Below are 113,549 nucleotides of genomic sequence, written 5' to 3' on the forward strand. Positions count from 1 at the left end.
GCTGCTGCTCCGGGCCGGATGAGCGTAGCGCCACCCGGCGTTAGTAGACGCCTGACGAACCCAGGTCGGTTTTTTCCGCGCCAAACCGCGCCGCCAGCGCTTCTGCGCCGCGGGCCAGCAGGGTGGTATCGACGCCGACGGCGACGAACAGCGCGCCCAGTTCGAGATAGCGTTTCGCCAGCTGTTCATTGGCCATCAGGATCCCCGGCGCCTTTCCGGCCTGGCGGATTTGCTGGATGGCATCTTCAATGGCGGCCTGCACTTCCGGGTGTTGTGGGTTGCCGCCGTGGCCCATATCGGCGCTGAGATCCGCCGGGCCGATAAACACGCCGTCCACCCCGTCGACATCGAGGATCTGCGGCAAATTTTTCAGCGCTTCGCGGGTCTCAATCTGTACCAGTACGCACATGGCGTCATTGGCCCGGTGGATATAATCCGGAATGCGATTCCAGCGTGAGGCGCGGGCCAGCGCGCTGCCGACTCCGCGGATGCCGGCAGGCGGGTAGCGGGTGGCGCTTACCGCCAGCCGCGCTTCTTCGGCATTCTGCACCATCGGCACCAGCAGAGTTTGCGCGCCGACGTCCAGCAGCTGTTTGATCTGCACCGGATCGTTCCACGACGGACGAACCACCGGCTGGCTGGGGTAGGGCGCAATGGCCTGAAGCTGGGTCAGCACCGTTTGTACATTGTTGGGCGCGTGTTCGCCGTCGATCAGCAGCCAGTCGAAGCCCGCGCCGGCCAGCAGTTCGGCGCTGTAGCTGCTGCACAGCCCAAGCCATAGGCCGATTTGCGGACGCCCGGTCTTGAGCGCCTCTTTAAATGCGTTGTTCATGTTGCTTTCCTCAAACAAAGCGGCAGCTGATGGCGCCCATGTTGCCGTAGTCGACGTGGAAGGTATCGCCCTTGCGCGCCGGGACCGGACGGGTGAAGGAGCCGCCGAGGATAATCTGCCCGGCTTCGAGCTGGACATCGTATGGCGCCAGTTTGTTGGCCAGCCACGCCACGCCGTTGGCCGGATGATTGAGTACGCCCGCGGCGACGCCGGTCTCCTCAATCACGCCGTTGCGATACAGCAGGGCGGAGATCCAGCGCAGGTCGAGCTCGTCTGGTTTAATCGGCCGGCCGCCGAGGATCACCCCGGCGTTGGCGGCGTTATCGGAGATAGTGTCGAACACTTTGCGCGGACGCTGGGTTTCCGGGTCGATGTTGTGGCAACGCGCGTCGATAAGCTCCAGCGCCGGGATAACGTAGTCGGTGGCGTTGTAGACATCAAACAGCGTGCAGTTCGGGCCGCGCAGCGGTTTGGCCAGCACGAAGGCCAGCTCGACTTCAATACGTGGCACGATAAAGCGGTCGGTGGGAATATCGCTGCCGTCGTGGAAGAACATATCGTCGAGCAGCGCGCCGTAGTCCGGCTCGCTGATCTGCGAACTGGCCTGCATCGCTTTAGAGGTCAGGCCGATCTTGTGGCCTTTGAGCGCGCGGCCTTCGGCGATCTTCATTTCGACCCACTCGCGCTGGACGGCGTAGGCGTCCTCAATGGTGATCGACGGATAATCCAGCGAGATCGCGCGGATCTGTTCACGCTGTTTTTCGGCCTGGTTCAGCCGCTGGGCAATCAGGGTGCGGGTCTGTTTATCGAGCATAGTGATTCCTGTGGCATTGCATTGCCGGATGGCGCTTCGCTTATCCGGCCTACAAATTCATGGCCGTTGTAGGCCCGGTAAGCGCAGCGCCACCGGGCAATTTGCACATTATTTAAATAACGCGTGCACGTTGTTCTGTTTGTAGTTCAGCGTCGGGTCGAGTTCTTCCATGGCGAACGACAGCGCCAGATAGCGGCTCTCCATTAGCGCGGCAAAATGGGCTTTGATCAGTGCGAACAGCATATCTCCCACGTCCTGACGGCTCTCCAGACTGCGCCCGGCGCCGATCTTCAGGGTCATATGCACGAAGGCGTAATCCTGCTTGCCGTCGGCCATCTGCCAGGTATCGAGCCAGTGGGCGCGGCTGCGGATCCCGCCGATCGGAAAGATGCCGGTGGCGGCCAGCGCCTCGTTGACTTTGGCGAACAGGCCCGGTAAATCGGCCTGTTCACGGATGTTGTCGGTACATTCGGCGATAAAATGCGGCATGGGGCCCCCTTACGCCTGCGCTGGCAACGGGAACACGGCGTTAACCTGGCCGGTACCGGAGCTGGCGAATAGCTCGGTGATAAACTCCACCTTGCCGTCGTATTTATCCCAACCCAGCAGACCGAGCAGCATCACCGTGTCGTGCATGTTGCCTTCGCCGTAGCAGTAGTCGGCGTACTCCGGCAGCATGGTGCAGAACTCTTTGAATTTGCCCTCCCGCCACAGTTTCACCACGCGCTCATCCATCTGATGATCAAACTCGCGGGTGTAGCTGTTCATGCCCTCTTCGGCGCGCTGGTCATCGATAAAGCGGTGCGACAGCGAACCGCTGGCCAGCACCGCTACGGTGCCGTCATATTTCTCAATGGCTTTGAGGATGGCCTCGCCCAGCCTGCGGCTGTCGGCAAAGTCGTGAACGGTACAAAACGCGGAAATGGACACCACCTTGAAATGCTTATCGCTGTTCATGTAGCGCATTGGCACCAGGGTGCCGTACTCCAGCTTCAGGCTGGGAATATTGTGTGCTTTGGCGCGTACGCCGAGCTTTACGGCCTCGTCGGCGATAAGCTGGCCCAGCTCCGGATTGCCGTCGTAGTCGTAGGTCATGTCGCGAATAAAATGCGGCAGTTCGTTACTGGTGTAGACGCCCTGAAAATGGTCGGCGCAGTTGATGTGATAGGCGCTGTTGACCAGCCAGTGGGTGTCGAACACGATGATGGTATCGACGCCCATTTCACGGCAGCGCTTGCCAATTTCTTTATGCCCGTCGATCGCGCCCTGGCGGCAGCCGTGGTTTTTCCCCGGCAGCTCAGACAGATACATCGACGGCACGTGAGTGATTTTTGCTGCTAACGCTAACTTACCCATATCAGACTCCCCATTTCGGGATCGGATGGTCGCCCATCGAGATGCAGACGTTTTTCATTTCGGCGAACACTTCAAAGCTGTACTCGCCGCCTTCGCGGCCGGTGCCGGAGGCCTTCACGCCGCCGAACGGCTGACGCAGGTCTCGCACGTTCTGGGTGTTGACGAACACCATCCCGGCTTCAATACCGCGCGCCAGACGCAGCACTTTGCTGACGTCCTGGGTCCAGATATACGACGCCAGGCCGTATTCCACATCGTTCGCCAGGCGCAGCCCTTCCGCTTCGTCTTTGAACGGCAGCAGGCAGGCGACCGGGCCAAAAATCTCTTCCTGGGCGACGCGCATGCGGTTGTCGACATCCGCCAGTACCGTCGGGCGCAGGAAGTTGCCGGCTTTCAGATGCGCCGGCAGGTCGGACGGTTTATCCGCGCCGCCGGCCAGCAGGGTGGCGCCCTCTTCGATGCCGAGGCGAATGTAGCCGGACACTTTCTCCCAGTGCTGCTTGCTAATCAGCGCGCCGACCTGGGTATTCGGATCGGTCGGATCGCCCACGCGCAGGCGGTTGGCGCGCTCGGCGAAGCGCTTGACGAACTCCGGATAAATACTCTGCTGAATGAAAATGCGCGAACCGGCGGTGCAGCGTTCGCCGTTGATCGAGAAGATGGTGAACAGCGCGGCGTCGAGCGCGCGCTCAATATCGGCGTCTTCAAAAATCAGCACCGGCGATTTTCCGCCGAGCTCCATAGAGTACTTTTTCAGACCGGCGTTCTTCATGATGTTGCGGCCGGTGGCGGTGCCGCCGGTGAAGGAGACGGCGCGCACATCATGATGGCGCACCAGCGCGTCGCCGGCGGTGGCGCCATAGCCCTGCACCACGTTGAGCACGCCAGCCGGGATCCCGGCTTCCAGCGCCAGCTCGCCCAGACGATCGGCGGTCAGCGGCGACAGCTCGGACATTTTCAGCACCGCGGTATTCCCCAGCGCCAGGCACGGCGCCACCTTCCAGGTGGCGGTCATAAACGGTACGTTCCACGGCGACACCAGCGCGCACACACCAACCGGCTGCACGAGGGTATAGTTAAGCATCTTGTCGTCGACCGGATAGGTCTTGCCGTTCATCTGCTGGCACACTTCGGCGAAAAATTCGAAGTTATGCGACGCCCGCGGGATCAGCACGTTTTTGGTCTGGTGGATAGGCAGGCCGGTATCGGCGGTTTCCATCGCCGCGATCTCCGGGACGTTCTGATCGATCAGATCCCCCAGGCGGCGCATCAGGCGCGCGCGCTCTTTCATCGGCAGGTTAGCCCACTTCGGAAAGGCCTCTTTCGCCGCCGCTACCGCCTGGTGAACCTCGGCTTCGCCGCCAGAGGCGACTTCAGCCAGTACCTCGCCGGTGGCCGGGTTGGTGGTATGAAAATAGTCTGCGCCGGCAACGTTTTTACCGTTGATCCAATGGTTAATCTTTTTCATGACAGTGTCTCCTCATACGCTTGCTGGCTGATGATATGGTTGACCAGGCGGCCCACGCCCTCGACTTCAACGATCACCTCGTCGCCCGGCACCACATCGGATAGCCCTTTCGGCGTGCCGGTGGCGATCATGTCGCCCGGTTGCAGGGTCATAAATTCGCTTAAATAAGCGATGAGGAACGGGATGCTGAAGATCAGATCGGCGGTGGTGCCCTGCTGGCGCAGTTCGCCGTTGACCCAGGTGCGCAGGGCCAGATTATGCGGATCCGGGATCGCCTCTTTGGCGACGATCCACGGGCCAATCGGCGTCAGGGTATCGCGGCTTTTGACCCGCAGGTTCGGGCGGTAGTAGTTTTCCAGGTAGTCGCGGATCGCGTAGTCGTTGCACACGGTATAGCCAGCGACATAGTCCATGGCCTCGGCTTCGCTGACGCGGCGCGCGGTTTTCCCGATCACCACCACCAGTTCGGCTTCGTAGTGCATGTATTCGACGTTATCCGGGCGTACCGACTGCTGCTGGTGGCCAATAAAGGTGTTCGGCGCTTTGATGAACACCAAAGGCTCGGTTGGCGGCTTAAATTCCAGCTCGTTGGCGTGGTCGGCGTAGTTCAGCCCCAGCGCGAACAGCGTGCCGTCGGCGGGCGGCAACCAGCGGAATTCGCCTTCTTTCAATACCGTGCCATCGTTCAGGCGCACCTGGTCGCGTTCATCGACCAGCACGTCGCGTACCTGTCCCTGCCATTCAATGCGTGCCTGTTTCATGCCAGCTCTCCTTCTGCGACAACCGGGTTTTCCAGCGCCGGGAATCCGTCGGCGAGAATACGTACGCGGTCGCCGGGGCGCAGCGTGACGCGAGAGTGGGGCGTGCCGATAAGGATCGCGTCGCCGGGATTGAGGGTGGCGAACTCGCTTAAGGCGCTCAGCAGCTGCGCGGCGTTACGCTGCAGATCGCCGGTATGCCAGCTATCCGCCTCGCGGCCGTTGATTTCGGTGATGATGGTCAGGTTATCGACGTTACGCACCGCCGACAGCGCGCCGACGGGGCAGAAGCCATCGCGGCATTTCGCCTTGATCGCCGGGCGATAAAAACTCTCTTCCGGCAGACTCACATCGTTAGCCAGCGCGTAGCCGGCGATATAGTTCGCTGCCTCTGCCGCCGCCACTTTACGCGCGGTTTTGCCGACAATCAGCGCCACCGTCGCGCCGCTTTGTACGGTCTCGCCCTGCGGATAGGGGATCGCCTCGCCGTCGCCAATCACGGTATTGCGCGGCTTGATAAACCAGACCGCGGTTTTCGGCGGCGTCTTGTAGGGGGCCTGTTGAAACGCTTCGCGCCAGGCGTCGAGCTGGCTGCGATGATTGAGCGCAACGGCGAAGATGGTACCTTTCATTCACCACTCCTCTGGTACTGATTTCGGATTTAAATGCATTTCATTAATATGTTAATGATCATCTTTTATGCTTTGCGGCCAGGTTTAGCAACTGGAAGTGAATGTTTTGTGATCTGATTAACACAATATTTACACATCAATAACTTATTGGTTTTTAATCAATGAGTTGACTGTTTTTCAGGAAGAGGCTGGTACTTTTCAGGTGCAGAAACCGGTTGTACATGGCAGGATTAAAGCTAATTATTAAGTTGTTAATAAGTTTTGGATGAGGCTGTAGAGGGGATACTATGCATGATTCATTAACCATTGCCTTGTTGCAGGCGCGTGAGGCGGCGATGGCCTACTTTCGGCCGATCGTCAAACGGCACAATCTCACCGAACAGCAGTGGCGGATCGTGCGAATTCTCGCCGAACGTCCGTCGATGGATTTTCACGATCTGGCCTTTCGCGCCTGCATCCTGCGCCCCAGCCTGACCGGGATTTTGACGCGCATGGAGCGGGATGGGCTGGTGCTGCGCTTAAAGCCGGTTAACGATCAGCGCAAGCTGTACGTCTCGCTGACGCCTGCCGGAACCGCGCTGTATGAAAGCGCTCAGGCCGAGGTGGAAGAAACCTATCGTCTGCTGGAGGCCCAGTTCACCACGGAAAAGCTGCAGCAACTGACCTCGCTGCTGGAGGAGTTTATTGCGCTTGGCGTCCCTGCCGGGCGCGGTGATGAAGAAGAGTAGCGGTTACGGCTCGGCGCTCGGCCGGGCGAGGGCAATAAGCGTTTCCGCGCGGGCGGGGGCCAGCGGTTCTCTTGGCTGCGGCAGCGGCCAGCCGTACAACCAGCGGGCGCTGGCGGCGCAGGTGCGCCCCTGACAAGCGCCCATTCCGCAGCGCTGGGTAAGTTTGGCCTGCGGCCAGCCTCCGGCGGCCGCCACATCGCCGCAGCGTACATCCTCGCAGCGGCACAGCAGGCTCTCCGGCGTTGCGGCGTCTTTCAAGGATTCCGTCAGCCGGAAGGTACGGTTGATTGCTTCGGCGAAACGCTGCCAGCGGGCGCGGCGGGTAAATAACGCCTGCGCTTGCTGGCTGGCCCCGGCGGCGGCATACCCGGCGATTTCGCCCTCCGCCAGCGCCAGCTCGCTACCGCCGAAACCGGTGCACTCGCCGGCGGCATAGATATCCGCGACGCTGGTTTGCTGCCAGCGGTTAACCTGGATCGCCTCCTGTGCCGTGGCGCAGCCAAACAGCAGCCCCGTCTCGATATTGGGTATCAGCCCGTAGCCGATAGCCAGCCGATCGCAGGCGATAGTCCGCTCGACGCCGCGCTGGCGAAGCGTAACGGCTTCCAGCCGCGTTGCGCCGTGAGCGCGGATCGCCTGCGCGCCGCTCAGATAGCCTTTCGGGGCCAGCGTCGCTAACTGGCGCAGCTTCTGCGGCCAGCGCCACAGCCCGCCGGCGAAGCGCAGCAGCGCCGGGAGCGGCGCTTGTTCAATGATATTCGTCACGTCGCCTCCAGCCTTGTTCACCGTATCCGCCACCGCCAGCAGTAGCGGACCGCTGCCGGCAATCACCACCTTTTCTCCTTTCAGCGACAGGCCCTGTTTGATTTGCGCCTGCAGGCCGCCCGCGCCGGTCACGCCGGGTAAGGTCCAGCCGGGAAAGGGCAGCGACAGCTCGCGCGCGCCGCAGCAGAGGATCAGTTTCTGCCAGCAAACCACGCCGCCGCCGTCGGCGGTTTCAAACAGCACGCTGTGCGCGGAGGGGCGGGCAATCAGCCGTGCGCCGTTCACTACCCGGATGGCGGCAGACGCGGCGATGGCGTCGCGGTAGCGCCGGGCCAGGGCGGGCTGCGTCGCCTGCGGACCCGCGCGCCAGATTTGTCCGCCAGGGGCGGGGTTATCGTCGAGAATAATCACCTGTTTATCGCAGGCGGCGGCGGAGAGCGCGGCCGCCATGCCGGCGGGGCCGGCGCCGAGGATTAAAATGTCACAGCGCAGCGTGTTCATCGTGGCTCCTTTCTATTTGCATACCGGCCCGGCACAGGGTCTGGCAGGCCAGCACCCGAAGGCCATCGACGGTGACCCGGCACTCCTGGCAGACGCCCATGCCGCAAAACGGCGCGCGGAGCTCGCCGTTAACCGCCTGGCGGGTGGTGGGGTCGCCGGTCAACGCCAGCGCCGCCGCCACGCTAATGCCTTCCGGCACCGTCAGCGCTTCGCCATCAATGGTGATAGTGAGCGTGGCCTTCATGCAATCGCCTCCTGTTGACACAAACGGGCCGGGAGCCAGGCGTCGGGCGCCAATGGGCAGCGTTCATCGAGGATCTGCGCCGCCAGCAGTTCAGCTGTGGCCGGAGCGGTGGTGACGCCCAGCCCTTCATGGCCCAGCGCCAGCCATACGCCACGGCGCGTGGGATGCGGGCCGATCAGCGGGTTGCCATCCTGCGAGGCGGCGCGCAGGCCGCTCCAGCAGCGGATGATATTCAACGTCGCCAGCGCCGGCACGAAATGGCGGGCGCGATCGAGCATCTGCGCCAGCAAGGGCAGATCCAACTCGCGCTCACGGTTATCAAACTGACGCGAAGAGCCAATCAGCAGCTGGCCGGTTGGCCGCGGCTGAAGGTTAAACGCCACCGAGGTGCCGCCGCCATGGGCGCTGGCGCCGTAACCCAGCTCAACCAGCTGGTGATGCACCCGCGGCCGGTAGCGATCGGTAATCGCCAGTTGGCCTTTTTTCGGTCGCAGCCAGTTTTCCGCTAACAGCGCGTTGGCTTCAAGTCCGCAGGCCACCACGATGGCCCGCGCCTGTAGCCGTTTGCCGCTGGCGAGCAGCACCTGCGGTTCGGTAATCGCCTGCGCGCTGTCGTGCAGGCAGGTAAGATGGTCTCCGGCATCGGCCATCAGCCAGCGGGCGACGTTTGGCGCGTAAAGGATGCCATCGCCTGGCACCCACAGGCCGCCCGCCAGCCCGCCGCGCAGCAGCGGTTCGCGCCCGGCGATCTGCTGCGGGGTCTGGCGTTCGCTGGGCACCTGATAGCTGGCCAGCCGCCGCAGTTTTTCGCCCGCGACGGCCATCTCTTCTTCGCTTTCCGCCAGCCACAGCGTGCCGCAGCCGCGCCAGGCGCAATGGTCGGGCATCCGTGGCGTGATAGCGCGCCAGCGTTCCAGCGACCATGCCGATAATGCAAGCTCGGCGGGGTCGTCATCCATGCACACCAGATGGCCCATACCGGCCGCCGTGGCGCCGGGCTGACCGTCGTCGATAAGCGTCACGCTCTGCCCCCGCTTCGCCAGCTGCCACGCGCAGGCGGCGCCGATGATCCCGGCGCCGATTACGATGACGTCGCACTGCTTCACGGCGCGATCCCCCAGCAGAAGGGATCGTCAGGGTTGAGGATCAACTGGTTGTCTCCACACACCCAGGCTTCGCCGCGGATCGTTGGGATGATGCCTTCCGCGGTGCGCTGGTAGCTGGCGGTAAACTGGCTGCCGATGATGCTGGCCTGACGCCAGATTTCCCCCGGCTGCAGCTTGCCATCCTGCGCCAGGCAGGCCAGCTTGGCGCTGGTGCCGGTACCGCACGGCGAGCGATCCCAGGCCTTTCCCGGACAGAGTACGAAGTTGCGGCTGTCGGCGGCATCGTCAGCGGCGAAGAGTTCGATATGGTCGATAATGCCGCCGTCGTCGCCGCGGATCCCCGCCGTCTCCAATCCCTCGCGTACCGCCCAGGCGTAGTCGGTGAGCTGTGGAATCTGTTCGGGGGTAATGGCGAACGGGTGGTCGTTAATCAGGAAAAACCAGTTGCCGCCCCAGGCAATATCGCCGATGACGGGACCATGCGCGGTCTCAACGCGGATCTGTTTTTTCCAGCGGCGGGCCGGGACGTTTTGCACCGATACGCTGCCATCGTCGTGCAACGTAGCGCTTACGTCGCCGACCGGTGTTTCAATCAGATGTACGCCGGGCTGGATACGCCCAAGCCAGGCCAGCGAGGCGATAAGCCCGATTGTGCCGTGGCCGCACATATTCAGAAAACCGGCATTGTTGAAGAAAATCACGCCAGCGGTAGCCGCCGCCGAGACCGGTTTGCACAGCAGCGCGCCGACCAGTACGTCATTACCGCGCGGTTCGAGAATGGCCGCCTGACGCCAATGGTCGAAGTCGCGGGCGAAGCGGTCGCGGCGCTTCGCCATGCTGCCGCCGCCGAGATCGGGGAATCCGTCAACGATCAGGCGGGTCGGTTCGCCGCCGGTATGTGAATCAATAGCTCTCAACGTAACAGGGGGGCGTGGCGCGGTCATCAGGCTCTCCGGAAGTTAACAACATGTTTCATCATGCTGGCGCAACCTTTCCCGACCTGCTTGAGCGCTTTCGTCAGAGAAAATGACGAAATCTGCACAGTCATGCGCGCGGCATATTTCTATTTCACATAGTTATTTCTTATTAATCATTTGCTTAATGCTGTGGTAAACCGAAAGTGACCATTGCGCCAGTGGCTAAATCAGGGGAAGGCGTAAAGCGGATCCAGGATCGCAAAACCGAGGGATGCTGCTTGAGGTGTTAACGGAAAGTGAATAAATATCCTTCGGTCACTTACCATGAGGAGGCCTTATGATCGGTGTTTCTGATGCGGCGCCGCCGCGCGCGGTTAACCAACCTGAGCTGGCCGTCGATGAGCTGAGCCAGATCTGCGAAGGGCTGGCGCGCCAGCGGCCGGAAAATATGCCCGTGCTGCTGAATGCGCTGGCGCTGATTGCGCCCCTGCTCAATGCCATTCCTAATGTGGTCTTTTTTATCAAAGATCGTCAGGCGCGCTATCTGCTGGCGAACCTGACGCTGGCCCGCCGCTGTGGTTTCAAAAGCGTCTCCTCGCTGCTGGGCAAAACCTCCGCCGATGTCTTTCCTTCCGCGCTGGGTCAGGGTTATACCGAACAGGATCTGCGGGTGTTGCGCGAAGGTGTGACCCTGCGCGATCAGCTGGAAATGCATCTCTACAATGGCCGCGAGCGCGGCTGGTGCCTGACGCAGAAACTGGCGCTGCGCGATGTCCGCGGGCAGGTGATCGGCATGGCCGGGATCTCGCACGATCTGCAGGAGGCTCATGCCCGCCATCCGGCGTGGCAGCGGCTGGCGATCGTCGACGATCATATCCGCCGCCATTATCACCGGCCGATCGCCATGGAAGAGTTAACCGCCTTAAGCGGGATGTCGATTGCGCAGATCGAACGCTACTGCAAACGGATCTTTCATCTCACTCCGCGGCAGATGATCCACAAAGTGCGGCTGGAAAAAGCGACCGAACTGCTGGCTGGCGATACGCCGATTACCGATATCGCCCTGCAGTGCGGGTATACCGATCACAGCGCCTTTAGCCGCCAGTTCAAGGCGATGACCGGCTCGACGCCGCGCGATTTTCGCCTCACGCTGCTCGGATAAACGCTGGCTCACACTTTTGCCGACTGTGCTAATTTCGTCATCGTATTGAGGGAAAACCGACAAGCCGCCGGTTCCGCGACACGTCAATCTGTCAGTGAATATTCACCATTCATTCACTTCGACTTAACAAAATGACGACAAGGAACCGAGCATGAGCAAAAAAGCGATTCACTGGAGCGGCGTATTCCCGGCGGTCAGCACGCAGTTTCGTAGCGATTACTCCCTCGATTTAGACGCCACTCACGCGGTGATGAAAAACCTGGTGAAAGATGGCGTTTCCGGGCTGGTGGTATGCGGCAGCGTGGGTGAAAACACCTCGCTGAGCACCGATGAAAAACTACAGATTATCGAGGTGGCGAAGGATGCCGCCGGCGGCAAAATTCCGGTCATCGCCGGGGTGGCCGAGTTCACCACCGCCTTCGCCCAGAAAATGGCGAAAGAGGCGGAGTGCGTCGGCGTCGACGGGATCATGGTGATGCCGGCGCTGGTCTACTCCTCAAAACCGCATGAAACCGCGGCCCACTTCCGCAGCGTGGCGAGCGCTACCGACCTGCCGATTATGGTCTACAACAACCCGCCGATTTACAAAAACGACGTGACGCCGGACATTCTCGCCACCCTGACCGACTGCGACAACATCGTCTGCTTTAAAGACTCCTCCGGCGATACCCGCCGCTTTATCGACCTGCGTAACACCGTTGGCGACCGCTTCGTGCTGTTTGCCGGGCTGGATGACGTGGTGGTGGAAAGCATCGCCGTCGGCGCGGAAGGCTGGATCTCCGGAATGTCCAACGCCTTCCCGCGCGAAGGGGAAACGTTATTCCGTCTCGCCCGCCAGCAGCGTTACGAAGAGGCGATGGCGCTGTACCGCTGGTTCATGCCGCTGCTGCATCTCGATGCGCGTCCGGATCTGGTGCAGTGCATCAAGCTGTGTGAAGAGTTGCTGGGCCGCGGCAGCGCCATTACCCGTCCGCCGCGTCTGGCGCTGGAAGGCGAAACGCGCCAGCAGGTGGTGGCGATCGTTGAACAGGCGCTGGCCACTCGTCCGACGCTGCCGGATGTCGGCCTCTGAGCACAGGAGTCACTATGAATGCATCTCAGACCATGGCGGGACGGCAGTTTATCGCCGGACGCCGTATTGCCAGCGGTGAGGCGACGCTATTGAGCCTGCGGGCGGTGGACGGCGAAGCCACCGGCCACCGCTTTTATCCGGCTTCCCGTGAGGAAGCCGCACTGGCCGCAGAAGCCGCGCAGCAGGCCTTTGCCGTCTATTCACAAACCACGCCGCAGCAGCGGGCGCACTTTCTCTGCGCGATTGCCGATGAACTGGACGCGCTGGGCGAGCCGTTTTTTGCTATCGCCGGGCAGGAGACCGCGCTGCCGCTGGCGCGGCTACAGGGAGAGCGGGCGCGCACCAGCGGCCAGTTGCGGATGTTTGCTGGCGTGATCCTGCGCGGTGATACCTTCGCCGCCCGTATTGATACCGCCTTAGCCGACCGTCAGCCGCTGCCGCGCCCGGACCTGCGCCAGTATCAGCAGGCGTTAGGGCCGGTGGCGGTGTTTGGCGCCAGCAACTTTCCGTTGGCCTTTTCTACCGCTGGCGGCGATACCGCCTCGGCGCTGGCGGCTGGCTGCCCGGTGGTGGTGAAGGCCCATCCGGGCCATATGGCCACCGCCGAGCTGACCGCCGAGGCGATCGTCAGGGCGGTGGTACGGTGCGGTTTACCCGGCGGCGTATTCAATATGATTTTCGGGACCGATATCGGCGCCGAATTGGTCCGTCATCCGGCGATTCAGGCCGTTGGCTTTACCGGTTCGTTGGCCGGCGGTAAGTCGCTGTATCAGCTGGCGCAGCAGCGACCGCAGCCAATTCCGCTGTTTGCTGAAATGTCGGCGATTAACCCATTGATTATTCTGCCGCAGGCGCTGCAGACGCGGGCCGAGGCGCTGGCAAACGAGCTGGTGGCGTCATTCACCCTCGGCGGTGGCCAGTTCTGTACCCGTCCGGGGCTGATTCTGGCGCTGCGCGGCGCCGGGCTGGAACGCTTTAAGTCGGCGCTGTGCGCGGCGGTAGCGGACTCCACGCCGCAGGTGTTGCTCAATGCGCCGACCCTTCAGCACTACCGTCAGGGAGTGGCGGCACTGGCGGCGCACCCGCGTATTGAGAGGCTGGCGAGCGGCCTCGTCGCCGGCGTCGGGCAGGCGCAGACCCAGTTGTGGCAGGCTCAGGTCGAGGATCTGCTGGCGCAGGATACGCTGCTGCAGAGCGAAGTTTTCGGCCCGCTGTCGCTGCTGGTGGAAGTGGACGATGAGGCCCAGCTGCAGGCGGTGGTGAAAGCGCTGCAGGGGCAGCTCACCGCGACGGTGCATGCTGAGGCGGATGATGGCCCGCTGGCGGCGAGCCTGCTACCGCTGCTGTGTGAGAAGGCCGGACGGGTGCTGTTTAACGGGTATCCCACCGGCGTGGAAGTGTGCGATGCGATGGTCCACGGCGGCCCGTGGCCGGCGACCACCGACGCACGCGGGACCTCGGTCGGCAGCCGGGCGATTGAGCGTTTTCTGCGCCCGGTCTGTCTGCAGAACGCGCCGGCTGCCCTGTTACCGCCGGCGCTGCAGGATGCGAACCCTTTGAACCTGCTGCGCCTGGTCAACGGCCAGTGGACCCGGGAAGCGATTTCCTCCTCTCATTGACGCAAGGGCATCACCATGACCATTCACACTACGCATAACAGTCAAACCCGCGTTGCTGAGTCGGGTAAGTTTAAAAAACAGCTGACCCTGACCGATCTCACCTTTATCGGCCTGGGGGCGATATTCGGCTCCGGATGGTTATTCGCCGCCAGCCACGTGGCCTCCATCGCCGGTCCGGCCGGGATCGCCTCGTGGGTGATCGGCGGCTTTGCAGTATTGCTGCTGGGGATTGTCTACTGCGAGCTGGGGGCGGCGCTGCCGCGCGCCGGCGGCATTATTCGCTACCCGGTCTTTTCCCACGGTGAGCTGATGGGCTATCTGCTGGGGTTCATCACCCTGATCGCTTTCTCCAGCCTGATCTCAATTGAAATCGTCGCCGCCCGGCAATATGCCGCGGCCTGGTTTCCGGCGCTGACCCAGCCGGGCTCCAGCTCGCCGACGCTGCTGGGGTGGGTGGTGCAGTTCCTGCTGCTCTGTTTCTTCTTCGCGCTTAACTACTACAGCGTTAAGACCTTCGCCCGATCGAACAACTTCATCAGCGTGCTCAAGTTTCTGGTGCCGCTGCTGGTGGTGGTGACGCTGTTCGCCTTCTTTAAACCGGAGAACCTGCACGCGCAGGGGATTGCGCCGTTTGGCATGTCCGGAGTGGAAGCGGCGATCAGCGCGGGCGGAATTATCTTCGCTTATCTGGGACTGACGCCGATTATCTCGGTGGCCAGCGAAGTACAAAAGCCGCAGCGGACTATCCCTATTGCGTTGATTTTATCAGTGGTGCTGTCGACGATTATCTACGTGCTGCTGCAGCTGGCGTTCCTTGGCAGTATCCCCACCGAGATGCTGAACGGCGGCTGGGCTGAGGTGAGCAAACAGTTCTCGCTGCCGTATCGCGATATCGCCATTACCCTCGGCATGGGCTGGCTGGCCTTTATGGTGATAAGCGATGCGATCATCTCCCCGAGCGGCACCGGCAATATCTATATGAACGCGACGCCGCGGGTGATCTACGGCTGGGCGAAGGCGGGTACTTTCTTTAAAGCCTTTACCCATATCGATAAAGCGTCCGGGATTCCGCGTCCGGCGCTGTGGCTGACCTTCGGGCTTTCAATCTTCTGGACGCTGCCGTTCCCCTCCTGGGAACAGCTGATTAGCGTGGTGTCGGCGGCCCTGGTGCTGAGCTACGCCATCGCTCCGGTGACCGCTGCCGGGCTGCGCCGCAACGCGCCGGATTTGCCGCGGCCGTTCCGCGTGCGCGCCTTCGGCATCATCGGCCCGGTATCGTTTATGATCTCGGCGCTGATTGTCTACTGGTCAGGCTGGAATACGCTCTCGTGGCTGCTGGGGCTGCAAATCGTGATGTTTGTCGTCTACGTGATGTGCAAAGGTAAGGTGCCGGAACATACCGTGAGCCTGGCGCAGCAGGTGAAGTCTTCGCTGTGGCTGATCGTGTTTTATGCGTTGATTATCCTCTTTTCCTGGCTGGGCAGCTTCGGCGGGCTTAATGTTATCGGTCACCCCTGGGATACGGTGCTGGTGGCGGCGATGTCGTTGGGGATTTACTACTGGGGCGCGCGCAGCTGCCTGCCGCAGGCTAACTTTAGCGGAGACGAAGAAGAGTAAAGGAGAACAGTATGGAGTCGGTAACTCTATCGTTACCTGAAGCTTATGACCTGGCGCTGGAGGTACTCAGCGCCAATGGATTTAGCGCCGACCACGCGGAGGCGATTGCCCGCAATGTGACCGCCGGGGAACGCGATGGCTGCGCTTCCCACGGCCTGTGGCGGCTGTTGGGCATTGTCGATACCCTGCGCAAAGGTAAGGTATCGCCCGATGCCGAGCCGCAGATCCATGACCAGGCGCCGGCGATTGCGCGGGCGGACGCCGGGGGCGCTTTTTCACTGCTGGCCTACGAGCGCGCGCTGCCGCTGCTGCTGGAGAAGGCGCGGCAAAACGGCATTGCGGCGCTGGCGATTAACCGCTGCGTCCATTTTTCCGCGCTGTTTGCCGATATTGAGCCGTTGACCGAGGCAGGACTGGTGGGGCTGGCCTGCACGCCAAGCCACGCCTGGGTCGCCCCGGCGGGCGGCACGCGTCCGCTGTTCGGCACCAACCCTATTGCCTTTGGCTGGCCGCGGCGGGATAAGCCGCCGTTTATTGTTGATATGGCGACCAGCGCCGCGGCGCGCGGTGAGATCCAGCTGTATCAGCGTGCTGGCAAAGCGCTACCGCAAGGATGGGGAATCGACAGTCAGGGACAGCCAACGACCGATGCCGCGGAGGTGCTGAACGGCGCGATGTTAACCTTTGGCGGGCATAAGGGCTCGGCGCTGGCGGCAATGGTTGAACTGCTGGCCGGGCCGCTTATCGGCGATATGACCAGCGCCGAATCGCTGGCGTGGGATAACGGCGCGGGTGGGCTCCCCTACGGCGGCGAGCTTATCCTGGCGCTGGATCCGCAGCGCTTTCTCGGCGCGCAGGCACAAGAGCAGCTGGCGCGCGCCGAAACGCTGTTCAATGCGATGCAGGATCAGGGGGCGCGGCTGCCGGGCGAGCGGCGTTTCGCCTGCCGTCAGCAGAGTGAGCGGCAGGGGGTTACCATCAGCCGTTCATTGCATGATGAGATTTGCGCCTTGCGGCCATAGTAAAGCGCGGAGCGCGGCGGGCCGACCATCAGAGCGACAGGCGCATGGCGCAGCGCGACTCGGGCGGCAGGCCGTGCCGGGTCTCCTGTTCCCTTTTTGCCGCCAGTCCGGCAGGCAGGGTCAGCTCATCGAGCATGGTGAATCCCAGACGGGTATAAAACGGCGCATTCCACGGCACCTCGCGGAAGGTGGTGAGGGTTACCGCCGGGTAGCCCATCTGCTGTGCGCCCTCAATAACCTGCTTCAGCAGCATCCGGCCGATGCCCTGATGCTGCCAGTCCTGATGGACGGCGACTTCGACGATAAATAACGCATCGTCGAGCGGTTCGGTCAGAATAAAGCCAATCGGCTGCCCGGCGGCTTCCGCCAGCAGGCTATGCTCGGTTTCCAGATAATCATGATGACGCGCAACGCTAATCACCTCACTGTCCGCCAGCCAGGCGAGAGAGGGGATCTGGCGAAATGCCTGGGCGGCAGAACGTTCAATGGCGGGCAGAAGGGCGATATCGCTCTCCTGAGTCAGGCGTAATACGGCACCGGCAGTTATAGTGTTAGTTTTCATCACCTCAGCATAGCAGCCTTCGGGAGAAAAGTATGGAGCTGACCGCCGTTCCCGCCACGCAGTTCAGCAGCGTGCAGTTAACGGATATTCTCAACGCCTGTTTTGAAGCCTATCTGGTGCCTGTTACCCAGTCGGTGGCGGGATTTGTACAGCGTTTCAGCGCCGAGGGGATGAGCCTGATCGATTCCCGCGTCTGGCTGGCCGGAGATGAACCGGCGGCGATCGCGATTGTCGCCCGCCGGGGAAGTGCCGCTCGCCTGGCGGCCTTTGCCCTGCGCCCGGCCTGGCGCGGCAAAGGCCTGGGCCGGGAACTGATGCAAGATCTGCTAATGCTCCTGCAACAGCAGGGGGTTGAGACGGTATCTCTGGAGGTGATCCGCGATAACCATGCGGCCGTCGCGCTATATCAGACGCTGGGCTTTACGCGACGCTACGGGCTCTGCGGCTACCTGAGCAATGAACCTCTGGCTCCGGTAGCGGGCGTATTACAGCTTTATCCCACCCTGGCCCTGCTACGGCGCGCCATTGACGAGAGTAACAGTCAGCTCCCCTGGCTGCTGGATCCGCTCACCTTCGCCACCCTGCCATGTCAGGTCGTGACGCTGGAACAGCGCGCCTTCGCGGTTCTAACAACGGCGGGCTCACGGCCTGTACTGCAATTTTTGTGGGTGGAGCCCGCCGCCCGCCGTCAGGGGCTGGCGCGTGAGCTGCTGGTGACGCTGGCGCAGCAGCTCCCGGGTGTGGGGACTTCGGTGACGGTCCCGGAAACGTTTACACCGCTGTTTGCCGCGGCGGGATATGCGCCGCTATCGCTGCAGCAGTATGAAATGAGCGCAACGATGAATGCCCTGCGGTCAGCAGGGCGTTAAGATTCAGTCGTTACGCGGGTCACTAATCGGCTGGCGAACCAGGAAAATGTAGGCCAGTGCGCCGAGAGCGGTCACACAGCCGCATATAACCAGTGCCAGCTGGAAGGAATGGGTGGTATCGACAATAAATCCGGTCACCACCGGTGCGAATGAAGCGCAGATAAAGCTGGCGAAATTCTGAATACTGCCGACGGAAGCCGTCATTCTTGATGCTACGGCGACGTGGATCAATCCCCAGCAGGACGTTCCGGCAAAATGAATACAGAACAACGCCATACCGATTAACAGCACCGCCGCGATTGAGGTGGTGGCATGCGGCACGATCAGCGTAAACGCCGCGGAGCAGAACATCCCGGCAATAATGCAGATCTTGCGGCTTTTGATCGGGGCCATGCCGCCTTTGACCAGCCAGTCGGTGACGTAGCCATTGATCAGCATACCGGCGGCACCAAACAGGAAAGGAATGGCGGCCATAAACCCGGTACTTTTCAGATCGAGGTTATACGCCGTTTGCAGGTAACCCGGCAGCCATGCCAGATATAGCCACGCGGTATAGTTGATGCCGCTGAAGCCGAACATCATTCCCCACATGGTTTTGTTTTTAAACAGACTGCGCCATTCGGCAAAGCTCAGCGGGTCGCGGCGCACGTTGACGCTTCCGGCATTAAGGTAGGCCTGCTCATCGGCGGTGAGGGGGATATCCTCCCGGTTGCGATAAAGCATATACCAGCCGATAGCGACGAAGATCCCCAGTACGCCGATGGTAATAAACATCCAGCGCCAGCCCATCATCAGCATCATCGCGGCAAGGATCGGCGGGCTGATCGCCACGCCAATTGTCGAGGCGGCGTTAAAGAAGCCCATTGGGCGGCCGCGCTCTTTAATATTAAACCAGTCGTTGATCACCTTGACGCCGCACGGGTTCATCGGCGCTTCGCCGATCCCCATGCCGATACGCACCAGGACAAACTGGGTAAAGCTGTGCACCATCCCGGAGACCGCCTGAAATAGCGACCAGAAAAACATCCCCAGCCCCAGCATGATGCGTGGACCTTTGCGATCCAGCAACGGCCCGCAGGGCAGTTGCGCAATGCCATAGGCCAGAGAGAAAACCGATAACAGCGCCCCGATTTCAGTGGCGGTAAGCCCTAACTCCTCGCGAATCGTTAAGTTCGCAACGGACAATGAACTTCGGTCGAGGTAGTTAATCACCGCCGCCAGAAATAACAGAATCATTGCCGTTGTTTGAATCTTTTTAATACGAGAACTACGTTGTAGTGTATTTTCTAAGGGAACTGAAAGGGTTTCCGCTTCCCCCTTTTTAAAGTCGGTCTGCGGGTCTATGGTTATATTTTGTGATTCCACGCCTGACTCCTGATTATTATGTTTGAATACCAAGTGACAACGAAGGGGGTAAACATCACCCACCGGTTTCACAGTAAAGTAAGTCGACTTGTTTTCAGCATAAATAACCTTTTTGAGGGCGCCGGATTACGTTTTTGGATTTGTGCTGTTGCTAATCATTTTCTGTTTTTAATCGGTACTTAATGTGCCAGCGATTCACTTTGCTTGAGAGAGTTAATCATGGATTGCTTCGCGGAGTTCAGGTGGTTACGTAGCGCCAGGTTGGCATCCAGATCGCTGCGACAGATGAGTGCGCTCAGGATCGTCATATGTTCATCAATGGCGATGATATTGCGCTGTTTAAGGTCACTTTCATCCCACTGATAGTGGAAGTGAAAGATCACGGAAATAATTTCAAGTGATTGATTAAAAAATATATTATCAGCAGCGGAAAGCAGCAGCGAATGAAAATCACGATCGAGCTGGGAGAACATACGAAAGCTGTTGCCGATGCTGTCCCGCAGGGTGCGGTGGCGCTCGAGCAGGGTTTTGGCCTGCAGCCAGCGGGCATCGCTGTCCGGCAGATTAAGAAAATGTTGAAGTGCGTGGGTTTCCAGCATTTCCCGCAATTCGAACAGTTGCTCGGCCCAGGATTGCTCAAATTTTTTCATGTTCCACTGGCCGCGCTTTTCGCTTTCAATCAGGTTGTAGCGGCTGAATTTCAGTAAAAATTCTCTGACCACGACCGGGCTGACGCCCGCGGCACGCGCCAGTTGCAGTTCGGAGAACCGCTCCCCGGCGCGTAGCTGACGCTGGTTAATCATGGTAAAAAACGCTTGTTCAAAGAGACGGTTTTGTTCGGTCAGCGAGGCGCTGGAACCATCGAAGCCATCCTGTACTTCCGGCTGACGAAGGATCTGGTAGTCGTGATTGACCTGGCTCAAGACGCCGCGCTCGCATAAGTGGCAAAGGATATGGCGCACCGTGGTGCGGCTGATGTTATACATCTCCGCCAGTGCGCTTTGCGAGGGTAGCGGCGAGGGGATAAAGCCACGCGCCATATCGTTGATGACCTGGTTAATAACATTGTGACGTAGGTTTTGTGAGCGACTCATAACGTTTTCCTTTTTTATCCATTAAAGCCGGATTTAAAACAGTTTTGTGCGCGACATTTCACAGATTTTGCAATGAGTTTCACTCTGTTTCTATTTTTCATCGATATCTAAGCCAACAAATACGGAGGAAATTATTATGACGTCGATGAATACTTTAGTGTGTCAGGAACCTAAAAAACTACACTGGGAAAAACGCCAGATTCCCATTCCCGGCGATGATGAAGTGCTCATTAAAATAAAGGCAGTGGGGATTTGTGGGACAGACATTCATGCCTGGGGCGGCAATCAGCCTTTTTTTAGTTATCCGCGTGTTCTTGGACATGAAATATGCGGTGAGATAATTGGGCTGGGTAAAAATATTCTTAATTTGAAGAGCGGCCAACAGGTTGCTGTGATTCCCTATGTCGCCTGCCGCCAGTGTCCGGCCTGCCTGAACGGCCGGACAAACTGCTGCGAGAAGATTTCGGTGATCGGCGTGCATCGGGACGGCGGGTTTAGCGAGTATCTCTGCGTGCCGGTAAACAATCTGCTGGTGGTGGATGACGTCGACCCTGAAGCCGTGGCGTTGATTGAGCCATTCGCCATTAGCGCCCACGCGGTGCGTCGTGCCGCTATCCGGGCAGGGGAGCAGGTGCTGGTGGTCGGCGCGGGCCCGATTGGGCTCGGGGCGGCGGCGATCGCTAAGGCTGACGGTGCGCAGGTAGTAGTGGCGGATACCAGCCCGGCGCGGCGCGATCATGTGGCACAGCATCTCGGCCTGACCACCCTCGATCCCTCCGATCCGCTGTTTATCGAGCAACTGTCTGCCACGTTTGGCGGTTCTCTGGCGCAGAAAGTGATTGACGCGACGGGAAATCAGCAGGCGATGAATAACACCGTTAATTTAATCCGTCACGGCGGTAGCATCATTTTTGTTGGTCTGTTTAAGGGGGAACTGCAGTTTTCTGATCCGGAATTTCATAAGAAAGAGACGACGATGATGGGCAGCCGTAACGCGACGGAAGAGGATTTTGCCAAGGTCGGGCGGCTGATGGCCGAGGGGAAAATCACCGCCAGGATGATGCTGACCCACCGTTACGATTTCAGGTCGCTGGCGGACATTTACGAAAGCGACGTGATTAATAATCGTCAGCTGATCAAAGGCGTTATTCATTTTTAGCAGGTAAGCTTATGAAATCGTTAAACCGACAAGATTTTCCCGGGCCGCAGTACCCGACGCGCGCGATTCAGTTTGGCGAGGGCAACTTCCTGCGGGCATTTATTGACTGGCAGCTGGATCTGCTGAATGAGCAAACCGATCTGGCGGCGGGTGTGACCATTATTCGCCCGATCAACACCGCGTTTCCGCCGTCGTTAAATACCCAGGACGGACTCTATACCACGATCATTCGTGGGTTGAATGAACGCGGCGAGGCGGTGAGCGAATCGCGGATTATTCGCTCCGTTAATAACGAGCTCAATCCCTGGCAGGATTTTGCCAGCTATCTGGCGCTGGCTCGTAATCCGGCGATCGCGTTCGTATTTTCAAATACTACCGAAGCGGGTATTAGCTATCATGCCGGAGATCGGCCTGACGATAAGCCGCCGGTTAGCTTCCCGGCGAAGCTGACCCAACTGCTGCTCGAACGTTTCCGCCATTTCAATGGCGCTGCGGATAAGGGGTGGACGATTATCCCCTGCGAGCTAATCGACTACAACGGCGAAGCGCTGAAGGCGCTGGTGCTACGCTACGCCAAAGAGTGGCAATTGCCCGCGGCTTTTCGCGACTGGGTTGAGACCGCCAATACGTTTTGTTCAACGCTGGTTGACCGCATCGTCACCGGCTACCCGCGTGATGAAGCAGAAAAGCTGGAAGCGGAGCTGGGCTACCATGATGCTTTCCTTGATACCGCCGAATACTTTTGGTTATTCGTCATTCAGGGTCCGCAGGCGCTGGCGGAAACGCTGCGGCTGGATCGCTACCCGCTTAATATCCGCATCGTAGAGGATATCCGGCCCTATAAAGCGCGCAAGGTTGCCATTCTTAACGGTGCGCATACCGCGCTGGTGCCGGTAGCATGGCTGTGCGGGGTGGATACCGTTGGCGAAGCGATGCAGGACGAAGCCATTCGCCATTATGTACAGCAGACGATTGATGAAGAGATTATCCCGGCGCTCGATTTACCGGCCGAGGAGCTTCGTCAGTTTGCCGATGCGGTCACCGGGCGCTTTCTTAATCCCTATATTCGCCATCAATTGCTCGCCATCGCCCTGAACGGCATGACTAAGTTCCGCACCCGGATCCTGCCGCAGCTGCTGACGACAATCCGCCAGCACGGCGCGATCCCGCCGCGGCTAACGTTTGCCCTGGCGGCGCTTATCGCCTTCTATCGCGGCCAGCGCGACGGACAGGTGTATCCGCTGCAGGATGATGACGTCTGGTTAACCCGCTTCTCGCAAGGATGGAAGCAGGTGGCGAACGGGAGCCCGCTGCATGGACTGGTGCTGGAGGTTTTACAGGATAACGCGCACTGGGGCGAGGATCTGACGGCTATTCCCGGCCTTTCCGACCAGGTCACGCGCTATCTGGAAATGATTTTGCGCTCAGGAATGCGGGAGGCCCTGGCGCGGCTGTAACGGTTTTGTTATGCGGCGTCCGCGGATTTGGGCGCCGTTTTTTTTGTGCTCCGAACCGCAAAAAGTGAATTTAGCGCCAACGCCTGGTGGATTTCCCGCATCATAAGCCTCTGTAAGGTGAAGAGGGGGATGTCATGCGTAAAACGGAACTGTTGGCTTTTCTGCAAAATCAGACCGATTTTTTTGATCCGGATAACCTGAGCGAGGTCTTCACCGCTGGCTACCTGGCCCGGCGTTTTGCGATGCAAAGAAATACCGCCAGCCACTATCTGAATCAGTTGGTGGCCCAGGATGTGCTGGTGAAGATCAATACTCGACCAGTCTATTTCCTGCATAAAGCCGCCTTCTGCCAGCAGTTTTTCCCTCTTTCCCGCAGCGAGTACGCCAGCATGGCAGAACTGCTCGCAGAGAGCGACCGGCAGCCGGAGCAGGCGGATCATTTCTCATTGCTGACCGGCCATGACGGTAGCCTGCGCAAGCCTATCGAACAGATGAAAACCGCGCTGTTTTATCCCAACGGTGGGCTTCCGCTGCTGATCGTTGGCGACAGCGGAACTGGCAAGAGCTATATGGCGGAGCTGATGCATGAGTTTGCTATCGCCCAGGGGCTGCTGCCGCCCGATGCGCCTTTTGTCAGCTTTAACTGCGCCCAGTATGCCAGCAACCCGGAGCTGTTGGCCGCCAACCTGTTTGGTTACGTCAAAGGCGCGTTTACCGGCGCGCAGAGCGATAAAGCCGGGGCGTTTGAAGCGGCAAACGGCGGCGTGCTGTTTCTCGACGAAGTCCACCGCCTGGATGCGCAGGGGCAGGAGAAGCTGTTCACCTGGCTGGACCGTAAGGAGATCTATCGGGTGGGGGAAACGGCGCAGGGGATGCCGATTTCGCTGAGGCTGGTGTTTGCCACCACCGAAGATATTCACAGCACGTTTCTGACCACCTTTATTCGTCGTATCCCGATCCTCGTTAGCCTGCCTGATTTACAGACCCGCAGCCGCCACGAAAAAGACGCGCTCACGCTGCAGTTTTTCTGGCAGGAGGCGCGCACGTTGGCTACCCGGCTGCAGCTGACGCCCCGGCTGCTACAGGTGCTGACGCACTATGTTTATCGCGGTAACGTCGGTGAGCTGAAGAATGTGGTGAAATACGCCGTGGCGTCGGCCTGGGCCAGGTGTCCGGGCAGCGAGATGCTTACCGTGACGCTGCACGATCTGCCGGAAAATATCATGGCTGCGACGCCGGCGCTCAGTGAAGCGATGGGCCAGCAGGAGCCGCTGCTTATCGAGCCGCAGACCAGCCTGGTCTGGCTGCTGCGCGCGCGCGACCCGATTCAGGGGCTGATTTATGATACTCAGTGCCGCGTTCTCGCGCTGTATGAGGCGGTGCAGAGTAAAAAAACGCTCTGGGAAGAGGCGCAAAAAAGCATGGGCGAGGAGATTGAAACCCTCTTCGATCGGCTGATTTTCGATAATCACGATGCCAATAGTTCGCATATGCTGCTACTGATAACGCATCAGGTGCGGGAGGAGTTTTATCGCCTTGAAAAGCGCTTCAATATCCAGTTTAACGGCAACTGTATCTACGCTTTAAGCCACTACCTGATACATCGTTCCCGGCAGGGGCCGTCCACGATGAGCAACGAGAAAAGCCGCCTGCTGGAGGATTTTCTGGCGCAGAAATATCCGCTGCTGTATCGCTTTTGCGAAGAGATCCTCGCTGCGCTGGCGCTGAAGCTGGACATTGAACCCCGGCGCATTGACCTGCTGCTGCTGGTGCTGTGGTTACAGAAAAATGGCGCCATCAGCCAGCAGCAGGTGACCCGGGCAATTATCCTCGCCCACGGTTACGCCACCGCCAGCAGCATCGCCAACGTGGCGAACCGGTTGCTGAAAAGCCAGCTGTTTGAGTCATTCGATATGCCGCTTGACGTGACGCCGGAGGCTATTGCTAACCAGGTGATGGCCTGGATTGAGAGCCACGCTCTGGCGTCAGGGTTGATCATTCTGGTCGATATGGGATCGCTGAACGCCATTCATCGCCATTTTAACCGTCGGCTGAGTACGCCGATGGCGATAATTAATAACGTCTCGACCGGGATGGCGATGTACGTTGGGGAGCGCATTTTGCAGGGCGTTATGCTGGAAGATATCGTCCGCGACATCGGCGATGACCTTGCGGTTGAGCACCAGCTCTATTACCCGCAAACCGATAAACCGCGGGCGATTCTTACGACCTGCGCCACCGGTCTGGGCGCGGCGGCGAATTTGTCGGCGCTGTTAAAAGCCAGCATTCCTGAAGCGCTGGGGATCGATATTGTGGCCTGTGATGTGGAAACGCTCGCCGATCCCGCGCGGCGGCAACCGATGCTCAGCCGCTATGAGGTGTTGGCGATCGTCGGTACCCTGGATCCGCAGCTTGCCGATCTGCCGTGGATCTCGCTGGATTCGCTGATTTCCGGCCAGGGCAGCCGCCCGCTGATGCGTATCTTCGGCGAGCTGACCTCCTCTGAACAAGTCAGCGAGATCAATAACCTGATCCTGAAAAATTTCTCGCTGCGCCGGGTGATCGAGTCGGTGACGATCCTCGATACCGCAAAGGTCATCAATCAGGTCGAGCAGTTTTTACTGCGCTATGAGCATCTGGCCGGCTGCGACGTGCCCAACGATCGCAAGGTGGCGCTGTATGTGCATATCAGCTGTCTGATAGAGCGCCTGATCCGCAACGCGTCGCCATCCCATTATTCCGGAAGGCAGTGTCCGCAGAGCGAGCTGGCGACGCTCCGCGAGGCTTTTAGTGTCATAGAGAGCGGGTATAGTGTCAAAATCCCCGTCGTCGAGCTCTGCTACATTCATGATATCCTGACGCGGGAAACGGAATTTATTCAGGAAGATCAAGAGTTTTAGTTCCCTCAGTCCGTTCGTCTTTGCGCTAACCAGCGCGCCACTGTTTCTGGCACGCCGGTTGCAATTAAGAAAGCAGTGGAATGCGCTTTCGAGGTAAGGATGAAACGACACTATATTTTTGCCAGCCATGGCACCTTTGCTAACGGTTTGCTGAACTCCGTGGAGCTAATCCTCGGTAAACAGCCGGATATTCATACCCTGTGCGCCTATGTAGAAGAGGAGTCCGATCTCACGCAGCAGGTGGAGGCGCTACTGGCGCGTTTCCCGGCACAGGATGAGCTGATAGTGATTACGGATATTTTCGCCGGTAGTGTGAATAACGAGTTTGTGCGTTTTTTATCACGCCCACACTTCCATTTATTATCCGGTTTAAATCTGCCGTTAATTATTGACTTGCTGATTTCCGCAGCGGAAGAGAATACTGAAAAATTAATTACCGAAGCATTAACTAGCGCCAAAGAGAGCATTCAGTACTGCAATCAAACGATTGCCAGTGCGATGACTATGGATAAAGACTTCTGAAATGAGGAAGCATGATGATTACGTTATTAAGGGTAGACCATCGATTACTTCACGGCCAGGTGGCCTTTTCCTGGACCCAATATGTCGGCGCCGATTGCATTTTGATCGCCAACGACAGTGTCCCTGAAGATGAACTGCGGAAAACCACCATTAAGCTTGCCAAACCGCCCTCGGTAAAACTGGTGATTAAAAATATCAATGATGCTATTGAGGCGATAAAAAGTGGGGTGACCGATAAATATAATTTATTTATTGTCGTGGAATCGGTCAATGACGCCTGGCGTATTGCCAGCGCTATCGGGGAAATAAAAAGCATAAATCTCGGCGGAATTAAGGCTAAAGAGGGCAGTAAAAATATCTCTAAGGCGATTAATTTACTGCCGACAGAAATAGAGCAGCTACAACAACTGGTGGGGAAGGGCGTCGAGGTGGAGATTCGCCAGGTCCCGAACGATCGCAAACAGCTTTTTACGGAATGCGTGTAATTCCGGAGGACAGATTATGGTAGAGGCTCTCTTACTGGGTCTGGTGGCGTTTATCGCGCAATCGGAATATGCCTTAGGGACGTCGCTGATTTCCCGGCCTATCGTCACCGGGCTGCTGACCGGACTGGTGCTGGGGGATGTACAGACCGGCGTCATTATGGGCGCGACGCTGGAGCTGGCGTTTATCGGCTCTTTCTCCGTTGGTGCCTCGATCCCGCCCGACGTGGTGACGGGCGGTATTCTCGGCGTGGCGTTCGCCATCACCTCCGGCGCGGGCACGGAAACGGCGCTGTTGCTCGGCCTGCCTATCGCCACCCTGACCCTGATCCTGAAAAACGTTTATCTGGGGATGTTTATCCCGATGCTCAGCCAGAAGGCGGACGGGTATGCGGAACGGGCGGATACGCGGGGCATTGAGCGGATGCATCTGATTGCCGGCTTCGGGCTGTCGCTGACGCTGGCCACGGTGGTGACCGTTTCATTCCTGGTGGGCAGCAACGCGGTGAAATCCCTGCTCGATACCATCCCGGAATTTATCAAACACGGGCTCAGCGTCGCCACCGGCATGATCCCGGCGCTCGGCTTCGCGATGCTTGCCAGGTTGCTGATTAACAAGAAAGTTGCGCCGTACTTTTTCCTCGGCTTTGTGCTAATGGCTTATTTGAAAATCCCGGTGACCGGCATCGCCATTCTCGGCGCCATCGTGGCGGTGGTCATGGTTAACGTCACCGCGTTGAATTCACCTCGTACGACGACAGAACAAGGAGTCAGCGATGACGACGAAGACGATTTCTGAAGAGACCCTGCAACCGCAGGAGCAGGAAGAAACCCGGATTACGCCACGAGATTTACGCCGGGTGTTCTGGCGCTCCTTCCAGATGGAGTTCTCGTGGAACTATGAGCGGCAGATGAATCTCGCCTTTGTTTACGCGCTGATTCCGGTGCTGAAAAAGCTCTATCCGCGCAAAGAGGAGCTAGCCAGGGCGCTGAAACGTCATCTGGTGTTTTTCAATACCACGCCGCATATCGTCACCCTGCTGCTGGGGATCACCACGGCGATGGAGGAGAAAAACAGCCAGCAGAAAAACATGGATGCCACTGCGATTGATAACGTCAAAGCCTCGCTGATGGGGCCGCTGGCCGGGCTGGGGGACTCTTTCTTCTGGGGGACGCTGCGCCTGATCGCCACCGGGATCGGCACCAGCCTGGCGCTGAAGGGCAACATCCTCGGGCCGATCCTGTTTCTGCTGGTGTTTAACGTGCCGCACATTCTGGTGCGCTGGTGCTTTACCCGCTGGGGCTACGTGCTGGGAACCGGGGTCCTGCAGCGGATCCAGAAGAGCGGAATGATGGAGAGCCTGACCTACGGAGCGTCGATTATCGGCCTGATGGTGGTCGGGGCGATGACCGCCTCAATGATCGATATCACCATCCCTCTCTCCTTTGGTGCCGGAGAAGCCAAAACTCAGGTGCAGGACATTATCAATGACATTCTGCCCTGCATGCTGCCGCTGGTGAGTTTTGGCATCGTCTACTGGCTGCTGGGACGGAAAGTTAAACCGCTCTCAATTATTGGCGGCATGGCGCTGGTAGGCATTCTGGGTTCGTGGATCGGATTGTTTTAACGGGAGTGAGCTATGCGACCAACAATGATGACCTATATCCGTGAAGAGCCGGCCTGCCTGGCGCAGATCCTGCGTGGCTACCGGCAAAAGCTGGCGGCGATTGAGACCTTTGCCCGCCAGCACCCGGTACGCCGAATTTTGCTGCTGGCGACCGGATCGTCGCTGAATGCCGCGCTGTGCGCGCGCTATTTCTTTGAACAACGCTTCGGTGTGCTGGTTGACATTAAAGAGCCGTACAACTTTACCCATTACGAAGCGATCGACCCGCATACCGATCTGGTGGTGGCGATTTCACAGAGCGGGAAAAGCGCGTCAACGCTGGAGGCGATGCGTAAGGTACAGGCCTCAGGACTGCCGGTGTTTGCCCTGACCTCCGACCCGCAAAGCCCGATAGCCCGCGCTTGCGATGGCGTTCTGGATATCAATACCGGGATCGAGAGCGTAGGGTTTGTGACCCGCGGTTTTAGCGCGACGGTGCTGAATCTGTTGCTGATAGCGCTGATCATTGCTCGTCAGCAGGGGAAAGTCAGCGAGGTCGAGGAGCAGCACTATCTCGCTGAATTCCAGCGGCTGCTTGCGGCGATCCCGGATGTTATCGCCCGCACCTCGCGCTTTATCGACCGGTATAGCGAAACGCTGCGGAGCGGGGAGCGCTTTGTCGCCACCGGCTACGGTGCGCTGGTTGGCGTGGCGAAGGAATTTGAAACCAAATTTACTGAAACGGTGCGCGTGCCTTCCAGCGGCTTTGAGCTGGAAGCCTATATGCACGGTCCCTATCTGGAAGCCAACACCCGCCATGTGATGCTGTTTATTGAAGATGCGCCTGATGCGCGAACCCGGGCGCTGCGGGACTATATGGCGCCGTCCATTGCCCGGGCTTTTACGCTAACGCTGAGCGATGACGAGGATGCGCAGACGCTGGCGCTAAACTGTCCGTGCGAGCATCACCTGGCGCCGCTGTTGCTGATTGTTCCCGTCCAGATGCTGGCCTGGCATACCGCCGGACTGAAAGGCATCGATCTGGCTAAACGTATTTTTGACGATTTTGACCGCGTATTAAAAAGTAAAATCTGAATATTCAGGAGAAAACTATGTTGGGTTTTAATCAGGACGAGTACCTGACCAGTGCTCGCGAGATCATCGCTGCGCGTAAACAGGCTGAAACCGTGGCCGACGATATTTATGACAGCGGCTGCAGCGCATTATTTTTTGCCTCGGTAGGCGGTTCTCTGGCACCGATGATGGCCATTAATGAGTTTGCCAAAGAATTAACCAGTGTGCCGGTATATCTTGAGCAGGCGGCCGAATTAATTCATCGCGGACATAAAAAATTAAATAAAGATGCAGTTGTCGTTACGTTATCTAAATCCGGTGATACCAAAGAGTCGGTGGCTATTGCCGAGTGGTGCAAGGCGCAGGGGATCCGCGTGGTGGCTATTACCCGTCATGCCGACTCGCCATTGGCCGCCGCCGCCAGCTGGCATATTCCGATGTGCCACAAAAACGGTGTGGAATATGAATATATGCTGCTGTACTGGTTATTCTTCCGCGTTATTTATCGTCACGGCGAGTTTGAAAATTATGCGCGATTTGCCAGCCAGCTCGAATTACTGCCGGAAAATCTTCTGCAGGCCAAACGCCAGTTCGATCTCCAGGCGGATAGCATTGCCGCACAATACCACGACTGCGACTATATGATGTGGATTGGCGGCGCGGAAATGTGGGGCGAGGTTTACCTGTTCTCAATGTGTATTCTCGAAGAGATGCAGTGGAAGCGGACGAAATCCGTGAGCTCGGCTGAATTTTTCCACGGCACCCTGGAGCTGCTGGAAAAAGAGGTCCCGCTGTTTCTGGTGAAAGGAGAGGGGAAATGCCGGGCGCTGGACGAGCGCGTCGAACGCTTTGCCGAAAAGATAACTGACCATCTGGTGGTGATCGACCCGCGCGACTATCCGCTGAACGGCATTGATGACGCGTTCCGCTGGATTATGGCGCCGTGCGTGGTGTCCACCCTGCTGGTGGATCGGCTGGCGGCCCACTTTGAACACCATACCGGCCACGACCTCAATATCCGCCGTTACTACCGTCAGTTTGATTACTAAGCCATGTTGATGGCGGCCAGCCGGGCTGGCCGCCATGCTATTCTCCGAGGCGCTTCCCAGAAAATTATCGTCAAATCCATTCGGGTAAAAACCGGTGGTAGAGTCCGGCTTTCCTTCTCTTTCAGGCAAGCGGATGGCCATGAAAAAACGGATGACCTCGACGCCGCACGATGCGGTCTTTAAACGATTTCTTCGCCACCCGGAGACGGCGAATGATTTCCTCGCCCTCTACCTTCCCGAAGCGATCCGCCAGCAGTGCGATTTCGCTACCCTGAGACTGCAATCGGCGAGCTTTATCGATGAGGATCTGCGCGCCTGGTATTCGGACGTCCTCTGGTCGGTGCAAACTACCTGCGGTGCGGGGTATGTTTATGTGGTGATAGAGCATCAGAGCTCACCGGATAACCATATGGCGTTTCGCCTGATGCGCTATGCGATTGCCGCAATGCAGCGCCATCTGGATGCCGGGCACAAAACGCTGCCGTTGGTGGTGCCGATGCTTTTTTATCACGGTGTGACCAGTCCATACCCCTTTTCCCTCAACTGGCTGGATGAATTTGCCGACCCGCAGCTGGCGAAGAGGCTCTACGGCAGTCAGTTTCCATTGATCGACGTCACGGTCATGCCGGACGATGACATCGTGCAGCATCGGCGGGTCGCCCTGCTGGAGCTGATGCAAAAACATATTCGCCAGCGCGATCTCAGCGGCATAACGGAGTCGTTGGCGGCCGTTGTGATGCTGGGATACACTAACCGTCGGCAGTTGAGAATGCTGTTTCACTATATGCTGCAGTACGGTAATACGGCCGAGCCGGGCGTGTTTCTCCGCCGGCTGGCCCGCCGTCTGCCACAGTATGAGGAGACACTGATGTCTATCGCGCAAAAGCTTAAGCAGGAAGGTCGGCAAGAAGGTCGGCAGGAAGGTCGACTAGAAGGCCGGGAAGAAGGGCACCAGGAGGGCTTGCAGGAAGGAAGCCGGCGCGAGGCGCTGCGCATTGCCGGCAGTATGTTACAAAATGGCCTCGACAAAGAGATGGTACAGAAAATCACTGGACTGTCGGCTGATGAACTACAGCCGCTGTAGGGTTAACGCCCTGCCACGGCAACCGTTGCCCGGCGCGGAAACCCGCCGGGCAGGATGGTTTTAGCCTTCGCTTTTCACCACTTTGATCTCCACCATGCCGATCCCCAGCTGACGTGGGGAGTGACCGAGGATATTGCCCTCGTTGGTGGACTGCGGGTCCGGCGGAGTGATTGTCAGGGTGTTGCTGCGCGACGGGTTGTCGAAATGCAGCGTCGTAGTGGTCACATCATTGGCCAGCGTAAGCACTTGCTCACTTTCACCTACCCGCACCGGGATCGGCTTATTGGCGTTTGGGCCGTAAGCTTTGGCGGTGATCACCAGATCAAATTTTTCCGGTAGCGGCTCTTTATATTCAATCTTCACGTCGCTGCCCAGCTGGGCATTGGACCACCGCCCCCAGGACTCGGGACGCGAAATGCCGCTGAACTGCTTGACCTCTTCCGGGGCGCCGGCGACGTTAAACACGAAGCTGTCGGCCTTGTAGCGAATATCGTTGTCGACGACTTTTAGCGTATCGACGTTCCCCTTATAGCGCTCCATATCGATAAGGGTATCCCTGAAAGCGGTTTTGCCTTGCCACTGCGGCTTATCGACGTGCTGAACCTTTTGCTCACCGCCCAGCTGCCCCTGCGAGACGCACCAGTCGGTAGAGAGCGCGAGTTCAGGCGCCCACAGCTGCCCCATTTTATAGCAGCGATCGACCCAGACGAAATTATCCCGCGGCGCGAAATCGGCCAGCTGGAAGCGCAGCGGCGCGGAGTATTCGCTCTCCGGCAGCGGTTCAACGCGCTGGTTTGATACCCTGAGCAGTAGCGGCAGACGGAAATGGCTGCCGGAGAAGGCGATCATGTTCTTCTGCGAATCGATGGTGAAGTTTTTCATCTCTTTCGGGAAGTTCCACAGGCGGATCACGTCCGGTTTCCAGGCTAGGACCTTCTCTTTCATATTCATGAAAATACCGGAGAGCGACTGGCCGGAGAGGCTGCTGCGCCCGAGGCCGATATAGTTATCGCCGCCGAGAATATCGAGCACCGTCGCGCCGTTATCCATGGTGTTGCGTTTCACCGCCAGGGTCTCCTGCTGCGGTTTATCGCCGCGCAGGACGAAGAACAGATTGCTGCGATCGTGCTTGTTGAGGTAATCCCAGGCGCTGTTCTTCATGGCCAGGTGATCGGAAGAGACCACGATGACCGTGTTTTTGAAATAGGGTGAGGCTTTAATCTTCTCTATCAGCGCGGCGATATGTTCCTGGCTGCAGCTAACGGCGCTGAAGGAGAGGTTTTTCTTACCGTCCACGTCATAGCGTTTACGCTCGCAGGTGCGCGAGATAAAGCCGTCGGGGTGGTGGGTATCCACCGTCAGGGCGAACAGCGAGAAGCGTTTACCGGAGCGCGACAGCTCTTCGAATTTTTTCCACGTCTCATCGAGCACGGTGTCGTCATAGAAGCCCCAGTCGTTGCGATAGGCGGGATCCGCTACCGTAGTTTTGAGCTCTTCCGCCCCGTACAGGTGATCGAAGCCGTGGGATTTGAGAAACACGTCTTTGCCGGCAAAGCGCAGGTTGGCTCCCTGCACAAAATAGTTTTCATAGCCGGAGTTTTTCAGGATATCGCCAAGGCAGATATTCTGGGGAAAGAAGCTGGAGACCGAGGCCGAGGCGTTGCCTTCAAACGGCGCGAACAGCGGAATGCCGCACTGCGAGGCGACCATACCGGCGATGGTGTAATCCGTCCCCGGGAGCTGCATGGTATTGCTGAAATCGAGGCCCTGATCTTTTATTTTGCCGAGCTCAGGGGTGAGGTTAGGAAAGGCGTCGTTATCAAAATAGGTACGCTCGAGGCTTTCGCCATAGATATAGACCAGGTTCAGCTGTGGATTGTCGATACGCTTCGACGGCTCTTTGTAGTATGCGGCAAAGTCCGGGTCACCTTCCCGTGACTGCGATTTCACCAGCTCGCTGATCTGATGGAAGGCCGGGCTGGCATCCACTGAGGCCAGCGCCAGCAGCAGCGCCGCCAGGCTGTAACCGACGTGATGAGGATGATGCCGACGGCGGCGCAGCACCCAGCCCAGCGCGCCAAAGACGGCAACCAGCGCGACGCCCACCCCGACGCCCGGCAGAATGTATTTGCCGATCCCGGCGCCAGTCAGGCTGTTGGTCAGGGTATAGAGCACCGCGTCGTTGATGCCGTCGCCGGTAAAGTAGTCGCTGGCGTAGAGGGTGATGTTCAGCACCACGAACAGACCTAACACCGTGAGCGTGGCGGCAAACCACCAGGTGTTACGACCCGCTTTCCAGGCATACAGCACCACCGAAGCTAAAAATAAGGCGATGGATAACAACTCTGACACAGCTCATCCTCATTAGCGCCAGTTGTCGGCTGGCAGAATAGATTACTTTTCACGCCACACTGTAATTGCAGCGCCATCTTGCTGCAATTCTAGCGTCATGAAACTGTGCAGTTATTCAGAATTGGTTTAGATGTTGCCTTTTTTGATCGGTGTCGCATCGGGTGTGGCGGGGAAGCGGAGAGGGAAAAAGGGTAAAAAAACCGTTTCAGGCCGCGCTGCCGTCGCGAAGGCAACAAACGCGGCATGAGCAGTACGTATCAGGAGAGGAAGTTAACGCCCTGTTTTAAGACCAGATCGCAGGCTTTGGTTTTCACCTGTTTCGCCAGCGAGCTGTTGCCAAGCGTATTCAGGTCCAGCTGCTGGCCGTTATTACTGTTGAGCAAGCCCTGCAGGCCATCAAGATAGTTGGTGTCTTGTTTCTGTTTTTCCGGCGTGCTGAGTCCCAGTTTATCCAGCACCTGGTTTTTGACGTTATCGGCGCTGGTCACGGAGGCCAGTTTCTGTTGCGCGCAATATGACAGGATCCCGGCCGCATTATTCATGCTGCTGGCGGTCAGAGACTGGCTGCTGCCGCTGAGCAGGCTGGTTAGCGAGGAGACGGACATGCCGCCGCTGCCAGCCTGGGTGCTGCTGCCGCTAAGCTGGCTGGCGGCGCTGTTAAGAGAATCCTGCCAGGAGGCAGCGTGAGCGCCGGCGAGGGTAAATGCACTGGCGGCAAAAGCGGCAAGTAAGCCATTTTTAAACGATTTCATAGACGGACTCATAAGCGTGACTGAATAATCGCTTTAGTATAACGCCGTCATCGTCCGGAAATCTCTTAATACTCCTTGCCAGTGACGCGGTGCCGGTAACTTTCCCAGTTGAAGATAACCCACAGACTGTTCCCCAGCCGCATACGGTCCATTACCCGTTCGCCGAGCAGCTTGTTCATCTCTTCCATATTACTGTTGGTGAGCATCCCGGTAGGCCGTTTGGATGAAGAACGACGGTCAACTATCTGATTGATAATGACCTTCTCATAGCGAGACTCCGTCTGCATACCAATTTCATCAATCACTAACAGGTCGACTTTGCTGAGGTCGCTCAGTAACTGCTCTTCGCTCGTTTCCCGGTTGCCAAAGGTATCTTTCATCGCCGACATAATATCGGCCACGGTGATGATTAAGACCGACTTCCCGCGCAGCAGCAGCTCGTTGCAGATGGCTGCCGCCAGGTGATTTTTGCCGGTCCCCGGTTTACCGGAGAAGATAAAGCTGGCGATATTGCCATCGAACTCTTCCACATACTGACGTGCGCGGGCGAGGGCGTTCATCTGTCCTTCGCACTCGACGCGGTAGTTATCAAAGGAACAGTTCTGATGCAGCGGGCGGATCCCTGAGCGGTTGAAGGTGCGCTGCATTTTCATCGCGCGATTCTCCCGCTCCAGCGCTTCGGAACGCAGCCGGCCTTGCTCTTTTTGCCAGGCCAGCAGTTCTTCGCCGGTTTTAAACGCCGGTTCGATATGGGCCGGCATCATTTTCTGCAGACGCTTCATCAGGTCGCCCACGTTTTTCATGCTCATCCTCGGAAACCTCGCGGAATATGACTGTCGGGTTCGCTCACGCTGTTCACATCGCGCTTCGGCTGTCCGCCGTTGCTGGCGCGGCTGATTTGCACGCTACGCGCCAGCTTCTGCTGCCACTGCACGTGGTGAAACACTTTACCTTCCGCCTGCCAGTAAGCGACGAAGGCAGCCAGCTCTTCCGGCGTGACTGGCTGGCTCAGGGCAATGCCCCACAGCGCGGCCAGGCGCTGAAAATCGGCGTCAGGCTGCCAGTCGGCGTACATGGCAAATTTGCCCATTGGCACCGCAACTGGCGCCGCGGCGGGCTCCTCGAAAAACTGCGGGTCAAGGGCGATGTCGCTGCCGGGGCGCGCCAGTCTGGCTTCCAGCTCCAGCAGTTGCGCCAGCCGCGCTGGCGTCAGCGCATAGAATGCCGGCGCGTTATTGGCAAAAACGGCAACGGTGCCGTCAGTTGATTTCGCCAGCAGCGCCGCGTGCTGCTGGAGGAACTCTTCCAGGCCGCTAAAATGGGAGGTTAAAATTCGCGAAGACATAACTCTATCTCAACTCTGAACTGCAAAGAGTGGGGTGATCTGCACATAGTAGCACAGAGCCTATCGCGGAAGGAGCGTCGCGGCTGTACCGCGACGCCGGGATCAGACGCGAGGGCGCTTACGATACAGCCACAGACCGGGTATCGACAGGCCAATAGAAAGGGCGCCCACAATAGACGACGCCTTTAAAAAATTGCTCAGCAGCAAAATCATCATCTCTTCAGAATAGCCAAAATGGCTGATCTTTACCGCGGAGATCATCGCGGTATAGGCCGAGATGCCGGGAAACATCGGGATCACGGCGGCGACGGTAAAAATCTTCGGATGCGCCAGATACCAGCGTGACCACTGAATGCCGATGCTGCCCACCAGCAGCGCGGCGAGAAAGGTGGCCCATTCAATGTTAAAACCGGCGCTCATCATGACCATGCGCGAGCCGTGACCGATCGCCCCCAGCAGCGCGCACCAGCGCAAGGCGCGCTGGGGGACATTAAAGACCATGGCAAAACCAACGGCAGGGATTGCCGCCAGCAGCATGTCTTCCGCCAGTGCGAAAATAAACGAGATTATGCCCATCCGCGCAGCCCCCATACGGTCATCGCCATCACCACGCCAATGCAGGTGGCAAGGGTTAACAGGCTGGCGATCGCCCAGCGGGCGAGCCCCGTATTAATATGCCCTTTAAACATATCGGCGACGGCGTTGATCAAAGGAAAACCCGGAACCAGCAGCAGGACGCTGGCGGCCATGGCAATGGTCGGCGTACTGGCAAAGGCCTGGAGGCGCAGCAGCAGCCCGGAGATGGTTGTGGCGACAAAGGCGGTGATGCAGAAGTTGATCTGCGGATGCATGGACCGGTGGGTCAGCACCTGGCGAATGTACATGGCTACCGTACTGGCGCAGAAGCTGACCAGCGCACCGTCCCAGCCGCCGTTATTCAGTTTGCAGAAACAGGCGCAGGAGAGCCCCACCATGATGACCAGCAGCCAGCGCGGATAACGCAAGGGAACGATCTGCGAAAAGCGCTTCTCGACATCGCGATAGTCGAGCAGCTTATGTTCGGCGAGGATCACAATGTGCTGCACTTCCGTTACCACATGCATATTGATGCCGCGGTCGACATTTTTACGCGTTGAGGTGAGACATTCGCCATCTTTAATGGTGGTCAGCACGATGGCATTAGACGAGATGGCGCTTTCGACGCTGTCCATTCCCAGCGCCCGTCCGAGGCGGGTGGATAGCTCTTCCACCAGCGCACTTTCGGCGCCGTGCTGTAACAAAAAAAGACCACACTGGATGCACAATCGTGTGATTGCCCGCTGCTGTGACCGATCAACCTGCATAATTCCTCTGCTGTCCGCGACGTCTGGTTATCTGTCGATACTTTAACCTGAAGCGCCGTAGCGGCTGAGGGGGGCGGGATCAAATAATATGCAAAAATGTCCCGGCTGGCGGGGCGGCAGAATTTGAAGCATCCCACACTTTTGCCAGTTTGGTGAAAAGTGCAATTTTTGCCGCCATTCATCCCTTCTTTTTCCCGTCTGACTTATCAAAAATGCAGGAAAGTACTTTTATTAAACAAAAAATATACAAATAATTAACCCTGCAAGAGTGAGACAACCCTATGAAAACACAGGTCGCGATTATTGGCGCAGGTCCCTCCGGGCTGCTGCTGGGGCAGTTGTTGCACAACGCCGGGATCCATACCGTGATCCTCGAGCGTCAAACGCCACAGTATGTGCTGGGGCGCATCCGCGCGGGAATTCTGGAAAGCGGCACCGTCGATCTGCTACGCGAAGCGGGCGTGGCGCAGCGGATGGATGCCGAAGGCCTGGTGCATCATGGGGTGGAGTTTCTGTTTGATGGCCAGCGGGTACCCGTCGCACTGAGCGAGCTGACTGACGGCAAGAGTGTGATGGTTTATGGCCAGACGGAAGTGACCCGCGATCTGATGGCGGCCCGGGCCGCCAGCGGCGCGCCGATCGTCTATGGCGTGAGCGAGGTGGCTATTCATGACGCGAAAAGCGACCGACCGACGGTCACCTACCTCAGCGAAGGTGAAACCTGCCGCCTGGAGTGCGACTTTATCGCCGGTTGCGACGGTTTTCACGGGGTGTCACGGCAAAGCATTCCCGCTGACATTCTCAAAACCTACGAGAGCGTGTGGCCGTTTGGTTGGTTAGGCCTGCTGGCGGATACGCCGCCGGTCAATCCGGAGCTGATTTATGCACACCATCAGCGGGGGTTTGTATTGTGTAGTCAGCGCTCACTTACGCGCAGCCGCTATTATCTACAGGTTCCGCTGAGCGATAAGGTTGAAGCCTGGTCGGACGAACGTTTCTGGCAGGAGCTGAAAAGCCGCTTGCCGGAGGACCTGGCATCCAGGTTAGTGACTGGTCACTCACTTGAGAAGAGCATTGCCCCGCTGCGCAGTTTCGTGGTGGAGCCGATGCAGTATGGGCGGCTGTTTCTGGTGGGAGATGCGGCGCATATCGTTCCGCCAACCGGCGCCAAAGGGTTAAACCTGGCGGCATCGGATGTTAACTACCTGTGGCGGATCCTGCGTGAATACTATCATCGTGGCCGCAGCGATCTGCTGGCGACCTACTCGCAACTGGCGCTGGATCGGGTGTGGAAAGGGGAACGCTTTAGCTGGTTTATGACTCGCCTGCTGCATGATTTCCCGGACCAGAATGCGTTCGACGCCAAAATGCAGGCCGCCGACCGCCGCTACTACCTTGGCTCCCGCGCCGGGCTGACCACCATCGCGGAAAACTACGTGGGCTTGCCCATGGAACGCGTTACCTGACTAAAGAGGAGTGATTATGCCGCCCATGCAAGTCGTCCCCGTATTTAAGCTGTATGGCGAAGAGCGCGGCTGGCCAACGCCGGACCTGCTGCACTGCGAGTCGATTTTGCAGCGTAGCAGTCTGTATGAGTGGCATATTCGCGTTCATCAGCATGCGGAAATGGTCCAGCTCCTCTACCTGCATCAGGGCCGGGCGGAGATCGAAATTGAAGGCGCCACCGCGGTGATGACGGCGTCCTGCATCCAGGTGGTTCCCGCCCTTTGTATTCATGGGTTTCATTTTTCACCCGGGACACAAGGGTATGTGCTCTCCCTGGCGCTGCCGCTGCTGAGCCGGTTTGAAAACCAGTTCGGCCAGCCGCTGGATGTGCTTAGTGTACCGCAGTGCGTGCCGGTAGGCCGTTCCCGGGGGCGTATGCATACGCTATTTTCGGCGCTTCGCGAGGAATATTGCGAAGAGCATGATGCCCGGGAGATGATGTTGTACTCGTTGCTGGGGACGCTGCTGGCCTGGCTGAACCGGCAGTGCCGCCCCGCACCGCCCGCGGAAGATAAAGCGGAGCGGAAGCGCAGTATGATGCGCCACTTTTCCCGGCTTATTGAGAGCCACTACCGGCAGCATCTCCCGCTGGCGGAGTATGCGAAGCTAATTGGGTTGTCGGTCACGCACTTAAATTATTTATGCCGCGAGTTCTATGGCTGTAGCGCGCTGGGGGTATTGCATCAACGCCTGATGCTGGAAGCGCGACGCAATCTGCAGTACACCCGCATGACGGTAACACAACTCTCTGATTACTTAGGGTTTAGTGATGCTGCCTATTTTTCTCGCTTTTTCCGCCGCTATAGCGGGATGTCGCCTAAAGCATTTAGAGAAACAATCAAAGATAATGCTTTATAACTCACGTGCCTGAAATTATTTTTGCTAAATAATAGTTTTATCTTTTCTAATTTATTAGCGCAGGAGCGTCTGTGCTAATATTAATCGCAAGTATACACAGCAATAATATTTACACGGTATGACCACGGTTCGGTCGTTACGTATACCGTGTACGCAGGCCATGAATATACTTTTTATATTCATTCAGAGAATGATAAGGCGATGATGTTAAGCGCCGATTGTTTGCCGGCAGGCGAAGGAACTTCGACAGGAAGCGGAGGTGTTATGTTACCAGGACAAGGTAAGTTTGGTGTTGTTATTAGTAAAATTCCCGTCATGCAGTCAGGGTTAAAGGTTATCTTTAATGAAAATCTCCCTGATTACGAACTCAGTTTTTGTCGTTCTCATGATGAGCTCACCCTTTTGCAACTGCGGCGGGCAGTGCTGGTCGTCGCGGATATCTCCGGCGAGATTGCGCATCCCCGTGCCGTCTGCGAGCGGTATTACTCTCTGATGACGCAGTATCGTGATATTCACTGGGTTTTTATGGTCAGTGACAGCCTCTATCCATTGGCCGTTGAGCTTTTAATTCGCCCTGAAAGCTCGCTGATCTCGGAGAGTGAGCCGGTTAACCGGTTGATTGAGGTGATTTGCGCCGGCAGTCGTGCCGCTGAGCAAATTAGCCGGACGTTGTTCACCGGAGACGAGGATAGCGATTTCGCAAGCTACCACTCTGCGGCGATGCTGACCCTTTCGGAACGCAAGGTTTTGCGTCTTCTGGCAAAGGGATGGGGAATCAATCAGATCGCTGCGCTGTTGAAAAAGAGCAATAAAACCATCAGTGCGCAGAAAAATAGCGCAATGCGACGCTTATCACTGCGAAGCAATGCTGAAATGTATGCCTGGATCAACAGCGTGCAGGGAATGCAAGAGCTGAATATCAATTCAGCTTACGGGGAGCAAATGGAATGGAAAAAAATAGCACAACCCGCCATGTCGCCATCGTAGAGAAATGTGTGATGACGGAAATGGCCTGGCGCTATATCTTTAGTCGTGAAGATAATAGCCGATATCATATTCATCTGTTTAAAAATGTCAGTATGCTCAGGGCGGCGGAAACATCGTTTTCCTGGTCGGCCATTATCTTTTCTCTTTCGGGAAGCCGTTCTTCACGAGCTGAGAGTCTGCTTTTTGTTCATGAAATGGCGCGGTGTCGGCCGGAAGTCCAGGCAATTATTCTGGCTAATAATGAAAGTGAAATGCATCTGATCGGCCATCTTATGCCGGCTTGTCTGCATGGCATACTGAATAAATCCGCGCCGCGACGCTGGTTACAGGAGCGTTTGTTACAGTTGCTGGATAATCATCACCTCAGCGGCAGCGAACAATTTTGCGACAGAGAGGCGTGCAACGATCCGCTAAGTCCAACGGAGCACGCCATCCTTCGGTATATGTCGTGGGGATATTCGCTTTCTGATATTGCGATACAGCTGAACCGGAACATTAAAACTATCCGCGCGCATAAATTTAACGCCATGACCAAGCTCGGGGTTCGCTCAGACATCGGTTTATTAAACGCGGCGGATATCTTGCTGCATTTACCGATGAGCGGCGCGAACAACGCCGTTAAACAGGTGGCGTAACGCGGCTATAAACACACGTCTACCCATGTCGCATCGGTGAGCTGCGCCAATCGTTCTGGTTCAATACGAACGGCGCTGTGAATGGCTCCCGCTGCGGGTAGCACCTCCTGATAGTGCCTGAGCGAGACGTCGCAATAGACGGCCAGCGGATTTTCCAGACCAAAAGGGCACACGCCGCCTACCGGATGACCGGTCCAGGTCACCACCTCATCGCTGCTTAACATTCTGGCTTTCGCACCAAAGGTCTCTTTCAGCTTTTTGTTATCCAGCCGCGCATCGCCCCTGGCGACGATCAGAACAATCTTATCCTTGATCTTGAGCGACAGCGTTTTGGCGATTTGTCCAGGCTCAACGTTGTGTGCGGCAGCGGCGAGTGCGACGGTGGCGGTACTCTGGTTTAACTCAATAATTTCGATATCGGGGGCGTGTTCGGCAAAAAACTGCCGTACAGACTGCAGACTCATTGGATTCTCCTGATTTAAGCCTGGTTAAATCTGTCACAAGCCTGGCGGAGTGTAAATAACAGCGCGGACAATCCAGATTCTTTCTATTTTGTCGATCTCCTTCACATTCACCGTAACCGGTTACTGTAACCGGTTGCGGTTGTGCGCGTAGAGATGAATACTGGAACAGTCACTTCTCACTTTATTTATAACATAAGAGCCGTGTATGAATCGTTGCGTCATGAGCAGTATAGCCGGTAATCCATCAGCGGCCTGCTGCATCAAAAAGCGGTCATCGTAACGGCAGGGTAATCGTTGTTGGGCCAGTATCAATAGCCTGTCAGGAGGGCTACTATGTCTGCTAACCATGCTGCGTTTAATTTGATATTTCGCTTTGTAGAAAATTACATAAGCCCCATAGCAGGGCGGATCTCATCGCAGCGTCACGTCATGGCTATCCGTGACGGTTTTATCTCAGCGATGCCATTTATGATCGTCGGATCGTTCCTGCTGGTGTTTGCTTATCCACCTTTCTCACCGGATACCACCTGGGGTTTTGCCCGCGCCTGGCTGGATCTGGCAAAAGAGTTTGAGGGGCGTATTCTGACCCCCTTTGATATGACGATGGGGATCATGTCGATCTACATCTGCGCGGCGATCTCCTATAACCTCGGTAAGCACTACGAGAAATCCAATCAGCTCGATCCCTTCATGTGCGCAATGCTGTCGATCATGGCCTTTTTGCTGATTGCCGCGCCGAAGACCAATGGCACGCTGCCGGTGGATAGCCTCGGGGGGACCGGGATCTTTACCGCGATTCTGGTGGCGATCTATTGCGTGGAAATGATGCGTTTTTTGAAAGCGCACAACATTGGGATCCGCTTGCCGGACCAGGTTCCGCCGATGATCAAAAACTCCTTTGATCTGTTGATCCCGGTGCTGGTGGTCGTGCTGACGCTGTATCCGCTGAGTCTGTTTATCCAGCACCATTTTGACATGCTGATCCCGCAGGCCATTATGGCCATCTTCAAACCGCTCGTTTCGGCAGCCGACTCTCTGCCGGCAATTCTGCTGGCGGTGCTTATTGGCCACCTGTTGTGGTTCGCCGGGATCCACGGTGCCGCGATTGTGTCCGGGATGCTGCAGATGTTCTGGCTGACCAACCTCGGTATGAACCAGCAGGCGCTGGCCCAGGGGGCGCCTCTGCCGCATATCTTCATGGAGGCGTTCTGGACATTCTTCATAGTGGTTGGTGGTTCCGGGGCGACCATGGGGCTGGTGTTCTGTTATCTGCGTAGCCGCTCAGCGCATTTGCGCTCCATTGGTCGTCTGAGCGTGGTGCCAAGCCTGTTTAACATTAACGAGCCGGTTATCTTTGGGACGCCTATCGTCATGAATCCGGTGTTCTTTATTCCGTTCCTGCTGGCGCCAATGGTGAACGCGGTGCTGGCCTGGGCAGCAATGAAGCTGGATCTGATTGGCCGCGTTATCTCGGTGGTACCGTGGACGGCGCCAGCACCGATTGGCGGCGCCTGGGCGCTGGGCTGGGATTTTCGGGCGGCGGTTCTGGTGATCGTTCTGGCCTGCGTGTCGGCGATTATCTACTTCCCGTTCTTTAAGGTGTATGAGAAACAGCTGCTTGCTCAGGAAGCGGAAGAGGCCGAACGGGCGGAGCAGGAGAGTCAACAGACCGCATAAATAGCAACGGGCGGCAAGGGCCGCCCGTTAATTTTGAGGTAGGGGGCGTTATTTCAGCGTGCAGTCGCCGCACTGTTGGACATCCGGCAGGCGATAGCGCTGGCAGCAGGTGCGTCGGACTAACAGCCCTTCACGCAGCACCACCGTTCGCCACAGCGGGTTATCCTGACCATCGGCGAGCTGTTTTTCAAAGAAGCAGTGCTGACGCAGAGCGGCGACCTGCTCATCGCCCAGCTGCGTGCGCATTTCACCTAAATACCAGTTGATCAGATAGCCGGTATTACTCCAGATAAGTTTGCCATTGATCTCGCCCGTCGCTTCCAGCGCCTCAACAACCGGCTGCAGGGTACGAATCACCAGGGCATCTATCCGCGCCTGCGGTGAAAGCGCTGCTATCCTGGCATCGTTATGCACATCAATCCAGAAGCAGGCAGCCCGACCGCTCTCGTGAAATTCGACATGGAAATGTTCTGGCGCCAGGCTGAGTCCCTGCGGTTCATTAAGCAGCGCCAGCATCAGCGGCGGCACCAGCAGGCCGATATACCACTGGGCCCAGAGCGAGAGCAGGGGCTTCTGTTCACGCGGCTGCGTGGGCTGATGACGATAGATATGATCGGACCAGGTGGCCAGCAGGGAGCGTAACGCGATGGGTTGCGACCACTCGGCGAGCGTTAACGCATGCGGCGGGGCAGGCTCATCCAGACGCAGGAAATCCAGCAGATGAGGGCGCAGGGCAGTGATTTTTGCCCGAAGACTCTCCGCCAGCGCGCGTTCAGCCGTCGGGAAGGGAGCCCGCCAGATGAGTTCGTCGCTAAGAGAAAGGGAGCGCCAGGCCATTTGATTTCCAGATACAAATCTAAATGATAATGATTCCTGATATTAGTTGTTTGCAGGCGGCATGGCAAGGAGTTTGTCGGCGCCGCGATACCGCGGCGCGCGAAGGAAAAGCTAACTGGCAAGAATAATATTGCGTCCTTTATTTTTGGCCTCATACAGTGCGCCATCGGCTCGTGCCAGCGCTTGCTCAATGTTGTCATCAATGAGCGGCGTCAGGCCAATGCTGATGGTCACGTTGGTGGCGACACTTTCATTAAACATATGCGGGATCTTCAGATCATAGACCCGCTGGCGAATGCGTTCGGCAGCCTGCCAGGCGGTTTCCTCGCTGCTGTTGGTCAGCAGGACCATAAACTCTTCCCCACCAAAACGAGCGACAATATCGCGTGAGCGCACGGCGTTGCGGATCGCGGCAGAGACGCGAATCAGCGCCTGGTCGCCCATCATATGACCATAGTGGTCGTTATAGGCTTTAAAGTGATCGATATCGAGGAGCAGCACAAAGTGGTTGTCTCCGTCCAGCGCCAGCAGGGTGTCGAGGCGGTTCTGTAGCCCGCGGCGATTATACAAACCGGTCAGGGGATCCAGCATACTGAGATCGTTGAGCGTGTTGCGTTCCTGCATCAGTTTATCCATTAATCCTTGCGTGAAGGCATCGTTGCGCTTCTGGATAATATTTTGCAGGGTAATACCGGCAATAGGCAGCACAAAACAGTAGGTCATGCGCAACCATTGTTCCCCCTCTGACATTATCAGGCAGATAAGGAAAGTCGGTAAAGAGTGAAGGGTAAAGGCAGTGATATTATTGGAAAAAGCGATGGTGCCGATAAACAGAATGCTTAATAGGGCGATTACCAGATAGTTAAAATGCGGCGGTGTCAATAGCATCGCTTTTGCCACCACGTGCCATGCCCAGAGCATGCCAAATAACAACGAGATAGCCGGAATATTTATTTTCGCTTGCGGCCATTTCCAGTGCCAGAGCAGCAACAGCCCGCTGCAGGCCACGATCAGGGCGCAGGGCAGCGTAAAACGAACTACCGTAAATAGTGGGCTGACCAGCGACAGAGAGGAGGAAATGAAATTAAGCAGTAAAAAAAGCCGTAAGGAATATTGATATTTTTGTGCGTAGTGTGCTCGCCAGGTTTGTGCAGTCATATCGGAAGAATCATTATTAGTCGTTAAATTTCAAAATGATGAAAGCCAAAAATGAAGAGTCTGATAACAATGTGCAAAAAAAGGTTATTTGCAAAATAAGCAAAATATTTAATATATATCGATAATCCGCTTAATTTATCACCTTCATGAATGTATGTCATTACCGCGAACGTAAAGAAAAAGACGCAAAGCACATCGCAAATGACAAATGATAAATGTTATCATATGATATTGGTTATCATTATCGTTTTGAGAGGTGAAACCATGTTGCAGCGGGCATTAGGGAGTGGTTGGGGTGTAGTGGTTCCCGGCGTGGTGATTGCCGCTCTCGGGTATGCCGGAGTCTCGGCCGATGTGTGGCGGACGCTGGTCACGGTGGGCATGCTGATGTCCGCAGCGATGATATGGCATCGTCAACTGCGCCATTTTATCCTGCTGCCATCTTGCGTTGCATTGATTGGTGGAATAATGCTGATGATTCTGGATTTTAAACTAGGGGGATAATGCCGGAAGAGAAAAGAATATTGGTGCGAGGGGGGGGACTTGAACCCCCACGTCCGTAAGGACACTAACACCTGAAGCTAGCGCGTCTACCAATTCCGCCACCTTCGCACAGTATTCTTTCTTTAGGATATTGCCTCGTTGGTGCGAGGGGGGGGACTTGAACCCCCACGTCCGTAAGGACACTAACACCTGAAGCTAGCGCGTCTACCAATTCCGCCACCTTCGCCCAGTGCGAGCAATATCTTTGTGGATTATGGTGCGAGGGGGGGGACTTGAACCCCCACGTCCGTAAGGACACTAACACCTGAAGCTAGCGCGTCTACCAATTCCGCCACCTTCGCATACCATCGACACTATGAAAGTATCGTTACCACGGAGGCGCATTCTAGTGGTTTTCGGCGGCACGTCAATAGTTAATTATGCAGGTTGTATCGATTGCTGCAAAAATGGTCGGGTTTGCCGCGAAGAAGAGCCAGCGGCACCGCAAGTGGGCCGCTGGCGCCAGAAGACGATTATTTTTTCGCCTGGCGGGTCATGATGGTGCGATAGACCTTAAACCGTCCTGTTTGGGCGATCACTTCATGGAAGCCAAATGTCTCATCCAGTACCTGGGGATACGGCAGGAAGGCGTTGGCGACAATGCGCAGTTCGCCGCCGCTGTTCAGATGGCGAACCGCGCCGCGGATCAGCGCCTGGGCCGCTTCGAGGCTGGTCTGCAGCCCATCATGGAATGGCGGGTTGGAGATGATCATGTCGAAGCGACCATTGACCTCCGAAAAGACGTTGCTGGCAAACACATCGCCTGCAAAACCATTAGCGGCAAGCGTCGCGCGGCTGGCTTCGACCGCCGGGGCGCTGACGTCGCACAGGGTCAGACGCACCTTCGGCGAATGGCTGGCCAGCACTGCGGCCAGCACGCCCGCGCCGCAGCCGACATCCAGCACTTTCCCTTTGGTATGCGGCTCGAGAGTGGACAGCAGCAGCTGACTGCCGACGTCCAGACCGTCGCGACTAAACACGCCAGGCAGCGTTTTAATCGTCAGATTATCCAGCGCATACTCGCCCCAGAATGCTTCGGCGTCGAAGGTCGGCTGCTTTTCCAGACGACCATGGTAGAGGCCACAGCGACGGGCGCTGTCGATTTTATTCAGCGGGGCATATTCGGCCAGCATTTGCTCTGCGCTGCGAACGCCGCTACGGTTTTCCCCGACGACGAAAATATCGATTCCCACCGGCAGCAGAGAGAGCAGGTTCATCAGCTGGAACTGCGCCTCGGGTTTGTTCTTCGGCCAGTAGTAGATCAGGGTGTCGCAATCGGCGACGTCGGCGGCCTCGGCCACTAAGCTAAAACGGACGTTGTCACCCATCTGACGGTTCAGCACCTGCCAGTGGTGGAACTGTTGGGTATGAGCGCGGCTGGCCGCGGTATCCAGACGCGCAGGCAGGTCATCCTGCAGGTCACCGGCAAACAGAACGCGGGCGGACTCGAAATCATCACTGTGGCGCAGCAAGACTTCACTTGCCGGGGTAAAAGCGGACATGAAACACTCCTTCATTAAGACTGGCGCCGATTATAGTAGTTTGTTGGCGCAGATACGACGGATTTGCTATATTGCGCGCTTGTTTACCAGGAGTGTTTCGCTATGACATCCCGACGAGACTGGCAATTACAGCAGCTGGGCATTACCCAGTGGTCGCTGCGCCGACCGGGGGCGTTGCAGGGCGAAATCGCTGTCTCGCTTCCTGAACATATTCGTCTGGTGATGGTGGCAGAAACCCCGCCGTCGCTGACAGAGCCGCTGATTGGCGACATATTACGCGCGCTGGCCGTGACGCCAGATCAGGTCCTGCAGCTTACCCCCGAGCGGGTGGCGATGCTGCCGCAGGACAGCCGTTGCAACAGCTGGCGGTTGGGCACAGAGGCGTCGCTGCCGCTGGCGGGCGCCCAGGTGTCCACCCCCGCTTTTGATGAACTTCAGACCAGCGCGCCTGCTCGCAGGGCGCTCTGGCAACAAATCTGCGCACATGAACACGATTTCTACCCTCAGCACGGCTGATTTATCCAACGCCTGGCAAATCGAAAAACGCGCCCACGCTTTCCCGTGGAGCGAACAGACCTTTGCCAGCAATCAGGGTGAACGTTATCTGAATTACCAACTGGCAGTGGATGGGGAAATGGCGGCATTTGCCATTACTCAGATTGTCCTTGATGAAGCGACGCTGTTTAACATCGCCGTCGACCCCGCATACCAGCGCCGTGGCCTGGGACGGGAACTGCTGGAACATGTTATTGATGAAGTTGAAAAACGCGGCGTCGTCACGCTGTGGCTGGAGGTGCGCGCTTCCAACGCTGCCGCCATTGCGCTCTATGAAAGCGTGGGTTTTAACGAAGCGACCATCCGCCGCAACTACTATCCGACGGTCGACGGGCGCGAAGACGCCATCATTATGGCTCTGCCAATCAGTATGTAAGACAAGGTGATACGATGAAATGGGACTGGATTTTCTTTGATGCCGATGAAACGTTGTTTTCGTTTGATTCTTTCAGCGGCTTACAGCGGATGTTTCTCGACTACAGCGTGACATTTACCGCCGAAGATTTTCAGGACTATCAGGCCGTGAATAAGCCGCTGTGGGTGGATTATCAAAACGGCGTCATCACCTCGCTGCAGCTGCAGCACCAGCGCTTTGACAGCTGGGCGGAACGTTTGAATGTTAAGCCGGGTGAGCTCAACGACGCGTTTATGAATGCGATGGCGGAAATCTGTGCCCCGCTGCCGGGGGCGGTCTCGCTGCTCAACGCGCTGCAGGGCAAGGTCAGGATGGGCATCATCACCAACGGTTTTACCTCGCTGCAGCAGACTCGTCTGGAACGCACAGGTTTACGCGATCACTTTGATTTACTGATTATTTCTGAAGAAGTCGGCGTCGCCAAGCCGGATGCGCGCATCTTCGATTACGCGCTGGCGCAGGCGGGTAATCCACCGCGCTCGCGAGTACTGATGGTCGGTGATACCGCTGAGTCGGATATCCGCGGCGGCGTGAATGCCGGCCTGGCGACCTGCTGGCTGAATGCGCACCAGCAAACGCTGCCGGTAGACCTGCAGCCCGACTGGACGGTGACCTCGTTAAGCGAACTGGAGCAGCTCCTGTGTAAACACTGATTGCCTCCCCCCCATTGATGGGTAAAATAGCCGCAATTTTTCGTATTCCACATGCGCAGCCCGTTGCTGCGTTTACTTAGAAGATTAATTATGACGTTGTCTCCTTATCTGCAAGAGGTGGCCAAACGCCGCACTTTTGCCATTATTTCTCACCCGGATGCCGGTAAGACCACCATCACCGAAAAGGTGCTGCTGTTCGGACAGGCGATTCAGACCGCCGGTACCGTAAAAGGCCGTGGCTCCAGCCAGCATGCAAAGTCCGACTGGATGGAGATGGAAAAGCAGCGTGGGATCTCAATCACCACCTCGGTGATGCAGTTCCCGTATCACGACTGCCTGGTGAACCTGCTGGATACGCCGGGGCACGAAGACTTCTCCGAAGATACCTACCGTACTCTGACGGCGGTTGACTGCTGTCTGATGGTGATCGACGCGGCGAAAGGCGTTGAAGACCGGACCCGTAAGCTGATGGAAGTTACCCGTCTGCGCGACACGCCGATCCTCACCTTTATGAACAAACTCGACCGTGATATCCGCGATCCGATGGAGTTGCTGGATGAAGTTGAGAATGAGCTGAAAATCGGCTGCGCGCCGATTACCTGGCCTATCGGCTGCGGCAAGCTGTTCAAAGGCGTTTATCATCTCTACAAAGATGAAACCTACCTGTATCAGACCGGTAAAGGCCACACCATTCAGGAAGTGCGCATCGTGAAGGGGCTCAACAACCCGGAACTCGACGCAGCGGTGGGGGAAGACCTGGCGCAGCAGTTGCGCGACGAGCTGGAGCTGGTGCAGGGCGCGTCAAACGAGTTCGATAAAGATCTGTTCCTGGCGGGCGAAATCACCCCGGTGTTCTTCGGGACCGCGTTAGGTAACTTCGGCGTTGACCATATGCTGGATGGCCTGGTGGAGTGGGCGCCGGCGCCGATGCCGCGTAACACCGACACGCGTGAAGTCACCGCCACGGAAGAGAAATTCACCGGCTTCGTGTTTAAAATTCAGGCCAACATGGACCCGAAACACCGCGACCGTGTGGCTTTCATGCGCGTGGTGTCCGGCAAATATGAAAAAGGCATGAAGCTGCGTCAGGTGCGTATCGGTAAAGACGTCGTGATTTCCGACGCGCTGACCTTTATGGCTGGCGACCGTTCTCACGTTGAAGAAGCGTATCCGGGCGATATCATCGGCCTGCATAACCACGGCACCATTCAGATTGGCGATACCTTCACCCAGGGCGAGATGATGAAGTTCACCGGTATTCCGAACTTCGCACCGGAACTGTTCCGTCGTATTCGCCTGAAGGATCCGCTGAAGCAGAAACAGCTGCTGAAAGGGCTGGTTCAGCTCTCTGAAGAGGGCGCGGTACAGGTCTTCCGTCCGATCGCCAATAACGACCTGATCGTCGGCGCCGTTGGTGTGCTGCAGTTTGACGTGGTGGTAGCGCGTCTGAAAAGCGAATACAACGTGGAAGCGATTTACGAATCGGTCAACGTGGCCACCGCGCGCTGGGTTGAATCCACGGATGTGAAGAAATTCGAAGAGTTCAAACGTAAAAACGAAGTTCAGCTGGCGCTGGATGGCGGCGATAATCTGACCTATATCGCCCCGACAATGGTCAACCTGAACCTGACGCAGGAGCGTTATCCTGACGTGGTGTTCCGCAAAACGCGCGAGCACTAATCCCTGATGAAGCGCGGCATAGCCCGCGCTTTTTTCTTTCCAAGCTCGCGTTTCCCTCCTTCTGGAAAGTTCTTAAAACACCGCTAATTCGTCTGTTTTTTGTCCATATCATCCGCAACCCCTTCGTCTGTCTACTATATTTAATTCGTGATTTTAAAAATGCTGGCGTAATTCACTGCTTTCAGACGCCAGCGCTGGTGAAAAAACGAGGACATCACGATGACCAGACTAAAGAATGCCAATATGTTGCTGGCGCTCTTCTTAGGCTTAGCCGCGTTGAACGCCTCGGCAGAGACGGAAAAAACAACGGTAGACAGTGCGAAGTCGGCTGCCAGCAATGCGGGAGAGGCGGTAGACAATTCGATTAATAAAGTCGGCGATTTTATGGATGACAGCACCATTACCGCGCGGGTAAAAGCGGCGTTGATCGACCATAAAGATATTAACTCCGGCGATATTTCGGTGAAAACGGAGAATAAAGTGGTCACCCTCAGCGGCGACGTCACCAGTACTGAACAGAAAAGTCAGGCACTGAGCGTAGCGAAAGGGGTCGAAGGCGTCTCGCACGTTAACGACAAGCTGACGGTCCATCATAAATCATCGAGCGAGACGGCGACGCTGAAAGGCTATGCCGGGGATACCGCCATTACCAGCGAAGTGAAAGCCAAGCTGCTGGCGGATGACATTGTCCCTTCGCGCAATGTGAAAGTCGAAACCAACGCCGGCGCGGTGCATCTGACCGGTACGGTGGCTTCCGCGGCGCAGGCGGAGCGTGCGGCAGAGATTGCGAAAGCGGTCTCCGGCGTGAAAAGCGTCCGCAACGATCTTAGCGTTAAGTAAATCGAGTTATTAACAAAAGTGTTGTCTGGCCAAGGTTGCCGAACGAATAGCAGCATCCTCTGAGCGATGAGCTATACAGAAAGGGTGCGCAAACCGCTGTTCACCGTCCATTATGGTAAGGAGAAAAGTATGTTTCGATGGGGAATTATTTTTCTGGTCATTGCATTAATTGCTGCGGCCCTGGGCTTTGGTGGTCTGGCGGGTACTGCCGCTGGCGCCGCGAAAATCGTCTTTGTCGTCGGGATTATCCTGTTCCTGGTGAGCCTGTTTACAGGACGCAGACGTCCTTAGGTGGCCCGCGATGCGGGCGATGCTGAAGCCTGAGCATTTTTACTGACACGTCATCTTACACAAAGCCAGTCCTGCGGACTGGCTTTCGCGGTTTAAGCGATGGGCAAATTGCGTTACCTTGTCAGGAGAAGACCAATCGAACAGGAAAGCAGGGTGGGGCAACGCATTCCCGTCACGCTGGGCAATATCGCCCCGCTGGCGGTTAAACCCTTCCGACCAGGTAAGCTGGCGCTGGTATGCGAAGGCGGGGGACAGCGAGGGATTTTTACTGCCGGGGTGCTGGACGAATTTATGCGCGCCGGATTTAACCCCTTTGATCTGATGTTGGGGACCTCCGCCGGCGCGCAAAACCTCTCCGCCTACATGTGTAATCAGCAAGGCTATGCCCGCAAAGTTATCACCCGCTACACCACCTCACGCCAGTTTTTCGATCCGATGCGCTTTGTGCGCGGCGGCAACCTTATCGATCTCGACTGGCTGGTGGAGGCCACTTCGCAGCAGATGCCGCTGGCCATGAATTATGCTGAAGCGCAGTTCGCGTTGGGGAAAGAGCTGTGGCTGTGCGCCTGCCGCGGTGACGATTACTCTGCCTGCTATTTTTCGCCGACGCCGCAAACGTGGCTGGACCTGATCCGCGCCTCCAGCGCCATCCCCGGCTTTTATCGCAGCGGCGTGTTGCTCGACGGCGTCAGCTACCTTGACGGCGGCGTCAGCGATGCGATCCCGGTGCAGGAGGCGGCCCGCCGCGGCGCGCAGACCATCGTGGTGATCCGTACCGTCCCCTCGCAGATGTTTTATACCCCGCAGTGGTTTAAGCGGATGGAGCGCTGGCTGGGGGAGAGCAGCCTGCAGCCGCTGGTCAATCTGGTGCACCACCACGAAAACACTTACCGCGCTATCCAGCAGTTCATCGAGAAGCCACCCGGCAAGCTGCGGATCTTCGAAATCTACCCGCAGCGGCCATTGCGCAGTATGGCGCTTGGCAGTCGACTGCCGGCGCTGCTGGAGGACTACAAAACCGGACGTCAGTGTGGCCGCTATTTCCTGGCGACGGTGGGTAAACTGCTGGCCGACCAGCCGCCGCTGCTGCGCCATGCGCCGCGTATTGCCCGGCCTGCGCCGGTGGTGGTGCCGCCCGTACCGGTGGCCAATGAAGCGCCTCAGGCGACTATCATTCCTGCACCGCAGGCGAATGACGCCAGCTTTGATCATGAGGATCTGGCATGAGCCACCGTTTTATCGATACCCACTGCCACTTCGATTTTCCTCCCTTCGCCGAGGATGAAACCGCCAGCCTGGCGCGCGCGACCCAGGCCGGTGTCGGGCAGATCATTGTCCCGGCCATCTCCGCTGCGCGTTTTAACCGGGTGCTGGCGCTGGCGGCGCAGCATGAGGCGCTGTACGCCGCGCTGGGCATGCATCCGATCGTCATTGAGCAGCATGCCGATGAGGGGTTGGCGCTGCTGGAGAGGTGTCTGTCCCTGCGTCCGCCAAAACTGGTGGCGGTGGGGGAGATTGGCCTCGATCTCTATCGCGACGATCCGCAGTTTGACCGCCAGCAAGCGCTGCTGGAGGAGCAACTGAGGCTGGCGAAGCGTTACGATCTGCCGGTGATCCTCCACTCCCGACGTACCCACGATAAGCTGGCGATGCTACTGAAAAAACATGCCCTGCCGCGCACCGGCGTGGTACATGGCTTCGCCGGCAGCCTGCAGCAGGCCGAGCGCTTCGTTCAGCTCGGCTATAAGATTGGCGTTGGCGGCACTATTACCTATCCGCGCGCCAGCAAAACCCGCGAAGTGATGGCGCGTCTGCCGCTTTCCGCGCTGCTGCTGGAGACCGATGCGCCGGATATGCCGCTGAATGGTTTTCAGGGTCAGCCCAACCGCCCTGAACAGGTGGCGCGCGTATTTGACGCGCTATGTGAACTGCGCGCGGAATCGGCACCGATGATTGAAGCCGCGGTGATGGCGAATACAAAAAGCCTCTTTTCCGCGCTGGCAGGCTAAGCCTCTCCTTTTCTGCCCGAGACGAAGCAGGCCTCGATTTTGGCCTGCTGTGATAATTACATCATTTTTTGTCCATCTAAAATTCTTTATATCTCAATAATAAACTGTTGTTTATGGCGACAATGTGCACAAATTGTGCGCCGTGGCGTCGAGAAACTTCAGTAGTTTATGTTAGAATAATAACATCATCACTCACTGCGCTTTGCCGGTTATGCTTAAACAGGACGTACAGGTCAGCGTCGCGATAGTGGATGATTAATTGTGACTTGCATCACATCACAGTAATGCAAATTAGTAAGTAGTTTTCGTTAACTGTGATGAATGTCGAAGTGTAACAGCGAGTGGATGTTACAATAGTAACAGACTCGCAAGGTGAACAAACTATTGATCCGGCATGACGCCGGCGGAGTATGAAATGACTGATTTAAAAGCAAGCAGCCTGCGCGCGTTAAAACTGATGGACCTGACCACCCTGAATGACGACGACACCAATGAGAAAGTCATTGCCCTGTGTCATCAGGCGAAAACCCCGGTGGGTAACACTGCGGCGGTGTGTATCTACCCGCGCTTCATCCCGATTGCCCGTAAAACGCTGAACGAGCAAGGAACGCCGGATATTCGCATCGCCACGGTCACCAACTTCCCGCACGGTAATGACGATATCGACATTGCGCTGGCGGAAACCCGCGCAGCGATCGCTTACGGTGCCGATGAAGTGGATGTGGTCTTCCCGTACCGCGCGCTGATCGCCGGCAACGAGCAGGTCGGTTTCGAGCTGGTGAAAGCCTGTAAAGAGGCCTGCGCGGCGGCCAACGTGCTGCTGAAAGTGATCATCGAAACCGGTGAGCTGAAAGAAGAAGCGCTGATCCGCAAAGCGTCTGAAATCTCTATCAAGGCAGGCGCTGACTTTATCAAAACTTCGACCGGTAAAGTGCCGGTGAATGCCACGCCGGAAAGCGCGCGCATCATGATGGAAGTGATCCGCGATATGGGCGTTGAGAAAACCGTTGGCTTCAAGCCTGCCGGCGGCGTACGCAGCGCGGAAGATGCGCAGCAGTTCCTGGCGATCGCTGATGAACTGTTCGGCGCCGACTGGGCCGATTCTCGTCACTATCGTTTTGGCGCATCCAGCCTGCTGGCTAGCCTGTTGAAAGCGCTGGGTCACGGCGACGGCAAGAGCGCCAGCAGCTACTAATCCCTTGATTTGCCGGATGGCGCTGCGCTTATCCGGCCTACGAATGGATGCCTGTAGGCCGGATAAGGCGCTCGCGCCGTCATCCGGCAATTTATTCTCTTTGGGAGGTTACCGTGTTTCTCGCACAAGAAATTATTCGTAAAAAACGTGATGGTCATGCATTAAGCGATGAAGAGATCCGCTTTTTCATCAACGGCATCCGCGACAATACTATCTCAGAAGGGCAGATCGCCGCGCTGGCGATGACCATTTTCTTCCACGATATGTCCATGCCGGAGCGTGTTTCGCTGACCATGGCGATGCGGGATTCCGGCACCGTTCTCAACTGGAAAAGCCTTAACCTCAACGGCCCGATCGTCGATAAACACTCCACCGGCGGCGTGGGTGACGTGACCTCGCTGATGTTGGGGCCAATGGTGGCCGCCTGCGGCGGTTATGTACCGATGATCTCCGGGCGTGGCCTCGGCCATACCGGCGGTACGCTGGATAAACTGGAAGCGATCCCGGGCTTCGATATCTTCCCGGACGACAACCGCTTTCGCGAGATTATTAAAGATGTCGGCGTGGCGATTATCGGGCAGACCAGCTCGCTTGCTCCGGCCGACAAACGTTTCTATGCCACCCGCGATATTACCGCGACGGTGGACTCCATCCCGCTGATTACCGCCTCGATTCTGGCCAAGAAACTGGCGGAAGGGCTGGACGCGCTGGTGATGGACGTCAAAGTCGGCAGCGGCGCCTTTATGCCGACTTATGAACTCTCTGCCGCGCTGGCCGAAGCGATCGTGGGTGTTGCCAACGGCGCCGGCGTGCGTACCACCGCGCTGCTGACCGATATGAATCAGGTGCTGGCATCCAGCGCCGGCAACGCCGTTGAAGTTCGCGAAGCGGTGCAGTTCCTGACCGGCGAATATCGCAACCCACGCCTGTTCGACGTGACGATGGCGCTGTGTGTGGAAATGCTGATCTCCGGCAAGCTGGCGGCGGATGACGCCGAGGCGCGCGCGAAGCTGCAGGCGGTGCTGGATAACGGTAAAGCGGCGGAAGTCTTTGGCCGCATGGTCGCGGCGCAGAAAGGGCCGACCGACTTTGTCGAGAATTATGATCATTATCTGCCGACGGCGATGCTGAGCAAAGCGGTCTATGCTGATACCGAAGGTTTTATCAGCGCGATGGATACTCGCGCGCTGGGAATGGCAGTGGTTTCTATGGGCGGCGGCCGCCGCCAGGCATCAGATACCATTGACTATAGCGTTGGCTTTACCGATATGGCGCGTCTGGGTGACCACGTTGACGGACAGCGTCCGCTGGCGGTGATCCATGCCAAAGACGAGAACAGTTGGCAGGAGGCCGCGAAAGCGGTCAAAGCGGCCATTAAACTGGACGATAAAGCCCCGGAAATTACACCGACAGTCTATCGCCGCATCACTGAATAGCGATATACTGATCTGATCGCTTTTTTGCAGCGCAAGATGTATGGAGAACAAGATGAAACGTGCATTTATCATGGTGCTGGACTCCTTTGGGATTGGTGCAACGGAAGACGCAGACCGCTTTGGCGACGTCGGCGCCGATACGATGGGCCACATTGCGGAAGCCTGCGCCAAAGGCGAGGCTGACAATGGCCGCAAAGGCCCGCTGAATTTACCGAACCTGACCCGTCTGGGTCTGGTGAAAGCGCATGAAGGTTCTACCGGTAAAATTGCCGCCGGAATGGATGGCAATGCCGAAGTGATTGGTGCCTATGCCTGGGCGCATGAACTCTCTTCTGGTAAAGATACGCCGTCAGGCCACTGGGAGATCGCCGGCGTGCCGGTGCTGTTTGACTGGGGCTACTTTAGCGACCATGAAAACAGCTTCCCGCAGGAGCTGCTGGATAAGCTGGTGAAGCGTGCGAACCTGCCGGGCTACCTCGGCAACTGCCACTCCTCCGGGACGGTGATCCTCGATCAGCTCGGCGAAGAACATATGAAAACCGGGAAACCGATCTTCTATACCTCCGCTGACTCGGTGTTCCAGATCGCCTGTCACGAAGAGACCTTTGGCCTCGACAAGCTGTATGAGCTGTGCGAAATCGCGCGTGAAGAGCTGACCGAAGGCGGCTATAACATTGGCCGCGTCATCGCCCGTCCGTTTATCGGCGACAAAGCCGGTAACTTCCAGCGTACCGGCAACCGTCACGATCTGGCGGTCGAACCGCCGGCGCCGACCGTGCTGCAGAAGCTGGTTGACGAGAAGAACGGCCACGTGGTGTCCGTGGGTAAAATCGCCGACATCTACGCCAACTGCGGCATCACTAAGAAAGTGAAAGCCACCGGGCTGGACGCGCTGTTCGACGCGACCATCAAAGAGATGAAGGAAGCGGGCGACGAGACCATCGTCTTCACTAACTTCGTCGACTTTGACTCCTCCTGGGGCCACCGTCGCGATGTCGCCGGCTACGCGGCGGGTCTGGAGCTGTTCGACCGCCGTCTGCCGGAGCTGATGGAGCTGGTTGGCGAAGACGACATTCTGATCCTCACCGCCGACCACGGCTGTGACCCGACCTGGACCGGTACCGACCATACCCGCGAGCATATTCCGGTGCTGGTATATGGCCCGAAAGTGAAACCGGGTTCGCTCGGTCACCGTGAAACCTTCGCGGACATCGGCCAGACTATTGCGAAATACTTTGGTACGTCTGACATGGAATATGGCAAAGCCATGTTCTGAGGTCATTGCCCGGTGGCGCACAGCGATCCGGGCCTACGATTTGTAGGCCGGGTAAGGCGTAGCCGCCACCCGGCAAAAACAACAATGTAAAAGGAACTGAAGATGGCAACTCCTCACATTAACGCAGAAATGGGCGATTTCGCTGACGTCGTTTTGATGCCGGGCGACCCGCTGCGCGCGAAGCACATTGCAGAAACCTTCCTTGAAGACGTGCGTGAAGTGAACAACGTGCGCGGCATGCTGGGCTTCACCGGTACTTATAAAGGCCGCAAAATCTCCGTGATGGGCCACGGGATGGGTATCCCGTCCTGCTCAATCTACACCAAAGAGCTGATCACCGATTTCGGCGTGAAGAAAATCATCCGCGTGGGCTCCTGCGGCGCGGTGCGTGAAGATGTCAAACTGCGTGACGTGGTGATCGGCATGGGCGCGTGCACCGACTCTAAAGTGAACCGTCTGCGTTTCAAAGACCATGATTTCGCGGCGATTGCCGATTTCGGCATGGTGCGTAACGCGGTAGACGCGGCGAAAGCGCTGGGCGTTGACGCGCGCGTAGGCAACATCTTCTCCGCTGACCTGTTCTATACGCCAGACCCGTCCATGTTCGACGTGATGGAAAAATACGGCATCCTGGGCGTGGAAATGGAAGCGGCCGGGATCTACGGCGTGGCGGCAGAATTCGGCGCGAAAGCGCTGACCATCTGCACCGTCTCCGACCACATCCGTACCCACGAGCAGACCACTGCCGCTGAACGTCAGACGACCTTCAACGATATGATCAAAATCGCACTGGAATCGGTACTGCTGGGCGATAAAGAATAAGACCTGTTGTGCCGGGTGGCGGCTTCGCCTGACCCGGCCTACGGTTTTCCAGGCCCGCTAAGCGCAGCGGGCTTTTTTTATTAGCGCACCGCGCCGGCTATCCACGCCGACAGTTCTTTGAGTTCCGCTTCCTGCTCCGGGAAATCGCCGACCAGCGCCTCACACTGCTGCTGCAAGACTTCCGCCCGATACTGACAGCCAACTAAGCGTGCCGCCAGGGCCTCGAGCGGCGCCGGGTTCAGGCTATCGGTAAAGGCTTGCGTGCGGGTGATATGGCCTTTCTCGACGTCAAAATGCAGCTCAACGCCGCCCCAGCGAAAGCGCTCGTCCAGCAGATGAGAGAAGGCCGGCGCCTGGCCGAAGTTCCACTCCCAGCTGCTCTGGCGGGCGAAGGTCTCGGCAAAATTCGGCAGGTCCGGCGTGTTGTCCGGGGAGATCACCTCAGCGTCCACCCATTCGCCGTAATGGCTGAAGAACGCCTCCTGAATCGCCTCGCAAATGTGCTGATGAGTAATACCCGGCAGCAGCTCAACCAGGTTCGCCACGCGACCGCGCACCGAGGTAATGCCTTTGGCCTGTAGCTTTTTTTGGTCCGGGTTAAGGTAGTTAGCGAGGCGACTTAAATCGGCATTCAGCAGCAGGGTGCCGTGATGGAAACCGCGGTCTATGGTCTCACGATAGGCGGAACCAGACACCTTGCGATCGCCGCTGTCGGTTTTGACCACCAGATCGTTGCGCCCGGAGGCTTCGGCGGTTACGCCGAGTGAATTGAGCGCCGCCAGCACGATAGCGGTGGAGACGGTTTTGTCGTACTCCGGTTTGCCTGCCATAAAGGTAAAGCAGGTATTGCCGAGGTCGTGGAACACCGCGCCGCCGCCGCTGCTGCGACGGGCCAGCCGCACGTGATCTTCCTCCATGCGGCGAGTATTACACTCCTTCCACGGATTCTGCGCGCGGCCGATGACCACGGTATCGGCATTGCGCCACAGGAACAGCACCCGCTGGGTGGCGGGCATCTGGCGGAAAATACACTCCTCGACCGCCAGGTTGAACCACGGGTCGTAAGAGTCAGAGAGCAGGAGGCGCAATGTGGACATTATAGATTTCCTTTCTTTTCATCGTCTTCATCCTCAACCGGCTTGTTGGCGGTGAGCAGGAAGGGCGATTGCTGCCAGCGGGTGCGTTTACCCTGCAGCAGCGTGCGGGTTAGCACCACGCCGATAGCCAGGGACAGTAACAGCATCAGGCGTAATATATTGGTGGTATTATCCACCTGCTTCGCCTCGGTCGCCAGGGTATGAGTATCGAGGGTCAGACGCAGGTAGCCCAGCGGGCCGTTTTTTCCCGGAACCGGCTCGACAATCTGCTGGTTGAAGTAGCCGCCGGCTTTTTTGCCATCCAGCGCCAGCCGGTCGCGAACCTCGACGCTTTCGCCAGAGCGTGCCACCAGGTCGCCCTGTTCGTCATACACGCCGGCGTCCAGTACGCGGCTGTTATGGGTCAGCTGCGTCAACAGTTGATTAATGCGCTTCTCGTCCGGTGTTTCGCTGCGCATCAGCGGCACGAGATTCAGTACCACCTGCTGCGCCAGCGTGCGGGCCAGCTCTTCCAGCTGCGGATTGCGTTGTTTCTGACTGTTCTGACTGAACCACGAGGCGCCCTGCATCAGTGCGACGAGCAGCGCCAGACAGATAAGGACAATGACCGCACGATGCAGCCGGAATTTCAGTTTTGCGCGAACCATATTCCACCTTTGAAAATTTGCAGCTTAATGTTGCCAGAAGCGCTGGTTACAAGGTAGCCTCATGCGTTATTTTCCTCGCCTGAATGAAGAGATGTGGAGCCGTAATGCCTAACAGTTTGACCTGGTGCGACCTGCCTGAAGACGTTTCCCTGTGGCCTGGGTTGCCGCTTTCCCTGAGCGGCGATGAGGTCATGCCGCTGGATTATCACGCCGGGCGCAGCGGCTGGCTGCTGTACGGGCGTGGGCTGAATAAGCGCCGTCTGACGGACTGGCAGCGCGAGCTGGGCGCCGCGTTAGTGATCGTTGCCTCCTGGGTGGTCGAGGATTACCAGGTGATCCGCCTGGCCGGTTCGCTGACTCCCCGTGCGACGCGACTGGCGCATGAGGCGGGGCTGGACGTCGCGCCATTGGGTAAAATCCCCCATCTGCGCACCCCGGGCCTGCTGGTGATGGACATGGACTCCACGGCGATCCAGATCGAATGCATCGATGAGATTGCGAAACTGGCTGGCACCGGCGAGCTGGTCTCGGAAGTGACCGAGCGGGCGATGCGTGGGGAGCTGGACTTCACCGCCAGCCTGCGCCAGCGCGTGGCGACGCTGAAAGATGCGGATGCCAGTATTTTGCTGCAGGTGCGCGACGCGCTGCCGCTGATGCCGGGCCTGGCACAGCTGGTGCTCAAGCTGGAAACGTTAGGCTGGAAAGTGGCGATCGCCTCCGGCGGCTTCACCTTCTTTGCCGAGTACCTGCGCGACAAGCTGCATCTCGACGCGGTGTTCGCCAATGAACTGGAGATCCGCGACGGCAAGCTCACCGGCAACGTGCTCGGCGATATCGTCGATGCGAAATATAAAGCCAATACGTTGCGCAAGCTGGCGGAAAAGTATGAGATCCCAACGGCGCAAACTGTGGCTATCGGTGATGGCGCCAACGACCTGCCGATGATTAAGGCGGCAGGCCTCGGCATCGCCTATCACGCGAAGCCTAAAGTGAATGAACAGGCGGAAGTGACTATCCGCCACGCTGACCTGATGGGGGTATTCTGTATTCTCTCGGGCAGCATGAACCAAAAGTAAGAGGTAAACGTGGCGAAAGCTCCAAAACGCGCATTTGTCTGTAATGAATGTGGTGCGGATTATCCGCGCTGGCAGGGGCAGTGCAGCGCCTGCCATGCCTGGAACACCATCACCGAGATGCGCATCGCCGCGTCGCCGCAGGTGGCGAGAAACGAGCGTCTTTCAGGCTATGCCGGTAACGCCGGCGTGTCGAAGGTGCAGAAGCTGTCAGATATCAGCCTGGAGGCGCTGCCGCGTTTCTCCACCGGCTTTAAAGAGTTTGACCGCGTGCTGGGCGGCGGCGTAGTGCCGGGCAGCGCGATCCTGATTGGCGGCAACCCCGGCGCCGGGAAATCGACGCTGCTGCTGCAAACCCTCTGCAAACTTGCGGAGGGGATGAAAACCCTGTACGTCACCGGGGAGGAGTCCCTGCAACAGGTGGCGATGCGCGCCCATCGTCTCGGGTTGCCGACGGCCAACCTGAACATGCTCTCGGAAACCAGCATTGAGCAGATCTGTCAGATCGCCGATGAAGAAAAGCCGCAGCTGATGGTGATCGACTCCATCCAGGTGATGCATATGGCCGACGTGCAGTCGTCGCCGGGCAGTGTCGCCCAGGTACGTGAAACCGCGGCTTATTTGACGCGCTTTGCTAAAACTCGCGGCGTGGCGATTGTGATGGTCGGCCACGTCACCAAAGATGGCTCGCTGGCCGGTCCGAAGGTGCTGGAGCACTGTATCGACTGCTCGGTGCTGCTGGACGGGGATGCCGATTCCCGTTTCCGCACCCTGCGCAGCCACAAAAACCGCTTTGGCGCGGTCAATGAACTCGGCGTTTTCGCCATGACCGAGCAGGGCCTGCGCGAAGTCAGCAACCCCTCCGCTATCTTCCTTAGCCGGGGAGATGAAATCACCTCCGGCAGTTCGGTGATGGTGGTCTGGGAAGGGACCCGCCCGCTGCTGGTGGAGATCCAGGCGCTGGTGGATCACTCGATGATGTCCAACCCGCGCCGCGTGGCGGTGGGGCTGGAACAGAACCGTCTGGCGATCCTGCTGGCGGTGCTGCATCGTCACGGCGGCCTGCAGATGGCCGATCAGGACGTCTTCGTCAACGTGGTTGGCGGGGTGAAGGTTACCGAAACCAGCGCTGACCTGGCGCTGCTGCTGGCGATGGTTTCCAGCCTGCGCGATCGCCCGCTGCCGCAGGATCTGGTGGTCTTTGGCGAAGTCGGGCTGGCCGGGGAAATTCGCCCGGTGCCGAGCGGTCAGGAGCGTATATCCGAAGCGGCGAAGCATGGTTTCCGCCGCGCCATCGTCCCGGCGGCCAATGTGCCGAAAAAAGTACCGGAAGGCATGCAAATCTTTGGTGTGAAAAAGCTTTCAGACGCGCTAAGCGTTTTTGACGACTTATAATAAGTTAAAAGGAGATTAGCGATGTCGTCATTTGACTATTTAAAAAGCGCCATTAAGCAGAAAGGCTGTACCCTGCAGCAGGTGGCGGAAGCCAGCGGAATGACCAAGGGGTATCTCAGCCAGCTGCTGAATGCCAAAATCAAAAGCCCGAGCGCGCAGAAGCTTGAAGCGCTGCATCGTTTCCTCGGGCTGGAGTTTCCCCGCCGGCAGAAAAGCGTCGGGGTGGTGTTTGGTAAGTTTTACCCGCTGCATACCGGGCATATCTATCTGATACAGCGCGCCTGTAGCCAGGTCGATGAGCTGCATATCATCATGGGCTATGACGATACCCGCGACCGCGAGCTGTTTGAAGAGAGCGCCATGTCGCAGCAGCCGACGGTGCCTGACCGCCTGCGCTGGCTGCTGCAGACCTTTAAATATCAGAAGAATATTCGCATCCACGCCTTCAATGAAGAGGGGATGGAGCCCTATCCGCATGGCTGGGACGTCTGGAGCCATGGGATCCGCGCTTTTATGAGTGAAAAAGGGATCGAGCCGAACCGGATCTATACCTCGGAAGAGGCCGATGCGCCGCAGTACCTTGAGCATCTGGGGATCGAGACGGTGCTTATCGATCCTAAGCGGACCTTTATGAATATTAGCGGCGGGCAGATCCGCGAGAACCCGTTCCGCTACTGGGAATATATTCCGACGGAAGTGAAACCGTTCTTTGTGCGGACGGTGGCGATCCTCGGCGGCGAGTCGAGCGGTAAATCGACGCTGGTGAATAAGCTCGCCAATATCTTCAATACCACCAGCGCCTGGGAATATGGCCGGGATTATGTCTTTTCGCATCTTGGCGGCGATGAGATGGCGCTCCAGTATTCGGATTACGATAAAATTGCCCTCGGACATGCGCAGTATATTGATTTTGCAGTGAAATACGCCAACAAGGTGGCGTTTATCGATACCGACTTCGTCAGCACTCAGGCCTTCTGCCTGAAGTACGAGGGGCGTGAGCACCCGTTCGTGCAGGCGCTGATTGATGAATACCGTTTCGACCTGGTGATCCTGCTGGAGAACAATACCCCGTGGGTGGCCGATGGGTTACGCAGCCTTGGGAGTTCGGTGGATCGTAAAGAGTTTCAGTCGCTGCTGGTGTCGCTGCTGAAAGAGAACGAGATCGAGTTTGTCCATGTTAAGGAGTCGGACTACGATGCCCGGTTCCTGCGCTGCGTTGAGCTGGTGAAACAGCTGATGGGCGAGCAGGGGTAGGTCCTCTGCGGGCTGTTGCCCTCACCCCAACCCTCTCCCGGTGGGAGAGGGAGCAAACCCTAAAAAAGGCAACTTGCGTTGCCTTTTTGCATTTACCTTGCCCTCACCCCAACCCTCTCCCAATGGGAGAGGGAGCAAACAATAAAAAAGGCAACCGAAGTTGCCTTTTTGCGTTTTATTTCGCGATACGCTTGTACTTGATTCGCTTCGGCTCCAGCGCGTCGGCGCCGAGGGTGCGTTTCTTATACTCTTCGTATTCGGTAAAGTTACCTTCGAAGAACTCAACCTTACCTTCATCCTGGTAATCCAGAATGTGGGTGGCAATACGGTCAAGGAACCAGCGGTCGTGCGAGATAACCATCGCGCAGCCCGGGAACTCCAGCAGGGCGTTTTCCAGCGCGCGCAGGGTTTCGATATCCAGGTCGTTGGTTGGTTCATCGAGCAGCAGGACGTTACCGCCGACCTGCAGCAGTTTCGCCAGGTGCAGACGACCACGCTCACCGCCGGACAGCTCGCCAACGCGTTTACCCTGGTCGACGCCTTTGAAGTTAAAGCGGCCCACGTAGGCGCGGCTCGGCATCTCGGTGTTGCCGATCTTCATGATATCCAGGCCGCCGGATACTTCTTCCCACACGGTCTTACTGTTGTCCATCGCGTCGCGGAACTGATCGACGGAGGCCAGCTTAACGGTTTCACCCAGGGTGATGGTGCCGGAATCTGGCTGCTCCTGGCCGGACATCATACGGAACAGGGTGGATTTACCCGCGCCGTTCGGACCGATGATGCCGACGATAGCGCCTTTCGGTACCGAGAAGCTCAGATCGTCAATCAGCACGCGGTCGCCGTAGGATTTGCGCAGATGGCTGACTTCCAGAACTTTATCGCCCAGACGCGCGCCTGGCGGAATGAACAGTTCGTTAGTCTCGTTGCGTTTCTGGTATTCGACGTTGTTAAGCTCTTCAAAGCGCGCCAGACGGGCTTTGCCCTTGGACTGACGGCCTTTCGCGCCCTGGCGAACCCACTCGAGTTCTTTCTCGATGGATTTACGACGCGCCGCTTCCTGAGAAGCTTCCTGCGCCAGACGCTGATCTTTCTGCTCCAGCCAGGAGGAGTAGTTGCCTTCCCACGGAATACCTTCACCGCGGTCAAGTTCGAGGATCCAGCCGGCGACGTTGTCGAGGAAGTAACGGTCGTGGGTAATCGCCACCACGGTGCCTTCGAAATCGTGCAGGAAGCGTTCCAGCCAGGCGACGGACTCGGCGTCCAGGTGGTTAGTCGGTTCGTCGAGCAGCAGCATATCTGGTTTTTCCAGCAGCAGGCGGCACAGCGCGACGCGGCGGCGTTCACCACCGGAAAGATTCGCGATTTTCGCATCCCAGTCCGGCAGGCGCAGGGCATCGGCCGCGCGCTCCAGCTGCACGTTCAGGTTGTGGCCGTCGTGCGCCTGGATAATCTCTTCGAACTTGCCTTGCTGGGCGGCAAGCTTATCGAAGTCCGCATCCGGCTCGGCGTATTTGGCATACACTTCGTCCAGACCCTTCAGCGCGTTAACCACTTCGGCGACCGCTTCTTCAACGGACTCGCGCACGGTGTGCTCCGGGTTGAGCTGCGGCTCCTGCGGCAGGTAGCCGATTTTGATGCCAGGCTGCGGACGCGCTTCACCTTCGATCTCGGTGTCGATACCGGCCATGATGCGCAGCAGGGTAGACTTACCGGCGCCGTTCAGACCGAGCACACCGATTTTCGCGCCAGGGAAGAAGCTGAGGGAGATATTTTTCAAAATATGACGTTTCGGCGGAACCACTTTGCCGACACGATGCATGGTATAAACGAATTGAGCCACGTTGGACTTCGCCTCTTTCTATTTTGATAGATAGTTCAAAGCCGAAGTGTAGCCTTTTTCGCGCGCTAATCCCAGCGAGGCGACAGGATTCACAGAAGCGTAAAAAAATGTCCAGGACATGGCGCGTTTAGCGTTGTCTGATTAGCATAAGTAAAGCTGCCTGCCGAACCGGCGGGGGCTTTTAAGCGGCACGATGCTGCGAAAATGCACCGGAAAGAGGAAGAGCTTGTGGAAAAAGCCAAAAAAATGGCGTGGCGTCTTTTGGCTGCCAGCGTTGGTCTGTTGACGTTGAGTCAGCTGGCGCATGCGGATTCACTGGATGAACAGCGCAACCGCTACGCACAAATTAAGCAGGCGTGGGATAACCGGCAGATGGATGTGGTCGACCAGCTGATGCCCACGTTAAGCACCTATCCCCTGTACCCCTATTTGCAGTACCGGCAGATCACCGACGATCTGATGAACCAGCCGGCGCTGGTGGTGAAAAACTTTATTGACGCCAATCCGACGCTGCCCCCGGCGCGTTCCTTACGTTCGCGCTTCGTGAATGAACTGGCCCGGCGCAGCGACTGGCGCGGCCTACTGGCGTTTAGTCCTGATAAGCCGACCAGCACCGAGGCACAGTGCAACTATTACTACGCCAAGTTGAGCGTGGGGCAGTCGCAGGAAGCCTGGAGCGGGGCGAAAGACCTGTGGTTGACGGGCAAGAACCAGCCTGGCGCCTGTGAGCCGCTGTTCAGCGCCTGGCGTGACTCCGGACAGCAGGATCCGCTGGCCTATCTCGAACGGATCCGCCTGGCGATGAAGGCCGGCAATATCGGGCTGGTCAAATCGCTGGCTCAGCAAATGCCCGGCAACTATCAGAGCATCGCTTCCGCCGTCGTCGCCCTGGCTAACGATCCAAATAGTGTTCTGACCTTCGCCCGCACCACCGGGGCGACGGACTTTACCCGCCAGATGGCCGCCGTCGCCTTCGCCAGCGTCGCCCGTCAGGATGTGGAAAATGCCCGCCTGATGATCCCTTCGTTGGTGCAGGCTCAGCAGCTCAACGAGGATCAAACTCAGGAGCTACGTGATATTGTCGCCTGGCGCCTGATGGGTACCGATGTAACCGAAGAGCAGGCTATCTGGCGCGATGACGCGATTATGCGCTCACAGTCCACGCCGCTAGTGGAGCGGCGCGTGCGGATGGCGCTGGGAACGGGCGATCGCCATGGCCTGAACACCTGGCTGGCGCGCCTGCCGATGGAGGCGAAAGAGAAAGACGAATGGCGCTACTGGCAAGCGGATCTGCTGCTTGAGCGCGGCAGGGACGAGGAGGCGCAGGCGATCCTTCGCTCGTTGATGCAACAGCGAGGCTTCTATCCGATGGTCGCTGCGCAGCGACTTGGCGAGGAGTATACCTTCCGCATCGATAAAGCCTCGGGAACGATCGATCCGGCGCTGGCTTCCGGTCCGGAGATGGCGCGGGTACGCGAGCTGATGTACTGGAATATGGATAACACCGCGCGCACCGAATGGGCGAACCTCGTCACCAGCCGAACCAAATCCCAGCAGGCGCAGCTGGCGCGTTACGCTTTTGATCAGCACTGGTGGGATCTGAGCGTGCAGGCGACGATCGCCGGCAAACTGTGGGATCAGCTGGAGGAGCGCTTCCCGCTGGCGTATAACGATCTGTTCGCGCGTTACATCAGTGGCAAAGATATCCCGCAGAGCTATGCGATGGCGATTGCCCGTCAGGAGAGTGCCTGGAACCCGAAAGTGCGCTCGCCGGTTGGCGCCAGCGGACTGATGCAGATTATGCCGGGCACCGCGACGCATACCGTCAGCATGTTCAGCATTCCCGGCTACAGCGGCCCGTCGCAGCTGTTGGATCCGGAAACCAACATCAACATCGGCACCAGCTATCTGCAGTATGTCTACCAGCAGTTCGGCAATAACCGTATCTATGCCTCGGCGGCCTATAACGCCGGGCCGGGCCGGGTTCGTACCTGGCAGGGGAACAGCGCCGGACGGATCGATGCGGTGGCGTTTGTCGAGAGTATTCCGTTCTCGGAAACCCGCGGCTACGTGAAGAATGTCCTCTCCTATGACGCCTACTATCGCTACTTTATGGGGCAGCAGGATAAGCTCTTCAGCGATGCGGAGTGGCGGCAGCGTTACTGATCGCCGGGAAGTATGTTATGCTTTGTACTCGTTGAAGAGTACATTCGACGGGCAGCGTAAGCTGCCCGTCTCAATATGGTGGCGCGATATGACCCAACAATCTCCTTATTCCGCGGCCGTTGCCGAACAACGTCATCAGGAGTGGCTGCGCTTTGTGGCGCTGTTACAACAGGCCTATGCTGAGGATCTGCATCTGCCATTGCTGCAGCTGATGCTGACGCCCGACGAGCGCGAAGCGCTGGGCACCCGGGTGCGCATTATTGAAGAGCTGCTGCGCGGTGAGATGAGCCAGCGCGAACTGAAAAATGAGCTCGGCGCCGGGATTGCGACCATTACCCGCGGGTCGAACAGCCTGAAATCAGCGCCGGCCGAACTGCGTCAGTGGCTGGAACAGACGCTGCTGACTAGCGATAAATAGCGTTATGAAACGGGCTTAACGCCAGCACGACCGCCTGATGGTAAACGCTGCTGCGGGTTAATTTTCCACCGGTGAAAACCCCAATCGCTCCCTCTTTACGACCGATCTGGTCGATGCCGGTATACTGCGACATGACCGGTCCCAGGGCTTCACCAGCGCGAACCTGCTCAAGAATTACCTCAGGTAACGGCAGTGTGGCTGAGCGCGCTTCTCCGCGCCGATCAGCGCTTTCAATGACCACCCAGCTAAAGGTGCTGCCATCGTCGATACCGGCCTCAATGGCCACCCAGAAATCGGCACTGGGTTGGACAAGACGCGCATTGGCGACGCGATTTCGTGCGCCAGCGCGCGTTTCCTCGCTGCCGAAGGGCTGTTCCGGCACGCCGCTCTCGACGGAGACGGACTCAATATGGCAGGATCCTTCGCCGAAAATCTCGTTAAAAGCCTGCAGAATTGCCTGAATTTTGGCGGGATTAGTGGTCGCTGAGACAACATGGTGCATAATCAAAACAACTCAGAATAAACTAACGTCATCGCAGTATACTCTAAATCACCCTCAGGGCAGGCGGTAATGCCCAAACCCGGTTGATAACGAGTCCAGAACGGAAAAAAAGCATGTTACAGGTATACCTTGTTCGCCACGGTGAAACGCAGTGGAACGCCGAGCGACGTATTCAGGGTCAGTCCGATAGCCCGCTGACCGCACACGGTGAGCGCCAGGCCTGGCAGGTTGGCGAGCGCGCCAGAACGCTGGGGATCACCCATATTATTACCAGCGATCTGGGACGAACCCGCCGCACAGCAGAGATTATCGCCGAAGCCTGCGGCTGCAGCGTGATCGCCGATGCGCGTCTGCGCGAGCTGGATATGGGGGTGCTGGAGAAGCGCCATATCGACTCGCTCAGCGACGAAGAAGAGGGCTGGCGTCGCCAGCTGGTCAACGGCACGCCGGATGGCCGTATTCCGCAGGGCGAATCGATGCAGGAGCTCAGCGAGCGGATGCATGCGGCGCTGGCATCCTGTCTGGAATTACCGGCCGGTAGCCGACCACTGCTGGTGAGTCATGGGATTGCGCTGGGCTGCCTGGTGAGCACGATTTTAGGGCTGCCAGCATACGCTGAGCGTCGTTTGCGACTGCGCAACTGCTCTATCTCGCGCGTTGACTATCAGCAAAGCCCGTGGCTGGCTTCCGGCTGGGTGGTGGAAACGGCGGGCGACGTCTCGCATCTTGACGCCCCCGCGATGGACGAGCTGCAGCGTTAACGACGAATCGGGATCAGATACTCGCAGCGTAACTGAATCGGCGTAGCCTGATCCCGGTTTTCATCTTCAGGGTAGAAGCGTTCAATATCCAGCCCCTTGCGACGGGTCAGGTTTAGCATCGGCATGCAGGTACCGTAGACCGTCAGGATGAATTCCTGCAGGCCGGTGCCCAGTCCTTCATACGTGAACATGACATACTCGCCGCCCTCCAGGGTGACCGGGTGGGCGTTCTGCAGATGACCATTAGCCATCTCCGGCGTCAACGCGGTGGTATAGAACACTTCCTGCTCATCGTCTTTCTCCAGGCTCGGACGCGGCTCATGCAGCCCGTAGAGCACCGGAGGGATCGACGGCGAATTGCCGAGGAAGTCCCGCCAGAACTGGACGCGCATCTGGTTGCGGAAATCGGAGATTTCCTCGAGCTTACAGGTATAGCTCTGGGTGACGCCGAGCAACTGAGTGGTGGGCAGGGCGACAAATTCATGTTTTGGCAGCGTGAATTCGCCAAGACGCAGCGGCGGACGCATACCGAACGAGCTCCAGTCCGGGGAGCGGCGGTAGAGCGCCGGCGTCAGCGAGAACTGCTTTTTAAATGCCCGGGTGAAGGTCTGCTGGGAGTCGAAACGGTACTGAAGCGCAATATCAAGGATTGGACGGGCGGTTAGACGTAATGCGACAGCAGATTTCGATAACCGGCGCGCGCGAATATAGGCACCGATGGCATGGCCGGTGACATCCTTAAACATTCGCTGTAAATGCCACTTGGAATAACCTGCCTTCGCCGCCACATTGTCCAGAGAAAGCGGCTGATCCAGGTGACCTTCCAGCCAGCTAAGGAGATCGCGAATAATCCCTGCTTGATCCATAAAATGTCCCCATCCTTAAACACAGGTGCCTGATATTAAAGTAGCGGATAATAGCATTTTTTGATGTTTTAGCATTCAGTGTTTTTTTTGCTTTTAAATGCGGAAGGTCAGTGGAGCTGAACGATAATTTTGTAAAGCTGTGATCTATAAACCTTTTCTGCTAAGTGCGTGATAATCACTCAGCTATATTTTTTAATAATGGTAACAATATGAAATACAAGAAGTTTGCGATGGGCCTGCTGCTGCTGGCCGGCTGCCAGATGGCTCAGGCGGAGCAGATTGGTTCCGTGGATACGGTCTTCAAATGGTTAGGGCCGGATCACAAAATTGTCGTCGAAGCCTTTGACGATCCGGATGTGCAGAACGTGACCTGCTATATCAGCCGGGCGAAAACCGGCGGGATCAAAGGCGGGTTGGGGCTGGCGGAAGATACCTCCGACGCGGCCATCTCCTGCCAGCAGGTCGGGCCGATTGAGCTGACGGACAAAATCAAAAACGGCAAAAGCCAGGGCGACGTGGTGTTCCAGAAGCGCACCTCGCTGGTGTTTAAAAAACTGCAGGTCGTGCGTTTCTATGATGCGAAGCGCAATGCGCTGGTCTATCTGACCTACTCGGATAAAGTGGTTGATGGCTCGCCGAAGAACGCCATCAGCGCCGTGCCGATCATGCCATGGAATAAATAAACGGGAGCGCGCATGCAGCAGCCACGGATTTGGTTAGTCGAGGATGAACAGAGTATCGCTGATACCCTGGTTTACCCGCTGCAGCAGGAGGGCTTCCAGGTCACCGTCTTTGGCCGCGGGTTGCCCGCGCTGGAGGCGGCGGCGCATCAGGCGCCCGATGTCGCCATCCTTGACGTCGGCTTGCCGGATATCAGCGGCTTTGAGCTCTGTCGGCGCCTGCAGACGCGTTATCCGGCGCTGCCGGTGCTGTTTCTGACGGCGCGGAGCGACGAGGTCGATAAGCTGCTGGGGCTGGAAATCGGCGCTGACGATTATATCGCCAAGCCGTTTTCGCCGCGCGAAGTCTGCGCGCGGGTGCGAACCGTGCTGCGGCGACTGCAGAAGTTTGCCGCGCCTTCGCCGGTGGTGCGCGTCGGCGAGTTTGTGCTCGATGAGCAGGCGGCGTCGATAAGCTGGTTCGGCCAGCCGCTGAACCTGACGCGCTACGAATTCCTGCTGTTGAAAACCCTGCTTCACGCGCCTGGTCGCGTCTTCTCCCGTCAGCAATTGATGGAGCTGGTGTGGAGCGATGCCTGGGAAAGCCTCGACCGTACCGTCGATACCCATATCAAAACCCTGCGCGCCAAGCTGCGGGCCGTGAATCCCGAGGTTACGCCGATCAATACCCATCGCGGCATGGGCTACAGCCTGGGGCGTGGCTGATGCGTATCGGCATGCGCCTGCTGCTGGGCTATTTTCTTATCGTCGCTATCGCCGCGTGGTTTGTGCTGTCGATCTTTGTCCAGGAAGTGAAGCCAGGCGTGCGCGGGGCGACGGAGGGGACCCTCAACGATACCGCCACGCTGCTGGCGGCGCTGGCGCGTGAGGACCTGCAGGCGGCAAATCCGCAGCAGGGCAGGCTGGCTCAGGCCTTTCAACGGCTCAACCAGCAGCCGATCAACGCCCATATTGGCGGAATTAAAAAGGTGCGTAATGAGTACCGTGTCTATCTGACCGATGCCAGGGGCAAGGTGGTGTTTGACTCCAGCGGACAGGCGACAGGGCAGGACTATTCGCGCTGGAATGATGTCTGGCTCACCCTGCGCGGCCAGTACGGCGCGCGCAGTACGCGCAGCGATCCGCATGATGAAACCAGCTCAGTCATGTATATCGCCGCGCCAGTGATGGATAAGGGGCGGATTATCGGGGTGTTGAGCGTCGGTAAACCCAACCTGGCGATGACGCCGGTCATCAAGCGCAGCGAACGGCGGATCCTCTGGGCCGGCGGCGCCCTGCTGGGCATTGCGTTGTTGATTGGCGTCGGCGTCGTCTGGTGGATCAATTTCTCTATCGGCAAGCTGGTGCGCTATGCGGACTCGGTGACCGCTGAGCGCCCGCTGCCGCTGCCGGAGGTTGGCAGCAGCGAATTGCGCAAGCTGGCCCAGGCCCTGGAGAGCATGCGGGTAAAGCTCGAAGGTAAGAATGCCATCGAAAACTATGTCTATGACCTGACCCATGAACTGAAAAGCCCGCTGGCGGCCATCCGCGGCGCGGCGGAGATCCTGCGCGAAGGGCCGCCGCCTGAGGTAGCGGCGCGGTTTACTGATAATATCCTCGCGCAAAACACCCGGATGCAACTGCTGGTGGAGCGGCTGCTCCAGCAGGCGCGACTGGAAAGCCGGCTGGAGATAAAGCAGCAGCCGGTGTCGATAGATGCGCTATACCAACGGCTGACGGAGGAGCGTGACATCGCTCTGGCGGCGAAAGCTATCACCCTGCGCTGGCGGGAGAGTGGGATGCTGGTCAATGGCGATGGCGAGCTGCTGGCCCAGGCGCTGGGTAATCTGCTCGACAACGCGATTGACTTTACCCCCAAGGGCGGCGAGATCGCCCTGGCTGCGGAGAAGCGAAATGAAGAGGTGCAATTGAGCGTTATCGACAACGGGTGCGGTATTCCGGACTATGCCCTGGAACGAATCTTTGAGCGATTCTACTCGCTACCGCGCGAAGACGGCCATAAGAGCAGCGGCCTGGGACTGGCGTTCGTTCGTGAAGTCGCGCGCCTGCATCAGGGTGATATTCATCTGCACAATCGGCCCGAAGGCGGCGTGGTCGCCACGCTGCGACTTCACCGTCCCTTCACATAGCTTCAAATTCCCCCCACATAGCCGCTCTACAGTGAGGCCATCACGATAGGGAGAAAGGCTATGTTGAAATCACCGTTATTCTGGAAAATCACCACGTTAATCGGTTGTGTTGTGCTGTTATCTTTGCCGTTAATGATGGTCAGGGAGCTTATTAATGAGCGGGCGGATTATCGTAGCGAAGTGGTGGACGCCATTGAGCAAAGCACCAGTGGTTCGCAAAAACTTGCCGGGCCGCTGATCGCTATTCCGATAACCGAGACCTTGACCCGCATGGAGAACCAAAAAGAGGTCAACTATCAGCGGAGCTGGGTGTATTACTGGCTGCCGGAGTCGCTGGCGGTCACCGGCAAACAGACCGTGGAGTCGAGGAGGGTGGGCATCTACAGCGGCCAGGTCTGGCATAACGCCTTGCAGATTAAGGCCTCGTTTGATCCGCTGCGTCTGGCGGCGCTGAGAAAAACGAATATCGTCTTAGGCCCGCCGCGGCTGGTGGTGAGCGTCGGCGATGCCCGCGGCATTGGCGCCATCCATGCCCCGGAGGTCAACGGTAACGTATTAAGCGTGGAGCCGGGGCTGGGGATAAGCGGCGATGGCGCAGGTATTCATATGCCAATGCCTGCGCTGGCGGAGGACAACAAGCCGCTTGAGATTGCCTTTTCACTCGATCTGAACGGGACGGGAGAGTTTTCACTGGTGCCGATCGGGCGTAACAGCGAGCTGCAGTTAACCAGTAACTGGCCGCATCCCGGCTTTCTCGGCAGCTTCCTGCCAACGCAACGGGAAGTGAGTGCTGCCGGCTATCGCGCCCACTGGCAAAGCAGCTGGTTCGCCAACGATATGGGGAGCTATTTTAAGGATGATATGGAGATCCCGTGGTCGCGGCTGCCGGCGTTCAGTGCCGATGTGATGTCCCTTGCCGACCAGTACCAGCTAACCGATCGGGCGACAAAATATGCCATCCTGTTAATCGGGCTCACCTTTATGGCTTTTTTCGTGTTCGAGAGCCTGACCCGTCGTCCCCTGCATCCGATGCAGTATCTGCTGGTGGGCCTGTCGCTGGTGCTGTTTTACCTGGTGCTGCTGGCGCTCTCGGAGCATGTTGGATTTACCGCCGCCTGGCTGGCGGCCAGCCTGTCCGGCGCGGTGATGAACGGGGTCTATTTACAGGCAGTGCTCAGGGGATGGCGTAACAGCCTGCTGTTTGTCGCCGCGCTGCTGCTGCTGGATGGTGTGATGTGGTTTCTGCTGCATTCCGAGGACAGCGCGCTACTGCTGGGTACCGGGGTACTGGTACTGGCGCTGAGCGTCCTGATGTTTTTGACCCGCCGGGTGGACTGGTATGCGTTATCGTTACCGAAAGGCAGTGCGCCCCCGCCGCCGGCTGCCGATGACGACAAGCTGCGCCTCTGGAAAGAGTGACGACATAAAAAAACGGCGCCCTGAGGCGCCGTTTTCACATCATGGCTGCGGAATAAAACGCATTATTCCTGCAGATCGCCACAGAAACGGTAGCCTTCACCGTGAATGGTGGCGATGATTTCCGGGGTATCCGGAGTGGATTCGAAGTGTTTACGAATCCGACGAATGGTCACGTCAACGGTACGGTCATGCGGCTTCAGCTCGCGACCGGTCATTTTCTTCAGCAGCTCGGCGCGAGACTGAATTTTGCCCGGGTTTTCGCAGAAGTGCAGCATCGCGCGGAATTCACTGCGCGGCAGCTTGTACTGCTCGCCGTTCGGGCTCACCAGTGAGCGGCTGTTGATATCGAGTTCCCAACCATTGAACTTGTAGCTCTCCACGCTGCGGCGCTCTTCGCTCACGGTACCGAGATTCATGGTACGGGAGAGCAGGTTGCGCGCGCGGATGGTCAGCTCACGCGGGTTAAACGGTTTAGTGATATAGTCGTCAGCGCCGATTTCGAGGCCAAGGATCTTATCCACTTCGTTGTCGCGGCCGGTTAAGAACATCAGCGCGACGTCAGCCTGCTCACGCAACTCGCGCGCCAGCAGAAGACCATTTTTACCCGGCAGGTTGATATCCATGATTACCAGGTTGATATCATTTTCAGACAGGATCTGATGCATTTCCGCGCCATCGGTCGCTTCGAATACATCGTAACCTTCTGCTTCGAAAATACTTTTTAACGTGTTGCGTGTTACCAACTCGTCTTCAACGATAAGAATGTGCGGGGTCTGCATGTTTGCTACCTAAATTGCCAACTAAATCGAAACAGGAAGTACCAAAGTCCCTGACCTGCCTGCTGCATGTCGCAAATTAACATGCGCGGCGTAACATGACTAAAGTACGTAATTGCGTTCTTGATGCACTTTCCATCAACGTCAACAACATCATTAGCTTGGTCGTGGGTACTTTCCCTCTGGACCCGACGGTGTCAAAAACGGCTGTCATCCTAACCATTTTAACAGCAACATAACAGGCTAAGAGAGGCCGAACACCCAATAAAACTACGCTTCGTTGACATATATCAAGTTCAATTGTAGCACGTTAACAGTCTTGTGAAATCATTGCATCGTCATGCTCTTTATAGTCACAATCCTTACACAGCTCAACTAGTTGCGTGGATAAATTAATAAATACAGTGAATCCAATGCATGGAACGATGGCTCAGATGAAATTTCATTGCCCATCATATGGATAAATGGGTTCTGTTAACATACTCCTCGTCATGGCCTCCTGAGAACAGTTTAGATTTTTTTATGGGTAAGCAAACGCAATTTTAGTGATTTTTGTTGCAAATTTGTAAATTTTCACCGCGTAAAATGGTGGGGCCAGCGCTTCACCAACGCCTGAGAGAGAGAAAGAAACCGCAATGCGTTTAACGATTATTTTAGTCGCCCCAGCCCGGGCAGAAAACGTCGGTGCCGCTGCCAGAGCAATGAAAACGATGGGATTTCGCGATCTCAGGATCGTGGACAGTGAAGCCCACCTGGCGCCAGCGGCACGCTGGGTGGCGCATGGCTCAGGTGACATCCTCGATGGCGTCACTACCTATCCAACCCTTGCTGCGGCGCTGCACGACGTCGATTTTACCGTCGCCACCACCGCCCGCAGTCGCGCGCGGTTTCACTACTACGCCACGCCGCAGCAACTGTTGCCACTGCTGGAGGAGAAGGCGCAGTGGATGACGCACGCGGCGCTGGTTTTTGGCCGTGAAGACTCCGGGTTGAGCAATGAGGAGCTGGCCCTGGCCGATGTGCTCACCGGCGTGCCGATGGTAGCGGATTATCCATCGCTCAATCTCGGCCAGTCGGTGATGGTCTACTGTTATCAATTAGCATCGCTTATGCAACAAACGGCTCCCGCCGCCACCGCGGCAGATCATCATCAGCTGCAGGCGTTACGCATCCGCACCGAGGCATTGCTTTCGCGTTTAGGCGCGGAGGAGGATGCCAAACTGGCCGACTGGCTGGCGCAACGAATGGGGCTGCTGCAGCAGCGCGACACGGCAATGTTGCATCGATTGCTGCATGATATTGAAAAAAACCTACCAGAATAAAGCTCTATCATATTTTTTAGTTATAGTTATCTGTGCTGTTTTTGTGGGATAAATTCCGCCGAACTGGATGTTTTTTCTTGCCATGACGGCGCAATACGTAAGCTGGCTGAAATGGGGTTAATTGAGAAATTCATTGACTTAAGAAGGCAGATACTTTAACCAATATAGGCAGGACACACAGACAGATAAAAATACAGAGTACACAACATCCATGAATCGCATCGGCATGATTACCACCATTATCACCACCACCATTACCACAGGTAACGGTGCGGGCTGACGCGTACAGGAAACACAGAAAAAAGCCCGCACCTGAACAGTGCGGGCTTTTTTTTTGACAAGAGATCAAGGGGTAAGAACCATGCGAGTGTTGAAGTTCGGCGGTACATCAGTGGCAAATGCGGAACGTTTTCTGCGGGTTGCCGATATTCTGGAGAGTAATGCCAGGCAGGGGCAGGTAGCGACCGTACTGTCTGCCCCGGCGAAGATCACCAACCACCTGGTGGCGATGATTGAAAAAACGATCGGTGGCCAGGATGCCCTCCCGAATATTGCCGATGCTGAACGCATTTTTGCCGAACTTCTCCAGGGCCTTGCCGATGCCCAGCCCGCTTTCCCGCTTGCCCAACTGAAAGCCTTCGTTGAGCAGGAATTTGCTCAGATTAAGCATGTCCTGCACGGCATCAGCCTGCTGGGCCAATGCCCGGATGGGGTTAATGCCGCGCTGATCTGCCGTGGCGAAAAGCTCTCCATCGCCATCATGGCGGGTCTGCTGGAAGCCCGTGGACATAAAGTCAGTGTGATTAACCCGGTCGAAAAACTGCTCGCCGTGGGCCACTATCTGGAATCCACCGTCGATATCGCCGAATCCACCCGCCGCATTGCCGCCAGCCAGATCCCGGCAGACCATATGATCCTGATGGCCGGATTTACCGCCGGCAATGAGAAGGGCGAACTGGTGGTGCTGGGGCGTAACGGCTCCGACTATTCGGCGGCGGTACTGGCCGCCTGCCTGCGCGCGGACTGTTGCGAAATCTGGACCGATGTCGACGGGGTGTATACCTGCGATCCGCGCCAGGTGCCAGATGCGCGTCTGCTGAAATCAATGTCTTATCAGGAGGCGATGGAGCTCTCCTACTTTGGCGCGAAAGTGCTGCATCCGCGCACCATTGCCCCTATCGCTCAGTTTCAGATCCCATGCCTGATCAAAAATACCGGCAACCCGCAGGCGCCGGGAACGCTCATCGGCGCCAGTCGCGATGAAGACGACCTGCCGGTGAAAGGCATCTCTAACCTCAACAATATGGCGATGTTCAACGTCTCCGGTCCGGGGATGAAAGGTATGGTCGGCATGGCGGCACGCGTCTTCGCCACCATGTCCCGCGCTGGCATCTCGGTGGTATTGATCACCCAATCCTCTTCGGAGTACAGCATCAGTTTCTGCGTGCCGCAGAGCGATTGCGCGCGTGCCAAACGGGCGATGGAAGATGAGTTTTATCTCGAGCTGAAAGAGGGGCTGCTGGAGCCGCTGGCCATTATGGAGCGTCTGGCCATCATCTCCGTGGTGGGCGACGGGATGCGTACCCTGCGCGGTATCTCGGCGAAATTTTTTGCGGCGCTGGCCCGCGCCAATATCAATATCGTGGCGATTGCCCAGGGCTCTTCCGAGCGCTCTATTTCGGTGGTGGTCAGCAATGACGACGCCACCACCGGCGTGCGCGTGACCCATCAGATGCTGTTCAACACCGACCAGGTGATTGAAGTGTTTGTCATCGGCGTCGGCGGTGTCGGCGGCGCGCTGCTGGAGCAGATCAAGCGCCAGCAGGGATGGCTGAAGAACAAACATATCGATCTGCGCGTCTGCGGTGTAGCCAATTCTCAGGCGCTGCTGACCAGCGTTCATGGCCTGAATCTGGAGAACTGGAGTGAAGCGCTGGCGGAGGCGAAAGAGCCGTTTAATCTTGGCCGTCTGATCCGCCTGGTGAAAGAGTACCACCTGCTCAATCCGGTGATCGTCGACTGTACCTCCAGCCAGGCGGTCGCCGATCAGTACGCCGACTTCCTGCGCGAAGGTTTCCATGTGGTGACGCCGAACAAAAAGGCCAATACCTCTTCGCTGGATTACTATCACCAGCTGCGCCATGCGGCCAGCAGCTCGCGCCGTAAGTTCCTCTATGACACTAACGTTGGCGCTGGCCTGCCGGTGATTGAGAACCTGCAGAACCTGCTCAACGCCGGCGATGAGCTGCGCCACTTCTCCGGGATCCTTTCCGGCTCTCTGTCCTTTATCTTCGGCAAGCTGGACGAGGGGGTGAGTTTCTCAGCCGCGACGGCGCTGGCCCGTGAGATGGGGTATACCGAGCCGGATCCGCGCGACGATTTATCCGGGGTGGATGTCGCGCGTAAGCTGTTGATTCTGGCCCGTGAGACCGGGCGTGAACTGGAGCTGTCAGACATTATCGTGGAGTCGGCGCTGCCGGCGGACTTCGACGCCAGCGGCGACGTCGAAACCTTTATGGCCCGTCTGCCCTCGCTGGACGATGGGTTTGCTTCGCGGGTTGCTAAGGCACGTGATGAAGGTAAAGTCTTGCGCTACGTCGGTAACATCGAAGAGGATGGTACCTGCCGCGTGAAAATTGCCGCCGTTGACGGCAACGATCCATTATTCAAAGTCAAAAATGGTGAGAACGCGCTGGCCTTTTACAGCCACTATTATCAGCCACTGCCGCTGGTGCTGCGCGGCTATGGCGCCGGGAACGACGTCACGGCGGCCGGCGTATTTGCCGACCTGCTGCGCACCTTGTCCTGGAAGTTAGGAGTTTAAGATGGTCAAAGTATATGCCCCGGCTTCCAGTGCCAATATGAGCGTCGGGTTTGATGTGTTGGGCGCGGCGGTCACGCCGGTGGATGGCACGCTGCTGGGCGATAACGTCACTGTTGAAGCGGCGGAGCAATTCAGTCTGCACAATCTGGGACGCTTTGCCAGCAAACTGCCGACGGCGCCGCAGGAAAACATTGTTTATCAGTGCTGGGAAAGCTTTTGCCGGGAGATCGGTAAGACGGTACCGGTGACGATGACCCTGGAAAAAAACATGCCGATCGGCTCCGGGCTCGGCTCCAGCGCCTGCTCGGTGGTCGCCGCGCTGGTGGCCATGAACGAGTTCTGCGGTAAGCCGCTCAACGAGACGCGGATGCTGGCGCTGATGGGGGAGATGGAAGGGCGTATCTCCGGCAGCATTCACTACGATAACGTGGCGCCGTGCTATCTTGGCGGCATGCAGTTGATGATCGAAGAGAACGGGATTATCAGCCAGCAGGTGCCGGGGTTTGATGAGTGGCTGTGGGTGTTGGCCTATCCGGGGATTAAAGTATCCACCGCCGAAGCGCGGGCGATTCTGCCGGCACAATACCGCCGCCAGGATTGTATCGCCCATGGTCGCCACCTCGCGGGCTTTATTCATGCCTGCTACACCCGCCAGCCGCAGCTGGCGGCAAAATTGATGAAAGATGTCATTGCCGAACCGTACCGTACCAAACTGTTGCCGGGCTTTAGCGAAGCGCGCCAGGCGACAATGGAGATCGGTGCGCAGGCTTGCGGCATCTCCGGCTCTGGCCCGACGCTGTTTGCGTTGTGTGATAAACCGGACACCGCACAGCGCGTCGCCGACTGGCTTGGCGCGCACTATCTGCAGAATCAGGAAGGCTTTGTTCATATTTGCCGGCTGGACACGGCGGGCGCACGCGTAGTGGGATAACCAATGAAACTGTATAACTTAAAAGATCATAACGAGCAGGTCAGCTTTGCGCAGGCCGTCACCCAGGGACTTGGCAAGCATCAGGGTCTGTTCTTTCCGCACGATCTGCCGGAATTCAGCCTGACTGAAATCGACGACATGCTGGCGCAGGATTTTGTCACCCGCAGCGCCAAAATTTTATCGGCCTTTATCGGCGATGAGATCCCGCAGGATGTCCTGCAGCAGCGGGTGCGCGCAGCGTTTGCGTTTCCGGCGCCAGTAAGCAAGGTTCAGGACGATGTCGGCTGCCTGGAGCTGTTCCACGGCCCGACGCTGGCGTTTAAAGATTTTGGCGGCCGCTTTATGGCGCAGATGCTGACCCATATCGCCGGCGATAAGCCGGTCACCATTCTCACCGCAACCTCCGGCGACACCGGGGCGGCGGTGGCGCATGCCTTCTACGGTCTGCCGAACGTCAAGGTCGTGATCCTCTATCCGCGCGGTAAGATCAGCCCGCTGCAGGAGAAGCTGTTCTGTACCCTCGGCGGCAACATTAAAACCGTGGCGATTGATGGCGACTTTGATGCCTGCCAGGCGCTGGTGAAGCAGGCGTTTGACGATGAAGAGCTGAAGGCCACGCTGGGGCTCAACTCGGCTAACTCCATCAACATCAGCCGCCTGCTGGCGCAGATCTGCTACTACTTCGAAGCGGCGGCGCAGCTGCCGCAGGAAGCTCGCAATCAGCTGGTGATTTCCGTGCCAAGCGGCAACTTCGGCGATCTGACCGCTGGTCTGCTGGCCAAGTCGCTGGGTCTGCCGATTAAGCGCTTTATTGCCGCCACCAACGCGAACGACACCGTTCCCCGTTATCTGCAGGGCGGCGAGTGGGCGCCAAAAGCCACCCAGGCGACGCTGTCTAACGCCATGGACGTTAGCCAGCCGAACAACTGGCCGCGCGTCGAGGAGCTGTTCCGCCGTAAAATCTGGCGCCTGAGCGAGCTGGGTTACGCCGCGGTCGATGATGAGACCACCAAAGCGGCGATGCGCGAGCTGAAGGCCATCGGCTACATCTCTGAGCCGCACGCGGCGATTGCCTGGCGCGCGCTGCGCGATCAGCTGCAGCCGGGAGAGTACGGCCTGTTCCTCGGTACCGCGCATCCGGCGAAATTCAAAGAGAGCGTGGAAGAGATCCTGCAGGAAACCCTGCCGCTGCCGAAGGAGCTGGCTGACCGCGCCGACCTGCCGCTGCTGTCCCACAATCTGCCGGCGGATTTCGCCGCGCTGCGTAAGCTGATGATGGGCTAGTATTGTCGTTCATCCACCAGCTAAACCGGGCCTGGTGCCCGGTTTTTTTACGCTCGAAGATGGAGATATTGTGTACGAACGAGCAATAAATGCGGCGCACTCTAGATTCAGATTGCAGAGAATAATCAGAATAGTTTTGTGGCGTTAATATTTTGCTATCGGCCCATAACGGGGACGGATAGAAGAGGTCACTTATGACAACGCTGAAATCTGCTTTGCTGGCACTTTCTATATTGCTGGTCGCTCCTGCGTTGGTTCATGCCGACGAAATCACCCTGCTCCCGGCGGTGAAGCTGCAAATCGGCGATCGCGATGATTATGGGCACTACTGGGATGGCGATCATTGGCGCGATCGTGACTGGTGGGCTCACCATTATGACTGGCGTGACGATCGCTGGCGCCCGCATGATGATTATCGCCACCATGATCGCGATGATGATGACGATCAAGGCCATCATGGCCATGGGCACGAGCGGCATCACCACGACGACTGATCATCTTTGCCCCCGCTGAGAGGCCGGGGGCATCGAGGCCTACTGCTCGTGGCGTTTAAACACCAGCTCACCTTTCTCCGAAGCCTCCGCATCAAAGAAATAGCCTTCGCTATTAAAGGCTTTGAGCTGCTCCGGCTGGGTTAAGCGGTTTTCGATAATGTAGCGACTCATCAGACCGCGCGCCTTTTTCGCATAGAAGCTGATCACTTTGAATTTACCGTTTTTCTCATCGAGGAAGACCGGCTTGATCAGCTGACCCTGCAATTTTTGCGTTTTCACCGATTTAAAATACTCATCGGAAGCCAGATTGATGACGATATCGTCGCCCTGAGCCTGCAGCGCCTGATTCAGCTTCTCGGTAATGGTCTCGCCCCAGAACTGGTACAGATCTTTGCCGCACGGGTTTTCCAGACGGATCCCCATCTCCAGGCGGTAGGGCTGCATCAGGTCCAGCGGGCGCAGCACGCCATACAGGCCGGAGAGCATGCGCAGGTGTCGCTGGGCGAAGTCAAAGTCGTCCTCGGTGAGCGTCTCTGCCTGCAGGCCGGTGTAGACATCGCCCTTAAAGGCAAGGATCGCCTGGCGGGCATTTTGCGGCGTAAAGTCAGGATGCCAGTCGTGGAAACGGGTGGCGTTCAGATCCGCCAGCTTGTCGCTAATGCTCATTAGCTTGCCGATTTGCGGCGCGGTCAGCTTACGAGCGATGCCGATAAGCTGTTGAGAGTACTCGAGGAGTTCGGGCTGGGTATAGCGAGTCGTTGCCAGCGGGCTTTGATAATCGAGCGTTTTAGCAGGTGAAATCAGAATCAGCATATCCAGTCCTTGCAGGTAATTTCGACGAATTTTAACAAAAAAAGTGCATGGTGGGATCGATAGCCGCGATTGCCGCGCTATTCGCGCGGCAGTTCATTCCAGGCACCCGGGGCCAGCTGCTGGTGAATATCCGGGTAGCGGGCGGCATCGAAAGTGGGCTGGATACCCAGCCGCCGCTGGCGCAGATAATCGCTGGCGATAATCCGCACCGTCGGGGAAAGCAGCAGGATGGCCGTCAGGTTGGTCATCGCCATCAGCGCCATGATGATATCCGCGCTCTGCCAGACGACAGGCAGGCTTACCAGGGTCCCCAGCAGCACCATCAGGACGGTGAGTATTCGCAGCCCCCAGATGTAGCGAGGCTTATCCAGGCGCAGAAAGACCAGATTATTTTCCGCATACACGTAGTTGGCCACAATAGAGCTAAAGGCGAACAGCAGCACGATGAGGGCGATAAAATCGGCTCCCCAGCCGCCGACCAGCACGCTCATCGCGTGTTGCAAGTCCTGAATGCCATTGAGCGTATATTCATTGTCGGGGCGCGGCGCCAGCATGACGATAATCGCGCTGGCAGTACAGATCACGATGGTATCGATAAACACGCCAATCATCTGCACGATCCCCTGCGCTGCCGGGTGCGGCGGCCAGGAGGCGGCGGCCGCGGCGGCGTTAGGCGAAGAACCCATCCCTGCTTCATTGGAGAACATGCCGCGCTGGAAGCCACTGGTCAGTGCCTGGCTGATGGAGTAGCCCACCGCGCCGGCGGCGGCTTCCTGCCAGCCGAAGGCGCAGCGAAAGATGGTGGCAAAAATGGTCGGCAGGGCGGTGACGTGCCACAGGCCGATGAGCAGGCTGGTGGCGATCCACAGCAGCGCCATGATGGGCACCAGCCACTGCATCAGGCGCGCCACGCCGCGCAGGCCACGGAGAATGGCCAGGAAAACGAAAATGGCCAGCACGCCGCCGCTGACTGCCGCTGGCAGATCGAACGCATAGTGCAGGGCATGGGCCACCGAGTTGGCCTGCACGGTGTTAAAGATAAATCCATAGGCCAGCAGCAGGAGGATCGAAAACAGAACGCCCATCCAGCGCATGCCGAGACCGCGCGCCATATACCACGCCGGGCCACCGCGAAACTGTCCCTGGCTGTCGCGCTCTTTGTATAGTTGCGCAAGAGAACACTCAGCGAAGCTGCTGGCCATGCCGAGCAGGGCGGAAACCCACATCCAGAATACGGCCCCAGGCCCGCCGGCGGCGATCGCCAGCGTCACCCCGGCAAGGTTGCCGCTGCCGACCCGGGCGGCAAGACTGGTACAGAGCGCCTGGAAGGACGTTAAACCGCCCGGCTGCGGGTGCAGGCTTTTTTTCAGACTGCGGCCGAATTTGCGCACGTAACGGAACTGAATACCCCGGGTTTGCCAGCTAAACCAGATCCCCGCCCCCAGTAACAGATAAATCATCACTGAGCCCCAGAGTATTTCATTGATAAATGAGAGAAAATCAGGCATTAAACATCCTCTTGTCCATGCCGGTACGCTTGTGTAAGCGTTACCAATTAAGTGACAATCCTTTCGCTTTCAGCAAATTAAGCGGCACAGTTTATCACACTCTGCGCTCTTCTCTCGTCGGCGGTTGCGCTGACCCGGCAGCGTGTTATCATCTGGGCAGACCGGTTACATCCCCTTAACTGCTGTTTAAGAGAAATATATCATGACGGATAAATTAACTTCTCTGCGTCAGTACACCACTGTCGTCGCTGACACCGGAGATATTGCGGCAATGAAGCTGTATCAGCCTCAGGATGCCACCACCAACCCTTCCCTGATTCTCGGCGCGGCTCAGATCCCTGAGTACCGTAAGCTGATTGATGACGCTGTGGCCTGGGCACGTAGCCAGAGCAGCGATCGCGCGCAGCAGATCCTCGATGCTTCCGACAAGCTGGCGGTGAACATCGGTCTCGAAATCCTGAAACTGATCCCGGGCCGTATTTCCACTGAAGTGGATGCACGCCTCTCCTATGATACTGAAGCGTCTATCGCGAAAGCCAAGCGCATCATCAAGCTGTATAACGACGCGGGCATCAGCAACGATCGTATTCTTATCAAGCTGGCTTCCACCTGGCAGGGCATTCGCGCCGCTGAACAGCTGGAAAAAGAAGGCATCAACTGTAACCTGACGCTGCTGTTCTCCTTCGCTCAGGCTCGCGCTTGCGCCGAAGCGGGCGTCTTCCTGATTTCGCCGTTTGTTGGCCGTATCCTCGACTGGTACAAAGCTAACACCGACAAGAAAGAGTACGCGCCGGCAGAAGATCCGGGCGTGGTTTCCGTCAGCGAAATCTACGAATACTACAAGCAGCACGGCTATGAAACCGTGGTGATGGGCGCCAGCTTCCGTAATGTTGGCGAAATCCTGGAACTGGCCGGCTGTGACCGCCTGACCATCGCCCCGGCGCTGCTGAAAGAGCTGTCTGAAAGCGAAGGCGCCGTTGAGCGTAAACTGGTTTATACCGGCGAAGTGAAAGCGCGTCCGGAACGTATTACCGAATCTGAGTTCCTGTGGCAGCATAACCAGGATCCGATGGCGGTAGACAAACTGGCGGAAGGTATCCGTAAGTTTGCGATCGACCAGGAAAAACTGGAAAAAATGATCGGCGAACTGCTGTAATCCCGCAGGTGGCCGACGCCCGTCGGCCACATTACACTGTCTGTCCCGCCTCCGGCAGTGTATCATTTCGTTTAACGCCACAGTTTGAACGGAATAACCATGAATACCTTACGAATCGGCTTAGTTTCCATCTCCGATCGCGCCTCCAGCGGCGTCTATCAGGATAAAGGCATCCCGGCACTGGAAGAGTGGCTGGCGCGTGCCCTCACCACCCCTTTCGAACTGCAAACCCGCCTGATTCCGGATGAGCAGGTGATCATTGAGCAAACGCTGTGCGAACTGGTTGACGAGATGGGGTGCCATCTGGTGCTGACCACCGGCGGAACCGGCCCTGCGCGTCGCGATGTGACGCCTGACGCAACGCTGGCGATTGCCGATCGCGAGATGCCGGGCTTCGGCGAGCAAATGCGCCAGGTTAGCCTACACTTTGTGCCGACGGCTATCCTTTCCCGGCAGGTCGGGGTGATCCGCAAGCAGGCGTTGATCCTCAACCTTCCCGGACAACCGAAAGCGATTCAGGAGACCCTGGAAGGGGTAAAAGATGCTGACGGCAAGGTACTGGTGCACGGTATTTTTGCAAGTGTACCTTATTGTGTACAGTTGCTGGAGGGGCCTTATGTGGAAACCGATGGCCGTGTGGTAGAAGCATTTCGTCCTAAGAGCGCCAGGCGCGAAACTTTATCCTGAATTTAATGCATTTGTGACATAACCTGCATCGCTGATGGTGTGCCGTTTTATTTACGATATAGTGCTGTTTACTTTACACGCTATAAATCACGCTGCACACCTCAGGATGAAATCGCGTTATGTCATATGCAAACCGACCGCTAAACCGCCAGGATTATAAAACGCTGACGCTGGCCGCCCTGGGCGGCGCGCTGGAGTTTTATGACTTTATCATTTTCGTTTTCTTTGCCGCCGTCGTCGGTGAGCTCTTCTTTCCCGCAGATATTCCCGAATGGCTCCGTCAGGTACAAACCTTTGGCATTTTCGCCGCCGGTTATCTGGCGCGCCCGCTGGGGGGGATCATCATGGCCCACTTTGGCGATCTGGTGGGACGCAAGAAAATGTTCACCCTCAGCATCCTGCTGATGGCGCTGCCGACCCTGGCGATTGGCCTGCTGCCAACCTATAGCTCGGTGGGCATCGTCGCGCCGTTGCTGTTACTGCTGATGCGTATTCTGCAGGGGGCGGCGATCGGCGGGGAAGTTCCTGGCGCCTGGGTGTTTGTCGCCGAGCATGTCCCGGAAAAACGCATTGGTATCGCCTGCGGTACGCTGACGGCCGGCCTGACGGTTGGCATTCTGTTGGGGTCGGTGGTGGCGACGCTTATCAACACCAGCCTGACGCCGCAGGGGATCCACGACGGCGGCTGGCGGATCCCCTTCCTGTTGGGCGGTGTATTTGGTCTGATTGCGATGTATCTGCGTCGCTGGCTGCAGGAGACGCCGATTTTTCTTGAGATGCAGCAGCGTAAAGCGCTGGCGCAGGAGCTGCCGGTAAAAGCGGTAGCGCTGAAGCACCAGAAGGCGGTGGTGATCTCTATGCTGCTGACCTGGCTGCTGTCGGCAGGCGTGGTGGTGGTGATCCTGATGTCGCCGGTCTGGCTGCAGAAACACTATGGCTTCGCGCCGGCGATTACCCTGCAGGCCAATAGCATCGCCACGATTATGTTGTGCATCGGCTGTCTGCTCGCCGGGCTGGCGGCGGATCGCTTTGGCGCCAGCCGGACTTTCATCGTCGGCAGCCTGCTGCTGGCGGTTGCCAGCTGGGCATTTTACCACCTGTCCGGCGCCAGCCCGCAGCGGCTGTTTCTGCTCTACGGCACGGTGGGGCTCTGCGTCGGGGTGGTAGGGGCGGTGCCTTATGTCATGGTGCGGGCCTTCCCGGCTGAAGTGCGCTTCACCGGCATCTCATTTTCCTACAACCTGTCGTACGCGATCTTTGGCGGCCTGACGCCGATTGCGGTCACCATGCTGATGGGCGTGTCGCCGATGGCGCCAGCCTGGTATGTGCTGGCCCTCTCGCTGATGGGGCTAGGATTAGGTATCTGGCTGCGTCAGGGGCTGACGGCGTCGGCGGGATTGCCGGAAGGGGAACTGCAGCGTTGAGTCTGGTTTACCGATGATGACCTGCCGCCGCCCTGTGACAGGACGGCGGCGGACGATTAACGTGGTTCGCCGATCGGCAGCACGGTGCGGCCGAACTGCTCGTTCAGCACTTCACCCATCGCCAGGTAAATAGCGCTGGCGCCACAAACCAGGCCGACCCAGCCAGCGACTTTCACAATGCCTTCGTTATCCACCAGATGACCAATCGCCAGCAGCGCGAACAACACGGTCAGGCTCAGGAAGACAAACTGCAGCATGCGGGCTGCTTTCAGGGTGCCAAAGAACATAAACAGGGTAAAGACGCCCCACAGGCCGAGGTACATGCCGAGGAAGTGCGCGTTCGGCGCTTCCGCCAGACCCATTTTCGGCATCAGGAGGATAGCCACCAGCGTCAGCCAGAAGCTGCCGTAGGAGGTAAAAGCGGTTAAGCCAAAGGTGTTGCCTTTCTTGTATTCAAGCAGGCCGGCAAAAATTTGCGCAATGCCGCCGTAAAAAATGCCCATCGCCAGGATAGCTACATCGAATGCGAACAGGCCGCTATTCGCCAGGTTAAGCAGAATAGTGGTCATGCCGAAGCCCATAAGGCCCAGCGGTGCCGGATTAGCCAACTTAGTGTTGCCCATAATTCCTCAAAATTATCATTAAAAGGGAAGCATTACCCCGCGACTTGGCGGCGGGGCGCGGCATAATAATGAGGCGCTGAAGGGCTGTCTATGATCTGGCGGGGTATTTTTCACCAATTTCTGTTGCGCCCGACGGCGGCTGGATCATTTGCCGTAAACAGGCAATATGCAGGACCGCAGGGATGGTGACCCGGTAAGCGCTGCCGCTCACCGCTTTGACGCTGTTCAGCGCGGCGCCGAGCGGCCCGCCCAGCCCGGCGCCGCGCACCAGACCATGACCAATAACGCTTACGGCGGCATGGGTGCGCAGAATGGCGGTTAAGCGCTCGTCCAGCAACAGGGCGACCCCTTCGCTTAGCTTGCGGTGCCTCAGCAGATGGGGCAACAGATTTTCCAGCTCATGGCTCCGGCAATCCACCGCGGCAAGAAATTGTGCCTTTTGCTCCGCATCCAGCTTATTCCAGCTGTGCTGCAGGAAATGTTCCAGTAACTGCTGTTCGATCTGCGGCGTCGTCATCTGTTTGTCGACCTTCGCCTTCAGCCGTTTACACACATCCAGCAGGATCGCGCGATAAAATTTGCCGTGGCGGCGTAGGGTGTTGGCGATGCTGTCGCCGCCAAAATGCTGTAGCTCTCCGGCAATCAGCTGCCAGTTGCGGCGATAGCGTTCAGGGTGGCCCTCCATTGCTAAAAAGGTCTCGTTGCGCAGCAGCGTGCTGGAGAGGCGGGGTTTGCCGTTTTCGCCGTGGGTCAGAATACGGGTAAAAGCTTCCAGATGCGCCTCGCTGCACTCAGGAAGAAAGGCCAGATCGTCATCTGCCAGATAGTTAATATGCATAAATCATCCCTCCTCAGGATAACGAGGTTAGTCGTCGCCGATAATTTTTAATGAGGCCATATCTGAGGAGTGGACCGTGTGGCCGGAGAAGGCGATTTTCTTCACACAGCGTTTGCTGTCGTTATCGCTATTGATGTTGATCCAGCCGGAGGTGCTGCCCTCTTTTATCCCGGCGGGGACGTTCAGCGTATGGCTGGCGCCGCGGCTGGCCTTAAAGTAGACCGTCGCCCCGGAGAGCTGTACATCGCCGCGTTCGGCGCTGAGCTGAATGCGTTTGACGACCCGACAGACCGGGAGTTTCAGCGTCAGGTCGTTGGTTTCATTGCGCGGCATGGCTACCACACCGAGGATTTTATGGTCGTTGGCGGCCGCCGAGGTGATAAACGATAAGCCGAGGATAAGCCCCGCGGAAATCCGGAATAGTGGTTTCATCAATATGTCCCCTGAATAAGTAAAGTGCGACGGCGAGGGATATTATCACCAGGGGCGTGGGGCCATTAGCGCGCAAGTATTGCGGGTTATGTCAATGATATTATGAATATATTTTGTTTTCACATTCATCATTTATATATGCATTTCGCTGCCTCTTTTGGCGCCTGACAATGTCGCTCGGGACGCTTTTCACGACTCAGGTCGGGGCCCGGTGCAAAAAATTTTTAGGCTTGCCCCTTGATGCCGGGGTGGGCGACCCCATCTTGTAGTCAACCGCAGTGAAGAACCTGAAAAAAAATGATGTCTGGGCAGTTGAAACCGCACGTTTCGCCCTTATTACAGGTTCACAACCACATGTTGATCGAATTTTTAGTGGAGACGTTTAGATGGGTAAAATTATTGGTATCGACCTGGGTACTACCAACTCTTGTGTAGCGATTATGGATGGCACTACTGCACGCGTGCTGGAGAACGCCGAAGGCGATCGCACCACGCCTTCTATCATTGCCTATACCCAGGATGGTGAAACTCTGGTTGGTCAGCCGGCTAAACGTCAGGCAGTGACAAACCCGCAAAACACCCTGTTTGCGATTAAACGCCTGATTGGCCGCCGCTTCCAGGACGAAGAAGTTCAGCGTGACGTTTCTATCATGCCATACAAAATTGTTGCCGCAGACAATGGCGACGCATGGCTGGATGTGAAAGGCACCAAAACTGCACCGCCGCAGATCTCTGCTGAAGTGCTGAAAAAAATGAAGAAAACGGCTGAAGATTACCTGGGTGAACCGGTAACTGAAGCGGTTATCACCGTACCGGCTTACTTCAACGATGCGCAGCGTCAGGCAACCAAAGATGCCGGCCGTATCGCCGGTCTGGAAGTCAAACGTATCATCAACGAACCAACCGCGGCCGCGCTGGCTTACGGTCTGGATAAAGAAGTCGGTAACCGCACTATCGCGGTATACGACCTCGGTGGTGGTACTTTCGATATCTCTATTATCGAAATCGACGAAGTTGACGGCGAGAAAACCTTTGAAGTACTGGCGACCAACGGTGACACCCACCTGGGCGGTGAAGACTTCGATACGCGTCTGATCAACTACCTCGTTGATGAGTTCAAGAAAGATCAGGGCATTGACCTGCGTAACGACCCGCTGGCCATGCAGCGCCTGAAAGAAGCCGCTGAGAAAGCGAAGATTGAACTGTCTTCTGCTCAGCAGACCGACGTTAACCTGCCGTATATCACTGCAGATGCGACCGGTCCGAAACATATGAATATCAAAGTGACTCGCGCGAAACTGGAAAGCCTGGTAGAAGACCTGGTTAACCGTTCCATCGAGCCGCTGAAAGTGGCCCTGCAGGATGCCGGTCTGTCCGTTTCCGATATCAACGACGTGATCCTCGTTGGTGGTCAGACTCGTATGCCGATGGTGCAGAAAAAAGTCGCTGAGTTCTTCGGTAAAGAGCCGCGTAAAGACGTTAACCCGGATGAAGCTGTGGCGATCGGCGCAGCGGTTCAGGGTGGTGTACTGACGGGTGATGTGAAAGACGTTCTGCTGCTGGACGTAACCCCGCTGTCGCTGGGTATCGAAACCATGGGCGGCGTGATGACAGCGCTTATCAACAAAAACACCACTATCCCGACCAAGCACAGCCAGGTGTTCTCTACTGCAGAAGACAACCAGTCTGCGGTAACCATCCATGTGCTGCAGGGTGAGCGTAAACGCGCGTCTGATAACAAATCACTGGGTCAGTTCAACCTGGATGGTATTAATCCGGCGCCGCGCGGTATGCCGCAGATCGAAGTCACCTTCGACATCGATGCTGACGGTATCCTGCACGTTTCCGCGAAAGACAAAAACAGCGGTAAAGAGCAGAAGATCACCATCAAGGCGTCTTCCGGTCTGAATGAAGAAGAAATTCAGAAAATGGTTCGCGAAGCAGAAGCTAACGCCGAATCTGACCGTAAGTTCGAAGAGCTGGTACAGACCCGTAACCAGGGCGACCATCTGCTGCACAGCACTCGCAAGCAGGTTGAAGAAGCAGGCGATAAACTGCCGGCTGATGACAAAACCGCTATCGAGTCTGCGCTGACTGCGCTGGAAACTTCCCTGAAAGGCGAAGACAAAGCGGACATCGAAGCGAAAATGCAGGCGCTGGCGCAGGCTTCTCAGAAGCTGATGGAAATTGCTCAGCAGCAGCACGCTCAGCAGCAGGCGGGTTCCGCTGACGCTCAGGCGAGCAACGCGAAAGACGACGATGTTGTCGACGCTGAGTTCGAAGAAGTGAAAGATAAAAAATAATCGCCCTTTGAACGGGTAAAACACTGGCACGGGCGAAGAGGTTTCCTCTCCGCCCGTGCACGCATGTTAAGGGGCTGAAAAACACCGATGGCAAAGCAAGATTACTACGAGATTTTAGGCGTCTCCAAAACAGCGGAAGAGCGTGAAATCAAAAAGGCTTACAAGCGCCTGGCCATGAAGTATCACCCGGACCGCAACCAGGGTGATAAAGAGGCCGAAGCCAAATTTAAAGAAATCAAAGAAGCGTATGAAATCCTGACTGATGCCCAGAAGCGTGCGGCCTACGATCAGTACGGCCACGCGGCCTTCGAACAGGGCGGCATGGGCGGCGGCGGCGGTTTTGGCGGCGGTGCGGATTTCAGCGATATCTTTGGCGATGTTTTCGGCGATATCTTTGGCGGCGGACGTGGTCGTCAGCGCGCGGCGCGCGGCGCCGATCTCCGTTACAACATGGAGCTGACGCTGGAAGAAGCGGTGCGTGGCGTCACCAAAGAGATCCGTATTCCGACGCTGGAAGAGTGCGACGTCTGTCACGGCAGCGGCGCCAAGGCCGGCAGCAAGCCGCAGACCTGTCCGACCTGTCATGGCGCAGGCCAGGTGCAGATGCGTCAGGGCTTCTTTGCGGTACAGCAGACCTGTCCGCACTGTCAGGGACGCGGTACGCTGATTAAAGATCCATGCAACAAATGTCATGGTCATGGGCGTGTAGAGAAAACGAAAACCTTGTCGGTTAAAATTCCGGCAGGTGTGGACACCGGCGATCGGATCCGTCTGGCGGGCGAAGGCGAAGCTGGCGAGCATGGCGCACCGGCAGGCGATCTGTACGTACAGGTCCAGGTGAAGCAGCACGCTATCTTTGAGCGTGAAGGTAATAACCTGTACTGCGAAGTCCCGATCAACTTCACGATGGCGGCGCTGGGTGGTGAGATTGAAGTGCCGACGCTCGACGGTCGCGTCAGTCTGAAAGTGCCGGGTGAAACCCAGACCGGCAAGCTGTTCCGCATGCGCGGCAAAGGTGTGAAATCCGTTCGCGGCGGCGCCCAGGGCGATCTGCTGTGCCGCGTGGTGGTGGAGACGCCGGTAGGGCTGAACGAGAAGCAGAAGCAGCTGCTGAAAGAGCTGCAGGAGAGCTTCGGCGGCCCGACCGGGGAAAACAACAGCCCGCGTTCGAAAAGCTTCTTCGACGGTGTGAAGAAGTTCTTCGACGACCTGACCCGCTAATTCCGCTTTTCCTGATATCCGGCCCGGGCCTTGCTGCCCGGGCTTTTTTTGCCTTACGCCTCCTCTTTTATTCGTAAAAAACGAACATTAAAGCAATTTAAATCTGATTTTTTCGAGTTATCAGTGTGTGTATTATGCTTTTATCGAGTTATTCACCAACAGGATGAAAGTAAAAGTGAAACATCTGCAACGATTCTTTAGTAGCGATGCTTCCGGCGGCATTGTCTTAATCATTGCCGCCGCGCTGGCGATGGTGATGGCCAATACCAGCGTGACCAGCGGTCTGTATCACTCCTTCCTGGAGACGCCAGTTCAGCTGCGAGTGGGGGCGCTGGAGATCAATAAGAACATGCTGTTATGGATCAATGATGCCCTGATGGCGGTGTTTTTTTTACTGATTGGCCTGGAGGTCAAACGTGAGCTGATTCAGGGGTCGCTGGCGAGCCGTCGTCAGGCGGTGTTTCCAGTGATTGCCGCGCTCGGCGGGATGATTGTGCCGGCCCTGGTCTATCTGGCTTTTAACGCCCAGGATCCTGTCGCCAGAGAGGGGTGGGCGATCCCGGCGGCGACGGATATTGCCTTTGCGCTCGGTGTGCTGGCGCTGTTAGGTAGCCGGGTACCGACGGCGCTGAAGATTTTCCTGATGGCGCTGGCGATTATTGATGACCTCGGGGCTATCGTGATTATCGCGCTGTTTTATACCCACGACCTGTCCATGCTTTCGCTGGGCGTGGCGGCGGCGGCAATTGCGGTGCTGGTGGCCCTGAACCTCAGCGGCGTGCGGCGTACCGGGATCTATATTCTGGTTGGCGCGGTGCTGTGGACGGCGGTGCTGAAGTCTGGCGTTCATGCGACCCTTGCCGGGGTGATCGTCGGCTTTATGATCCCGCTCGAGGAAAAGCATGGCAAGTCACCGGCCAAAGCGCTTGAGCATGTCCTGCACCCGTGGGTCGCGTTTATGATCCTGCCGCTGTTCGCCTTCGCCAACGCTGGCGTTTCGCTGCAGGGAGTCACCCTGGCCGGACTGACGTCGCTTCTGCCGCTGGGCATTATGGCCGGGCTGTTTATCGGCAAGCCGCTGGGGATCAGCCTGTTCTGCTGGCTGGCGCTGAAGCTGAAGTGGGCCTCGCTGCCGGAGGGGACCACCTGCAAGCAGATCATGGCGGTGGGTATTCTGTGTGGGATTGGCTTTACGATGTCGATTTTCATCGCCACTCTGGCCTTCGGTAGCGTCGACCCCGCGTTGATCAACTGGGCCAAGCTTGGCATCCTGATTGGCTCAGTGCTATCAGCAGTCATCGGATATCTCATACTGCGTCAGCGCGTGACGGAGACTCGCCTCGCGGTATAACCTTTCTGCAGGAGAGCCTGCGTGGCTCTCCTGGACATTATCAGGGAGAGAAGCATGTCACATATCAACTACAACCATCTGTACTACTTCTGGCACGTGTATAAAGAAGGGTCCGTCGTTGGCGCGGCGGAGGCGCTGTTTCTGACGCCGCAGACGATTACCGGGCAGATCAAAGCCCTGGAAGAGCGCCTGCAGGGTAAGTTGTTTAAGCGAAAAGGAAGGGGACTGGAGCCGAGTGAGCTGGGCGAGCTGGTCTTCCGCTATGCCGACCGCATGTTTACCCTCAGCCAGGAGATGCTCGACATCGTCAACTACCGCAAAGAGTCGAATCTGCTGTTTGATGTCGGCGTCGCTGATGCGTTATCCAAGCGGCTGGTCAGCGGCGTGCTGGATGCCGCCGTCGTTGAGAGTGAGCAGATCCATCTGCGCTGTTTTGAATCCACCCATGAGCTGCTGCTGGAGCAACTGAGCCAGCATAAGCTCGATATGATTATCTCTGACTGTCCGATCGACTCGACACAGCAGGAAGGGCTATTTTCGGTGAAGATTGGCGAGTGCAGCGTCAGCTTCTGGTGCATGAATCCGGCGCCGACGAAGCCGTTTCCGGCCTGTCTGGAAGAGCGGCGGCTGCTGATCCCCGGTCGGCGTTCGATGCTGGGGCGTAAACTGCTGAACTGGATTAACGTGCAGGGCCTGAAGGTGGAGATCCTCGGCGAATTTGACGATGCGGCGCTCATGAAAGCCTTCGGCGCCGCGCATAATGCGATATTTGTCGCGCCGACGCTCTATGCGCATGATTTCTACTATGACGAATCGATTATCGAAATTGGCCGCATGGATAGCGTGATGGAGGAGTATCACGCTATTTTTGCCGAGCGAATGATTCAGCATCCCGCGGTTCAGCGCATCTGTAATCGCGATTACTCGTCACTGTTTACCGAACCCCGATAGCCTGCCGGCGTGGGCTGGCGTGGCGCTGGCCGCGCCAGCGCGCGTTAGCGGGGGAAGATGGCGGGCATAAAAAAACCCGCTTTCGCGGGTTTCTTTAACAAAGTTCAGCAAGCAGGCGATTAAGCCAGTTTGTTGATCTGTGCAGTCAGGTTTGCTTTATGACGCGCAGCTTTGTTTTTGTGGATCAGACCTTTAGCAGCCTGACGGTCCACGATTGGTTGCATTTCGTTAAATGCTTTCTGTGCAGCAGCTTTGTCGCCAGCTTCGATAGCTGCGTATACTTTCTTGATGAAAGTACGCATCATAGAGCGACGGCTTGCGTTGTGCTTGCGAGCCTTTTCAGACTGAACGGCGCGCTTCTTAGCTGATTTGATATTAGCCAAGGTCCAACTCCCAAATGTGTTCTATATGGACAATTCAAAGGCCGAGGAATATGCCCGTTTAGCCTTCTTTTGTCAATGGATTTGTGCAAATAAGCGCCGTTTAACACCACAGCGCTTCATTACGTAGTGATGGCGCAAGATTCTACCAGCTTGTTGCAGTCGAATACAGCTTTTCCACCATAAAAATCGCCGGGCGCGGCCAGTTTTCCCGCTTTCTCGCGCTGAGTGAATGAATTCCTGAGAACTTTCGTTGCCGAGGTGCAATCGCTGGTTAACGTTGACAGTTGTACAAGGTATACTCGGACGATTTTCACTGTTTTGAGCCAGACATGAAGCTGATACGCGGCATACATAATCTCAGTCAGGCCCCGCACGGGTGCGTGCTGACCATTGGTAATTTTGACGGCGTGCATCGTGGGCATCAGGCACTGCTGCAGCGGTTGCGCGAAGAGGGCCGCCAGCGCGGTTTACCGGTGGTGGTGATGATTTTCGAACCCCAGCCGCTGGAGCTCTTTGCCGCCGATAAAGCCCCGGCGCGGTTGACCCGCCTGCGTGAAAAGCTGGGCTATCTGGCTGAAAGCGGGGTCGACTATGTATTGTGCGTTCGCTTTGACCGCCGGTTCGCCGCGCTAACCGCGCAGGATTTTATCAGCGAACTGCTGGTGCGCCGCCTGGGTGTGCAGTTCCTTGCCGTCGGTGATGATTTCCGCTTTGGCGCTGGTCGCCAGGGGGATTTTTTGTTATTGCAAAAGGCCGGAGCGGAATACGGCTTCGACGTGACCAGCACCCAGACTTTCTGCGAAGGTGGGGTGCGTATCAGCAGTACGGCGGTGCGTCAGGCGCTGGCGGATGACGATCTCCTGCTGGCGGAGACGCTGCTGGGCCATCCGTTTAGCATCTCCGGACGCGTCGTTCATGGTGATGAACTGGGCCGTACCATAGGTTTTCCGACGGCGAACTTACCGCTGCGTCGTCAGGTTTCCCCGGTTAAAGGGGTCTATGCGGTAGAAGTGACAGGGCTGGGCGACAAACCCATAGCGGGCGTCGCCAATATTGGCACCCGTCCAACGGTCGCGGGCGTGCGTCAGCAGCTTGAAGTACATCTGTTGGACGTTGTAATGGACCTCTACGGTCGCCATATCAATGTAGTACTGCGTAAAAAGATACGTAACGAGCAGCGGTTTGCGTCGCTGGACGAGCTGAAGGCGCAAATCGCACGTGATGAGTTAACGGCCCGCGAATTATTTGGGCTGACCAGCCAGGCCTGAGCCGCTGGTGTTTATCAAACCGAAATACGGAACCGAGAATCTGATGAGTGACTATAAATCGACCCTGAATTTGCCGGAAACAGGGTTCCCTATGCGTGGCGACCTCGCCAAACGCGAACCGGGAATGCTGGCGCGTTGGACCGATGATGACCTGTACGGCATCATTCGTGCAGCCAAAAAAGGCAAAAAAACCTTCATTCTGCATGATGGCCCTCCTTATGCGAATGGCAGCATTCATATTGGTCACTCGGTTAACAAGATTCTGAAAGACATTATCGTTAAGTCCAAAGGACTGACGGGCTATGACTCGCCGTACGTTCCGGGCTGGGACTGCCACGGTCTGCCGATCGAACTGAAAGTCGAGCAGCAATACGGTAAGCCGGGTGAGAAATTCACCGCCGCTGAATTCCGCGCCAAGTGCCGCGAATATGCCGCGGAGCAGATCGACGGTCAGCGTAAAGACTTTATCCGCCTGGGCGTGCTGGGCGACTGGTCGCGTCCGTACCTGACCATGGACTTCAAAACCGAAGCCAACATCATCCGTGCGCTGGGTAAAATCATCGGCAACGGTCATCTGCATAAAGGCGCTAAGCCGGTGCACTGGTGCGTTGACTGCCGTTCCGCGCTGGCGGAAGCGGAAGTGGAGTATTACGACAAAACCTCTCCGTCTATCGATGTGGCGTTCCACGCGGTAGACAAAGCCGCGGTACTGGCGAAATTCGGCGTAGCCGACGTCAACGGCCCGGTTTCCCTGGTTATCTGGACCACCACGCCGTGGACCCTGCCGGCTAACCGTGCCATCTCTCTGTCGCCGGAATTCGACTACGCGCTGGTGCAGGTTGACGGTCAGGCGCTGATCCTGGCGAAAGACCTGGTTGAGAGCGTAATGAAGCGCGTTGGCGCGGCGGACTACACTATTCTGGCGGCGGTACAAGGTTCTGAGCTTGAACTGATGCGCTTTAAGCATCCGTTCCTCGATTTCGACGTGCCGGCGATCCTTGGCGACCACGTGACGCTGGACGCGGGTACCGGTGCGGTGCATACCGCCGGCGGCCACGGTCCGGACGACTACACCATCAGCCAGAAATACGGTCTGGAAATCGCCAACCCGGTTGGCCCGGACGGTGCTTACCTGCCTGGTACCTATCCGTCTCTGGATGGCATCAACGTCTTCAAAGCCAACGACATCATCGTTGAGATGCTGCGTGACAGCGGCGCGCTGCTGCACGTGGAAAAAATGCAGCACAGCTATCCGTGCTGCTGGCGACACAAATCGCCGATCATCTTCCGCGCCACCCCGCAGTGGTTCGTGAGCATGGATCAGAAAGGCCTGCGCGCGCAATCGCTGAAAGAGATCAAAGGCGTGCAGTGGATCCCGGACTGGGGCCAGGCGCGTATCGAATCGATGGTCGCTAACCGCCCTGACTGGTGTATCTCCCGTCAGCGTACCTGGGGCGTGCCGATGTCGCTGTTCGTGCACAAAGAAACCCACGAACTGCACCCGCGTACCCTCGAACTGATGGAAGAAGTGGCGAAACGCGTTGAAGTTGACGGCATCCAGGCGTGGTGGGATCTCGATTCCCGCGACATCCTTGGCGATGACGCCGACAGCTACGAGAAAGTGCCGGATACCCTCGACGTGTGGTTTGACTCCGGGTCGACCCACTCTTCCGTGGTTGATGTGCGTCCGGAATTCGCCGGTCACGCCGCGGACATGTATCTGGAAGGCTCTGACCAGCATCGCGGCTGGTTCATGTCTTCACTGATGATCTCCACGGCGATGAAAGGCAAAGCGCCATATCGCCAGGTACTGACCCACGGCTTCACCGTCGATGGCCAGGGCCGCAAAATGTCCAAGTCTATCGGTAACACCGTTAGCCCGCAGGACGTGATGAACAAGCTGGGCGCCGATATCCTGCGTCTGTGGGTGGCTTCCACCGACTACACCGGCGAAATGGCGGTCTCCGATGAGATCCTCAAACGCGCCGCGGACAGCTATCGTCGTATCCGTAACACCGCGCGCTTCCTGCTGGCGAACCTGAACGGTTTCGATCCAGCGAAAGACATGGTTAAACCGGAAGAGATGGTGGTGCTGGACCGCTGGGCAGTCGGCTGCGCGCAGGCGGCACAGGAAGATATCCTGAAAGCCTACGAATCCTACGACTTCCATGAAGTGGTACAGCGCCTGATGCGCTTCTGCTCCATCGAAATGGGCTCGTTCTACCTCGACATCATCAAAGACCGCCAGTACACCGCGAAAGCGGACAGCGTGGCGCGTCGCAGCTGCCAGACCGCGCTGTTCCATATCGTGGAAGCGCTGGTGCGCTGGATGGCGCCGATCATGTCCTTCACCGCGGACGAAATCTGGGGCTACCTGCCGGGCGATCGTGAGAAATATGTCTTCACCGGCGAGTGGTATGAAGGTCTGTTCGGCCTGGCCGACAATGAAGCGATGAACGACGGTTTCTGGGATGAATTGCTCAAGGTGCGCGGCGAAGTCAACAAGGTGATCGAGCAAGCGCGTGCGGATAAGAAAGTCGGTGGCTCTCTGGAAGCAGCGGTCACGCTGTATGCCGATGCCGACCTGGCGGCCAAGCTCAACGCGCTGGGCGATGAATTACGATTTGTCCTGTTGACCTCCGGCGCCAACGTTGCCGATTATGCGCAGGCGCCGGCTGATGCCTGGCAGAGCGATCTGCTGAAAGGGCTGAAAGTGGTCCTGAGTAAAGCCGAGGGCGAGAAGTGCCCACGCTGCTGGCATTACACCAGTGACGTCGGCAAGGTAGCGGAACACGCAGAAATCTGCGGTCGCTGTGTGAGCAACGTCGCCGGTAACGGCGAGCAACGTAAATTCGCCTGATGAGTAAATCGATCTGTTCAACGGGGCTACGCTGGCTGTGGGTCGTCGTAGCCGTGCTGATTATCGATCTGGGTAGCAAATTCCTGATCCTCCAGAACTTCGCTCTGGGGGAGACGGTTCCGCTGTTCCCGTCGCTTAATCTGCATTATGCCCGCAACTATGGCGCGGCGTTTAGTTTCCTCGCCGACAGCGGCGGCTGGCAGCGCTGGTTCTTTTCCGGGATCGCGATCGGCATTTGTGTGGTGCTGACGGTACTGATGTACCGTTCGAAGGCGACGCAAAAGCTGAACAATATTGCCTACGCCCTGATTATCGGCGGTGCGCTGGGTAACTTGTTCGATCGCCTGTGGCACGGCTTCGTGGTCGATATGATCGACTTCTACGTCGGCGACTGGCATTTCGCCACCTTCAACCTCGCCGATAGTGCGATCTGCATCGGCGCAGCGCTGATTGTGCTGGAAGGTTTCTTGCCGAAACCGACCGCGAAAGAGCAGGCGTAAATGTCAATGCCGGGTGGCGCTACGCTTACCCGGCCTACAGAATTTGTGGCCGCCCGTCGGTCCGGTTAGCATAGCGCCACCGGGCAACCGGTGACCTAAAACAAGCGAGCAATTTGCATGTCTAAATCCGTACAGAGCAACAGCGCGGTACTGGTGCACTTCACACTGAAACTGGACGACGGCTCCACCGCCGAGTCCACCCGCAGCAACGGCAAACCGGCGCTGTTTCGCCTCGGCGACACCTCTCTGTCTGAAGGGCTGGAGCAACAGCTTCTCGGTCTGAAAGAGGGGGAGAAAAAGGCCTTTTCGCTGGAGCCTGACGCCGCCTTTGGCGTACCCAGCCCTGACCTGATTCAGTATTTCTCTCGCCGTGAATTTATCGACGCTGGCGAACCAGAGATCGGCGCGATTATGCTCTTTACCGCAATGGATGGCAGCGAAATGCCTGGCGTGATCCGCGAAGTGAACGGCGATTCCATCACCGTCGACTTCAACCATCCGCTGGCCGGGCGCACCGTTCATTTTGATATTGAAGTGCTGGAGATCGATCCGGCGCTGGAGGAGTAACATGCAGATCCTGTTGGCTAACCCGCGCGGTTTTTGCGCTGGTGTTGACCGCGCTATCAGCATTGTAGAAAACGCGCTGACGCTGTATGGCGCACCGATCTATGTTCGTCATGAAGTGGTGCACAACCGCTATGTGGTGGATAGCCTGCGCAAGCGCGGCGCCATTTTTATCGAACAGATCAGCGAAGTGCCGGACGGCGCGATCCTGATTTTCTCCGCTCACGGCGTATCGCAGGCGGTACGGAATGAAGCGAAGAGCCGCGACCTGACGGTGTTCGACGCCACCTGTCCGCTGGTGACCAAAGTCCATATGGAAGTCGCCCGCGCCAGCCGCCGTGGCGAAGAGTCGATTCTGATCGGCCATGCCGGCCACCCGGAAGTCGAAGGCACTATGGGGCAGTACAATAACCCGCAAGGGGGCATGTACCTGGTCGAGTCGCCGGAAGACGTTCTCAAGCTGGAAGTCAAAAACGACGCCCGGCTGTCGTTTATGACCCAGACCACGCTCTCCGTCGACGATACGTCTGACGTTATTGACGCCCTGCGCGCGCGTTTCCCGAAAATCGTCGGCCCGCGCAAAGACGACATTTGCTATGCCACCACTAACCGTCAGGAAGCCGTGCGCGCGCTGGCGGAGCAGGCTGACGTGGTGCTGGTGGTCGGGTCGAAAAACTCCTCCAACTCTAACCGCCTCGCCGAGCTGGCGCAGCGGATGGGCAAAGCGGCTTACCTGATTGACGACGCCTCCGATATCCAGGAAGCGTGGGTCAAGGATGCGGCCTGTGTCGGCGTGACGGCGGGCGCATCGGCGCCGGATATTCTGGTGCAGAACGTCATTACCCGCCTGCAGGAGCTGGGCGGCGGCGAAGCCGTGCCACTGGAAGGCCGGGAAGAGAATATCGTCTTTGAAGTGCCGAAAGAGCTGCGTGTGGATGTCCGTGAAGTAGAGTAAGTTCTTTCCTCCAGCAGTATGAGAAGATGCCAGACTTAACGTCTGGCATTTTTTTTAGGGAGAAACCATGCGCTTACCGATCATTCTTGATACTGACCCGGGCATCGACGATGCTGCCGCCATTGCCGCGGCGCTGTTCGCGCCCGAGCTGGAGCTGCAACTGATGACCACCGTGGCGGGCAACGTTTCGGTGGAGAAGACGACCCGTAACGCGCTGCAGCTGCTGCACTTCTGGAATGCCGATGTGCCGCTGGCGCAGGGGGCGTCGATGCCGCTGGTGCGTCCGTTGCGCGACGCCGCCTCGGTGCATGGCGAATCCGGCATGGAGGGGTATGACTTTGTTGAGCATCAACGTCAGCCGCTGGCGAAGCCGGCCTTCCAGGCGATCCGCGATGCATTGATGCACGCTGCCGAGCCGATTACTCTGGTGGCGATTGGCCCGCTGACCAATATAGCGCTGCTGCTGACCCAGTACCCGGAATGCGTGTTCAACATTCGCCGGCTGGTGATCATGGGCGGCTCGGCGGGCCGCGGCAACTTCACGCCGAATGCGGAATTCAATATTGCTATCGACCCGGAAGCCGCCGCGAAAGTCTTCCACAGCGGGCTGGAGATTGTGATGTGCGGGCTGGACGTCACCAACCGGGCGCTGCTGGCGGCAGATTACCTGGCGACCCTACCGACGCTGAACCAGACCGGTAAAATGCTTCATGCTCTGTTTAGCCACTATCGCAGCGGCAGCATGAGCAGTGGTTTGCGAATGCACGATCTCTGCGCTATTGCGTGGCTGGCGCGCCCGGAACTGTTCACTCTCCAGCCGTGTTTTGTGGCGGTGGAGACGCAGGGGACCTGGACCGCCGGCACCACGGTGGTGGATATCGAAGGACGACTGGGTCAGCCGGCGAACGCCCTGGTGGCGCTCGATATCGACGTGGAAGGGTTTCAGCGTTGGGCAGCGGAGGTGATTGCCCTGGCGCCGTAACCGTTTATCCTTGCGGGTTTGTGTCGACAACGTTACACCACAGTTCGCTCGCTTCATCCGTCCACATCAGGAGTAACAGTGACGCGAAGCGTTCAGCTGCTGCGGAAAGCGGGCGGTTTTTTACGCGGATCATACCCAGTGTACGCCGGATGACGGGTTCCACTAGCGGCACGCTGACCACCGCGCTGTTGACGTGATGGGGCATGGCCAGACAGGGCAATGCCGATACGCCAAGCCCCGCCTCAACCAGGCCGAGAGAGGTGGATAAATGTCTGACTTCATAAAACCAGTTCAGCTTCCACGGTTTATCTGCCAGGCAACTTTCAATCAGTTGCCGATTGCCGCTCGATCGCCTTACGCCAATTAATCTCTGCGAGGCGAGCTCTCGCCATTCCACCAATTTCTTGCTGGCCAGTGGATGATCCTTTCTGCAGGCCAGGACGAAGGGTTCATTGACCAGTGGGCTAAATTCGATATCGGGATGTGTGATGAAGTTCATGTTTATTCCAAAATCGACTTCCCCCTTTCTCACCGAGGTCATGCAATTTTCTATACCTTGTTCATAAATTCGTACTTTGATATGCGGATAGCGCTGATTAAATTGAACGATAGCGCGAGGCAAAAAATAAAAGACGGCTGTGGGGATACAGGACAACGTTATCGTATCCTGGACATGAGAAGTGAGGCTGCTGACGTCGAAGATGGCGGCATCGAGGCTGGCAATCAGCGATTTTGCTTTCGGCAGCAGCATTGCTCCCGCCTGCGTGAGCTGAATTTTTCGGGTGGTACGTACGAATAGCGCGGTATTGAGATTACTTTCAATTTTTTTAATTTTTCGCGTCAGCGCGGGTTGTGTCAGATTAAGGACCTCGGCGGCTTTACTAAACGAGCCGAGCTCCGCCACGGTCACAAAGGCTTTCATACCGGATAGTTCATTGTTCATCATGACTCCCTGAGCGTAAATAGACTTTATGCCTATAATAGGGCCTAATTAATTATCATCGCGATGAAATCTGTAATTGATGTTCTGGGGGAATAAATCTTATTTTTTAATTTTATCAATCACCGACACCCTTGCAAGTAGAATCAGCGGGTAAACGGTATGGCGGCAATGAAATAATAAAGTTAATAAAAAACTTTAAATTCATTGAATGTATTTAATTCACGCCTGCCGCTTATTTGAGTTTTTCTTCTCTATTTGTAAGGAGCGTGTTATGAAAACTATTCCATGCGCACTTATGCGTGGCGGCACCTCAAAAGGGGCCTTTCTGTTAGCAGACGATCTCCCTGAAGATACGCAGAAACGTAATGAGGCGTTATTAACTATCATGGGTTCAGGCCATGAGCTGGAAATCGACGGGATTGGCGGCGGTAGCCCACAGACCAGCAAGGTGGCGATTGTTAGCCAATCGACCAGTCAACAAGCGGATGTGGATTACTTATTTGTTCAGGTCATTGTCAATGAACGCCGGGTAGATACCACGCCGAATTGCGGCAATATGCTCTGCGCCGTGGGTGGGTTTGCCATCGAAAAAGGACTCGTCGCGGCAACCTCTCCGGTGACACGGGTGCGCATCAGGAACGTGAATACCAATACCTTTGTTGACGCAGACATTCAGACCCCGAATGGGCAGGTGGTTTATGAAGGCGGCACGCATATTGACGGCGTTCCAGGCCAGGCCGCACCCGTTGGCTTGACGTTTTTGAACGCTGCAGGGGCGAAATCCGGCCAGCTATTCCCCACCGGCAACCGGGTCGATATCTTTGATAGTATTCGCGTGACCTGTATCGATATGGCGATGCCCATGGTCATTATTCCGGCGCAAAGCCTGGGCAAAACAGGATATGAGTCAGCGAGTGAATTAGATCAGGATAAAGGCTTTTTTCAACGCCTGGAATCCATCCGCAAACAAGCTGGCGCGGCAATGGGATTTGGCGACGTATCAAATATGGTGATCCCCAAACCCGTGCTGGTGGCGCCACCACAGCATGGTGGAACACTGACTGTTCGCTATTTCATGCCGCATAGCTGTCATAAATCGTTGGCGATCACCGGCGCCATCGGCCTGGCGAGTTCATGCATTATTGCTGATACCGTGGTTAACGAAATGACCCGCATGGCGGGGGATGGCCTCATTAACGTTGAGCATCCCAGCGGAAGCATTGATGTGAGTCTGAGCAATACTCATGGGCAGCCAGAAAACATTCGCGCATCGGTTATTCGCACCGCGCGTAAAATTCTCTCGGGAATGGTTTACCTGCCAGATTAATCATCTCACCAGACAATTTATAAATTATTCGAAACAGAGTGCCCGATTTTTATTTTGGGTCATTCCTGAGCGTTTTTATATGATTAATCCAGGCAAGGAATCAAAATGGATAAAAAATCGTTATGGAAACTATTGGTTATTATAGCCATACCAATACTGATAAGTGTATTTCCCGCACCTGAAGGGTTGACTAAGCTAGCATGGGTGTTGTCAGGTATTTATCTGGCGGCCATCGTTGGTTTAGTGATCAAACCCTTTTCCGAACCGGTTGTCTTGTTAATCGCCGTCGCTGCCTCTATGGTGGTGATCGGTAATTTAGGCGACGGCACCATAAAGTCATCGAGCGTCTTAAGCGGTTATGCTTCCGGCACCACCTGGCTGGTGTTCTCTGCATTCACCCTCAGTGCCGCTTTTGTCATTACCGGCTTAGGTAAACGTATTGCTTATATTCTTATTGGCAAGATAGGCAGTACGACGCTGGGATTAGGCTATGTCACCGCTTTTTTGGATCTGATCCTGTCACCCGCTACGCCGTCGAATACCGCGCGTGCTGGCGGTATCGTTTTACCGATTATCAATAGCGTGGCTGTGGCCCTGGGATCGGAACCTGAACATAGCGCAAAACGCGTTGGTCATTACCTGATGATGAACGTCTATATGGTGACCAAAACCACCAGCTATATGTTTTTTACGGCGATGGCCGGCAATATTCTGGCGCTCAAGATGATTGAGGATATTTGTCATATCAAATTGAGCTGGGGCGGATGGGCGCTGGCCGGCGTGTTGCCAGGCATCATTATGCTGCTACTGACGCCGCTGATTATTTATAAGCTTTATCCCCCTGAGCTGAAGAAGGTGGATAACAAAGCGATAGCCAAAGCCGGTATTGAATCCTTAGGACCGATGACGTTACGGGAAAAAATGCTCTCCTGCCTGTTTATCATGGCGCTGGGCGGTTGGGTATTCAGTAAATCGCTGGGCGTGAACGAATCAACGGTCGCCATTTGTGTGATGGCATTGATGCTGGTATTAAAAATCGTCAGCTGGGATGATGTGATTAAGAACAAAGGTGGCTGGAACACACTGATTTGGTATGGCGGCATCATCGGTTTGAGCTCATTGCTGTCCAGCGTGGGTTTTTTCATGTGGCTGGCTGACTTGCTCAAAAATAACATTTCTTTTGGCACTCATAGTACGCTCGCCTTCATCATTATCGTGGCGTTAAGTATTTTAGTCCGTTACTTCTTTGCTTCGGGCAGCGCCTATATTGTGGCGATGGTTCCAGTTTTTGCCATGCTGGCCAATGTGTCTGGGGCGCCGGTGATGCTGACTGCATTAGCTCTGCTGTTTAGTAATTCCTATGGCGGAATGGTCACTCACTATGGCGGTGCGGCGGGCCCCGTTATATTTGGTGTGGGATACAACGATATTAAGTCCTGGTGGATTGTGGGCGGTATATTGGCACTGTTGACTTTCATCTTACACATTACCGTAGGGGTATGGTGGTGGGAGTTATTAATGTACTGGAAAGTGATTTGATGTAGCTTTGAGAGTGTCAATACGCCCGCATTTTATTTTGCATCACCTGCTGTTATTAAAAATATTATTTTTATTTGCTGAACGAGGGATTATCTATTTATGTCACCAGTTGCCATTACCTTGTCACTATTACTATTTTCAATCGTGATGTTTGTTTGGGAAAAAATCCCTCTGGCTGCCACGGCAATGATTGTCTGCATTGTTTTAGTCGTAACCGGAATTTTCGATGTGAAAACGGCTTTCGCCGGATTTATTAACCAAAATGTTATTTTATTTGTGGCGATGTTCGTGGTTGGCGGCGCCCTGTTTGAAACCGGCGTCACCGATAAGATTGGCGGCATAGTGACGCGTTACGCCAGGTCAGAGAAGCAGCTTATCGTTATTATTATGCTGGTGTGCGGCCTGCTATCCGGGTTTTTATCCAATACCGGAACGGCTGCGGTGCTGATACCCGTGGTTATCGGCGCTGCTATCAAGTCTGGCTATGCGCAATCTCGCCTGCTGATGCCGCTGGCGTTTGCTTCGGCGCTGGGGGGAAACTTATCTCTCATTGGCTCCCCGGGCAATCTGATCGCCCAGTCGGCGCTGGAGCAAGTCGGGCAACGTTTTGGTTTTTTCGAGTATGCCAAACTTGGTATTCCCATGCTGCTCTGCGGGATCCTCTACTTTTTGACCATAGGCTATAAACTGTTGCCGGCAAAATCGGCAAGCAGCAAAGCAAATGCGGACAATGGTAGAAAAATTTCTTGCCCAAAATATAAGCAAGTGATTGCTGTTCTGGTATTGGTATTTACCGTCCTGGGAATGATTTTCGAGAATATTATTGGTTTACCCATTGCCATTATTGGTTCCATTGGCGCTTTATTCTTAGTCATTACCGGCGTCATTACGGAAAAGCAGGCATACCAGTCAATTGATTCACAGACTATTTTTCTGTTCGGCGGAACCTTAGCGTTAGCGAAAGCGCTTGAAACCACCGGGGCCGGGGAAATCATGGCTCGCTCTGTTATCGATCTGCTTGGTCAACAGGCTTCACCATTTTTACTGCTCAGCTCAGTATTGGTCATCTCCTGTGCATTAACCAATTTTATGTCAAATACGGCAACGGCCGCCTTACTGATGCCAATCGGTTTGTCTATTGCCAATTCGATGGGGGCTGACCCACGGGCGGTGCTGATGGCTATTGTGGTGGGTTGTTCGTGTGCCTATGCGACGCCAGTGGGAACCCCGGCGAATATGATGATTTTTTCCGCCGGGGGGTATCGATTTATGGATTATGTCCGGGTCGGTCTGCCGCTGATTATTATATCGATTATTGTGAGTTTTATTTTACTTCCCATCTTCTTCCCCTTCTATCCGTAAGCGTAGGTGGGCAGGAAAAAGGTTTTAATTTTATCTACAGCAAAGGATGCAAATCATGATTAAATTACATGAACATGGGGTTTATTTATCCCATGAGAATGGTATTGTTGCGGAAAAGTCATGTTCATTTCCCGTCGATAAGGAAAGTGCCCGTAAGGGAACGATCTCCTGGTCAATTCTGTCGTCCCATAGTCGATCAGCCGACGAGCGGAAGTTAAAAATTCAGTTTGATTCCATAACCTCCCATGATCTTACCTTCGTTGGCATTATTCAGACAGCGAAAGCGTCCGGGATGACGCGCTTTCCCTTGCCCTATGTTTTAACCAATTGCCACAATTCACTTTGCGCAGTGGGTGGCACGATAAACAGTGACGATCATATTTTTGGCCTGACATCGGCGCAGAAATATGGCGGGATCTATGTTCCTCCGCATATTTCCGTTATCCACCAGTATATGCGTGAAATGATGGCGGGTTGCGGCCAAATGATTCTGGGGTCGGATAGTCATACCCGCTATGGCGCACTGGGCACGATGGCGGTTGGCGAAGGGGGCGGTGAATTAGTTAAACAGTTGCTGGGCAGTACCTGGGATATTGATTATCCAGAGGTTGTCGCGGTGTATTTAACCGGTAAACCGGCAGCGGGGGTTGGGCCGCATGATATTGCGTTAGCGATCGTTGGCGCCGTCTTCAAGAGCGGCTACGTGAAGAATAAAGTGATGGAGTTCATCGGCCCCGGTGTGTCCAGCATGTCGACCGACTTCAGAAACAGCATCGATGTGATGACCACCGAGACTACCTGCCTGTCCTCCATCTGGCAGACGGATGAAGAGACGCATAGTTTCTTGCGCCTTCATGGCAGGGAGAAAGACTATCGGGCGCTGGCGGCAAAAGACATGGCATACTATGACGGTTGCGTTGAGGTCGATTTAAGCACTATCAAGCCGATGATTGCGTTACCGTTTCATCCTGCCAATGTCTATGAAATTGCGACGCTTAATGAAAACCTGGCGGACATTTTACGTGAAGTGGAAGTGGAGTCGGAGAAGATCTCCCTTGGGCGCGCGAAGCTGTCGCTGTTAGACAAAATAGAGAACGGTAAATTACGCGTCCAGCAGGGGATCATTGCCGGTTGCGCCGGAGGTAACTATGTCAACGTGGCCCAGGCGGCTCAGGCCCTGAAGCACCATGCCTGCGGGGACAATATTTTCTCGCTCTCTGTATATCCTTCCTCGCAGCCAGTGCTGATGGCGTTAAACAAAAAGGGATTAATTAACGATCTCATGAGCACTGGCGCCATTGTTCGCACGGCATTCTGCGGCCCGTGTTTTGGCGCCGGCGATACCCCGATGCATAATGGTTTAAGCATCCGGCACACGACGCGTAATTTTCCCAACCGCGAAGGTTCTAAACCGGGAAATGGCCAAATGTCCGCGGTGGCATTAATGGATGCCCGCTCAATTGCTGCAACGGCCATCAACGGCGGACTTCTGACGTCAGCTGCGGAACTCGATTGCTGGCAGGACGTACCCGACTATGAATTTGATGTATCACCCTATCAGAGCCGGGTTTATCAGGGCTTCGTGAAAGGGGTAACGCAGCAGCCGCTGATCTATGGCCCGAACATCAAAGACTGGCCGGAGATGAATGCGCTAACGGAAAATATTCTGTTGGTGGTGGCTGCAAAGATAATGGATCCGGTGACCACCACCGACGAACTGATCCCTTCCGGTGAAACATCGTCGTTTCGTTCTAATCCATTAGGTCTGGCGGAATTTACGCTATCCCGTCGCGATCCGGAATATGTCGGACGGAGTAAAGCCATCGCCGCAATGGAGCAACAGCGCGTTAACGGTGAGGATCTCTATCGCGGTTATCCGCAGCTGGAAAATATTTTTTCACGGCTGCGACTGCTGCCTGGCCAGGAACATATTACCGTTGAGCAGACGGAGATTGGCAGTATGGTCTATGCGGTCAAACCCGGCGATGGATCGGCGCGCGAGCAGGCCGCGAGCTGCCAGCGGGTGCTGGGTGGGTTGGCTAATATTTGCCAGGAGTATGCAACCAAGCGCTATCGCTCCAATGTCATTAACTGGGGGATGCTGCCGCTGCAGATGAAACAGATACCTGACTTTGAGGTCGGCGACTTTATCTATATTCCAGCGATAAAAAGTGCGCTGGCAGGCGACCTGAACGATATCACCGCCTTTGTCCTCAGTGATAAAAAGCCGATTCAGCAGATTAGCCTCTATATGGAAACGTTAACCGCCGCTGAGCAAGAGATTATTAAAGCCGGTGGGCTTATTAATTATAATAAAAATCAATTAACTAATAATCATTAATTGATTTCACCCCGTGCTGGCGGCCAGTTCGCTGCCAGCCATTCTTTCCTGCCAAAATCCGCTTTTTTGTGCCAGCACATAAATTGCCGCTGAATAATCATTTAATCTGCCTTTTATTGCGCGGGTCGGGTCTATCAACCTGGCCCGCAGCTATTCACGTTATTCTCATGGAGAGAGGCAATGACCTGTGGACAGGCGTATTTGAGCGGCTGGAAAGAGACCTTTAATTTTAGTGGCCGCGCCAGCCGGCAGCAGTTCTGGACGTTTTTTCTCATCAATGTATTGATCGCCACAGCGCCGCTGGCGGCCTGGTGTCTGGCAACCAGCGTTAACCCTCAATACGGCATCCTCAGTTTTGTTGTCATTCCCTTTGCCGCGCTCTGGCTGCTGCTGATGGCGCTCCCCTTGCTGGCTGTTGGCTGCCGGCGAATGCATGATATCGGCCGCTCCGGGATCTGGTTTGTGTTGGGGGTTATCATTCCGTGGTTTGCAATTATTTCGCTGGCTCTGTGCTGCCTGCGTTCAACGCCGGCACCGTCTCGCTGAGATAATCAATCATCACCCGCATCCTGGCGGGCATATGCTTATCTCCCGCCCACAGCAGCCACAGGTCGCCGGAGTAGCTGCTGATGAATTCCCACTCGGGCAGCACCTGCACGATATCGCCCTTCGCCAGCGCCTCGCGAGCGGTAAACAGCGGCAGGCTGCCAATGCCCAGATGCTGCTTAACCGCGTCGAGGCGGACGGCGGTATGGTTGGCGGCGTACCGCCCGTAGGTTTGCACTGTTTCGCTTTTCCCTTCCCGGCGGAACTTCCAGCGCGCGTCGGCGGGCGTTTCGCCAAGACTAATGCAGCAATGCGCGCGCAGATCCTGCGGCGTATACGGCGTACCGTGCTGCTGTAAATAGGGCTCAGTGGCGCAGATAACGTGCCTGATTGGCATCAGCGGTTTGCCATGCAGACCAGGGGAAGGGGTATCGGTGATGCGCAGCGCCAAATCAATACCGTCATCGATAAAATCCAGAGGGCGATCTTCCAGCCGCAGGCAGACGTCCACCTGCGGGTAGCGATGGAAAAACGCCATCATCAGCGGGTGGATCACAAAGCGGCCGACGGCTTTCGGTACGCTGAGCGTCAGCTTTCCCTGAGCGACCGTTTGGCGACTGCTGGCGGAATCTATCGCCTGCCGCGCCGCTTCCAGCATCTGCTGGGCATGCTGATACACCGTTTCCCCGGCATCGCTCAGTCGCAACTTGCGGGTGGTTCGATGCAGCAGCTTGCTGCCCATCTCCCGCTCCAGCCGCGACACGCTGCGGCTCACGGCGGAGGGCGTCAGGCCGCTCTGGCGGGCGACGGCGGAAAAGCTGCCCTGGTCGACAATCTGGACGAAGAGGGCGAGGTCCGGCAGGAGGTTTAGATTCATTTGTGCTCCCGGGGCAAAAGTGCATTGGCGGGTGGTGGGATTATCGCTGTCGATATTATCAATATACTGGTCGGACAGAGAGGAGAATCACCATGACTGAACGAGTTTATTACACCAGCGATGCTACCGACGGGCGCGCCCAGATCATCGCCTGCACCGCAGAAGCGGATGGCCGTTACGCCATCGAACTGGATCGGACGTTGTTTCACCCGCAAGGAGGTGGTCAACCGGCAGACCGCGGCTGGATAGCCGGGCAGGTGGTTGAGACGGTTATTGTGCGCGGCGACAGCGTGCTGCATATCCTGTCGCAACCGCTTCCCCTCGGTGACGTGGAGATGAAAATTGATGCCTCCGCGAGACAGCTGCATGCCCGTCTGCATTCTGCCGGCCACCTGCTTGGCCTGGCGGGCGAACAGCTTGGCTGGCAACCGGTGAAAGCGCACCACTGGCCCGGCGAAGGGCGGATAACCTTTACCAGCAGGAACAATGCCGCGCTGCCGGACGCCAGTGCGCTACTGGCGCCGGTGAAGGCCTGGCAGGCGCAGGACTTACCGCGTCAGGTGACGTTCGCTGATGGCTTGCGCCAGGTGGGCTTCGGCGAACTGCCCGCTTATCCCTGCGGTGGCACCCACGTCGCCCGTCTGGCGGAGCTGGGCGACGTCGTCGTCAGCCAGATTAAAATAAAGAAGGGGCAGCTGGTGGTCAGCTACACCCTGGCGTAAGCGTTTTATCTCTGCTCAGGATAGGCCTGCTTGCCGTGATAAATGCGCTCCGGTCGGCCGACCTTGCCGTAGCTGATTTCCGCTTCCAGAAAGTCGTTCTTCACCCCTTGTTCCAGATAACGGCGGGCGGTGGTTTTGCTGCTGCCGAGGATACGGGCCAGCGAGTCGGCGGTATGTACCACCGACGGGTCGGCAAACAGCTGGAGCACGCGCTGAAAGGTGCT

General features: G+C 56.9%; 111 protein-coding genes, 3 tRNA genes, 2 pseudogenes and 1 other annotated feature (1 of these 117 cut by a window edge). Of the genes and pseudogenes, 72 read left to right on the forward strand and 44 right to left on the reverse strand.

Going from position 1 to position 113,549, the window contains the following annotated elements; translation table 11 throughout:
- Positions 1 to 40 precede the first annotated feature (40 nt).
- The 8 genes and pseudogenes from hpaI to SPE70_RS02990 all read right to left on the reverse strand — a co-directional run bounded on the left by hpaI (position 41) and on the right by SPE70_RS02990 (position 6,083).
- Positions 41 to 832: a 4-hydroxy-2-oxoheptanedioate aldolase gene (gene hpaI, locus SPE70_RS02955; RefSeq protein ID WP_064170635.1), complete on the reverse strand. Its 792-nt coding sequence runs from the start codon at positions 830 to 832 to the stop codon at positions 41 to 43.
- A 10-nt stretch (positions 833 to 842) separates the two neighbouring features.
- Positions 843 to 1,646 carry a 2-oxo-hept-4-ene-1,7-dioate hydratase gene (hpaH, locus tag SPE70_RS02960; protein WP_023339540.1) on the reverse strand — a complete coding sequence of 268 codons (804 nt, stop codon included), beginning with the start codon at positions 1,644 to 1,646 and terminating at the stop codon, positions 843 to 845.
- Between the two features lie 108 nt (positions 1,647 to 1,754).
- Positions 1,755 to 2,135, reverse strand: coding sequence for a 5-carboxymethyl-2-hydroxymuconate Delta-isomerase (locus SPE70_RS02965; protein WP_008807573.1), 381 nt, complete (start codon positions 2,133 to 2,135; stop codon positions 1,755 to 1,757).
- 9 nt (positions 2,136 to 2,144) lie between these two features.
- On the reverse strand, positions 2,145 to 3,002 hold the full coding sequence (gene hpaD / locus SPE70_RS02970) for a 3,4-dihydroxyphenylacetate 2,3-dioxygenase (protein ID WP_002887492.1): 858 nt from the start codon (positions 3,000 to 3,002) through the stop codon (positions 2,145 to 2,147).
- Between the two features lies 1 nt (position 3,003).
- Positions 3,004 to 4,470 (reverse strand): 5-carboxymethyl-2-hydroxymuconate semialdehyde dehydrogenase, encoded by a 1,467-nt coding sequence (gene hpaE / locus SPE70_RS02975; RefSeq protein ID WP_023297017.1) that lies wholly within the window; start codon positions 4,468 to 4,470, stop codon positions 3,004 to 3,006.
- On the reverse strand, positions 4,467 to 5,231 hold the full coding sequence (locus SPE70_RS02980) for a fumarylacetoacetate hydrolase family protein (protein WP_064170634.1): 765 nt from the start codon (positions 5,229 to 5,231) through the stop codon (positions 4,467 to 4,469). Before SPE70_RS02980 ends, hpaE begins: the two co-directional genes overlap by 4 nt.
- Complete coding sequence (locus SPE70_RS02985) at positions 5,228 to 5,860, reverse strand: fumarylacetoacetate hydrolase family protein (protein WP_012969003.1); 633 nt, start codon at positions 5,858 to 5,860, stop codon at positions 5,228 to 5,230. The genes SPE70_RS02980 and SPE70_RS02985 overlap by 4 nt, the downstream gene beginning before the upstream one ends.
- Positions 5,861 to 5,918: 58 nt before the next feature.
- A pseudogene (locus tag SPE70_RS02990) lies at positions 5,919 to 6,083 on the reverse strand (hypothetical protein).
- Between the two features lie 64 nt (positions 6,084 to 6,147).
- Here SPE70_RS02990 and hpaR point away from each other — a divergent pair.
- Positions 6,148 to 6,588, forward strand: coding sequence for a homoprotocatechuate degradation operon regulator HpaR (hpaR, locus tag SPE70_RS02995; protein ID WP_002887503.1), 441 nt, complete (start codon positions 6,148 to 6,150; stop codon positions 6,586 to 6,588).
- A 3-nt stretch (positions 6,589 to 6,591) separates the two neighbouring features.
- Here the strand turns inward: hpaR and SPE70_RS03000 are convergent, their stop codons facing one another.
- Genes SPE70_RS03000 through SPE70_RS03015 form a run of 4 tightly spaced genes read right to left on the reverse strand, consistent with a single transcriptional unit; the run spans position 6,592 to position 10,148 of the window.
- Positions 6,592 to 7,854, reverse strand: coding sequence for an FAD-dependent oxidoreductase (locus SPE70_RS03000; RefSeq protein WP_100631991.1), 1,263 nt, complete (start codon positions 7,852 to 7,854; stop codon positions 6,592 to 6,594).
- Complete coding sequence (locus SPE70_RS03005) at positions 7,835 to 8,098, reverse strand: (2Fe-2S)-binding protein (protein WP_023322030.1); 264 nt, start codon at positions 8,096 to 8,098, stop codon at positions 7,835 to 7,837. The genes SPE70_RS03000 and SPE70_RS03005 overlap by 20 nt, the downstream gene beginning before the upstream one ends.
- Complete coding sequence (locus SPE70_RS03010) at positions 8,095 to 9,204, reverse strand: NAD(P)/FAD-dependent oxidoreductase (protein WP_032756150.1); 1,110 nt, start codon at positions 9,202 to 9,204, stop codon at positions 8,095 to 8,097. The genes SPE70_RS03005 and SPE70_RS03010 overlap by 4 nt, the downstream gene beginning before the upstream one ends.
- A complete protein-coding gene (locus SPE70_RS03015; protein WP_042947117.1) occupies positions 9,201 to 10,148 on the reverse strand; it encodes a 4-hydroxyproline epimerase in 948 nt (315 codons plus the stop codon). The genes SPE70_RS03010 and SPE70_RS03015 overlap by 4 nt, the downstream gene beginning before the upstream one ends.
- 310 nt (positions 10,149 to 10,458) lie before the next feature.
- Between SPE70_RS03015 and SPE70_RS03020 the strand changes: the two genes are divergently transcribed.
- From SPE70_RS03020 to SPE70_RS03040, 5 genes are all read left to right on the forward strand, one after another.
- Complete coding sequence (locus SPE70_RS03020; RefSeq protein WP_064170632.1) at positions 10,459 to 11,283, forward strand: AraC family transcriptional regulator; 825 nt, start codon at positions 10,459 to 10,461, stop codon at positions 11,281 to 11,283.
- Between the two features lie 151 nt (positions 11,284 to 11,434).
- A complete protein-coding gene (locus SPE70_RS03025; protein ID WP_061155869.1) occupies positions 11,435 to 12,355 on the forward strand; it encodes a dihydrodipicolinate synthase family protein in 921 nt (306 codons plus the stop codon).
- Between the two features lie 14 nt (positions 12,356 to 12,369).
- Positions 12,370 to 13,974 (forward strand): aldehyde dehydrogenase (NADP(+)), encoded by a 1,605-nt coding sequence (locus SPE70_RS03030; RefSeq protein WP_064170631.1) that lies wholly within the window; start codon positions 12,370 to 12,372, stop codon positions 13,972 to 13,974.
- 15 nt (positions 13,975 to 13,989) lie between these two features.
- On the forward strand, positions 13,990 to 15,591 hold the full coding sequence (locus SPE70_RS03035) for an APC family permease (RefSeq protein ID WP_012542949.1): 1,602 nt from the start codon (positions 13,990 to 13,992) through the stop codon (positions 15,589 to 15,591).
- A gap of 11 nt (positions 15,592 to 15,602) precedes the next feature.
- Complete coding sequence (locus SPE70_RS03040; RefSeq protein WP_048964284.1) at positions 15,603 to 16,613, forward strand: Ldh family oxidoreductase; 1,011 nt, start codon at positions 15,603 to 15,605, stop codon at positions 16,611 to 16,613.
- Positions 16,614 to 16,641: 28 nt separating this feature from the next.
- Here the strand turns inward: SPE70_RS03040 and SPE70_RS03045 are convergent, their stop codons facing one another.
- A complete protein-coding gene (locus SPE70_RS03045) occupies positions 16,642 to 17,175 on the reverse strand; it encodes a GNAT family N-acetyltransferase (RefSeq protein WP_008807561.1) in 534 nt (177 codons plus the stop codon).
- A 32-nt stretch (positions 17,176 to 17,207) separates the two neighbouring features.
- Between SPE70_RS03045 and SPE70_RS03050 the strand changes: the two genes are divergently transcribed.
- Positions 17,208 to 18,044, forward strand: coding sequence for a GNAT family N-acetyltransferase (locus tag SPE70_RS03050; RefSeq protein ID WP_008807560.1), 837 nt, complete (start codon positions 17,208 to 17,210; stop codon positions 18,042 to 18,044).
- Between the two features lie 3 nt (positions 18,045 to 18,047).
- Here SPE70_RS03050 and SPE70_RS03055 read toward each other — a convergent pair whose 3' ends face one another.
- Positions 18,048 to 19,409: an MFS transporter gene (locus SPE70_RS03055; protein WP_016160246.1), complete on the reverse strand. Its 1,362-nt coding sequence runs from the start codon at positions 19,407 to 19,409 to the stop codon at positions 18,048 to 18,050.
- A gap of 179 nt (positions 19,410 to 19,588) precedes the next feature.
- A complete protein-coding gene (locus SPE70_RS03060) occupies positions 19,589 to 20,503 on the reverse strand; it encodes a GntR family transcriptional regulator (protein WP_008807558.1) in 915 nt (304 codons plus the stop codon).
- A gap of 136 nt (positions 20,504 to 20,639) precedes the next feature.
- Between SPE70_RS03060 and SPE70_RS03065 the strand changes: the two genes are divergently transcribed.
- The 10 genes from SPE70_RS03065 to SPE70_RS03110 all read left to right on the forward strand — a co-directional run bounded on the left by SPE70_RS03065 (position 20,640) and on the right by SPE70_RS03110 (position 31,837).
- Complete coding sequence (locus SPE70_RS03065; RefSeq protein WP_008807557.1) at positions 20,640 to 21,662, forward strand: zinc-binding alcohol dehydrogenase family protein; 1,023 nt, start codon at positions 20,640 to 20,642, stop codon at positions 21,660 to 21,662.
- 11 nt (positions 21,663 to 21,673) lie between these two features.
- Complete coding sequence (locus tag SPE70_RS03070) at positions 21,674 to 23,119, forward strand: tagaturonate reductase (RefSeq protein WP_022065574.1); 1,446 nt, start codon at positions 21,674 to 21,676, stop codon at positions 23,117 to 23,119.
- 134 nt (positions 23,120 to 23,253) lie between these two features.
- The gene (locus tag SPE70_RS03075; RefSeq protein WP_063106320.1) at positions 23,254 to 26,019 is read left to right on the forward strand and encodes a sigma 54-interacting transcriptional regulator; all 2,766 of its coding nucleotides are present in this window, start codon (positions 23,254 to 23,256) and stop codon (positions 26,017 to 26,019) included.
- Between the two features lie 99 nt (positions 26,020 to 26,118).
- The gene (locus tag SPE70_RS03080; protein ID WP_012542942.1) at positions 26,119 to 26,541 is read left to right on the forward strand and encodes a PTS sugar transporter subunit IIA; all 423 of its coding nucleotides are present in this window, start codon (positions 26,119 to 26,121) and stop codon (positions 26,539 to 26,541) included.
- A gap of 14 nt (positions 26,542 to 26,555) precedes the next feature.
- Positions 26,556 to 27,026 (forward strand): PTS sugar transporter subunit IIB, encoded by a 471-nt coding sequence (locus SPE70_RS03085; protein WP_012968994.1) that lies wholly within the window; start codon positions 26,556 to 26,558, stop codon positions 27,024 to 27,026.
- 16 nt (positions 27,027 to 27,042) lie between these two features.
- Positions 27,043 to 27,822, forward strand: a complete 780-nt coding sequence (locus SPE70_RS03090; RefSeq protein ID WP_064170630.1) for a PTS mannose/fructose/sorbose/N-acetylgalactosamine transporter subunit IIC — start codon at positions 27,043 to 27,045, stop codon at positions 27,820 to 27,822.
- A complete protein-coding gene (locus SPE70_RS03095) occupies positions 27,800 to 28,651 on the forward strand; it encodes a PTS system mannose/fructose/sorbose family transporter subunit IID (RefSeq protein WP_012542940.1) in 852 nt (283 codons plus the stop codon). The genes SPE70_RS03090 and SPE70_RS03095 overlap by 23 nt, the downstream gene beginning before the upstream one ends.
- 12 nt (positions 28,652 to 28,663) lie before the next feature.
- The gene (locus SPE70_RS03100) at positions 28,664 to 29,725 is read left to right on the forward strand and encodes an SIS domain-containing protein (RefSeq protein ID WP_032732468.1); all 1,062 of its coding nucleotides are present in this window, start codon (positions 28,664 to 28,666) and stop codon (positions 29,723 to 29,725) included.
- A gap of 17 nt (positions 29,726 to 29,742) precedes the next feature.
- Positions 29,743 to 30,753, forward strand: coding sequence for an SIS domain-containing protein (locus tag SPE70_RS03105; RefSeq protein ID WP_008807549.1), 1,011 nt, complete (start codon positions 29,743 to 29,745; stop codon positions 30,751 to 30,753).
- Between the two features lie 133 nt (positions 30,754 to 30,886).
- Positions 30,887 to 31,837 carry an Rpn family recombination-promoting nuclease/putative transposase gene (locus SPE70_RS03110; RefSeq protein ID WP_162823402.1) on the forward strand — a complete coding sequence of 317 codons (951 nt, stop codon included), beginning with the start codon at positions 30,887 to 30,889 and terminating at the stop codon, positions 31,835 to 31,837.
- A gap of 60 nt (positions 31,838 to 31,897) precedes the next feature.
- Here the strand turns inward: SPE70_RS03110 and opgB are convergent, their stop codons facing one another.
- The 6 genes from opgB to SPE70_RS03140 all read right to left on the reverse strand — a co-directional run bounded on the left by opgB (position 31,898) and on the right by SPE70_RS03140 (position 37,629).
- The gene (gene opgB, locus SPE70_RS03115; RefSeq protein WP_012542938.1) at positions 31,898 to 34,189 is read right to left on the reverse strand and encodes a phosphatidylglycerol--membrane-oligosaccharide glycerophosphotransferase; all 2,292 of its coding nucleotides are present in this window, start codon (positions 34,187 to 34,189) and stop codon (positions 31,898 to 31,900) included.
- A gap of 257 nt (positions 34,190 to 34,446) precedes the next feature.
- Complete coding sequence (locus SPE70_RS03120; protein ID WP_008807546.1) at positions 34,447 to 34,941, reverse strand: YjjA family protein; 495 nt, start codon at positions 34,939 to 34,941, stop codon at positions 34,447 to 34,449.
- A 65-nt stretch (positions 34,942 to 35,006) separates the two neighbouring features.
- Complete coding sequence (dnaC, locus tag SPE70_RS03125; protein WP_008807545.1) at positions 35,007 to 35,744, reverse strand: DNA replication protein DnaC; 738 nt, start codon at positions 35,742 to 35,744, stop codon at positions 35,007 to 35,009.
- Positions 35,745 to 35,746: 2 nt separating this feature from the next.
- Positions 35,747 to 36,286, reverse strand: coding sequence for a primosomal protein DnaT (dnaT, locus tag SPE70_RS03130; protein WP_012968990.1), 540 nt, complete (start codon positions 36,284 to 36,286; stop codon positions 35,747 to 35,749).
- 102 nt (positions 36,287 to 36,388) lie between these two features.
- Positions 36,389 to 36,862 (reverse strand): threonine/serine exporter, encoded by a 474-nt coding sequence (locus SPE70_RS03135; RefSeq protein ID WP_012542936.1) that lies wholly within the window; start codon positions 36,860 to 36,862, stop codon positions 36,389 to 36,391.
- On the reverse strand, positions 36,853 to 37,629 hold the full coding sequence (locus SPE70_RS03140) for a threonine/serine exporter family protein (RefSeq protein WP_040972793.1): 777 nt from the start codon (positions 37,627 to 37,629) through the stop codon (positions 36,853 to 36,855). Before SPE70_RS03140 ends, SPE70_RS03135 begins: the two co-directional genes overlap by 10 nt.
- Before the next feature lie 281 nt (positions 37,630 to 37,910).
- On the opposite strand from SPE70_RS03140, the gene pobA reads away from it, so the two are divergent.
- The 4 genes from pobA (at position 37,911) to bglJ (ending at position 41,615) form a co-directional block, all read left to right on the forward strand.
- The gene (pobA, locus tag SPE70_RS03145) at positions 37,911 to 39,095 is read left to right on the forward strand and encodes a 4-hydroxybenzoate 3-monooxygenase (protein WP_022065581.1); all 1,185 of its coding nucleotides are present in this window, start codon (positions 37,911 to 37,913) and stop codon (positions 39,093 to 39,095) included.
- A gap of 16 nt (positions 39,096 to 39,111) precedes the next feature.
- A complete protein-coding gene (locus SPE70_RS03150) occupies positions 39,112 to 39,993 on the forward strand; it encodes a helix-turn-helix domain-containing protein (RefSeq protein ID WP_049163119.1) in 882 nt (293 codons plus the stop codon).
- Between the two features lie 264 nt (positions 39,994 to 40,257).
- Positions 40,258 to 40,980 (forward strand): helix-turn-helix transcriptional regulator, encoded by a 723-nt coding sequence (locus SPE70_RS03155; RefSeq protein WP_008807539.1) that lies wholly within the window; start codon positions 40,258 to 40,260, stop codon positions 40,978 to 40,980.
- On the forward strand, positions 40,941 to 41,615 hold the full coding sequence (gene bglJ / locus SPE70_RS03160) for a DNA-binding transcriptional activator BglJ (RefSeq protein WP_043875832.1): 675 nt from the start codon (positions 40,941 to 40,943) through the stop codon (positions 41,613 to 41,615). Before SPE70_RS03155 ends, bglJ begins: the two co-directional genes overlap by 40 nt.
- Before the next feature lie 5 nt (positions 41,616 to 41,620).
- On the opposite strand, the gene SPE70_RS03165 is transcribed toward bglJ, so the two are convergent.
- Positions 41,621 to 42,079 carry a YbaK/EbsC family protein gene (locus tag SPE70_RS03165; RefSeq protein ID WP_008807537.1) on the reverse strand — a complete coding sequence of 153 codons (459 nt, stop codon included), beginning with the start codon at positions 42,077 to 42,079 and terminating at the stop codon, positions 41,621 to 41,623.
- A gap of 333 nt (positions 42,080 to 42,412) precedes the next feature.
- Between SPE70_RS03165 and SPE70_RS03170 the strand changes: the two genes are divergently transcribed.
- Positions 42,413 to 43,756, forward strand: a complete 1,344-nt coding sequence (locus SPE70_RS03170) for a PTS cellobiose transporter subunit IIC (protein ID WP_008807536.1) — start codon at positions 42,413 to 42,415, stop codon at positions 43,754 to 43,756.
- A gap of 48 nt (positions 43,757 to 43,804) precedes the next feature.
- Here SPE70_RS03170 and fhuF read toward each other — a convergent pair whose 3' ends face one another.
- From fhuF to SPE70_RS03185, 3 genes are all read right to left on the reverse strand, one after another.
- Positions 43,805 to 44,593, reverse strand: a complete 789-nt coding sequence (gene fhuF / locus SPE70_RS03175) for a siderophore-iron reductase FhuF (RefSeq protein WP_022065584.1) — start codon at positions 44,591 to 44,593, stop codon at positions 43,805 to 43,807.
- Positions 44,594 to 44,704: 111 nt separating this feature from the next.
- The gene (locus tag SPE70_RS03180; protein WP_008807534.1) at positions 44,705 to 45,751 is read right to left on the reverse strand and encodes a GGDEF domain-containing protein; all 1,047 of its coding nucleotides are present in this window, start codon (positions 45,749 to 45,751) and stop codon (positions 44,705 to 44,707) included.
- A gap of 23 nt (positions 45,752 to 45,774) precedes the next feature.
- Positions 45,775 to 45,945, reverse strand: coding sequence for a hypothetical protein (locus SPE70_RS03185; protein ID WP_012542929.1), 171 nt, complete (start codon positions 45,943 to 45,945; stop codon positions 45,775 to 45,777).
- Positions 45,946 to 46,015: 70 nt separating this feature from the next.
- Between SPE70_RS03185 and SPE70_RS03190 the strand changes: the two genes are divergently transcribed.
- Positions 46,016 to 46,255: a DUF1435 family protein gene (locus tag SPE70_RS03190; protein ID WP_050887455.1), complete on the forward strand. Its 240-nt coding sequence runs from the start codon at positions 46,016 to 46,018 to the stop codon at positions 46,253 to 46,255.
- A gap of 21 nt (positions 46,256 to 46,276) precedes the next feature.
- On the opposite strand, the gene SPE70_RS03195 is transcribed toward SPE70_RS03190, so the two are convergent.
- From SPE70_RS03195 to rsmC, 4 genes are all read right to left on the reverse strand, one after another.
- A tRNA-Leu gene (locus SPE70_RS03195) sits at positions 46,277 to 46,363 on the reverse strand.
- A gap of 31 nt (positions 46,364 to 46,394) precedes the next feature.
- Positions 46,395 to 46,481, reverse strand: a tRNA-Leu gene (locus tag SPE70_RS03200).
- Positions 46,482 to 46,509: 28 nt separating this feature from the next.
- Positions 46,510 to 46,596 (reverse strand) — tRNA-Leu (locus tag SPE70_RS03205).
- 171 nt (positions 46,597 to 46,767) lie between these two features.
- Positions 46,768 to 47,796: a 16S rRNA (guanine(1207)-N(2))-methyltransferase RsmC gene (gene rsmC, locus SPE70_RS03210; protein ID WP_012542927.1), complete on the reverse strand. Its 1,029-nt coding sequence runs from the start codon at positions 47,794 to 47,796 to the stop codon at positions 46,768 to 46,770.
- A 102-nt stretch (positions 47,797 to 47,898) separates the two neighbouring features.
- On the opposite strand from rsmC, the gene SPE70_RS03215 reads away from it, so the two are divergent.
- The 12 genes from SPE70_RS03215 (at position 47,899) to deoD (ending at position 58,968) form a co-directional block, all read left to right on the forward strand.
- Positions 47,899 to 48,312, forward strand: a complete 414-nt coding sequence (locus tag SPE70_RS03215; protein ID WP_064170629.1) for a DNA polymerase III subunit psi — start codon at positions 47,899 to 47,901, stop codon at positions 48,310 to 48,312.
- Positions 48,281 to 48,727: a ribosomal protein S18-alanine N-acetyltransferase gene (rimI, locus tag SPE70_RS03220; protein WP_008807531.1), complete on the forward strand. Its 447-nt coding sequence runs from the start codon at positions 48,281 to 48,283 to the stop codon at positions 48,725 to 48,727. The genes SPE70_RS03215 and rimI overlap by 32 nt, the downstream gene beginning before the upstream one ends.
- 14 nt (positions 48,728 to 48,741) lie before the next feature.
- Positions 48,742 to 49,419 (forward strand): pyrimidine 5'-nucleotidase, encoded by a 678-nt coding sequence (yjjG, locus tag SPE70_RS03225; protein WP_008807530.1) that lies wholly within the window; start codon positions 48,742 to 48,744, stop codon positions 49,417 to 49,419.
- Positions 49,420 to 49,509: 90 nt separating this feature from the next.
- On the forward strand, positions 49,510 to 51,099 hold the full coding sequence (gene prfC / locus SPE70_RS03230) for a peptide chain release factor 3 (RefSeq protein ID WP_008807529.1): 1,590 nt from the start codon (positions 49,510 to 49,512) through the stop codon (positions 51,097 to 51,099).
- 219 nt (positions 51,100 to 51,318) lie between these two features.
- A complete protein-coding gene (gene osmY, locus SPE70_RS03235; protein WP_008807528.1) occupies positions 51,319 to 51,939 on the forward strand; it encodes a molecular chaperone OsmY in 621 nt (206 codons plus the stop codon).
- A 129-nt stretch (positions 51,940 to 52,068) separates the two neighbouring features.
- Positions 52,069 to 52,230: a DUF1328 domain-containing protein gene (locus SPE70_RS03240; protein WP_002887716.1), complete on the forward strand. Its 162-nt coding sequence runs from the start codon at positions 52,069 to 52,071 to the stop codon at positions 52,228 to 52,230.
- Between the two features lie 153 nt (positions 52,231 to 52,383).
- Complete coding sequence (locus tag SPE70_RS03245) at positions 52,384 to 53,457, forward strand: patatin-like phospholipase family protein (protein ID WP_064170628.1); 1,074 nt, start codon at positions 52,384 to 52,386, stop codon at positions 53,455 to 53,457.
- Positions 53,454 to 54,239 carry a TatD family hydrolase gene (locus SPE70_RS03250; RefSeq protein WP_064170627.1) on the forward strand — a complete coding sequence of 262 codons (786 nt, stop codon included), beginning with the start codon at positions 53,454 to 53,456 and terminating at the stop codon, positions 54,237 to 54,239. Before SPE70_RS03245 ends, SPE70_RS03250 begins: the two co-directional genes overlap by 4 nt.
- 415 nt (positions 54,240 to 54,654) lie before the next feature.
- Positions 54,655 to 55,434, forward strand: a complete 780-nt coding sequence (gene deoC / locus SPE70_RS03255) for a deoxyribose-phosphate aldolase (RefSeq protein ID WP_002887784.1) — start codon at positions 54,655 to 54,657, stop codon at positions 55,432 to 55,434.
- A 113-nt stretch (positions 55,435 to 55,547) separates the two neighbouring features.
- The gene (gene deoA / locus SPE70_RS03260) at positions 55,548 to 56,870 is read left to right on the forward strand and encodes a thymidine phosphorylase (protein ID WP_008807525.1); all 1,323 of its coding nucleotides are present in this window, start codon (positions 55,548 to 55,550) and stop codon (positions 56,868 to 56,870) included.
- A 52-nt stretch (positions 56,871 to 56,922) separates the two neighbouring features.
- Positions 56,923 to 58,146: a phosphopentomutase gene (deoB, locus tag SPE70_RS03265; RefSeq protein ID WP_012542922.1), complete on the forward strand. Its 1,224-nt coding sequence runs from the start codon at positions 56,923 to 56,925 to the stop codon at positions 58,144 to 58,146.
- A gap of 102 nt (positions 58,147 to 58,248) precedes the next feature.
- The gene (deoD, locus tag SPE70_RS03270; protein WP_002887789.1) at positions 58,249 to 58,968 is read left to right on the forward strand and encodes a purine-nucleoside phosphorylase; all 720 of its coding nucleotides are present in this window, start codon (positions 58,249 to 58,251) and stop codon (positions 58,966 to 58,968) included.
- An 80-nt stretch (positions 58,969 to 59,048) separates the two neighbouring features.
- On the opposite strand, the gene lplA is transcribed toward deoD, so the two are convergent.
- Together lplA and SPE70_RS03280 are read right to left on the reverse strand one after the other, a co-directional pair.
- Positions 59,049 to 60,065, reverse strand: coding sequence for a lipoate--protein ligase LplA (gene lplA / locus SPE70_RS03275; protein WP_064170626.1), 1,017 nt, complete (start codon positions 60,063 to 60,065; stop codon positions 59,049 to 59,051).
- On the reverse strand, positions 60,065 to 60,712 hold the full coding sequence (locus SPE70_RS03280) for a YtjB family periplasmic protein (protein WP_012542920.1): 648 nt from the start codon (positions 60,710 to 60,712) through the stop codon (positions 60,065 to 60,067). The genes lplA and SPE70_RS03280 overlap by 1 nt, the downstream gene beginning before the upstream one ends.
- Before the next feature lie 104 nt (positions 60,713 to 60,816).
- On the opposite strand from SPE70_RS03280, the gene serB reads away from it, so the two are divergent.
- Genes serB through nadR form a run of 3 tightly spaced genes read left to right on the forward strand, consistent with a single transcriptional unit; the run spans position 60,817 to position 64,434 of the window.
- Positions 60,817 to 61,788, forward strand: a complete 972-nt coding sequence (gene serB, locus SPE70_RS03285) for a phosphoserine phosphatase (protein ID WP_016160266.1) — start codon at positions 60,817 to 60,819, stop codon at positions 61,786 to 61,788.
- Between the two features lie 9 nt (positions 61,789 to 61,797).
- A complete protein-coding gene (gene radA, locus SPE70_RS03290; protein WP_002887800.1) occupies positions 61,798 to 63,180 on the forward strand; it encodes a DNA repair protein RadA in 1,383 nt (460 codons plus the stop codon).
- Between the two features lie 21 nt (positions 63,181 to 63,201).
- The gene (gene nadR, locus SPE70_RS03295) at positions 63,202 to 64,434 is read left to right on the forward strand and encodes a multifunctional transcriptional regulator/nicotinamide-nucleotide adenylyltransferase/ribosylnicotinamide kinase NadR (protein ID WP_002887802.1); all 1,233 of its coding nucleotides are present in this window, start codon (positions 63,202 to 63,204) and stop codon (positions 64,432 to 64,434) included.
- Between the two features lie 175 nt (positions 64,435 to 64,609).
- Here nadR and ettA read toward each other — a convergent pair whose 3' ends face one another.
- Positions 64,610 to 66,277: an energy-dependent translational throttle protein EttA gene (gene ettA / locus SPE70_RS03300; protein WP_012968984.1), complete on the reverse strand. Its 1,668-nt coding sequence runs from the start codon at positions 66,275 to 66,277 to the stop codon at positions 64,610 to 64,612.
- Positions 66,278 to 66,505: 228 nt separating this feature from the next.
- On the opposite strand from ettA, the gene sltY reads away from it, so the two are divergent.
- Entirely contained in the window at positions 66,506 to 68,443 is a 1,938-nt protein-coding gene (gene sltY, locus SPE70_RS03305) for a murein transglycosylase (RefSeq protein ID WP_023297040.1), read from the forward strand.
- Between the two features lie 88 nt (positions 68,444 to 68,531).
- Entirely contained in the window at positions 68,532 to 68,861 is a 330-nt protein-coding gene (trpR, locus tag SPE70_RS03310; protein ID WP_012542918.1) for a trp operon repressor, read from the forward strand.
- Here the strand turns inward: trpR and yjjX are convergent.
- Complete coding sequence (gene yjjX / locus SPE70_RS03315; RefSeq protein WP_008807517.1) at positions 68,848 to 69,363, reverse strand: inosine/xanthosine triphosphatase; 516 nt, start codon at positions 69,361 to 69,363, stop codon at positions 68,848 to 68,850. The two genes, trpR and yjjX, sit on opposite strands and share 14 nt — an antisense overlap.
- 113 nt (positions 69,364 to 69,476) lie before the next feature.
- Between yjjX and gpmB the strand changes: the two genes are divergently transcribed.
- Positions 69,477 to 70,124: a 2,3-diphosphoglycerate-dependent phosphoglycerate mutase GpmB gene (gene gpmB / locus SPE70_RS03320; RefSeq protein ID WP_008807516.1), complete on the forward strand. Its 648-nt coding sequence runs from the start codon at positions 69,477 to 69,479 to the stop codon at positions 70,122 to 70,124.
- On the opposite strand, the gene robA is transcribed toward gpmB, so the two are convergent.
- Complete coding sequence (gene robA / locus SPE70_RS03325; RefSeq protein ID WP_008807515.1) at positions 70,121 to 70,990, reverse strand: MDR efflux pump AcrAB transcriptional activator RobA; 870 nt, start codon at positions 70,988 to 70,990, stop codon at positions 70,121 to 70,123. The genes gpmB and robA overlap by 4 nt on opposite strands.
- Positions 70,991 to 71,199: 209 nt before the next feature.
- Here robA and creA point away from each other — a divergent pair, with 209 nt between their 5' ends.
- The 4 genes from creA to creD are packed head-to-tail and all read left to right on the forward strand — an operon-like array spanning position 71,200 to position 75,218.
- Positions 71,200 to 71,673, forward strand: coding sequence for a protein CreA (creA, locus tag SPE70_RS03330; protein WP_012542917.1), 474 nt, complete (start codon positions 71,200 to 71,202; stop codon positions 71,671 to 71,673).
- 12 nt (positions 71,674 to 71,685) lie between these two features.
- Positions 71,686 to 72,375 (forward strand): two-component system response regulator CreB, encoded by a 690-nt coding sequence (creB, locus tag SPE70_RS03335; RefSeq protein WP_016160268.1) that lies wholly within the window; start codon positions 71,686 to 71,688, stop codon positions 72,373 to 72,375.
- Positions 72,375 to 73,799, forward strand: coding sequence for a two-component system sensor histidine kinase CreC (creC, locus tag SPE70_RS03340; protein ID WP_044650241.1), 1,425 nt, complete (start codon positions 72,375 to 72,377; stop codon positions 73,797 to 73,799). Before creB ends, creC begins: the two co-directional genes overlap by 1 nt.
- A 60-nt stretch (positions 73,800 to 73,859) precedes the next feature.
- Positions 73,860 to 75,218 (forward strand): cell envelope integrity protein CreD, encoded by a 1,359-nt coding sequence (creD, locus tag SPE70_RS03345; RefSeq protein WP_064170625.1) that lies wholly within the window; start codon positions 73,860 to 73,862, stop codon positions 75,216 to 75,218.
- 62 nt (positions 75,219 to 75,280) lie between these two features.
- Here creD and arcA read toward each other — a convergent pair whose 3' ends face one another.
- Positions 75,281 to 75,997 (reverse strand): two-component system response regulator ArcA, encoded by a 717-nt coding sequence (gene arcA, locus SPE70_RS03350; RefSeq protein WP_002887843.1) that lies wholly within the window; start codon positions 75,995 to 75,997, stop codon positions 75,281 to 75,283.
- A gap of 95 nt (positions 75,998 to 76,092) precedes the next feature.
- On the opposite strand from arcA, the gene yjjY reads away from it, so the two are divergent.
- From yjjY to SPE70_RS03385, 7 genes are all read left to right on the forward strand, one after another.
- The gene (gene yjjY / locus SPE70_RS03355) at positions 76,093 to 76,233 is read left to right on the forward strand and encodes a YjjY family protein (RefSeq protein WP_001541509.1); all 141 of its coding nucleotides are present in this window, start codon (positions 76,093 to 76,095) and stop codon (positions 76,231 to 76,233) included.
- Positions 76,234 to 76,629: 396 nt separating this feature from the next.
- A complete protein-coding gene (locus SPE70_RS03360) occupies positions 76,630 to 77,316 on the forward strand; it encodes a tRNA/rRNA methyltransferase (protein WP_022065748.1) in 687 nt (228 codons plus the stop codon).
- Positions 77,317 to 77,527: 211 nt separating this feature from the next.
- Positions 77,528 to 77,596 carry a thr operon leader peptide gene (gene thrL / locus SPE70_RS03365; protein ID WP_004222578.1) on the forward strand — a complete coding sequence of 23 codons (69 nt, stop codon included), beginning with the start codon at positions 77,528 to 77,530 and terminating at the stop codon, positions 77,594 to 77,596.
- Positions 77,535 to 77,652: a sequence feature (Thr leader region), on the forward strand. It overlaps the preceding gene by 62 nt.
- Positions 77,653 to 77,677: 25 nt before the next feature.
- On the forward strand, positions 77,678 to 80,140 hold the full coding sequence (gene thrA, locus SPE70_RS03370) for a bifunctional aspartate kinase/homoserine dehydrogenase I (protein ID WP_008807509.1): 2,463 nt from the start codon (positions 77,678 to 77,680) through the stop codon (positions 80,138 to 80,140).
- Position 80,141: 1 nt separating this feature from the next.
- Complete coding sequence (gene thrB, locus SPE70_RS03375) at positions 80,142 to 81,071, forward strand: homoserine kinase (protein ID WP_008807508.1); 930 nt, start codon at positions 80,142 to 80,144, stop codon at positions 81,069 to 81,071.
- Positions 81,072 to 81,074: 3 nt separating this feature from the next.
- On the forward strand, positions 81,075 to 82,355 hold the full coding sequence (gene thrC, locus SPE70_RS03380) for a threonine synthase (protein WP_136047508.1): 1,281 nt from the start codon (positions 81,075 to 81,077) through the stop codon (positions 82,353 to 82,355).
- A gap of 194 nt (positions 82,356 to 82,549) precedes the next feature.
- Positions 82,550 to 82,849, forward strand: a complete 300-nt coding sequence (locus SPE70_RS03385) for a DUF2502 domain-containing protein (protein WP_012968980.1) — start codon at positions 82,550 to 82,552, stop codon at positions 82,847 to 82,849.
- Between the two features lie 39 nt (positions 82,850 to 82,888).
- Here the strand turns inward: SPE70_RS03385 and yaaA are convergent, their stop codons facing one another.
- A complete protein-coding gene (yaaA, locus tag SPE70_RS03390) occupies positions 82,889 to 83,662 on the reverse strand; it encodes a peroxide stress protein YaaA (RefSeq protein ID WP_012968979.1) in 774 nt (257 codons plus the stop codon).
- A 77-nt stretch (positions 83,663 to 83,739) separates the two neighbouring features.
- Positions 83,740 to 85,170 carry an alanine/glycine:cation symporter family protein gene (locus SPE70_RS03395; RefSeq protein ID WP_016160272.1) on the reverse strand — a complete coding sequence of 477 codons (1,431 nt, stop codon included), beginning with the start codon at positions 85,168 to 85,170 and terminating at the stop codon, positions 83,740 to 83,742.
- Positions 85,171 to 85,372: 202 nt separating this feature from the next.
- Between SPE70_RS03395 and tal the strand changes: the two genes are divergently transcribed.
- The 3 genes from tal (at position 85,373) to SPE70_RS03410 (ending at position 88,437) form a co-directional block, all read left to right on the forward strand.
- Positions 85,373 to 86,326, forward strand: a complete 954-nt coding sequence (gene tal / locus SPE70_RS03400) for a transaldolase (RefSeq protein ID WP_004204228.1) — start codon at positions 85,373 to 85,375, stop codon at positions 86,324 to 86,326.
- Between the two features lie 99 nt (positions 86,327 to 86,425).
- Positions 86,426 to 87,013, forward strand: a complete 588-nt coding sequence (gene mog, locus SPE70_RS03405) for a molybdopterin adenylyltransferase (protein WP_008807503.1) — start codon at positions 86,426 to 86,428, stop codon at positions 87,011 to 87,013.
- Positions 87,014 to 87,132: 119 nt separating this feature from the next.
- Positions 87,133 to 88,437: an MFS transporter gene (locus SPE70_RS03410; RefSeq protein ID WP_032732490.1), complete on the forward strand. Its 1,305-nt coding sequence runs from the start codon at positions 87,133 to 87,135 to the stop codon at positions 88,435 to 88,437.
- Positions 88,438 to 88,493: 56 nt separating this feature from the next.
- Here the strand turns inward: SPE70_RS03410 and satP are convergent, their stop codons facing one another.
- From satP to SPE70_RS03425, 3 genes are all read right to left on the reverse strand, one after another.
- Entirely contained in the window at positions 88,494 to 89,060 is a 567-nt protein-coding gene (gene satP / locus SPE70_RS03415; protein WP_012542907.1) for an acetate uptake transporter, read from the reverse strand.
- An 88-nt stretch (positions 89,061 to 89,148) separates the two neighbouring features.
- Positions 89,149 to 89,898 (reverse strand): acidic protein MsyB, encoded by a 750-nt coding sequence (msyB, locus tag SPE70_RS03420; RefSeq protein ID WP_008807500.1) that lies wholly within the window; start codon positions 89,896 to 89,898, stop codon positions 89,149 to 89,151.
- Between the two features lie 27 nt (positions 89,899 to 89,925).
- Positions 89,926 to 90,330, reverse strand: coding sequence for a DUF2541 family protein (locus SPE70_RS03425; RefSeq protein WP_008807499.1), 405 nt, complete (start codon positions 90,328 to 90,330; stop codon positions 89,926 to 89,928).
- A 386-nt stretch (positions 90,331 to 90,716) separates the two neighbouring features.
- Between SPE70_RS03425 and dnaK the strand changes: the two genes are divergently transcribed.
- From dnaK to nhaR, 4 genes are all read left to right on the forward strand, one after another.
- Entirely contained in the window at positions 90,717 to 92,633 is a 1,917-nt protein-coding gene (gene dnaK / locus SPE70_RS03430; protein ID WP_008807498.1) for a molecular chaperone DnaK, read from the forward strand.
- 87 nt (positions 92,634 to 92,720) lie between these two features.
- On the forward strand, positions 92,721 to 93,854 hold the full coding sequence (gene dnaJ / locus SPE70_RS03435) for a molecular chaperone DnaJ (protein WP_008807497.1): 1,134 nt from the start codon (positions 92,721 to 92,723) through the stop codon (positions 93,852 to 93,854).
- Between the two features lie 175 nt (positions 93,855 to 94,029).
- On the forward strand, positions 94,030 to 95,205 hold the full coding sequence (gene nhaA / locus SPE70_RS03440; RefSeq protein WP_008807496.1) for a Na+/H+ antiporter NhaA: 1,176 nt from the start codon (positions 94,030 to 94,032) through the stop codon (positions 95,203 to 95,205).
- A gap of 54 nt (positions 95,206 to 95,259) precedes the next feature.
- Positions 95,260 to 96,156, forward strand: coding sequence for a transcriptional activator NhaR (gene nhaR / locus SPE70_RS03445; protein ID WP_008807495.1), 897 nt, complete (start codon positions 95,260 to 95,262; stop codon positions 96,154 to 96,156).
- A 119-nt stretch (positions 96,157 to 96,275) separates the two neighbouring features.
- On the opposite strand, the gene rpsT is transcribed toward nhaR, so the two are convergent.
- A complete protein-coding gene (rpsT, locus tag SPE70_RS03450) occupies positions 96,276 to 96,539 on the reverse strand; it encodes a 30S ribosomal protein S20 (protein ID WP_002887965.1) in 264 nt (87 codons plus the stop codon).
- 116 nt (positions 96,540 to 96,655) lie between these two features.
- Here rpsT and SPE70_RS26375 point away from each other — a divergent pair.
- The 7 genes and pseudogenes from SPE70_RS26375 to rihC all read left to right on the forward strand — a co-directional run.
- A pseudogene (locus tag SPE70_RS26375) lies at positions 96,656 to 96,861 on the forward strand (DUF2575 domain-containing protein); the annotation flags it as partial.
- A 7-nt stretch (positions 96,862 to 96,868) separates the two neighbouring features.
- A complete protein-coding gene (gene ribF, locus SPE70_RS03455; protein WP_008807494.1) occupies positions 96,869 to 97,807 on the forward strand; it encodes a bifunctional riboflavin kinase/FAD synthetase in 939 nt (312 codons plus the stop codon).
- Positions 97,808 to 97,850: 43 nt separating this feature from the next.
- Positions 97,851 to 100,667, forward strand: a complete 2,817-nt coding sequence (gene ileS / locus SPE70_RS03460; protein WP_136047507.1) for an isoleucine--tRNA ligase — start codon at positions 97,851 to 97,853, stop codon at positions 100,665 to 100,667.
- A complete protein-coding gene (gene lspA, locus SPE70_RS03465; protein WP_008807492.1) occupies positions 100,667 to 101,167 on the forward strand; it encodes a signal peptidase II in 501 nt (166 codons plus the stop codon). Before ileS ends, lspA begins: the two co-directional genes overlap by 1 nt.
- A gap of 117 nt (positions 101,168 to 101,284) precedes the next feature.
- Positions 101,285 to 101,734 carry an FKBP-type peptidyl-prolyl cis-trans isomerase gene (fkpB, locus tag SPE70_RS03470; protein WP_002887976.1) on the forward strand — a complete coding sequence of 150 codons (450 nt, stop codon included), beginning with the start codon at positions 101,285 to 101,287 and terminating at the stop codon, positions 101,732 to 101,734.
- A gap of 1 nt (position 101,735) precedes the next feature.
- Complete coding sequence (gene ispH, locus SPE70_RS03475; protein WP_002887979.1) at positions 101,736 to 102,686, forward strand: 4-hydroxy-3-methylbut-2-enyl diphosphate reductase; 951 nt, start codon at positions 101,736 to 101,738, stop codon at positions 102,684 to 102,686.
- A gap of 67 nt (positions 102,687 to 102,753) precedes the next feature.
- A complete protein-coding gene (gene rihC, locus SPE70_RS03480; RefSeq protein WP_008807491.1) occupies positions 102,754 to 103,668 on the forward strand; it encodes a ribonucleoside hydrolase RihC in 915 nt (304 codons plus the stop codon).
- 4 nt (positions 103,669 to 103,672) lie between these two features.
- Here the strand turns inward: rihC and SPE70_RS03485 are convergent, their stop codons facing one another.
- Complete coding sequence (locus SPE70_RS03485; RefSeq protein ID WP_012968969.1) at positions 103,673 to 104,611, reverse strand: LysR family transcriptional regulator; 939 nt, start codon at positions 104,609 to 104,611, stop codon at positions 103,673 to 103,675.
- 271 nt (positions 104,612 to 104,882) lie between these two features.
- Here SPE70_RS03485 and SPE70_RS03490 point away from each other — a divergent pair, with 271 nt between their 5' ends.
- The 5 genes from SPE70_RS03490 (at position 104,883) to SPE70_RS03510 (ending at position 111,726) form a co-directional block, all read left to right on the forward strand.
- A complete protein-coding gene (locus SPE70_RS03490) occupies positions 104,883 to 105,938 on the forward strand; it encodes a 4-oxalomesaconate tautomerase (RefSeq protein ID WP_012542901.1) in 1,056 nt (351 codons plus the stop codon).
- Positions 105,939 to 106,043: 105 nt separating this feature from the next.
- Complete coding sequence (locus tag SPE70_RS03495; protein ID WP_012542900.1) at positions 106,044 to 107,477, forward strand: anion permease; 1,434 nt, start codon at positions 106,044 to 106,046, stop codon at positions 107,475 to 107,477.
- A gap of 99 nt (positions 107,478 to 107,576) precedes the next feature.
- On the forward strand, positions 107,577 to 108,839 hold the full coding sequence (locus tag SPE70_RS03500; RefSeq protein ID WP_012542898.1) for an SLC13 family permease: 1,263 nt from the start codon (positions 107,577 to 107,579) through the stop codon (positions 108,837 to 108,839).
- A gap of 55 nt (positions 108,840 to 108,894) precedes the next feature.
- Positions 108,895 to 111,180, forward strand: a complete 2,286-nt coding sequence (locus SPE70_RS03505; protein WP_136047506.1) for a hydratase — start codon at positions 108,895 to 108,897, stop codon at positions 111,178 to 111,180.
- Between the two features lie 180 nt (positions 111,181 to 111,360).
- Positions 111,361 to 111,726, forward strand: coding sequence for a DUF805 domain-containing protein (locus SPE70_RS03510; RefSeq protein ID WP_008807490.1), 366 nt, complete (start codon positions 111,361 to 111,363; stop codon positions 111,724 to 111,726).
- Here the strand turns inward: SPE70_RS03510 and SPE70_RS03515 are convergent.
- The gene (locus tag SPE70_RS03515) at positions 111,674 to 112,603 is read right to left on the reverse strand and encodes a LysR family transcriptional regulator (RefSeq protein ID WP_008807489.1); all 930 of its coding nucleotides are present in this window, start codon (positions 112,601 to 112,603) and stop codon (positions 111,674 to 111,676) included. The genes SPE70_RS03510 and SPE70_RS03515 overlap by 53 nt on opposite strands.
- 92 nt (positions 112,604 to 112,695) lie before the next feature.
- Here SPE70_RS03515 and SPE70_RS03520 point away from each other — a divergent pair, with 92 nt between their 5' ends.
- Complete coding sequence (locus SPE70_RS03520) at positions 112,696 to 113,325, forward strand: alanyl-tRNA editing protein (protein ID WP_023339572.1); 630 nt, start codon at positions 112,696 to 112,698, stop codon at positions 113,323 to 113,325.
- A 5-nt stretch (positions 113,326 to 113,330) separates the two neighbouring features.
- Here the strand turns inward: SPE70_RS03520 and SPE70_RS03525 are convergent, their stop codons facing one another.
- On the reverse strand, positions 113,331 to 113,549 hold the end of the coding sequence (locus SPE70_RS03525; RefSeq protein WP_023339573.1) for a citrate response regulator transcription factor CitB. The gene runs 486 nt beyond the window's last position; the window shows 219 of its 705 coding nt (coding positions 487–705); its start codon lies off the right edge, out of view; it ends in the stop codon at positions 113,331 to 113,333.

The sequence above is a fragment of the Klebsiella sp. ZJOU C1 genome, from assembly GCF_035620215.1.
Lineage (GTDB): Bacteria > Pseudomonadota > Gammaproteobacteria > Enterobacterales > Enterobacteriaceae > Klebsiella > Klebsiella variicola.

Coding starts and splice junctions, on each gene's coding strand:
- SPE70_RS02980 (WP_064170634.1), bottom strand. CDS start 5,231: ATGAAACAGGCACGCATTGAATGGCAGGGACAGGTACGCGACGTGCTG.
- SPE70_RS03065 (WP_008807557.1), top strand. CDS start 20,640: ATGACGTCGATGAATACTTTAGTGTGTCAGGAACCTAAAAAACTACAC.
- SPE70_RS03045 (WP_008807561.1), bottom strand. CDS start 17,175: ATGAAAACTAACACTATAACTGCCGGTGCCGTATTACGCCTGACTCAG.
- SPE70_RS03240 (WP_002887716.1), top strand. CDS start 52,069: ATGTTTCGATGGGGAATTATTTTTCTGGTCATTGCATTAATTGCTGCG.
- SPE70_RS03395 (WP_016160272.1), bottom strand. CDS start 85,170: ATGCCTGATTTTCTCTCATTTATCAATGAAATACTCTGGGGCTCAGTG.
- yaaA (WP_012968979.1), bottom strand. CDS start 83,662: ATGCTGATTCTGATTTCACCTGCTAAAACGCTCGATTATCAAAGCCCG.
- deoD (WP_002887789.1), top strand. CDS start 58,249: ATGGCAACTCCTCACATTAACGCAGAAATGGGCGATTTCGCTGACGTC.
- SPE70_RS03040 (WP_048964284.1), top strand. CDS start 15,603: ATGGAGTCGGTAACTCTATCGTTACCTGAAGCTTATGACCTGGCGCTG.
- creA (WP_012542917.1), top strand. CDS start 71,200: ATGAAATACAAGAAGTTTGCGATGGGCCTGCTGCTGCTGGCCGGCTGC.
- deoB (WP_012542922.1), top strand. CDS start 56,923: ATGAAACGTGCATTTATCATGGTGCTGGACTCCTTTGGGATTGGTGCA.
- SPE70_RS03095 (WP_012542940.1), top strand. CDS start 27,800: ATGACGACGAAGACGATTTCTGAAGAGACCCTGCAACCGCAGGAGCAG.
- serB (WP_016160266.1), top strand. CDS start 60,817: ATGCCTAACAGTTTGACCTGGTGCGACCTGCCTGAAGACGTTTCCCTG.
- creB (WP_016160268.1), top strand. CDS start 71,686: ATGCAGCAGCCACGGATTTGGTTAGTCGAGGATGAACAGAGTATCGCT.
- prfC (WP_008807529.1), top strand. CDS start 49,510: ATGACGTTGTCTCCTTATCTGCAAGAGGTGGCCAAACGCCGCACTTTT.
- rsmC (WP_012542927.1), bottom strand. CDS start 47,796: ATGTCCGCTTTTACCCCGGCAAGTGAAGTCTTGCTGCGCCACAGTGAT.
- gpmB (WP_008807516.1), top strand. CDS start 69,477: ATGTTACAGGTATACCTTGTTCGCCACGGTGAAACGCAGTGGAACGCC.
- SPE70_RS03190 (WP_050887455.1), top strand. CDS start 46,016: ATGTTGCAGCGGGCATTAGGGAGTGGTTGGGGTGTAGTGGTTCCCGGC.
- osmY (WP_008807528.1), top strand. CDS start 51,319: ATGACCAGACTAAAGAATGCCAATATGTTGCTGGCGCTCTTCTTAGGC.
- SPE70_RS03070 (WP_022065574.1), top strand. CDS start 21,674: ATGAAATCGTTAAACCGACAAGATTTTCCCGGGCCGCAGTACCCGACG.
- SPE70_RS03000 (WP_100631991.1), bottom strand. CDS start 7,854: ATGAACACGCTGCGCTGTGACATTTTAATCCTCGGCGCCGGCCCCGCC.
- lplA (WP_064170626.1), bottom strand. CDS start 60,065: ATGTCCACATTGCGCCTCCTGCTCTCTGACTCTTACGACCCGTGGTTC.
- SPE70_RS03030 (WP_064170631.1), top strand. CDS start 12,370: ATGAATGCATCTCAGACCATGGCGGGACGGCAGTTTATCGCCGGACGC.
- pobA (WP_022065581.1), top strand. CDS start 37,911: ATGAAAACACAGGTCGCGATTATTGGCGCAGGTCCCTCCGGGCTGCTG.
- SPE70_RS03490 (WP_012542901.1), top strand. CDS start 104,883: ATGAAAACTATTCCATGCGCACTTATGCGTGGCGGCACCTCAAAAGGG.
- SPE70_RS03005 (WP_023322030.1), bottom strand. CDS start 8,098: ATGAAGGCCACGCTCACTATCACCATTGATGGCGAAGCGCTGACGGTG.
- dnaC (WP_008807545.1), bottom strand. CDS start 35,744: ATGAAAAACGTGGGCGACCTGATGAAGCGTCTGCAGAAAATGATGCCG.
- ispH (WP_002887979.1), top strand. CDS start 101,736: ATGCAGATCCTGTTGGCTAACCCGCGCGGTTTTTGCGCTGGTGTTGAC.
- fhuF (WP_022065584.1), bottom strand. CDS start 44,593: ATGGCCTGGCGCTCCCTTTCTCTTAGCGACGAACTCATCTGGCGGGCT.
- SPE70_RS03495 (WP_012542900.1), top strand. CDS start 106,044: ATGGATAAAAAATCGTTATGGAAACTATTGGTTATTATAGCCATACCA.
- yjjG (WP_008807530.1), top strand. CDS start 48,742: ATGAAATGGGACTGGATTTTCTTTGATGCCGATGAAACGTTGTTTTCG.
- SPE70_RS03360 (WP_022065748.1), top strand. CDS start 76,630: ATGCGTTTAACGATTATTTTAGTCGCCCCAGCCCGGGCAGAAAACGTC.
- satP (WP_012542907.1), bottom strand. CDS start 89,060: ATGGGCAACACTAAGTTGGCTAATCCGGCACCGCTGGGCCTTATGGGC.
- thrB (WP_008807508.1), top strand. CDS start 80,142: ATGGTCAAAGTATATGCCCCGGCTTCCAGTGCCAATATGAGCGTCGGG.
- SPE70_RS03155 (WP_008807539.1), top strand. CDS start 40,258: ATGTTACCAGGACAAGGTAAGTTTGGTGTTGTTATTAGTAAAATTCCC.
- SPE70_RS03060 (WP_008807558.1), bottom strand. CDS start 20,503: ATGAGTCGCTCACAAAACCTACGTCACAATGTTATTAACCAGGTCATC.
- SPE70_RS03425 (WP_008807499.1), bottom strand. CDS start 90,330: ATGAAACCACTATTCCGGATTTCCGCGGGGCTTATCCTCGGCTTATCG.
- nhaR (WP_008807495.1), top strand. CDS start 95,260: ATGTCACATATCAACTACAACCATCTGTACTACTTCTGGCACGTGTAT.
- SPE70_RS03025 (WP_061155869.1), top strand. CDS start 11,435: ATGAGCAAAAAAGCGATTCACTGGAGCGGCGTATTCCCGGCGGTCAGC.
- hpaE (WP_023297017.1), bottom strand. CDS start 4,470: ATGAAAAAGATTAACCATTGGATCAACGGTAAAAACGTTGCCGGCGCA.
- SPE70_RS03410 (WP_032732490.1), top strand. CDS start 87,133: ATGTCATATGCAAACCGACCGCTAAACCGCCAGGATTATAAAACGCTG.
- ileS (WP_136047507.1), top strand. CDS start 97,851: ATGAGTGACTATAAATCGACCCTGAATTTGCCGGAAACAGGGTTCCCT.
- SPE70_RS03280 (WP_012542920.1), bottom strand. CDS start 60,712: ATGGTTCGCGCAAAACTGAAATTCCGGCTGCATCGTGCGGTCATTGTC.
- tal (WP_004204228.1), top strand. CDS start 85,373: ATGACGGATAAATTAACTTCTCTGCGTCAGTACACCACTGTCGTCGCT.
- SPE70_RS03105 (WP_008807549.1), top strand. CDS start 29,743: ATGTTGGGTTTTAATCAGGACGAGTACCTGACCAGTGCTCGCGAGATC.
- nadR (WP_002887802.1), top strand. CDS start 63,202: ATGTCGTCATTTGACTATTTAAAAAGCGCCATTAAGCAGAAAGGCTGT.
- deoC (WP_002887784.1), top strand. CDS start 54,655: ATGACTGATTTAAAAGCAAGCAGCCTGCGCGCGTTAAAACTGATGGAC.
- SPE70_RS03515 (WP_008807489.1), bottom strand. CDS start 112,603: ATGAATCTAAACCTCCTGCCGGACCTCGCCCTCTTCGTCCAGATTGTC.
- dnaK (WP_008807498.1), top strand. CDS start 90,717: ATGGGTAAAATTATTGGTATCGACCTGGGTACTACCAACTCTTGTGTA.
- trpR (WP_012542918.1), top strand. CDS start 68,532: ATGACCCAACAATCTCCTTATTCCGCGGCCGTTGCCGAACAACGTCAT.
- hpaD (WP_002887492.1), bottom strand. CDS start 3,002: ATGGGTAAGTTAGCGTTAGCAGCAAAAATCACTCACGTGCCGTCGATG.
- SPE70_RS03035 (WP_012542949.1), top strand. CDS start 13,990: ATGACCATTCACACTACGCATAACAGTCAAACCCGCGTTGCTGAGTCG.
- fkpB (WP_002887976.1), top strand. CDS start 101,285: ATGTCTAAATCCGTACAGAGCAACAGCGCGGTACTGGTGCACTTCACA.
- hpaI (WP_064170635.1), bottom strand. CDS start 832: ATGAACAACGCATTTAAAGAGGCGCTCAAGACCGGGCGTCCGCAAATC.
- SPE70_RS03110 (WP_162823402.1), top strand. CDS start 30,887: ATGGCCATGAAAAAACGGATGACCTCGACGCCGCACGATGCGGTCTTT.
- SPE70_RS03020 (WP_064170632.1), top strand. CDS start 10,459: ATGATCGGTGTTTCTGATGCGGCGCCGCCGCGCGCGGTTAACCAACCT.
- dnaT (WP_012968990.1), bottom strand. CDS start 36,286: ATGTCTTCGCGAATTTTAACCTCCCATTTTAGCGGCCTGGAAGAGTTC.
- SPE70_RS03015 (WP_042947117.1), bottom strand. CDS start 10,148: ATGACCGCGCCACGCCCCCCTGTTACGTTGAGAGCTATTGATTCACAT.
- thrA (WP_008807509.1), top strand. CDS start 77,678: ATGCGAGTGTTGAAGTTCGGCGGTACATCAGTGGCAAATGCGGAACGT.
- yjjX (WP_008807517.1), bottom strand. CDS start 69,363: ATGCACCATGTTGTCTCAGCGACCACTAATCCCGCCAAAATTCAGGCA.
- hpaH (WP_023339540.1), bottom strand. CDS start 1,646: ATGCTCGATAAACAGACCCGCACCCTGATTGCCCAGCGGCTGAACCAG.
- SPE70_RS02985 (WP_012969003.1), bottom strand. CDS start 5,860: ATGAAAGGTACCATCTTCGCCGTTGCGCTCAATCATCGCAGCCAGCTC.
- SPE70_RS03505 (WP_136047506.1), top strand. CDS start 108,895: ATGATTAAATTACATGAACATGGGGTTTATTTATCCCATGAGAATGGT.
- SPE70_RS03120 (WP_008807546.1), bottom strand. CDS start 34,941: ATGAAATCGTTTAAAAATGGCTTACTTGCCGCTTTTGCCGCCAGTGCA.
- SPE70_RS03385 (WP_012968980.1), top strand. CDS start 82,550: ATGACAACGCTGAAATCTGCTTTGCTGGCACTTTCTATATTGCTGGTC.
- SPE70_RS03500 (WP_012542898.1), top strand. CDS start 107,577: ATGTCACCAGTTGCCATTACCTTGTCACTATTACTATTTTCAATCGTG.
- SPE70_RS03170 (WP_008807536.1), top strand. CDS start 42,413: ATGTCTGCTAACCATGCTGCGTTTAATTTGATATTTCGCTTTGTAGAA.
- thrC (WP_136047508.1), top strand. CDS start 81,075: ATGAAACTGTATAACTTAAAAGATCATAACGAGCAGGTCAGCTTTGCG.
- SPE70_RS03075 (WP_063106320.1), top strand. CDS start 23,254: ATGCGTAAAACGGAACTGTTGGCTTTTCTGCAAAATCAGACCGATTTT.
- mog (WP_008807503.1), top strand. CDS start 86,426: ATGAATACCTTACGAATCGGCTTAGTTTCCATCTCCGATCGCGCCTCC.
- SPE70_RS03150 (WP_049163119.1), top strand. CDS start 39,112: ATGCCGCCCATGCAAGTCGTCCCCGTATTTAAGCTGTATGGCGAAGAG.
- SPE70_RS03085 (WP_012968994.1), top strand. CDS start 26,556: ATGATTACGTTATTAAGGGTAGACCATCGATTACTTCACGGCCAGGTG.
- SPE70_RS03485 (WP_012968969.1), bottom strand. CDS start 104,611: ATGAACAATGAACTATCCGGTATGAAAGCCTTTGTGACCGTGGCGGAG.
- rimI (WP_008807531.1), top strand. CDS start 48,281: ATGAACACGATTTCTACCCTCAGCACGGCTGATTTATCCAACGCCTGG.
- ribF (WP_008807494.1), top strand. CDS start 96,869: ATGAAGCTGATACGCGGCATACATAATCTCAGTCAGGCCCCGCACGGG.
- SPE70_RS03140 (WP_040972793.1), bottom strand. CDS start 37,629: ATGCAGGTTGATCGGTCACAGCAGCGGGCAATCACACGATTGTGCATC.
- rihC (WP_008807491.1), top strand. CDS start 102,754: ATGCGCTTACCGATCATTCTTGATACTGACCCGGGCATCGACGATGCT.
- SPE70_RS03215 (WP_064170629.1), top strand. CDS start 47,899: ATGACATCCCGACGAGACTGGCAATTACAGCAGCTGGGCATTACCCAG.
- creD (WP_064170625.1), top strand. CDS start 73,860: ATGTTGAAATCACCGTTATTCTGGAAAATCACCACGTTAATCGGTTGT.
- SPE70_RS03250 (WP_064170627.1), top strand. CDS start 53,454: ATGAGCCACCGTTTTATCGATACCCACTGCCACTTCGATTTTCCTCCC.
- SPE70_RS03080 (WP_012542942.1), top strand. CDS start 26,119: ATGAAACGACACTATATTTTTGCCAGCCATGGCACCTTTGCTAACGGT.
- yjjY (WP_001541509.1), top strand. CDS start 76,093: ATGACTAAAGTACGTAATTGCGTTCTTGATGCACTTTCCATCAACGTC.
- SPE70_RS03165 (WP_008807537.1), bottom strand. CDS start 42,079: ATGAGTCTGCAGTCTGTACGGCAGTTTTTTGCCGAACACGCCCCCGAT.
- SPE70_RS03100 (WP_032732468.1), top strand. CDS start 28,664: ATGCGACCAACAATGATGACCTATATCCGTGAAGAGCCGGCCTGCCTG.
- robA (WP_008807515.1), bottom strand. CDS start 70,990: ATGGATCAAGCAGGGATTATTCGCGATCTCCTTAGCTGGCTGGAAGGT.
- SPE70_RS03050 (WP_008807560.1), top strand. CDS start 17,208: ATGGAGCTGACCGCCGTTCCCGCCACGCAGTTCAGCAGCGTGCAGTTA.
- hpaR (WP_002887503.1), top strand. CDS start 6,148: ATGCATGATTCATTAACCATTGCCTTGTTGCAGGCGCGTGAGGCGGCG.
- lspA (WP_008807492.1), top strand. CDS start 100,667: ATGAGTAAATCGATCTGTTCAACGGGGCTACGCTGGCTGTGGGTCGTC.
- creC (WP_044650241.1), top strand. CDS start 72,375: ATGCGTATCGGCATGCGCCTGCTGCTGGGCTATTTTCTTATCGTCGCT.
- SPE70_RS03520 (WP_023339572.1), top strand. CDS start 112,696: ATGACTGAACGAGTTTATTACACCAGCGATGCTACCGACGGGCGCGCC.
- dnaJ (WP_008807497.1), top strand. CDS start 92,721: ATGGCAAAGCAAGATTACTACGAGATTTTAGGCGTCTCCAAAACAGCG.
- bglJ (WP_043875832.1), top strand. CDS start 40,941: ATGGAAAAAAATAGCACAACCCGCCATGTCGCCATCGTAGAGAAATGT.
- SPE70_RS03510 (WP_008807490.1), top strand. CDS start 111,361: ATGACCTGTGGACAGGCGTATTTGAGCGGCTGGAAAGAGACCTTTAAT.
- SPE70_RS03090 (WP_064170630.1), top strand. CDS start 27,043: ATGGTAGAGGCTCTCTTACTGGGTCTGGTGGCGTTTATCGCGCAATCG.
- SPE70_RS03135 (WP_012542936.1), bottom strand. CDS start 36,862: ATGGGCATAATCTCGTTTATTTTCGCACTGGCGGAAGACATGCTGCTG.
- msyB (WP_008807500.1), bottom strand. CDS start 89,898: ATGCATATTAACTATCTGGCAGATGACGATCTGGCCTTTCTTCCTGAG.
- SPE70_RS02965 (WP_008807573.1), bottom strand. CDS start 2,135: ATGCCGCATTTTATCGCCGAATGTACCGACAACATCCGTGAACAGGCC.
- arcA (WP_002887843.1), bottom strand. CDS start 75,997: ATGCAGACCCCGCACATTCTTATCGTTGAAGACGAGTTGGTAACACGC.
- SPE70_RS03180 (WP_008807534.1), bottom strand. CDS start 45,751: ATGACTGCACAAACCTGGCGAGCACACTACGCACAAAAATATCAATAT.